Source organism: Granulicella sp. L46 (assembly GCF_009765785.1).
In the GTDB taxonomy this organism is placed as follows: domain Bacteria; phylum Acidobacteriota; class Terriglobia; order Terriglobales; family Acidobacteriaceae; genus Granulicella.
In genome coordinates, this window is record NZ_LMUT01000012.1 from 1,460,654 (window position 1) to 1,574,602 (window position 113,949).

At 59.4% G+C, this 113,949-nt stretch carries 114 protein-coding genes (1 of these 114 running past the window's edge); 66 read left to right on the forward strand and 48 right to left on the reverse strand.

What is annotated here, in order from left to right; genetic code table 11:
- The 3 genes from GSQ80_RS15500 to GSQ80_RS15510 form a co-directional block, all read left to right on the forward strand.
- Positions 1 to 629: HAD-IC family P-type ATPase (locus GSQ80_RS15500; protein ID WP_158788462.1), on the forward strand; the 629-nt coding region annotated here is incomplete at its 5' end.
- Positions 630 to 1,022: 393 nt separating this feature from the next.
- Positions 1,023 to 1,547, forward strand: a complete 525-nt coding sequence (locus tag GSQ80_RS15505; protein WP_158788463.1) for a hypothetical protein — start codon at positions 1,023 to 1,025, stop codon at positions 1,545 to 1,547.
- A gap of 306 nt (positions 1,548 to 1,853) precedes the next feature.
- Complete coding sequence (locus tag GSQ80_RS15510) at positions 1,854 to 4,247, forward strand: LptF/LptG family permease (protein ID WP_158788464.1); 2,394 nt, start codon at positions 1,854 to 1,856, stop codon at positions 4,245 to 4,247.
- Positions 4,248 to 4,252: 5 nt separating this feature from the next.
- On the opposite strand, the gene GSQ80_RS15515 is transcribed toward GSQ80_RS15510, so the two are convergent.
- Complete coding sequence (locus GSQ80_RS15515) at positions 4,253 to 4,417, reverse strand: hypothetical protein (RefSeq protein WP_158788465.1); 165 nt, start codon at positions 4,415 to 4,417, stop codon at positions 4,253 to 4,255.
- A gap of 112 nt (positions 4,418 to 4,529) precedes the next feature.
- Between GSQ80_RS15515 and GSQ80_RS15520 the strand changes: the two genes are divergently transcribed.
- Both GSQ80_RS15520 and GSQ80_RS23450 read left to right on the forward strand, forming a co-directional pair.
- Positions 4,530 to 5,306, forward strand: a complete 777-nt coding sequence (locus GSQ80_RS15520) for an FKBP-type peptidyl-prolyl cis-trans isomerase (protein WP_158788466.1) — start codon at positions 4,530 to 4,532, stop codon at positions 5,304 to 5,306.
- Between the two features lie 90 nt (positions 5,307 to 5,396).
- The gene (locus tag GSQ80_RS23450) at positions 5,397 to 7,385 is read left to right on the forward strand and encodes an ABC transporter ATP-binding protein (RefSeq protein WP_254059672.1); all 1,989 of its coding nucleotides are present in this window, start codon (positions 5,397 to 5,399) and stop codon (positions 7,383 to 7,385) included.
- Between the two features lie 111 nt (positions 7,386 to 7,496).
- Here the strand turns inward: GSQ80_RS23450 and GSQ80_RS15535 are convergent, their stop codons facing one another.
- Positions 7,497 to 7,919 carry a secondary thiamine-phosphate synthase enzyme YjbQ gene (locus GSQ80_RS15535; RefSeq protein WP_158788467.1) on the reverse strand — a complete coding sequence of 141 codons (423 nt, stop codon included), beginning with the start codon at positions 7,917 to 7,919 and terminating at the stop codon, positions 7,497 to 7,499.
- Positions 7,920 to 7,938: 19 nt separating this feature from the next.
- Entirely contained in the window at positions 7,939 to 8,547 is a 609-nt protein-coding gene (locus tag GSQ80_RS15540; protein ID WP_158788468.1) for a hypothetical protein, read from the reverse strand.
- A 306-nt stretch (positions 8,548 to 8,853) separates the two neighbouring features.
- Between GSQ80_RS15540 and GSQ80_RS15545 the strand changes: the two genes are divergently transcribed.
- Positions 8,854 to 9,945, forward strand: a complete 1,092-nt coding sequence (locus GSQ80_RS15545; RefSeq protein ID WP_158788469.1) for a hypothetical protein — start codon at positions 8,854 to 8,856, stop codon at positions 9,943 to 9,945.
- 101 nt (positions 9,946 to 10,046) lie between these two features.
- A complete protein-coding gene (locus GSQ80_RS23940) occupies positions 10,047 to 10,490 on the forward strand; it encodes a transposase (RefSeq protein ID WP_371315730.1) in 444 nt (147 codons plus the stop codon).
- Positions 10,491 to 10,626: 136 nt separating this feature from the next.
- Here the strand turns inward: GSQ80_RS23940 and GSQ80_RS15555 are convergent, their stop codons facing one another.
- Positions 10,627 to 11,370: a transglycosylase SLT domain-containing protein gene (locus tag GSQ80_RS15555; RefSeq protein ID WP_158788471.1), complete on the reverse strand. Its 744-nt coding sequence runs from the start codon at positions 11,368 to 11,370 to the stop codon at positions 10,627 to 10,629.
- Between the two features lie 150 nt (positions 11,371 to 11,520).
- Between GSQ80_RS15555 and GSQ80_RS15560 the strand changes: the two genes are divergently transcribed.
- The 4 genes from GSQ80_RS15560 (at position 11,521) to GSQ80_RS15575 (ending at position 15,746) form a co-directional block, all read left to right on the forward strand.
- Entirely contained in the window at positions 11,521 to 12,162 is a 642-nt protein-coding gene (locus GSQ80_RS15560) for a non-canonical purine NTP pyrophosphatase (protein WP_158788472.1), read from the forward strand.
- 191 nt (positions 12,163 to 12,353) lie between these two features.
- Entirely contained in the window at positions 12,354 to 13,043 is a 690-nt protein-coding gene (locus GSQ80_RS15565; protein WP_158788473.1) for a succinate dehydrogenase cytochrome b subunit, read from the forward strand.
- Positions 13,044 to 14,957, forward strand: a complete 1,914-nt coding sequence (locus tag GSQ80_RS15570) for a fumarate reductase/succinate dehydrogenase flavoprotein subunit (protein ID WP_158788474.1) — start codon at positions 13,044 to 13,046, stop codon at positions 14,955 to 14,957.
- A complete protein-coding gene (locus GSQ80_RS15575; RefSeq protein WP_158788475.1) occupies positions 14,958 to 15,746 on the forward strand; it encodes a succinate dehydrogenase/fumarate reductase iron-sulfur subunit in 789 nt (262 codons plus the stop codon).
- A gap of 97 nt (positions 15,747 to 15,843) precedes the next feature.
- On the opposite strand, the gene GSQ80_RS15580 is transcribed toward GSQ80_RS15575, so the two are convergent.
- Positions 15,844 to 16,041, reverse strand: coding sequence for a hypothetical protein (locus GSQ80_RS15580; RefSeq protein ID WP_158788476.1), 198 nt, complete (start codon positions 16,039 to 16,041; stop codon positions 15,844 to 15,846).
- Between the two features lie 222 nt (positions 16,042 to 16,263).
- Here GSQ80_RS15580 and GSQ80_RS15585 point away from each other — a divergent pair, with 222 nt between their 5' ends.
- The 4 genes from GSQ80_RS15585 to GSQ80_RS15600 all read left to right on the forward strand — a co-directional run bounded on the left by GSQ80_RS15585 (position 16,264) and on the right by GSQ80_RS15600 (position 20,630).
- Positions 16,264 to 17,424, forward strand: coding sequence for a dipeptidase (locus GSQ80_RS15585; RefSeq protein WP_158788477.1), 1,161 nt, complete (start codon positions 16,264 to 16,266; stop codon positions 17,422 to 17,424).
- A 228-nt stretch (positions 17,425 to 17,652) separates the two neighbouring features.
- Positions 17,653 to 18,834: a glycoside hydrolase family 130 protein gene (locus GSQ80_RS15590; protein ID WP_254059673.1), complete on the forward strand. Its 1,182-nt coding sequence runs from the start codon at positions 17,653 to 17,655 to the stop codon at positions 18,832 to 18,834.
- Between the two features lie 67 nt (positions 18,835 to 18,901).
- Positions 18,902 to 19,726 carry a peptidylprolyl isomerase gene (locus tag GSQ80_RS15595; protein WP_158788478.1) on the forward strand — a complete coding sequence of 275 codons (825 nt, stop codon included), beginning with the start codon at positions 18,902 to 18,904 and terminating at the stop codon, positions 19,724 to 19,726.
- A gap of 397 nt (positions 19,727 to 20,123) precedes the next feature.
- Positions 20,124 to 20,630, forward strand: a complete 507-nt coding sequence (locus GSQ80_RS15600) for a peptidylprolyl isomerase (protein WP_158788479.1) — start codon at positions 20,124 to 20,126, stop codon at positions 20,628 to 20,630.
- 93 nt (positions 20,631 to 20,723) lie between these two features.
- Here the strand turns inward: GSQ80_RS15600 and mdh are convergent, their stop codons facing one another.
- Positions 20,724 to 21,653 (reverse strand): malate dehydrogenase, encoded by a 930-nt coding sequence (gene mdh, locus GSQ80_RS15605; protein WP_158788480.1) that lies wholly within the window; start codon positions 21,651 to 21,653, stop codon positions 20,724 to 20,726.
- Between the two features lie 239 nt (positions 21,654 to 21,892).
- Positions 21,893 to 23,323: a glutamine synthetase family protein gene (locus GSQ80_RS15610; RefSeq protein WP_158788481.1), complete on the reverse strand. Its 1,431-nt coding sequence runs from the start codon at positions 23,321 to 23,323 to the stop codon at positions 21,893 to 21,895.
- Positions 23,324 to 23,651: 328 nt separating this feature from the next.
- On the opposite strand from GSQ80_RS15610, the gene GSQ80_RS15615 reads away from it, so the two are divergent.
- From GSQ80_RS15615 to GSQ80_RS15650, 8 genes are all read left to right on the forward strand, one after another.
- Positions 23,652 to 24,203: a pyruvoyl-dependent arginine decarboxylase gene (locus tag GSQ80_RS15615; RefSeq protein WP_158788482.1), complete on the forward strand. Its 552-nt coding sequence runs from the start codon at positions 23,652 to 23,654 to the stop codon at positions 24,201 to 24,203.
- Between the two features lie 94 nt (positions 24,204 to 24,297).
- Positions 24,298 to 25,233, forward strand: coding sequence for a carbon-nitrogen hydrolase (locus tag GSQ80_RS15620; protein WP_158788483.1), 936 nt, complete (start codon positions 24,298 to 24,300; stop codon positions 25,231 to 25,233).
- Between the two features lie 20 nt (positions 25,234 to 25,253).
- Positions 25,254 to 25,745, forward strand: a complete 492-nt coding sequence (locus GSQ80_RS15625) for a DUF3455 domain-containing protein (RefSeq protein ID WP_158788484.1) — start codon at positions 25,254 to 25,256, stop codon at positions 25,743 to 25,745.
- An 11-nt stretch (positions 25,746 to 25,756) separates the two neighbouring features.
- Positions 25,757 to 26,815, forward strand: a complete 1,059-nt coding sequence (locus tag GSQ80_RS15630; RefSeq protein ID WP_158788485.1) for an agmatine/peptidylarginine deiminase — start codon at positions 25,757 to 25,759, stop codon at positions 26,813 to 26,815.
- 63 nt (positions 26,816 to 26,878) lie between these two features.
- Complete coding sequence (locus GSQ80_RS15635; protein ID WP_158788486.1) at positions 26,879 to 27,478, forward strand: cytochrome P460 family protein; 600 nt, start codon at positions 26,879 to 26,881, stop codon at positions 27,476 to 27,478.
- Positions 27,479 to 27,528: 50 nt separating this feature from the next.
- Positions 27,529 to 27,963 carry a tRNA adenosine(34) deaminase TadA gene (gene tadA / locus GSQ80_RS15640; protein WP_216850343.1) on the forward strand — a complete coding sequence of 145 codons (435 nt, stop codon included), beginning with the start codon at positions 27,529 to 27,531 and terminating at the stop codon, positions 27,961 to 27,963.
- Positions 27,964 to 28,007: 44 nt separating this feature from the next.
- A complete protein-coding gene (locus GSQ80_RS15645; RefSeq protein WP_254059674.1) occupies positions 28,008 to 28,376 on the forward strand; it encodes a DUF3175 domain-containing protein in 369 nt (122 codons plus the stop codon).
- A gap of 34 nt (positions 28,377 to 28,410) precedes the next feature.
- Positions 28,411 to 29,184: an SDR family NAD(P)-dependent oxidoreductase gene (locus GSQ80_RS15650; RefSeq protein ID WP_158788488.1), complete on the forward strand. Its 774-nt coding sequence runs from the start codon at positions 28,411 to 28,413 to the stop codon at positions 29,182 to 29,184.
- A 450-nt stretch (positions 29,185 to 29,634) separates the two neighbouring features.
- Here GSQ80_RS15650 and coaBC read toward each other — a convergent pair whose 3' ends face one another.
- The 3 genes from coaBC to panB are packed head-to-tail and all read right to left on the reverse strand — an operon-like array spanning position 29,635 to position 32,740.
- On the reverse strand, positions 29,635 to 30,855 hold the full coding sequence (gene coaBC / locus GSQ80_RS15655) for a bifunctional phosphopantothenoylcysteine decarboxylase/phosphopantothenate--cysteine ligase CoaBC (RefSeq protein ID WP_158788489.1): 1,221 nt from the start codon (positions 30,853 to 30,855) through the stop codon (positions 29,635 to 29,637).
- Positions 30,848 to 31,744: a pantoate--beta-alanine ligase gene (gene panC / locus GSQ80_RS15660; RefSeq protein WP_158788490.1), complete on the reverse strand. Its 897-nt coding sequence runs from the start codon at positions 31,742 to 31,744 to the stop codon at positions 30,848 to 30,850. The genes coaBC and panC overlap by 8 nt, the downstream gene beginning before the upstream one ends.
- A gap of 3 nt (positions 31,745 to 31,747) precedes the next feature.
- Positions 31,748 to 32,740 (reverse strand): 3-methyl-2-oxobutanoate hydroxymethyltransferase, encoded by a 993-nt coding sequence (panB, locus tag GSQ80_RS15665; RefSeq protein ID WP_158788491.1) that lies wholly within the window; start codon positions 32,738 to 32,740, stop codon positions 31,748 to 31,750.
- Positions 32,741 to 32,854: 114 nt separating this feature from the next.
- Between panB and GSQ80_RS15670 the strand changes: the two genes are divergently transcribed.
- Entirely contained in the window at positions 32,855 to 33,112 is a 258-nt protein-coding gene (locus tag GSQ80_RS15670) for a glutaredoxin family protein (protein ID WP_158788492.1), read from the forward strand.
- Between the two features lie 28 nt (positions 33,113 to 33,140).
- Here GSQ80_RS15670 and GSQ80_RS15675 read toward each other — a convergent pair whose 3' ends face one another.
- Together GSQ80_RS15675 and GSQ80_RS15680 are read right to left on the reverse strand one after the other, a co-directional pair.
- On the reverse strand, positions 33,141 to 35,015 hold the full coding sequence (locus GSQ80_RS15675) for a chloride channel protein (RefSeq protein WP_158788493.1): 1,875 nt from the start codon (positions 35,013 to 35,015) through the stop codon (positions 33,141 to 33,143).
- Positions 35,016 to 35,027: 12 nt separating this feature from the next.
- Positions 35,028 to 35,471: a MarR family winged helix-turn-helix transcriptional regulator gene (locus tag GSQ80_RS15680; protein ID WP_158788494.1), complete on the reverse strand. Its 444-nt coding sequence runs from the start codon at positions 35,469 to 35,471 to the stop codon at positions 35,028 to 35,030.
- A 149-nt stretch (positions 35,472 to 35,620) separates the two neighbouring features.
- Here GSQ80_RS15680 and purB point away from each other — a divergent pair, with 149 nt between their 5' ends.
- The 3 genes from purB to GSQ80_RS15695 all read left to right on the forward strand — a co-directional run bounded on the left by purB (position 35,621) and on the right by GSQ80_RS15695 (position 38,307).
- Positions 35,621 to 36,919: an adenylosuccinate lyase gene (purB, locus tag GSQ80_RS15685; RefSeq protein ID WP_158788495.1), complete on the forward strand. Its 1,299-nt coding sequence runs from the start codon at positions 35,621 to 35,623 to the stop codon at positions 36,917 to 36,919.
- 36 nt (positions 36,920 to 36,955) lie between these two features.
- Positions 36,956 to 37,540: a YkgJ family cysteine cluster protein gene (locus tag GSQ80_RS15690; protein WP_158788496.1), complete on the forward strand. Its 585-nt coding sequence runs from the start codon at positions 36,956 to 36,958 to the stop codon at positions 37,538 to 37,540.
- A gap of 92 nt (positions 37,541 to 37,632) precedes the next feature.
- Complete coding sequence (locus GSQ80_RS15695; RefSeq protein WP_158788497.1) at positions 37,633 to 38,307, forward strand: UbiX family flavin prenyltransferase; 675 nt, start codon at positions 37,633 to 37,635, stop codon at positions 38,305 to 38,307.
- On the opposite strand, the gene GSQ80_RS15700 is transcribed toward GSQ80_RS15695, so the two are convergent.
- The 4 genes from GSQ80_RS15700 to GSQ80_RS15715 all read right to left on the reverse strand — a co-directional run bounded on the left by GSQ80_RS15700 (position 38,304) and on the right by GSQ80_RS15715 (position 41,464).
- Positions 38,304 to 39,266: an alpha/beta fold hydrolase gene (locus GSQ80_RS15700; RefSeq protein WP_158788498.1), complete on the reverse strand. Its 963-nt coding sequence runs from the start codon at positions 39,264 to 39,266 to the stop codon at positions 38,304 to 38,306. The two genes, GSQ80_RS15695 and GSQ80_RS15700, sit on opposite strands and share 4 nt — an antisense overlap.
- Positions 39,263 to 39,727 carry an NUDIX hydrolase gene (locus GSQ80_RS15705; protein WP_158788499.1) on the reverse strand — a complete coding sequence of 155 codons (465 nt, stop codon included), beginning with the start codon at positions 39,725 to 39,727 and terminating at the stop codon, positions 39,263 to 39,265. The genes GSQ80_RS15700 and GSQ80_RS15705 overlap by 4 nt, the downstream gene beginning before the upstream one ends.
- A gap of 4 nt (positions 39,728 to 39,731) precedes the next feature.
- Entirely contained in the window at positions 39,732 to 40,379 is a 648-nt protein-coding gene (locus GSQ80_RS15710) for a nitroreductase family protein (RefSeq protein WP_158788500.1), read from the reverse strand.
- A gap of 152 nt (positions 40,380 to 40,531) precedes the next feature.
- Positions 40,532 to 41,464 carry a hypothetical protein gene (locus GSQ80_RS15715; RefSeq protein WP_158788501.1) on the reverse strand — a complete coding sequence of 311 codons (933 nt, stop codon included), beginning with the start codon at positions 41,462 to 41,464 and terminating at the stop codon, positions 40,532 to 40,534.
- A 300-nt stretch (positions 41,465 to 41,764) separates the two neighbouring features.
- On the opposite strand from GSQ80_RS15715, the gene GSQ80_RS15720 reads away from it, so the two are divergent.
- Complete coding sequence (locus tag GSQ80_RS15720) at positions 41,765 to 42,520, forward strand: hypothetical protein (RefSeq protein WP_158788502.1); 756 nt, start codon at positions 41,765 to 41,767, stop codon at positions 42,518 to 42,520.
- Between the two features lie 16 nt (positions 42,521 to 42,536).
- Here GSQ80_RS15720 and GSQ80_RS22910 read toward each other — a convergent pair whose 3' ends face one another.
- Entirely contained in the window at positions 42,537 to 42,707 is a 171-nt protein-coding gene (locus GSQ80_RS22910) for a hypothetical protein (RefSeq protein ID WP_174241343.1), read from the reverse strand.
- A gap of 428 nt (positions 42,708 to 43,135) precedes the next feature.
- Between GSQ80_RS22910 and uvrA the strand changes: the two genes are divergently transcribed.
- The 9 genes from uvrA to GSQ80_RS15765 all read left to right on the forward strand — a co-directional run bounded on the left by uvrA (position 43,136) and on the right by GSQ80_RS15765 (position 55,699).
- Positions 43,136 to 46,303: an excinuclease ABC subunit UvrA gene (gene uvrA, locus GSQ80_RS15725; protein WP_158788503.1), complete on the forward strand. Its 3,168-nt coding sequence runs from the start codon at positions 43,136 to 43,138 to the stop codon at positions 46,301 to 46,303.
- A gap of 15 nt (positions 46,304 to 46,318) precedes the next feature.
- On the forward strand, positions 46,319 to 47,197 hold the full coding sequence (locus GSQ80_RS15730) for a CPBP family intramembrane glutamic endopeptidase (protein WP_158788504.1): 879 nt from the start codon (positions 46,319 to 46,321) through the stop codon (positions 47,195 to 47,197).
- Positions 47,198 to 47,488: 291 nt separating this feature from the next.
- Complete coding sequence (gene mtnA / locus GSQ80_RS15735; RefSeq protein WP_158788505.1) at positions 47,489 to 48,556, forward strand: S-methyl-5-thioribose-1-phosphate isomerase; 1,068 nt, start codon at positions 47,489 to 47,491, stop codon at positions 48,554 to 48,556.
- 78 nt (positions 48,557 to 48,634) lie between these two features.
- The gene (locus tag GSQ80_RS15740; RefSeq protein ID WP_158788506.1) at positions 48,635 to 50,512 is read left to right on the forward strand and encodes a VWA domain-containing protein; all 1,878 of its coding nucleotides are present in this window, start codon (positions 48,635 to 48,637) and stop codon (positions 50,510 to 50,512) included.
- 31 nt (positions 50,513 to 50,543) lie between these two features.
- Positions 50,544 to 50,846, forward strand: a complete 303-nt coding sequence (locus GSQ80_RS15745) for a permease (RefSeq protein WP_158788507.1) — start codon at positions 50,544 to 50,546, stop codon at positions 50,844 to 50,846.
- 56 nt (positions 50,847 to 50,902) lie between these two features.
- Positions 50,903 to 53,212: a methionine--tRNA ligase subunit beta gene (metG, locus tag GSQ80_RS15750; protein ID WP_158788508.1), complete on the forward strand. Its 2,310-nt coding sequence runs from the start codon at positions 50,903 to 50,905 to the stop codon at positions 53,210 to 53,212.
- A gap of 2 nt (positions 53,213 to 53,214) precedes the next feature.
- Complete coding sequence (locus GSQ80_RS15755; RefSeq protein ID WP_158788509.1) at positions 53,215 to 54,054, forward strand: TatD family hydrolase; 840 nt, start codon at positions 53,215 to 53,217, stop codon at positions 54,052 to 54,054.
- Positions 54,055 to 54,112: 58 nt separating this feature from the next.
- Entirely contained in the window at positions 54,113 to 54,613 is a 501-nt protein-coding gene (locus GSQ80_RS15760) for a YajQ family cyclic di-GMP-binding protein (protein ID WP_158788510.1), read from the forward strand.
- A gap of 81 nt (positions 54,614 to 54,694) precedes the next feature.
- Positions 54,695 to 55,699, forward strand: coding sequence for a polyprenyl synthetase family protein (locus GSQ80_RS15765; protein WP_158788511.1), 1,005 nt, complete (start codon positions 54,695 to 54,697; stop codon positions 55,697 to 55,699).
- Positions 55,700 to 55,713: 14 nt separating this feature from the next.
- Here GSQ80_RS15765 and xseB read toward each other — a convergent pair whose 3' ends face one another.
- The gene (gene xseB, locus GSQ80_RS15770) at positions 55,714 to 56,001 is read right to left on the reverse strand and encodes an exodeoxyribonuclease VII small subunit (protein ID WP_158788512.1); all 288 of its coding nucleotides are present in this window, start codon (positions 55,999 to 56,001) and stop codon (positions 55,714 to 55,716) included.
- Positions 56,001 to 57,896 (reverse strand): bifunctional homocysteine S-methyltransferase/methylenetetrahydrofolate reductase, encoded by a 1,896-nt coding sequence (locus GSQ80_RS15775; protein ID WP_158788513.1) that lies wholly within the window; start codon positions 57,894 to 57,896, stop codon positions 56,001 to 56,003. The genes xseB and GSQ80_RS15775 overlap by 1 nt, the downstream gene beginning before the upstream one ends.
- A 183-nt stretch (positions 57,897 to 58,079) precedes the next feature.
- Here GSQ80_RS15775 and GSQ80_RS15780 point away from each other — a divergent pair, with 183 nt between their 5' ends.
- Positions 58,080 to 59,693, forward strand: coding sequence for a hypothetical protein (locus tag GSQ80_RS15780; protein ID WP_254059675.1), 1,614 nt, complete (start codon positions 58,080 to 58,082; stop codon positions 59,691 to 59,693).
- A 4-nt stretch (positions 59,694 to 59,697) separates the two neighbouring features.
- Positions 59,698 to 60,492 carry a bacillithiol biosynthesis deacetylase BshB1 gene (gene bshB1 / locus GSQ80_RS15785; protein WP_158788514.1) on the forward strand — a complete coding sequence of 265 codons (795 nt, stop codon included), beginning with the start codon at positions 59,698 to 59,700 and terminating at the stop codon, positions 60,490 to 60,492.
- Here the strand turns inward: bshB1 and GSQ80_RS15790 are convergent.
- The 6 genes from GSQ80_RS15790 to dcd all read right to left on the reverse strand — a co-directional run bounded on the left by GSQ80_RS15790 (position 60,489) and on the right by dcd (position 65,565).
- A complete protein-coding gene (locus GSQ80_RS15790; RefSeq protein WP_158788515.1) occupies positions 60,489 to 61,133 on the reverse strand; it encodes a hypothetical protein in 645 nt (214 codons plus the stop codon). The genes bshB1 and GSQ80_RS15790 overlap by 4 nt on opposite strands.
- A gap of 32 nt (positions 61,134 to 61,165) precedes the next feature.
- Entirely contained in the window at positions 61,166 to 62,092 is a 927-nt protein-coding gene (lpxD, locus tag GSQ80_RS15795; protein ID WP_158788516.1) for a UDP-3-O-(3-hydroxymyristoyl)glucosamine N-acyltransferase, read from the reverse strand.
- On the reverse strand, positions 62,089 to 63,036 hold the full coding sequence (locus tag GSQ80_RS15800; RefSeq protein WP_158788517.1) for a lysophospholipid acyltransferase family protein: 948 nt from the start codon (positions 63,034 to 63,036) through the stop codon (positions 62,089 to 62,091). The genes lpxD and GSQ80_RS15800 overlap by 4 nt, the downstream gene beginning before the upstream one ends.
- Before the next feature lie 119 nt (positions 63,037 to 63,155).
- Positions 63,156 to 63,851, reverse strand: a complete 696-nt coding sequence (locus tag GSQ80_RS15805; protein ID WP_158788518.1) for a lipid-binding SYLF domain-containing protein — start codon at positions 63,849 to 63,851, stop codon at positions 63,156 to 63,158.
- A gap of 316 nt (positions 63,852 to 64,167) precedes the next feature.
- Positions 64,168 to 64,830, reverse strand: a complete 663-nt coding sequence (locus tag GSQ80_RS15810) for a response regulator transcription factor (protein ID WP_158788519.1) — start codon at positions 64,828 to 64,830, stop codon at positions 64,168 to 64,170.
- A gap of 180 nt (positions 64,831 to 65,010) precedes the next feature.
- Complete coding sequence (gene dcd / locus GSQ80_RS15815; RefSeq protein ID WP_158788520.1) at positions 65,011 to 65,565, reverse strand: dCTP deaminase; 555 nt, start codon at positions 65,563 to 65,565, stop codon at positions 65,011 to 65,013.
- Positions 65,566 to 65,800: 235 nt separating this feature from the next.
- Here dcd and GSQ80_RS15820 point away from each other — a divergent pair, with 235 nt between their 5' ends.
- Positions 65,801 to 66,070 (forward strand): HU family DNA-binding protein, encoded by a 270-nt coding sequence (locus GSQ80_RS15820; RefSeq protein WP_158788521.1) that lies wholly within the window; start codon positions 65,801 to 65,803, stop codon positions 66,068 to 66,070.
- Between the two features lie 106 nt (positions 66,071 to 66,176).
- On the opposite strand, the gene priA is transcribed toward GSQ80_RS15820, so the two are convergent.
- The 4 genes from priA to fbp form a co-directional block, all read right to left on the reverse strand.
- A complete protein-coding gene (gene priA, locus GSQ80_RS15825; protein ID WP_158788522.1) occupies positions 66,177 to 68,753 on the reverse strand; it encodes a primosomal protein N' in 2,577 nt (858 codons plus the stop codon).
- Positions 68,754 to 68,762: 9 nt separating this feature from the next.
- Positions 68,763 to 68,999 carry a cupin domain-containing protein gene (locus tag GSQ80_RS23095; protein ID WP_371315724.1) on the reverse strand — a complete coding sequence of 79 codons (237 nt, stop codon included), beginning with the start codon at positions 68,997 to 68,999 and terminating at the stop codon, positions 68,763 to 68,765.
- Between the two features lie 151 nt (positions 69,000 to 69,150).
- The gene (locus GSQ80_RS15835) at positions 69,151 to 70,113 is read right to left on the reverse strand and encodes an alanyl-tRNA editing protein (RefSeq protein ID WP_158788523.1); all 963 of its coding nucleotides are present in this window, start codon (positions 70,111 to 70,113) and stop codon (positions 69,151 to 69,153) included.
- Positions 70,113 to 71,135 carry a class 1 fructose-bisphosphatase gene (gene fbp, locus GSQ80_RS15840; RefSeq protein ID WP_158788524.1) on the reverse strand — a complete coding sequence of 341 codons (1,023 nt, stop codon included), beginning with the start codon at positions 71,133 to 71,135 and terminating at the stop codon, positions 70,113 to 70,115. The genes GSQ80_RS15835 and fbp overlap by 1 nt, the downstream gene beginning before the upstream one ends.
- A 54-nt stretch (positions 71,136 to 71,189) precedes the next feature.
- Here fbp and GSQ80_RS15845 point away from each other — a divergent pair, with 54 nt between their 5' ends.
- The gene (locus GSQ80_RS15845) at positions 71,190 to 72,488 is read left to right on the forward strand and encodes a Xaa-Pro peptidase family protein (RefSeq protein ID WP_158788525.1); all 1,299 of its coding nucleotides are present in this window, start codon (positions 71,190 to 71,192) and stop codon (positions 72,486 to 72,488) included.
- Here the strand turns inward: GSQ80_RS15845 and GSQ80_RS15850 are convergent.
- From GSQ80_RS15850 to GSQ80_RS15870, 5 genes are all read right to left on the reverse strand, one after another.
- Positions 72,485 to 72,922: a hypothetical protein gene (locus GSQ80_RS15850; protein WP_158788526.1), complete on the reverse strand. Its 438-nt coding sequence runs from the start codon at positions 72,920 to 72,922 to the stop codon at positions 72,485 to 72,487. The genes GSQ80_RS15845 and GSQ80_RS15850 overlap by 4 nt on opposite strands.
- A 33-nt stretch (positions 72,923 to 72,955) precedes the next feature.
- The gene (locus tag GSQ80_RS15855; RefSeq protein WP_158788527.1) at positions 72,956 to 74,926 is read right to left on the reverse strand and encodes a CocE/NonD family hydrolase; all 1,971 of its coding nucleotides are present in this window, start codon (positions 74,924 to 74,926) and stop codon (positions 72,956 to 72,958) included.
- A gap of 149 nt (positions 74,927 to 75,075) precedes the next feature.
- Entirely contained in the window at positions 75,076 to 76,254 is a 1,179-nt protein-coding gene (holA, locus tag GSQ80_RS15860; RefSeq protein WP_158788528.1) for a DNA polymerase III subunit delta, read from the reverse strand.
- Complete coding sequence (gene lptE / locus GSQ80_RS15865; RefSeq protein WP_158788529.1) at positions 76,251 to 76,766, reverse strand: LptE family protein; 516 nt, start codon at positions 76,764 to 76,766, stop codon at positions 76,251 to 76,253. Before lptE ends, holA begins: the two co-directional genes overlap by 4 nt.
- Before the next feature lie 27 nt (positions 76,767 to 76,793).
- Complete coding sequence (locus GSQ80_RS15870) at positions 76,794 to 78,548, reverse strand: M1 family metallopeptidase (RefSeq protein WP_158788530.1); 1,755 nt, start codon at positions 78,546 to 78,548, stop codon at positions 76,794 to 76,796.
- A gap of 75 nt (positions 78,549 to 78,623) precedes the next feature.
- Between GSQ80_RS15870 and GSQ80_RS15875 the strand changes: the two genes are divergently transcribed.
- A complete protein-coding gene (locus GSQ80_RS15875; protein WP_158788531.1) occupies positions 78,624 to 79,232 on the forward strand; it encodes a DUF4126 domain-containing protein in 609 nt (202 codons plus the stop codon).
- Positions 79,233 to 79,361: 129 nt separating this feature from the next.
- Positions 79,362 to 80,294, forward strand: a complete 933-nt coding sequence (locus tag GSQ80_RS15880; protein ID WP_158788532.1) for a manganese catalase family protein — start codon at positions 79,362 to 79,364, stop codon at positions 80,292 to 80,294.
- A gap of 75 nt (positions 80,295 to 80,369) precedes the next feature.
- Here GSQ80_RS15880 and ftsH read toward each other — a convergent pair whose 3' ends face one another.
- Positions 80,370 to 82,295, reverse strand: a complete 1,926-nt coding sequence (gene ftsH / locus GSQ80_RS15885) for an ATP-dependent zinc metalloprotease FtsH (protein ID WP_158788533.1) — start codon at positions 82,293 to 82,295, stop codon at positions 80,370 to 80,372.
- A 280-nt stretch (positions 82,296 to 82,575) separates the two neighbouring features.
- Positions 82,576 to 83,733, reverse strand: a complete 1,158-nt coding sequence (gene tilS / locus GSQ80_RS15890) for a tRNA lysidine(34) synthetase TilS (RefSeq protein ID WP_158788534.1) — start codon at positions 83,731 to 83,733, stop codon at positions 82,576 to 82,578.
- 95 nt (positions 83,734 to 83,828) lie between these two features.
- Here tilS and GSQ80_RS15895 point away from each other — a divergent pair, with 95 nt between their 5' ends.
- The 15 genes from GSQ80_RS15895 to GSQ80_RS15960 all read left to right on the forward strand — a co-directional run bounded on the left by GSQ80_RS15895 (position 83,829) and on the right by GSQ80_RS15960 (position 93,324).
- Positions 83,829 to 84,242: a heme-binding protein gene (locus GSQ80_RS15895; protein ID WP_158788535.1), complete on the forward strand. Its 414-nt coding sequence runs from the start codon at positions 83,829 to 83,831 to the stop codon at positions 84,240 to 84,242.
- Between the two features lie 108 nt (positions 84,243 to 84,350).
- A complete protein-coding gene (locus tag GSQ80_RS15900) occupies positions 84,351 to 84,830 on the forward strand; it encodes a GNAT family N-acetyltransferase (RefSeq protein WP_158788536.1) in 480 nt (159 codons plus the stop codon).
- Positions 84,831 to 84,943: 113 nt separating this feature from the next.
- Positions 84,944 to 85,648: a 2-C-methyl-D-erythritol 4-phosphate cytidylyltransferase gene (gene ispD / locus GSQ80_RS15905; RefSeq protein WP_158788537.1), complete on the forward strand. Its 705-nt coding sequence runs from the start codon at positions 84,944 to 84,946 to the stop codon at positions 85,646 to 85,648.
- A gap of 27 nt (positions 85,649 to 85,675) precedes the next feature.
- Positions 85,676 to 86,197, forward strand: a complete 522-nt coding sequence (locus GSQ80_RS15910; protein ID WP_158788538.1) for a DinB family protein — start codon at positions 85,676 to 85,678, stop codon at positions 86,195 to 86,197.
- A 61-nt stretch (positions 86,198 to 86,258) separates the two neighbouring features.
- Positions 86,259 to 86,561: a helix-turn-helix transcriptional regulator gene (locus GSQ80_RS15915; RefSeq protein ID WP_158788539.1), complete on the forward strand. Its 303-nt coding sequence runs from the start codon at positions 86,259 to 86,261 to the stop codon at positions 86,559 to 86,561.
- 203 nt (positions 86,562 to 86,764) lie between these two features.
- Positions 86,765 to 87,514 (forward strand): SDR family NAD(P)-dependent oxidoreductase, encoded by a 750-nt coding sequence (locus GSQ80_RS15920; RefSeq protein WP_158788540.1) that lies wholly within the window; start codon positions 86,765 to 86,767, stop codon positions 87,512 to 87,514.
- Between the two features lie 71 nt (positions 87,515 to 87,585).
- The gene (locus GSQ80_RS15925) at positions 87,586 to 88,338 is read left to right on the forward strand and encodes an SDR family NAD(P)-dependent oxidoreductase (RefSeq protein ID WP_158788541.1); all 753 of its coding nucleotides are present in this window, start codon (positions 87,586 to 87,588) and stop codon (positions 88,336 to 88,338) included.
- A gap of 164 nt (positions 88,339 to 88,502) precedes the next feature.
- Positions 88,503 to 88,625, forward strand: a complete 123-nt coding sequence (locus GSQ80_RS23670) for a hypothetical protein (RefSeq protein WP_256369900.1) — start codon at positions 88,503 to 88,505, stop codon at positions 88,623 to 88,625.
- A 31-nt stretch (positions 88,626 to 88,656) separates the two neighbouring features.
- Positions 88,657 to 89,079: a nuclear transport factor 2 family protein gene (locus GSQ80_RS15930; RefSeq protein WP_158788542.1), complete on the forward strand. Its 423-nt coding sequence runs from the start codon at positions 88,657 to 88,659 to the stop codon at positions 89,077 to 89,079.
- Positions 89,080 to 89,146: 67 nt separating this feature from the next.
- Positions 89,147 to 89,767 carry a 2-C-methyl-D-erythritol 2,4-cyclodiphosphate synthase gene (gene ispF / locus GSQ80_RS15935; protein ID WP_158788543.1) on the forward strand — a complete coding sequence of 207 codons (621 nt, stop codon included), beginning with the start codon at positions 89,147 to 89,149 and terminating at the stop codon, positions 89,765 to 89,767.
- A 238-nt stretch (positions 89,768 to 90,005) separates the two neighbouring features.
- Positions 90,006 to 90,338: a hypothetical protein gene (locus GSQ80_RS15940; protein WP_158788544.1), complete on the forward strand. Its 333-nt coding sequence runs from the start codon at positions 90,006 to 90,008 to the stop codon at positions 90,336 to 90,338.
- Positions 90,339 to 90,415: 77 nt separating this feature from the next.
- Complete coding sequence (gene gltX / locus GSQ80_RS15945) at positions 90,416 to 91,933, forward strand: glutamate--tRNA ligase (protein WP_158788545.1); 1,518 nt, start codon at positions 90,416 to 90,418, stop codon at positions 91,931 to 91,933.
- A 21-nt stretch (positions 91,934 to 91,954) separates the two neighbouring features.
- A complete protein-coding gene (locus GSQ80_RS15950; RefSeq protein ID WP_158788546.1) occupies positions 91,955 to 92,386 on the forward strand; it encodes a pyridoxamine 5'-phosphate oxidase family protein in 432 nt (143 codons plus the stop codon).
- A 37-nt stretch (positions 92,387 to 92,423) separates the two neighbouring features.
- Positions 92,424 to 92,918: a hypothetical protein gene (locus GSQ80_RS15955; protein ID WP_158788547.1), complete on the forward strand. Its 495-nt coding sequence runs from the start codon at positions 92,424 to 92,426 to the stop codon at positions 92,916 to 92,918.
- 16 nt (positions 92,919 to 92,934) lie between these two features.
- Positions 92,935 to 93,324, forward strand: a complete 390-nt coding sequence (locus GSQ80_RS15960) for a VOC family protein (RefSeq protein ID WP_158788548.1) — start codon at positions 92,935 to 92,937, stop codon at positions 93,322 to 93,324.
- Positions 93,325 to 93,693: 369 nt separating this feature from the next.
- On the opposite strand, the gene GSQ80_RS15965 is transcribed toward GSQ80_RS15960, so the two are convergent.
- Entirely contained in the window at positions 93,694 to 94,179 is a 486-nt protein-coding gene (locus GSQ80_RS15965; RefSeq protein WP_158788549.1) for a protein-disulfide reductase DsbD N-terminal domain-containing protein, read from the reverse strand.
- Positions 94,176 to 94,790, reverse strand: a complete 615-nt coding sequence (locus GSQ80_RS15970) for a TlpA disulfide reductase family protein (RefSeq protein ID WP_254059676.1) — start codon at positions 94,788 to 94,790, stop codon at positions 94,176 to 94,178. The genes GSQ80_RS15965 and GSQ80_RS15970 overlap by 4 nt, the downstream gene beginning before the upstream one ends.
- Positions 94,791 to 94,962: 172 nt before the next feature.
- Here GSQ80_RS15970 and GSQ80_RS15975 point away from each other — a divergent pair, with 172 nt between their 5' ends.
- The 3 genes from GSQ80_RS15975 (at position 94,963) to GSQ80_RS15985 (ending at position 100,394) form a co-directional block, all read left to right on the forward strand.
- Positions 94,963 to 95,931: an SIS domain-containing protein gene (locus GSQ80_RS15975; RefSeq protein WP_254059677.1), complete on the forward strand. Its 969-nt coding sequence runs from the start codon at positions 94,963 to 94,965 to the stop codon at positions 95,929 to 95,931.
- A 68-nt stretch (positions 95,932 to 95,999) separates the two neighbouring features.
- Entirely contained in the window at positions 96,000 to 97,850 is a 1,851-nt protein-coding gene (locus tag GSQ80_RS15980) for a proline--tRNA ligase (RefSeq protein WP_158788551.1), read from the forward strand.
- Between the two features lie 87 nt (positions 97,851 to 97,937).
- Positions 97,938 to 100,394 carry a transglycosylase domain-containing protein gene (locus GSQ80_RS15985; protein ID WP_254059678.1) on the forward strand — a complete coding sequence of 819 codons (2,457 nt, stop codon included), beginning with the start codon at positions 97,938 to 97,940 and terminating at the stop codon, positions 100,392 to 100,394.
- 49 nt (positions 100,395 to 100,443) lie between these two features.
- Here GSQ80_RS15985 and GSQ80_RS15990 read toward each other — a convergent pair whose 3' ends face one another.
- From GSQ80_RS15990 to GSQ80_RS16000, 3 genes are all read right to left on the reverse strand, one after another.
- Positions 100,444 to 101,595, reverse strand: coding sequence for a hypothetical protein (locus GSQ80_RS15990; RefSeq protein WP_158788553.1), 1,152 nt, complete (start codon positions 101,593 to 101,595; stop codon positions 100,444 to 100,446).
- Between the two features lie 200 nt (positions 101,596 to 101,795).
- On the reverse strand, positions 101,796 to 103,430 hold the full coding sequence (locus GSQ80_RS15995; RefSeq protein ID WP_158788554.1) for a GMC oxidoreductase: 1,635 nt from the start codon (positions 103,428 to 103,430) through the stop codon (positions 101,796 to 101,798).
- Between the two features lie 48 nt (positions 103,431 to 103,478).
- Complete coding sequence (locus GSQ80_RS16000) at positions 103,479 to 104,603, reverse strand: esterase family protein (RefSeq protein WP_158788555.1); 1,125 nt, start codon at positions 104,601 to 104,603, stop codon at positions 103,479 to 103,481.
- 112 nt (positions 104,604 to 104,715) lie between these two features.
- Between GSQ80_RS16000 and GSQ80_RS16005 the strand changes: the two genes are divergently transcribed.
- Together GSQ80_RS16005 and GSQ80_RS16010 are read left to right on the forward strand one after the other, a co-directional pair.
- Complete coding sequence (locus GSQ80_RS16005) at positions 104,716 to 105,129, forward strand: cytidine deaminase (protein WP_158788556.1); 414 nt, start codon at positions 104,716 to 104,718, stop codon at positions 105,127 to 105,129.
- A gap of 67 nt (positions 105,130 to 105,196) precedes the next feature.
- On the forward strand, positions 105,197 to 106,597 hold the full coding sequence (locus tag GSQ80_RS16010; RefSeq protein ID WP_371315725.1) for a thymidine phosphorylase: 1,401 nt from the start codon (positions 105,197 to 105,199) through the stop codon (positions 106,595 to 106,597).
- 60 nt (positions 106,598 to 106,657) lie between these two features.
- Here GSQ80_RS16010 and GSQ80_RS16015 read toward each other — a convergent pair whose 3' ends face one another.
- The 4 genes from GSQ80_RS16015 to GSQ80_RS16030 form a co-directional block, all read right to left on the reverse strand.
- Positions 106,658 to 107,086, reverse strand: a complete 429-nt coding sequence (locus tag GSQ80_RS16015) for a hypothetical protein (RefSeq protein WP_158788557.1) — start codon at positions 107,084 to 107,086, stop codon at positions 106,658 to 106,660.
- A gap of 201 nt (positions 107,087 to 107,287) precedes the next feature.
- Complete coding sequence (locus GSQ80_RS16020) at positions 107,288 to 107,488, reverse strand: cold-shock protein (protein ID WP_158788558.1); 201 nt, start codon at positions 107,486 to 107,488, stop codon at positions 107,288 to 107,290.
- A gap of 208 nt (positions 107,489 to 107,696) precedes the next feature.
- Positions 107,697 to 107,900, reverse strand: coding sequence for a hypothetical protein (locus tag GSQ80_RS16025; protein ID WP_158788559.1), 204 nt, complete (start codon positions 107,898 to 107,900; stop codon positions 107,697 to 107,699).
- 190 nt (positions 107,901 to 108,090) lie between these two features.
- Positions 108,091 to 108,954, reverse strand: coding sequence for a DUF3034 family protein (locus GSQ80_RS16030; RefSeq protein ID WP_158788560.1), 864 nt, complete (start codon positions 108,952 to 108,954; stop codon positions 108,091 to 108,093).
- Positions 108,955 to 109,255: 301 nt separating this feature from the next.
- Here GSQ80_RS16030 and GSQ80_RS16035 point away from each other — a divergent pair, with 301 nt between their 5' ends.
- From GSQ80_RS16035 to udk, 3 genes are read left to right on the forward strand one after another with little or no spacing between them, the layout of a single operon-like run.
- Complete coding sequence (locus GSQ80_RS16035) at positions 109,256 to 110,494, forward strand: NupC/NupG family nucleoside CNT transporter (protein WP_158788561.1); 1,239 nt, start codon at positions 109,256 to 109,258, stop codon at positions 110,492 to 110,494.
- A 35-nt stretch (positions 110,495 to 110,529) separates the two neighbouring features.
- Positions 110,530 to 111,384: a purine-nucleoside phosphorylase gene (locus tag GSQ80_RS16040; protein WP_158788562.1), complete on the forward strand. Its 855-nt coding sequence runs from the start codon at positions 110,530 to 110,532 to the stop codon at positions 111,382 to 111,384.
- A gap of 59 nt (positions 111,385 to 111,443) precedes the next feature.
- Positions 111,444 to 112,064: a uridine kinase gene (udk, locus tag GSQ80_RS16045; RefSeq protein WP_254059679.1), complete on the forward strand. Its 621-nt coding sequence runs from the start codon at positions 111,444 to 111,446 to the stop codon at positions 112,062 to 112,064.
- Positions 112,065 to 112,082: 18 nt separating this feature from the next.
- On the opposite strand, the gene GSQ80_RS16050 is transcribed toward udk, so the two are convergent.
- The 3 genes from GSQ80_RS16050 to GSQ80_RS16060 all read right to left on the reverse strand — a co-directional run.
- Complete coding sequence (locus tag GSQ80_RS16050) at positions 112,083 to 112,667, reverse strand: LemA family protein (RefSeq protein ID WP_158788564.1); 585 nt, start codon at positions 112,665 to 112,667, stop codon at positions 112,083 to 112,085.
- A 92-nt stretch (positions 112,668 to 112,759) separates the two neighbouring features.
- Positions 112,760 to 113,497 carry a YgcG family protein gene (locus GSQ80_RS16055; protein WP_158788565.1) on the reverse strand — a complete coding sequence of 246 codons (738 nt, stop codon included), beginning with the start codon at positions 113,495 to 113,497 and terminating at the stop codon, positions 112,760 to 112,762.
- A 162-nt stretch (positions 113,498 to 113,659) separates the two neighbouring features.
- Positions 113,660 to 113,949: the 3' portion of a DUF4142 domain-containing protein gene (locus GSQ80_RS16060; RefSeq protein ID WP_158788566.1), read on the reverse strand. 226 nt of this gene lie beyond the right edge of the window; 290 of the gene's 516 nt are visible here — the last part of the coding sequence; the start codon falls outside the window, past its right edge; the stop codon is at positions 113,660 to 113,662.

Consider the following 113,949-nt stretch of genomic DNA (forward strand, 5'->3'; position numbering starts at 1 on the left):
ACGCCACGCCCCTCTACCTTCTCATCGACAACATCCCCCAGGCCGTCTTCTTCGCCACCGACGAACTCCGCCCCAGCGCCCCCTCTGCCATCACCCAACTCAACGCCCTCAACATCCACCCCGTCCTCCTCACCGGAGACATCGCCGCCTCCGCCTCTCCCATCGCCCAGGCCGCCGGCATCACCGACATCCAATCCCATCTCCTCCCCGCCGAAAAACTAGCCGCCATCCGCACTCTCCAATCCTCCGGCCACAGCGTAGCCATGGTCGGCGACGGCATCAACGACGCAGCCGCCCTCGCGCAAGCCAACGCGGGCCTCGCGATGGCCTCCGGCTCCGACCTCGCCCGCGAAGCCGGCGACATCCTCCTCCTCCACCACGACCTCCGCCTCATCCCGCTCTCCATCCAGATCGCCCGCCGCACCACGCACATCATGCGCCAGAATCTAGGCTGGGCCGTCATCTACAACCTCATCGGCATCCCGCTCGCCGCCGGCGTCCTCTACCCCCACTTCCACATCCTCCTAAGCCCTATCCTCGCGAGCGCCGCCATGGCCCTAAGCTCCGTAAGCGTCCTCGCCAACTCCCTCCGCCTCCGCCGCCTCAAACCAATTTCTACGCCGCGATAGATTCCTCAGGCTGAGGAAACAGCACTCCAGTGCGTTGACCGATTTGACAATTTGACAAACGAATGACAAATAGATGACACCGCGGTTACGGTGATTTTGCTCTCATCAGGCAAGTCATGAACTGCTCGCGAGCCGACGAACGACCTTTCTGGGAGTATTTCCCGGACCCTCGCCTTATCCTCTTCTCCTGGTCACCCAATACCCAAGAACAGAACCGTGAAACAGCCACCTTAAACCCCTACAGACGAAGCGGCAGGTGCCGTTGCGCAGCGGTGCGCGTATAAACCGATCCCGCTGGCACTGCGAACACATGTGCAGGAATCCATCTGCACATCGAAGCCTCCTGCCGATCACCTACAACTACACAACCTGATATCAGAGAGGAACATCATCGTGAAAAAGATCGGCATGTTATTCGCCGCAGTTTTCGTCCTCGGAACCATGGCTCAATCGGCCCTGGCCCAGAACTTGGTCGCGTTCAGCGGAGGGATTGGCGACATTACCACTGGTTCAGCAGATACAGCCGTGTTTGGCGTCCCAGCTGCCGGCCAGATCTGGGTGATCCGGGACCTTCAAGCCGAAGTGAGGGTGGGCGGGCTCATCCAGGTCGACGGCCAGGGTCTCCTTCTGGGCGCAGGCAATGGCGTCGGGACCAACGCCGGCGCGAGCGTATTTGCGACGCTGTTCTGCGCAAATGACGGCGATGTCCAGCACAGCACCAATGCCGTAGGCGTACCGCTTCGGGCAAACGGCGATTTTCGCATTCAGGACTCGCTTTCGCCTGCCCCGCCGGATACCTGCACTAGCCCGGTGCTCCTCATCCGGGTCACAGCAAACGGGTCTTGGTTTGCCGCCGGGATTCCCTTCCTCACTCCCCCTTCCCCTCCCCTCCCCCATCTCCCCTTTCCCCCCAAATAGCTTCAGGTCGTCCAGAATGCAGCCGGTGCCATCCTCTCTCCGTTTGATTCCGGGCTTGGGATGCGCGGAATCAAGACACCGTCGGATGGCCCACACCTAACCCTTTCCACAAAATCGAGTGGCTGGTGGCTCATACACAATGACCACCCATACCTCGGGTGCCCCATTCATGCGGCCTCATCGCATGAGTGGGGCATCGCACGGCAGCGCGACCCGTCTTCTCTCCCTCAACGACCAACCCCGCCGCCACCTTCCCTCATCCCTGTTCTTCGATACACTAAAATCACCGCCTCCCGCGGATCAAACGTGCGCATCTTCACTCGCTACATCCTCCGCGAAGTCACCGGCTACGCCCTGCTCGGCGGCGTGCTCTTCACCTTCATTCTGTTCATGCGCTACCTGCTCCCGCTCATGGAGCTCACTGTCCGCGGCGTCGCTTCCCCTTTCGACATCGTTCGCCTTATCGGCTATCTCCTTCCCGGGTTCTTCTCCTTCACCATCCCCATGGCCGTGCTCATCGGCATCCTGCTTGGACTCAGCCGCCTCGCAGCCGACAGCGAAATCACCGCGATGCGCGCCTCCGGCCTCGGCATCCTCTCCTTCGTCCGCATCGTCAGCGTCTTCGCCATCTCCTTCTGGATCCTCGGCCTCGCCAACTCCCTCTTCGTCGCCCCCCACGCCGCCCAGGCCCTTCTCAATTATGAAGACGCCTCCAAGACCAGCCAGGCCACCGTCGAGATCCAGCCGCGCGTCTTCTACGAAGACTTCAAAAACTACGTCCTCTACGCACAGGACGTTATCCCCGGCGCCAACGGCACCGCCATCTGGCGCCACGTCTTCATCGCCGACCTCACCAAGCCCGAATCCCCCCACATCATCACCGCGAACGAGGCCACCGTCCTCGCCGGCGGCGCTCAAACCCTCCGCCTCGAACTCGCGGACGCCAGCCGCCACGACATCTCCGTCACCGACCCCAACCAGTACGACCTCGTCAGATTCAAGACCACCGAGCTCCCCATGGAGACCGGTCAGCAGGAAGGAGGCTCTCACCTCACTCGCCTCAACACCCGTAACGAGGCCATCGCCCTCCCTCAACTCTGGCATCTCGCCCACACTCCCGGCCCAGCCGCTCGCCCCTACCTCATCGAGCTGCACAATCGCTTCGCCTTCCCCACCGCCTGCCTCGTCCTCATGCTGGTCGGTGTTCCCCTTGGCCTCTCCTCCAAGCGCGGCGGCAAGGGAGCAGGCTTCGTCGCAACCCTTGGCCTGGTCTTCGTCTACTACTTCCTGTCCTCTGTAGGCATAGCCTTTGCGCGCCAGGGCAAGCTCCCGCCCGCACTCGGCGTCTGGGGAGCCAACATCCTCTTCGCTCTCGCCGGCCTTCTCCTCCTGCAGCAGATGTCCCGCGGCGGTGCCGTCCTCGAACTCTTCGCCAACGTCGGCCACGCGTTCACCAAACTCTTTGACCGCATGCGCCGCAACACCGCCGCCGGCGATCAGCTCCGCGCCCAGCACATCGGCGATGGCGCCATCATGCAGCGCATCCGTCGCGCCCTCCGCATCCGCTTTCCCCTCATCCTCGACGAGTACGTCATGGGCAGCTTCCTCCGCAACTTCGCCCTCGTCCTCTTCTCGCTCACCATCCTCTTCATCATCTTCACCTTCTTCGAGCTCATCGGAGACATCCTTCGCTATCGCACTCCCCTCGTCGTCGTCGGCGACTATCTGCTCAACCTCGTCCCCTTCATCCTCAACACCATCCTTCCCCTCTGCTCGCTCGTCGCCGTCCTCATCACCTTCGGCGCGCTCAATCGCAACAGCGAGCTCACCGCCATGAAGGCCACCGGCATCAGCCTCTACCGCATCGTCGCTCCCATGCTCGTAGTCGCCACCCTGCTCTCCGGCCTGCTCTTCATCTTCGACGAGACCTACCTCCCCGCAGCCAACCGCCGCCAGGAAGCCCTCCTCTCCGAAATCAAAGGCAAGCCCGCCCAGACCTTCCTCCGCCCCGATCGAAAATGGATGTCCGGTCAAACGAGTAGCTCCGGCTCCGGCCCAACCACCGCCACCAGCCAACCAACCCGCATCTTCTACTACCAGTTCTTCGATCCCGACCGGAACGTCTTCGCCAATCTCACCGTCTTCGAGTTCCAGCCTGGCACCTTCAATCTCACCCGCCGCATCTTCGCCCAGAGCGCGCGCTGGGACGACAATCTCAACGGATGGATCTTCGAAGACGGCTGGCAGCGTACCTTCCAGGGCGAATCCGTCGCCAGCTACCAGCCCTTCTCCATCTCCGCCTTCCCCGAGATCCACGAACAACCTTCTTACTTCAAGAAAGAAGATCGCCAGTCCGAACAGATGTCCTACACCGAGCTGGCCACCTACATCAACGACTTGAAGCAAAGTGGTTTTGACACCATGCGTCTCCGCGTCCAGCTAAATCGCAAGCTCGCGTACCCGCTCATGACGCTGGTCCTCGCCATCCTCGCCATCCCCTTCTCGCTCTTCGCCGGCAAGCGAGGCGGCATCGCCGGCGTCGGCACCGCCATCGGCGTAGCCATCTCTTATTGGGTCATCGCAGGCATCTTCGAAAACCTAGGCGACGTAAACTCCCTCCCCGCTATCCTCGCGGCCTGGTCCCCCGACCTACTCTTCGCCATAGCCGGCACCTATCTCCTCCTCCGCACCCCCACCTAGCTCATCTACCCTGTCATCTCGACCGGAGCGAAGTGCAGTGGAAAGACCCCTGTATTTGCCTTTGCTCTTGCCTTTGCTCTTGCCTTTGCCTTTGCTCTTGCCTTTGCTCTTGCCTTTGCCTTTGCCCTTGTCTTTGTCTTTGTCTTTGCTTTTGCCTTTCTGTCTGTCATTCCGAGCGCAGCGAGGAACCTGCTTCTCGCTCGCGCAGCGAGCGCCCGTTCTAGCCTTACTCAAACCTAAAAACTAGAACCCCTCCCCCAACCGAGCTAAACTAAACTCGACATGAAAACACAGACCCTCCCCCTTGCATCCCTCATCCTTGCTTTAGCTGCGCTTCCTCTGGGAGCCCAAACCACCGCAACGCCGACCGCCCATCACACCACCACAGCCGTACACCACGCCGCCACCCCCGGCTGCGTCAAGCTACCTGAGCTCTCCCCCAAGATCCCAGCCCTTCCCGCCAGCGCGCCCTGCGCCAAGATTCTCTACACCCTCACCCACACCCCCGACACCCATCTCGATTACGTATCCCCGCTCGTCTCCCCTGAGGTCCGCGCCGACCTCGCCGGCCAGAAGACCACCTACTCCCTCACCTACGTCGACACCGTCCTCGGCACAGGCGCGCTAGCCCAGCCCGGCAAGTTCTATACCGTCCACTACACCGGCTACCTCCCCGACGGCAGCAAGTTTGACTCCTCCGTCGACCGCGGCGAACCCATCAGCTTCCCCTACGGCAAGCACCGCGTCATCCAGGGGTGGGACACCGCCTTCGAAGGCATGCGCATTGGCGGCAAGCGCCGCCTCTTCATCCCCTACCAGCTCGCCTACGGCGAAGCCGGTCGCCCTCCCGTCATCCCCGCCAAGGCTGAACTCATCTTCGACGTAGAGTTCATCGCCCAGGGCGACGAAATGCCCAAGCCCAAGACCCCGCCCGCACCCATGGCCCGCCCCCTCAACCAGAAGCCAATAACACCTCCTCCCGCACCGCCCGCGGCCAAGCCAGCAACCCCACCGCCGACGTCCAGCACAACGCCCCCAGCCACCCAGCCCCAGAAGTAACTCAATCCCAACGGCGGCCGCAAGCATCCAACACGCGGCCGCCTCTTCGTTTCTCTACTCTCTACCCTCTACGCTCTACACTCTGCCCTTATGCTCTCCCGCCTCAGACCGCTCTTTCCCTACCTCCGCCGCTACTGGAGGAGCTTCGCCCTCGGCGGTCTAGCCCTCATCGTCTACAACGCCGCCAAGGCCATGATCCCCTTGCTCATCGGGGGCGCCACCCGTGACATCCAGAACGGCCTATCCGCCGCCAAGGTCGAGCACCACGCCATCCGGATCCTCGCCGTTGCCGTCGTTGCTGCCATCACCCTCTATCTCACCCGCCAGATCATCATCGGCGCCTCTCGCGAAATCGAGTTCGACCTCCGCAACGACCTCTTCTCTCACCTGGAATCTCAGCCACCCGAGTTCTTCCAGCGCCATCGCACGGGCGACATCATGGCGCACTCCACCAATGATTTAAACGCAGTCCGCCAACTCCTCGGCCCGGCCATCATGTACTCGGCCAACACCATCGTCTTCACCGCCTTCGCGCTTCCGTTCATGCTGCGCATCAGTCCGCGCCTGACGATGTTCGCGTTCCTGCCGCTGCCCTTCGCTTCCGTCTTAGTGCAGTACTTCGGCGCTCGCATCCACATCCGTTTCGAGCGCATCCAGGCCATGTTCTCCGACATCTCCGCACAGGCCGAAGAGAACTTCTCCGCCGCCCGCCTCATCCGCGCCTTCACCCAGGAAGAAGCCCAGATCGCCGCCTTCGAAACCTCCAACCAGGAGTACATCCGCCGCAGCCTGCTCCTCGCCCGCCTCATGGCCATGCTCTGGCCCACGCTCGAGTTCGTCCTCGGCGTCTCGCTCGTCGTCACCCTCCTGGTCGGCGGCCACGAAGTCGTAGCCCACCGCATCACCGTCGACCAGTTCTTCACCTACAACATCTTCATGGTCCAGCTCACCTGGCCGATGATCGCCATCGGCTGGGTCGTCAACCTGGTCCAGCGCGGCACGGCCTCAGTCACCCGCATCCACAACCTGATGACCGAAATGCCCACCATCACCGACGCCCAAGCCGACCCAGCCCTCGTCGCAGCCACCAACAATTTGTCATCCTTCGCCCCCAACAATTTGTCATCCGCCCCCAACAATCTATCGCCCCTCGGCCCCGATAAGTTGTCATCCTTCGCCGAGGGCGGAGGATCTGCTTCTCCAACTGGCGACACTCATCGCCTCGGCGGCAACCAGGTACCCCAAGGCTTCAGCCTTGGGTTTCATACGCCCGTAGAAAGGGGAGGGGCTTTAGCCCCGGCCCTCATCACCGGCCACATCACCTTCGACCACCTAAGCTTCACTTACCCCACCGGCCCGGAAGTCCTCCACGACATCACCCTCGACATCCCCGCCGGCTCCTCCCTCGCCATCGTAGGCCCCACCGGCAGCGGCAAGTCCACGCTAGTCTCCCTCATCCCCCGCCTCTACGACGCACCGCACAACAGCGTCCTCCTCGACGATCGCCCTCTCCGCGACTACCCCCTCCAAACCCTGCGCGCGTCCATCGGCTTCGTCCCCCAGGAGACCTTCCTCTTCTCCACCACCATCGCCAACAACATCGCCTTTGGAGTCCCCGCAGCCACCACCGACGCAGCCAAACAAATCCTCAACGAGCAGATCGAAGCCGCCGCCCGCACCGCCCACATCGCCGACGAAATCCTCGAGTTCCCCAGCGGTTTCCGCACCATCGTCGGCGAGCGCGGCGTCACACTCTCCGGCGGCCAGAAGCAGCGCACGGCCATCGCCCGCGCCATCCTCCGCAATCCCCCCATCCTCATCCTCGACGACGCCCTCGCCAGCGTAGACACCTACACCGAAGAACAAATCCTCGCCGGCCTCCACGAAGCCATGCAAGGCCGCACCACCATCCTCATCGCCCACCGCGTCTCCACCGCCCGCAACGCGGACCGCATCGCCGTCCTCATCGACGGCCGCATCGCCGAGCTAGGCACCCACGACGAACTCATCGCCCGCAACGGCTACTACACCGACCTCTTCGAAAAACAATCCCTAGAAGAAGAAATCCTCACCGCCTAGCTCTCGTCTCTCCACGTCTTTGCTTCTGAGATAGGCCCGGGCTTTAGCCCGGGCAATACGCGCCTCCCCCGAATGGGGCTTTAGCCCCTGGGACTCTCCTGCGCGCGGGCCTCAGCTCTTTCCCACGCCCATCACCTTCACAATCACCCGCTTCGCCCGCTGCCCATCGAACTCCGCATAAAAAACCCTCTGCCAAGTCCCCAAATCCAGCCGCCCATGCGTCACCGGCAGCGTCGTCTCATGATGCAGCAGCAGCGCTTTCAAATGCGCATCGCCATTATCCTCACCCGTCCGATGATGCTTATACCCCGGCCACCGCGGCGCCAGCTTCTCCAGCCACACGCCAATATCCTCAATCAACCCATCTTCGTTATCGTTGACATAGATCGCAGCCGTAATATGCATGGGCGAAACAAAGCAAAGCCCGTCATCGACGCCACTGCGCCGCACAATCGCCTCCACCTCCGGCGTAATGTGCACCATCTCATACTGCTCATCAGTTTTAAACGTCAGGTATTCGGTATGAACCTTCATGCGCCGATCTTAAACCAACCTACCGTTGCGGCGCAGGCGCACCCACTGGTGGCGGAGGCGGCGGTGCAGGCTCTCCCGGACCCTCCTGCGGCGGCATCGGCGACGGCTCACCACCCTTGCCTCTCACCGGCACATCCTTCCCATGCTCAGGATCGTAGTCATGCCGCTGCATCCACAGCTTGTACTCCGCCACCGGCTCCGAGCGCATACCGTCCCTGCCCTCCGCATACGCAAAGTCCTTCATGTCCGCATTGAAGTCACAGGTAAAGAACTTCCCTGCTTGCCCAAACACCGGCAACAGCACCACCAGCTGCTTGCCTTGTTTCTTCCACCGAGCCGGGTACGTCTCATACCCAAACGACGCCCGCACCTTGTAGTCACATTGGTAGTTGAAGTCCAGCCCACGCGCTTCGCCATTCTCATACAAATTGGCGCGACCATCTCCCTGCGTCTCATCCAGCGAACGCGTGCGATGGTAATAAAACGACGTCTGGCTGCGCCCAAAGATATGCAGCCGCAGCGGGTAATCCGCCGGATTTTTGCTATCCGCCAAAGCTCTCGGCGACATCGCCGCCATCATCATCGCCGCCACCATCACCAACCCAGCCACACCCTTCGAAACGCGCATCTGGAAGACTCCTTAGGTTCTCAATGTAAGACGAAAGTCACCCCGTTTGACGTTTCCTCCCCGCATCCAGTCTCGCCCTCCGAAAATAAATTTCGCCCCACCCCAACAACCCAATCCGCCAACCCCATCCAACCCTTTAGCTCGATGCTGAACATTGAAAGCTTAGATCTAGAAGCTAAGCGCTGGAATTAGCCGCTGGAAGAATCGAAGGGGCACGGCTGGTAGCCCAAGGCTTCCGCCTTGGGTCTCCGTGCCATAAACCTCAATCCCGGCAAAGGGCTTTAGCCCCTGAGGTAAGCTTTCGTCATGCGCGTCGCCGCCCTCCTCCTCGCTCTCGCCGCAACCGCGCCCCTCACCCTCCAAGCCCAGTGGACCATCCAGACCCCCACCACCGCAGACCTCCGCGGCATCGACAACGTAGGCAAGGGCATCGCCTGGGCCTCGGGCACCAACGGCACCGTCCTCCGCACCGAAGACGCCGGCTACCTCTGGCAGCGCTGCACCATCCCACCCAACGCCGAGCACCTCGACTTCCGCGGCATCCAGGCCTTCGACGCCAACACCGCCATCGTCATGTCCAGCGGCCCCGGCGACCAGTCCCGCCTCTACAAAACCACCAACGGCTGCCAAACCTGGAAGCTCCTCTTCACCAACCCCGACAAAACCGGCTTCTGGGACGCGATCAAATTTCGAGATCAAACTCACGGATATTTGCTGGGCGATCCAGTCGCGGGGAAATTTGAAATTCTCGAAACGAGCAACGGTGGTTCTTACTGGCAGACGTATTGGGGCGGAGTCGAGGCATCTCCCAACGAAGGCGCATTCGCTGCCAGCAATTCGTCATTGGCCTTAGGAGTAACGGAAGGTCATTCAGGCATAGGACTTATTTTTGGCACCGGCGCACCTCAACACGCCAGAGCGATTTGGATGGAAATTACGGGTGGGGGCGACGTGTTCTCATCGAATTGGAACGGGGCTGTTCTGCCAGTCGCTGCAGGTACATCGTCTGCTGGTGTTTTCGCGCTTGCGTTCGGCGATTCAACTCACCTCGTCGCCGTAGGCGGCGACTACCTCAAACCCAATGACTCCACTCGCATTACAGCCTTCACAACCAACGGCGGCAAAACTTGGCAAGCCGCCACAACCTCGCCCCACGGCTTCCGCAGCGCAGTAGCCTACGACTCAAAGGCCAAAATCTGGATCACGGTAGGCCCCAACGGGACCGACATCTCCACCGACGACGGCCGCAACTGGCGCCCCCTCCACCCCACCAACAACGACGCCCCCGACGCCGACCAGCACTGGAACGCCCTCTCCCTCCCCTACGCCGTAGGCCCCCACGGCCGCATCGGCATCCTCAACCCCTCCGCCCTCAAACCCATCTCAACCAAACCCTAGCTCTCAAATTCCGACGACAATCGGGTACCCCGAGGCTTTAGCCTCCGGTCTCATAGCCCCAAACCGAAGATGGGCTTTAGCCCTGAGGTATGCTCTTCCACATGGTGCCCCAGCAGAGCAACACCTACGCCATCTCCATCTCGACATTCCTCCAACATCGTCATTTCCAACACGAAGCCAACGCAGAACTATTCCTCAAAACTCTGCTCCGTTATCGTCACCAAGGAAAGTTCGAACTTCACGGCTTCGCGATCATGCCCGATCATGTCCATCTCCTCATAACGCCAGCGCTAGATCAATCCCTCCCAAAATGTATTCAGCTCATAAAGGGCGGATATTCCTTCGCCGCGCGAAGTCTCACCCAAAGGAAATCTGGCACACCAGCTATCACGAACATCGCATTCGCGATCTGGAAGACTACGACAACCAACTCCGCTACATCGCCAACAACCCATCAGCCGCAAAACTCGTCTCTGACTATCGGTACGTCCACACTCATCCCCAACATGCGTCATCCGTTGACGCATGCCCACAGCATCTGCTGAGATGAGCCAACCGCGCGTCAGACTCCTATCTAATTGCGGCGACACGCAGGTACCCCAAGGCTTTAGCCTTGGGTCTCATAACCGCAAAAACAAAAGGGGCTTTAGCCCTGGGGTATGCCGTCTTCGATGCTCGGCATCACCGGCTAGCAATCTCGGTCCGTCTCCGCGGCACACTCCGCACCCGCAGCCCACAAGCCGCCGGCACATTCGTCATCTGCTTCGCAAACACCCGAAACCCTGCAGTCCCCGGCTGCAGCGTAGCCCAATAACTCGTGCGCGACACCAGCGGCTTCCCCTGCGTGACAATCTGGTTCTCCATAATCTTCACGCCGCACCCAAGGTTGTTCTCCGGCGACAAAATCGTTCGCCCCGGATCCTTCACCGGCAGCGTACGATCCTTCTCCCAGTCGAAGTCGCATCCATACCTCTGCGCATCTTCATACTTCACCTGCATCAAGCCTTCCTGCCTCGCCGGCCTCTTAGTCACCGGATCAACAACGTTCACCGGAGCCTGCAAATGATGCACATCGGCCGTAGGATTCAGCCCAGCCTCCGCCGCCGCGATCGCCTGAAACATATAAGCCCAGAACTCCCGCTTCTGCGCCTCCGTCTCCTGGGTAAATCGCGGACAGTACACCCTTACCGCGCGGGCCGTCTTGTCGTCTAACATATCCGCCGGCAGAGCTTTCTCCACCACCGCATCCCACTGCGGATCCCACGTCGTTCCGCCAAGCTCCGCCTTCTTCACATCCAGCGGCGTCGGCGGAGCCGGCACCACCGCCGGTTGCGCGGGCTTCTGCACCACCTGCGTCGCAGGCCGCTCACATCCCGCAAACGCAACCATCAAGCACACGCAAACCACAGACGATCGAAGAGCCATCTACCGCACCATCCGTTCACCGAGCGCGCAAAGCTCTGCAAGCTCTCCAATTCTCTGATGCCGCAACCGCCGCTGAGGGAATGAGCTCGTTAGATAGAACGCCTCTCGCTCTTCTCTACGCTCTACACTCTATCCTCTACACTCTGTCTCATGACCCTCTACGCCGCCACCTCCAACCCCGGCAAGCTGGCCGAGTTTGCCACCAGCGCCAGCACGTCCGGTATTGAGGTCCTCGCCCTCCCCAACCTCCATCAAATCCCCGAGCCCATAGAAGACGCCACCACCTTCCAGGGCAACGCCGACCTCAAAGCCATCGCCTACTCCCTAGCTGCCCCAAACCTCCTCGTCTTCGCCGACGACTCCGGCCTCGAAGTCCCAGCCCTCAACAGCCAGCCCGGCGTCCGCTCCGCCCGCTTCGCCGACGACTACACAACCGAGCATCCAGAGGAGCCCGTTATCGACACCCCTGTATCACTCGGCTCTAAAGACGACCGCAACAATGCCCTCCTCCTCCAGCTCATGCAGAACGAACCCTCCCGCACCGCCCGCTTCGTCTGCAACCTCGCCCTCGCACGCAACGGCCAGGTCCTCTTCCGCGCCGAAGGCTCAGTCGAAGGCCAACTCCTCCACACCCCCAGGGGCGCCGACGGCTTCGGCTACGATCCCCTCTTCCTTGTCCCCTCCCTCAACCTCACCTTTGCCGAGATCCCCCGCGAACAAAAGTGGCAGCTCTCCCACCGTGGCAACGCCTTCCGCGCACTCCTCGCTCAACTCGCTTCCAGCCACCCCTAGCTATATACCGCACAGAACGAACGGTATTCGCACGAGCAACTTGACTGCGATATTTTGTCGTAGCAATAATCAGTTCCGCCGGTTCCTTCGCGACGCGACACCCGAAACTAGGCTAAAGACGTCGCTGAGTAACCCGAAACAGGGCTAAGTATGTCGAATTCACCCCCGAAACCCAAGGCTGGGACAAATTGATGAGCACCACAGAAGTTACCCCGCATCTCACTGAGCCCATTACCTTTTGGCAGTCCACCAACGGCAAGAAAGTGGTCATGGCCGTCACCGGCGTCATGATGTTCGGCTTCGTAGTGGGCCACATGCTCGGCAACCTCCAGATGTTCGAGGCCCCCGAGCACATCAACGCCTACGGCCACTTTCTCCACAACTTAGGCGAACTTTTGTGGATCGAACGCGGAGTACTGTTACTCGCTATCGCCCTGCATATCATTGCAACCATTCAACTTGCGCTCCGCAGCAAGGCGGCCAGACCGGTCGGATACTCACGTAGACAGGCGATCAATTCCTCCTACGCCTCCCGCACCATGTACTGGAGCGGTCCCATCGTCCTGGCCTTCATCATCTTTCATCTCCTTCAATTCACAGCCGGTTACATCCACCCACAAGCGACATTCGTACAAGGCGACGTCTATCAAAACGTGGTTTCCGGATTCCAGGTCTGGTGGGTTTCAGTCTGGTACATCTTTGCTATGTGCCTTTTAGGTCTTCATCTTAGCCACGGTCTGTGGAGCATGTTTCAATCCGTTGGACTAGCCCATCCACGCCTCTCCCCCTACCTGCTAAATGCTGCTCGTGCCGTCGCCCTTGTCATCGTTTTGGGGTATATCTCCATTCCTATCAGTGTTTTGCTGGGGTTCATAAAATAGATGAAACTTGACGCAAGAATTCCCTCTGGACCGATTCAAGAAGCCTGGGCGAAAGCCTGCTTCGACATGAAACTCGTAAATCCGGCAAATAAACGCAAGCATTCTGTGATCGTCGTAGGCTCCGGCCTGGCCGGAGGAGCTGCAGCAGCCTCTCTCGGCGAGCTAGGCTACAACGTCAAATGCTTTTGTTTTCAAGACTCTCCAAGGCGCGCACATTCCATTGCCGCCCAAGGTGGAATCAACGCAGCCAAGAACTATCCCAATGATGGCGAAAGTGTCTTCCGCCTCTTCTATGACACAGTCAAGGGTGGCGATTTCCGTGCGCGGGAAGCCAACGTCTATCGCTTGGCCCAGATCAGCGGAAAGATCATCGATCAATGTGTTGCTCAAGGCGTGCCATTCGCACGCGAGTATGGTGGTTCGCTGGCAAATCGCTCCTTCGGTGGCGCCCAGGTCTCGCGCACTTTCTACGCTCGCGGCCAAACCGGTCAGCAGCTTCTTTTGGGTGCCTATCAAGCTCTTGAGCGCCAGGTACATGCGGGCTCCGTCACCATGATCCCGCGCACCGAGATGCTGGACCTCATAGTCGTCGATGGGCAGGCGCGAGGCATCGTCACACGCAGCCTTATCACCGGTGAGTTCAACGTACACATCGCAGACGCCGTCATCCTCGCCAGCGGGGGTTATAGCAACGTCTACTATCTCTCCACGAACGCGAAGGGCTCGAACGTCACGGCCAGTTGGCGCGCCTACAAACGCGGTGCACTCTTCGCCAATCCTTGCTTTACGCAGATCCATCCCACCTGCATTCCGGTCTCGGGTGACTATCAGTCGAAACTCACGCTGATGAGCGAATCCCTGCGCAACGACGGTCGCATCTGGGTTCCGAAGAAGAAGGGCGACCCGCGTCCTCCCAATGAAATTCCAGAAGAAGAACGCGACTACTATCTCGAGCGTCGATATCCCAGCTTCGGCAATCTCGTTCCACGTGACGTAGCTTCGCGAAACGCCAAGGCTATGTGTGATGAAGGATACGGCGTCGGCAAGTCGGGCCTCGGCGTCTATCTCGACTTTTCCGAGTCGATCGCGCGTCTGGGGGAGAAGACAGTCCGCGAACGCTACGGAAATCTCTTCGACATGTATCAGCGAATCACCGACGAGAATCCCTACAAGACCCCCATGCGGATCTACCCGGCCATCCACTACACCATGGGCGGCCTGTGGGTGGACTATCAGCTGCAGAGCAACATCCCTGGCCTGTTCGTGCTCGGTGAGGCCAACTTCTCCGATCACGGAGCCAATCGACTTGGCGCCAGCGCGTTAATGCAGGGGCTCTCGGATGGCTACTTCATCATTCCATACACCGTTGGAAACTATCTGGCCAGCAACAAGTTCGCAAAGGTTGATGAGTCGAATCCCGCGGTGCAGGAAGCTGTCACGGCGGTCAAGACAAAGATCGACAAACTGCTCTCGATCAAAGGCAATCGTACGGTCGATTCCTTCCATCGTGAACTCGGAAAGATTGTCTGGGACTATTGCGGCATGGCTCGTACCGCGGAGGGCTTGGAAGTCGCGATTCAAAAAATCCGCGCACTGCGCGACGAATACTGGCAAAACGTTACCGTGCCTGGCAGTGGCGACGATCTGAATGAAAGCCTGGAGAAGGCTGGCCGAGTTGCCGACTTCTTCGAACTAGCCGAATTGATGTGTATCGACGCCCTCGATCGAAACGAATCCTGCGGCGGTCACTTCCGCGAGGAGTATCAGACACCGGATGGCGAAGCTCAACGTGATGATGAGCGCTATTCCTACGTCGCCGCATGGGGTTATAACGGCCCAGACGCTCCTCCCGAACTTATCAAGGAGCCCCTCACGTTCGAATACGTTCACCCCAGCCAGAGGAGTTACAAGTAAATGAAACTGACACTGAAGATCTGGCGGCAAAAGAACCGTAATGAAAAGGGCGTGTTCGTGAAGTACCCCATGAACGACGTCGATCCCGAGATGTCCATGCTGGAATGCCTGGATGTATTGAACGAGTCGCTGATCCTGCGCGGCGAAGTTCCCGTGGCCTTCGAGCACGACTGTCGGGAAGGCATCTGCGGCTCCTGCGGTTTCGTGATCAATGGCGTCGCGCATGGCCCGGAACGTGGAACCACCGCATGTCAGTTGTCGATGCGTCATTTCAAAGATGGCGACGAACTGACACTTGAACCATGGCGTGCGAAGGCGTTTCCGCTGGTCAAGGACCTCGTTGTGAATCGGCGCGCCCTGGACCACATCATCGAGGCCGGTGGATACGTTTCAGTCTCAACAGGACAGGCCCCCGAAGGAAACACGCTCCCTGTGGGGAAAGAAATTGCCGACCAGTCAATGGATGCTGCCGCCTGCATCGGGTGTGGAGCGTGCGTTGCGGCCTGCCCCAACGCATCAGCTGCGCTCTTCACAGGAGCCAAGATTACACACCTCGGGGTTCTTCCCCAGGGCGAACCCGAGCGCGAGCGCCGAGCTTTGAGCATGGTCGCGCAGATGAATGCCGAAGCCTTCGGAAATTGCACCAGCATTGGAGAATGCACAGGCGTGTGCCCAAAGGAAATTCCATTGGAAGTCATCGCCAACATGAATCGGGACTATGTTTGCGCGAGCTTCAAACGGCGTGAAGACCTTCCTACACCAGTCGCACCCGTGCTTCAGCACACTTAGGCGACAGCAATCCTTAAACAAAAAAGCCTCGCGCCAAGCGAGGCTCTTTTGTTATGAACTGGAATGTAATCCCCAATTCACGAACTTGTAAAGTGGATTACTTTGTGAAAATCGAAGTTCCTGGATTCTTGGCCTCATCGTCGTGAATCCGGTTCTGAGCCCGTTTGGCGCTTTCCATTGCTTCATGATCGAGGCGCTGCTCAGGAGTTTGGTTTTCTGCTTCTCCCCCAGTGCTCTCAATTGCCTCGTGAGAAGGACGATCTGCTGTTTTAGTCGAATCAAGTCCCGCTGCCATATGTCACCTCTGGTCATGTTTGAGGCACTTTGAAGCAGCAGAGTTGTATGCAACCCTTGCTTGATCGGAAGTTCGAACAACATGGAAATTTCATGCATCCCACATTGGGGATAAGTAGTTTGCGTGCAGCGCTTTGAGGTCGCACATGAGCGTTGGACGAATGAGTAAAAACGCGTTGTTACAATCAAGGCTCCGTAAATCAAAGGGATAAGGCTTCTTGTCATGACGAATGATCCAGCGAATATTCACGCAGATGCTCTCGTAATCGACGGGCATGCAGACACCCCGCAAAGATTTTTGGATGAGGCCTGGAACTTCAGCGATCCGTTGGGAGCGGGCATGCTCAACCTCGAATCGGCGCGAGTTGGCAATCTCGCCGCGGAGTTCTTCGCTATATGGGTTGAGCCGAAAGAGTGGCGAGGCCGCTTTGCGCACCGAACATTGCAATTGCTGGACGGCGTCTACCAACAATTGCGAATACATCCTGGCTTGATGCGGTTAGGCCTGACCTCGGAAGACGTCGTTCAGGCCCACCGCGATAAGGTGTTCTGCGTATTGCTGGGCATCGAGGGTGGCCATTCTATCGAAGCGGATCTGGGAATGTTGAGAATGTACTACCAGCTAGGCGTGAGATATATGACGCTTACATGGTCCAACTCGAATGAATGGGCTGATAGTTCCGGAGATATTGACGACCCAACTGTCGTGCACCACGGGGGTCTTACAGAATTCGGACGCGACGTTGTGCGTGAGATGAACAGATTGGGAATGATGATCGATGTGTCTCACGCTGCGGACACTACGTTCTGGCAAGTGCTGAAGACGACACATGCACCCGTGATTGCGTCGCATTCGAGCGCTCGTGCGCTCACGGATTCGCCACGAAACCTCACCGACGAGCAGTTACGAGCAATCGCGACGAACGACGGTATCGTGATGGTGAACTTCTATCCAGCGTTCATCGATGCTGCCTGGCGCGACGGTTGGTCCGCGACGAAAGCTCACCGTGATTCACTCTACGAATCAATGACAAAGGCGTACAGAGACCGCGGAGAGCCGGTTCCCTACTATGCGTCTATGTCCGCCGACCGCCAATACTATGCGGAATTCCTCCAGGACAAATTGCCGCTGGCGCCCCTGAGTGCGCTGATAGACCACATCGACCATGTAGCGCAGGTTGCGGGAATCGATCACGTAGGGTTGGGTTCGGACTTTGATGGATTCCCGATCCTGCCCGAGGGCCTGAATAGCGCAGCCAATCTGCCGAAGATAACAGCGGCGCTCGCAGAACGTGGCTATCGTCCCGAGCAGCTGCACAAACTTCTCGGAGGAAATTTGCTGCGTGTTTTTGCGGCTGTCCAGGCCGAGGCCACCATTGCGTAACGGTTACTTGTGCAATCACTCACTTTGCGTTGGGTATTAACACCTTTGGACCACTGCTTGGCCATCAAACCACCCCGCCTAATGAGATACTGCGAGAGAAAGATTGATTGCAAGTCTCAATTTGAGCTCACGCTGAGCTTCCTGTGGGCTCAGATGCACCCAATCAATCTTTGCTCGAGGACATCAATCGAAAACCCCAGGATCGTTATGCGCATATTGGATGTTCTTGTGCTCGCCTCCGCGCTGCTCGCAGGCAATACCCTGTCCGCGCAATCGTGGGTGATTGGACCATTTGTGCGTCCCTCTGAAGCACCTGTGATCCAACCGAACACGTTTTATTACTTCACCGACCCGATTACGCAGGAGAAAACGTTCTGGGACGCGGGACACGCATTCAACCCGGCTGCAACCATTGCGCCAAATGGTGACGTAGCAGTCGTTTTTCGCGCCGAGGGCACCTCTGGAAAAGACGAAATCGGAGGCCATACCTCGCGACTAGGACTTGCGACCAGCAAAGATGGTCTCTTTTTCACCATCGGAGGAGCCCCTGTCCTCTATCCGCAAAATGATGATCAGAAATCGAAGGAGTTCCCGGGGGGCGTTGAGGATCCGCGCATCGTGGTCGGGCCTGACGGTACGTACGTGATGGCCTATACACAATGGGCGAGAGACCGAGGGGAATACACCGTAGGAATCGCGACGTCGAAGAATCTTGAGGACTGGACCAAATGGGGTCCGGCCTTCGGGAACGCTAAGAATGCCAAGTATGACAACCTGCATTACAAATCGGCCGGAATCCTTACAGAGCTTCACAATGGACGGCTGCAAGCTGTGCGCCTGCACGGCAAATACTGGATGTATTGGGGAGAAGGCCATATTCATCTGGCCACGTCGACGGATTTGATCCATTGGACACCCGTACTGGATACGAAGACGGGTCTGCCGCAAGTGGTGATGAGCGCGCGAGCTGGACATTTTGATAGTGGATTTCCAGAGGTCGGCCCGCCTCCCGTTCTGACGAAAAAGGGCATTGTCCTGATCTACAACGGAAAGAATTCGGCAGCCGGTAAACCTGGCACACAACAAGGTTCGCTCGCCACAGATGCAGCCGCCCCCAAAGACGTCAGTACCGAGAAGACCGCAGGCGCAGACGAATTTGCCGGAGATGCCAACATCCGTCCCGGGGCCTACTCAGTTGGGGAAGCACTGTTCTCAGCTTCAGACCCTGGCAAGCTGCTCGACCGCACAGAACACCCTGTTCTGACCCCGGTATGGCCTTACGAGCGAAATGGTCAATACGCGTCGGGGGCGACGTTCGCAGAGGGTCTGGTGCCTTACAAGGGCCAGTGGCTCCTGTACTATGGCGCGGCAGATTCGGTGATTGGGGTCGCAAGCACGGAGTTGCGGTGAGTGGTAACCGGCATACGGGACTGGGTGGCTTGGACGTTGGCGCTGCATGGAGTAGCCTTAAGTCTGAATGAAGACTCAGAATCTCTCGCCTCGATATTTCTTCTGCGCGCTTGCTCTGCTTATCTGCCCTGCGATCGCTATCGCACAGTCCGCTCCACCAGAGTCGCCGCAACCAGCGCCTCCCGCAACGTCCGCTCCTCCGGCGAATGTTCCGTCTTCAGATGCCCTTCCGGATGCGCCTTCAACGATCGCACATGAACTCCCTCCTGCTGTCCCTACCGGACCGACGGTCCTCTTCGACACGACGATGGGAAGGCTGACGTGCAAGCTGTTTGATAAGGAAGCACCGCTGACCGTGGCGAATTTCATCGGTCTTGCAACCGGCACCAAGACATGGACCGATCCGGCGACCCTGAAAGAAGTAAGTAGCAAGCCGTTCTACGATGGAACCACGTTCCACCGCGTGATCCCCGGCTTTATGATCCAGGGCGGCGACCGTCTGGGAACTGGCGCGGGCGACGCAGGGTACTACGTTCCGGACGAGATCTCGACCTCTCTTCGCTTCGATGTGCCGGGACGACTCGCAATGGCCAATTCAGGACCAGGAACTGACGGGAGCCAGTTCTTCATAACTGAGAATGCGAATGCTGCTCTCGATGGCAACTATACGATCTTCGGTCAGTGCGATCCGCACACGGTGCTCATGGTGAAAGGCATCGCGCTGGTAGACCGCAATGCACAAGACAAGCCGCTAACGCCGGTAGTGATCAACAAAGTTACGATTGTTGCTGTGGGGCAGCCGATACCCCCGTTGCCGCCAAACCCAACGACAACCTCCACGACCGCTCCGACAGGCGAACAGAGTGAGACGCTGAAAGAGCGGCCTCATTAGAGCATTTGGCGTTCAACTGCCGGCGCAACGATGAACGTTTCCATGCACCGTTTCTGTTTGACATCGATATCGGATTTGGTATCCGGTTTTATCTGTAAGATAATAAGCAGGATAGGAACGATCTACTGAGAATTGAATCCAAAGATCATCAACTTGCTTCTAAGAGCACTAGCTCGTAAGATTTGGCCTGATTTTTGGGATGGTGAGGTCTCGAGTTCGGAAAGCGGCCATAGAAAATAATCGATCCAAAAGACGAACAGAAGTGCAGATGGCTTACGTTCTATCGACCGATGAAATTCGTGAAACACTTCGCTCGCCTCTTCCTAAAGAAGATGTCCTATCGATGCTGTCCAGCATCAAACTGCAATAGATGTCGCAATGAGAAAAAGGAGATTCAATGCCGACTACCGCAACCTTCAAGACCTCTGAAGGTACGATTGTTTGTAAGCTTTATGACGTGGAGGCGCCGCAGACCGTCGCCAACTTTATCGGCCTGGCCGAGGGTACCAAGGAATGGAACTCACGGTCCAAGAAAGGGCCGAAACTCTACGATGGCACGATCTTTCATCGCGTCATTCCTGACTTCATGATCCAGGGCGGCGATCCGGAAGGATCAGGCATGGGCGGTCCCGGATACAAGTTTGCGGACGAGACCAAGGGCAGTCCTCATGACTTCAAAAAGCCCGGCAAACTGGCCATGGCAAATGCCGGCCCCAACACCAATGGTAGCCAGTTCTTCATCACGGTGACCGATACAAGCTGGCTCACCGGAAAGCACACGATCTTCGGCGAAGTGATCGAAGGTTATGACGTCGTGGAGAAGATCAGCCGCATTGCCCGTGGTGCGATGGATCAGCCAAAGACTCCCGTCGTTCTCGAGAGTGTGACCATCAACCGCAGCTAGAGCATTCATAGACTTCATGCAAGCGTTGAGCATGCAATAAGAGAGGCAGGTCCATTGAAGGAGCCTGCCTCTTTTTGCTGTTCTCGGTCGTGATTAGGCCACGCCGATGACTGTACAGAGTTCCTTCACAGCGCCTGCACTCTTATTCAGAGCCTCCTGCTCCTCAGGTGTGAGCTTGATCTCGATGATCTGCTCTATTCCTTTGGCTCCAAGTTTGCATGGAACCCCAACATAGAGGCCGGTGATTCCATACTCTCCCTGGAGATAGGCCGCGCACGGAAGGATCTTCTTCTTATCTTTGAGGATGGCTTCCACCATCTCAGTGGCTGCGGCCGACGGTGCGTAAAACGCTGAACCGGTCTTGAGATGCTTTACGATCTCGGCTCCCCCATTGGCGGTGCGCTCCTCCAAAGCTTTGAGCTTCGCTGGCTCGATCAGCTCAGTGATCGGGATACCTGCAACCGTGGAATAGCGCGACAGCGGGACCATCGTATCGCCGTGCCCTCCAAGCACAAAGGCAGTGACGTTCTCGACCGAGACTTTGAGCTCCTCCGCGATGAATGTACGGAAACGCGCGGAGTCCAGAACCCCCGCCATACCGATGACACGCTCCCTGGGCAGACCGGCTTTCTTGAACGCTGTCTGCGCCATCGCGTCCAGTGGATTCGAAACGATAATGAAAATAGCGTTTGGACTGGCTGCCACGGCTTTACCAACAACGTCGCTCATAATGCCAAAGTTAGTATTCAGAAGATCATCACGGCTCATTCCGGGCTTGCGGGCAATTCCTGCGGTAATCACCACGATGTCGGAGTTGGCTGTATCGGCGTAGTCATTTGTCCCCAGAATGGATACATCCCGCTTTTCGATAGGCATTGCCTCGAGTAGATCCAGACCTTTGCCCTGCGGAACACCTTCAACAACATCAATCAGGACGACATCCGCGAGTTCCTTGGCGGCGATCCAATGGGCTGCCGTAGCACCAACGTTGCCGGCTCCCACAATAGTTACTTTCTTACGCATAATACTGCTCTCCTTGATTCCTTTGTTCTAGATGCGTGGCAAAATACCAATTCGCAAAACGATCATATTCCGGGCTACTAACAGTCCGCCAGACGATGCGTGCGCTATTCGCCCATCGAGGGCGGTTTTCGTCAAGGTCGGGCGTCTACACGCAACGATCTGCCACTCAAGCCTTTTGATGGGCCGAAAATGGAAAAGGCGCACCGGAAATTTCCGGTGCGCCCTTGAATGACGGATCGCTAAAACTGACCCCACAGCAACTGGTTATAAACATCGTGATGGAACTGCACTTCGCTGGCCTTCACGATCGTGCCGAGAAGGCGTGGGCAGCGATCGGCGGATGCCTGCTTGAGTTCGGCATACCGTTCCTTCACATCCGCTCCAAGCAGTTCGTCGATCCAGTTGGCCCCACGGAAGTTCTCTAGCGCGGTGTAAATATTATCGGGAAGATAGCGCTCAGCCTGGCGCAGGTTCTTGATCTTGGACGTCTGGCCATGCAAACCGGTCTTGAAGACCGAGTACAGCACTAGGTAAGGATTAGCGTCCGGGCCGACAGAACGAACTTCCACGCGCGCCGACTTCGAGTTGCCGATAGGAATTCTAATCATCGAGCCGCGATCCACGGCGGAAGCTTTGATTTGGTTAGGCGCTTCAAAATGCGGGTCGAGGCGGCGATAAGCATTCACACTCGCGTTGAGCAGGAGACAAATGTCATTGCCGTGCGTGAGGATCTTGTCCACGAAACTCCAACCAAGCTTGGAAGTCTTCTCCTCGCCCTTCGGATCCCAGAAAAGATTTTTGCCTCCCTTGGAGATAGAAACGTTTGTGTGCATACCCGAACCGTTAACGCCCGTGACCGGCTTTGGAAGGAAACTGGCCGTCATGCCCATCTGCGTGGCCACCTGGCGACAAATCAGCTTGTACAGCTGAATCTGATCGGCGGCCGCAACGACATCGCCATACGAGTAGTTGATCTCGAACTGCGACGGAGCGACTTCCGGATGGTCTTTCTCGTTCTCGAAACCCATGGCACGCTGCACTTCGGCAGTGGTGTCGATGAACTCACGGAGCGGGTCACCCGGGAGCGAATGATAGTATCCGCCCTGGTTGACGTACTCGAATTTGCCAGTCTGATGGTAGGTGCGCTCGGCGTCGATACCATCAAAGAGGAAGCCCTCGATCTCATTCGCAGCGTTCAGAGAATAGCCATTCCTGGCAAATTGCTGATTGGCGAAATCCTTCAGGACTCCACGGATGTCGCCAGAGTAGTGGGTGCCATTTTTGTCAATTACTTCGCCAAATACGAGAACCTTGCCCGAACCAAAAACGTCGGCTGGGGTCCAATAAAAAGCGCTCCAATCAAGAGCCAGGCGAAGATCGCTCTCCCGCTGCGCCGTGAAGCCGCGAATGGAAGACCCGTCGAATGTGAGATTATCGTAACTCTTGACCAGAAACTTCTTGTCGTAGTCGAGCATATGAAGGCGACCTTCGAGGTCGGAGAAGAGGACGGTCACGGCCTTGATGCCGGGCGTGTCGGCGAGATACTTTAGTCGCTCTTCCTGGATGACATCGGCAGCGACTCGATTTCTGCGCTGCTCCTTTGCCCTAAGGTTCAGCTCTTCCAACTCCTCGTATGACAATTCCAGAAAGTTACGAAATTCGGTCGACATGGCACTCCTTCATTGGCAGTCAACTGCCGCGGTTAATTTAGTGGTGCTTTGAAACGAAAATGCTGTTTCCTGGGGCAATTCGGGGGCATCACTCAAAAAGTTTCTGTCTTTACTTTAAGGTAGCAGAAGCCGCCATTAAGAAATCATAAAGCCTGCAAAGGTTTGGGCAACCGGGAGCCGCAGCCGCGCTATCTACAAGGCGTCAGCGGAACACCGTTCCACACGCTCGACCCTTGACATGGGATAATTCCACTGAGTCACCGCGGCCAAATAGAGAATCACTCGATCACCACCCGCCTAAGGGAGGAGCCCGAAATTGGGAAAAAACATGGTCCCTACACGCCTGTTCTTCACCAAGGGCGTAGGCAAGCATAAGGAGCGACTGACCTCGTTCGAGCTCGCGTTGCGCGATGCAGGCATCGCGGCACAAAATCTGGTGCGAGTCTCTTCGATTTTCCCGCCAAACTGCAAGATGATCACGCGCAAAGAGGGGCTCAAATATCTGAACCCCGGCGAGGTGGTGTTTGCAGTTGTGGCAGAAAATTCCACCCGCGAACCTCACAGGCTCCTGGTGAGTTCAATCGGCGTCGCAATTCCGGCCGACAAGAATACCTATGGCTATCTTTCGGAACATCATAGCTTCGGCGAGACGGAGGACCAGGCGGGAGACTACGCGGAGGAATTGGCGGCAGAGATGCTTGCGACGACCCTCGATGTCGACTTTGATCCGGATAAAAGCTGGGACGAGAAGAAAGAGATCTACCGCATCTCCAACAAGATCGTTCGGACCGCCAATGTGACCCAGTCGGCCGTGGGGGCGAAGAATGGAAATTGGACAACCACGATTGCCGCAGCGATTTTGCTCTTCGACGATAAGTGAATCGCAGATAAAATGATAGGTGTGATGTGGCGCTGGCTCATTCCAGCGCCTTTTGCTTGGGCAGAATCGTCTGCCCACAGAATTGGGGGAAGTTATGGCTACCAAGCGCGTTGCGCTCATTCAGATGTCCTGCGAAGCCTCGACCGACGCAAATCTAGCGAAGGCCGTAGCGCGAGTGCAAGAAGCCGCCCAGGGCGGCGCAAAAGTGGTCTGCCTCCCAGAATTGTTTCGTGCACAATACTTCTGCCAACGTGAAGATCACGCACTATTCTCGACGGCAGAGCCGATTCCGGGACCCTCCACTGCTGCGCTAAGCAAGGTAGTGCGCGAATATGACTTGGTGTTGATCGCGAGCTTATTTGAACGCCGCGCGCCCGGGCTCTACCACAACACTGCCGCGATTCTCGACCACGCTTCCACCGCGCCGGATAACATCGCGTCTATCTACCGCAAGATGCATATCCCCGACGACCCTCTCTACTACGAGAAGTTTTACTTCACCCCGGGAGACCTCGGATTCCTCGCCCAGCACACCTCGGCGGGACCCATCGGAACACTGGTTTGCTGGGACCAATGGTATCCAGAGGGTGCTCGGGTCACCGCACTCAAGGGTGCCGAAACTCTCTTCTTTCCTACAGCGATTGGCTGGCATCCAAGCGAGAAGGTCGAGTTCGGCGAGCGGCAGTATGACGCCTGGCAGACGATCCAGCGCTCACACGCCATCGCCAACGGAGTCTTCGTCTGCGCAGTGAATCGCGTGGGACACGAGCATGGAGATGTGGAACACAACGGCAAAATGATGCGTGGGCCAGGCGACCACACCGCGGCAGACGGGATCGAGTTCTGGGGTGGAAGCTTCATCGCGGATCCGTTCGGTCGAGTCCTTGCGAAGGCATCTCATGACCAGGAAGAGATCCTGTATGCCGACCTCGATGCGAATGAAGTTGAGGTTACCCGACAGCATTGGCCGTTCCTGCGGGATCGTCGAATCGACGCCTACAGCGGTATTACCAGCCGGTTCTTGGACTAAAACAGAAAGGTGGATTCAACATGTTTCGATCGCTTGTCCTCTTCGCGCTGATCTCGCTGCAACAGACGCCCGATCCCACCCTTCCACCGCCCAATGCTCATGTGAAAGCTACTGCCGTTGGGCTCGGCGTACAGGTATACAAGTGTGCGCCGCAAGATGGAGGCTTCCAGTGGGCGCTCGAGATGCCAGTGGCGAAGCTCTTCGACCCGACAACCCGTCAAGAGGTAGGAACACACAGCGTCGGGCCAACCTGGACGTGGACTGACGGCAGCTCGATTACGGGGAAGGTCCTCCAAAAGCGGGCAGCCTCTGACCCCGTCAACATTCCCTGGCTACTAGTCGAGACGCACTCCACCGGAACAGCCACAGGCATTCTGGCAGATGTAACCCTGGTGCGCCGGTCCGATACCCAGGCGGGCGTCCCCCCCATGGCATGCGATGCAGAGCACCAAAATAACGAAGTGCGAGTTCCCTATCAGGCAACGTACACTTTTTATACGACGAGCAAATGAGTGGGAATCGAATGAGTGCAGAGGATCAGTATCGAATGCCCGCAGAGTGGTCTCCGCATGCGGCTACATGGATCGCATGGCCACATAACCCCGAGGATTGGCCGAACAAGTTCCAGCCGATTCCGTGGGTATATTGCGAGATCGTTCGGCACCTTTCGCAAGTAGAGGATGTCCACATCCTCGTGAACGATGAGAGCGACCAACGTCGCGCCCTCAACATGCTGCGCCGGCAGGGCGGGAATGCAGCTCGGCTTCACTTCCACTGCTGGCGGACAGACCGTGTCTGGTTGCGCGACTCTGGACCAATCTTCGTCAAGAATCCCGAAGGTGAAGTTGCCCTCACAAACTGGAAGTTCAACGCCTGGGCTAAGTACGATAACTGGCGCAACGATGATCTCATTCCCAAGCATGTGGCCAAACTCTACGGTATGAAAAGCTTCGAGCCCACCGTGCCACTCTCTGACGGTAAGACCAAACGCCTGGTGCTGGAAGGTGGCTCGATCGATACGAACGGCGAGGGCGTCTTACTTACCACCGAAGAGTGCCTGCTGAGCGATGTTCAACAGCGCAATCCAGGCGTGAGCCGCGAACAGTTGGAGTGCGCCTTCGCCGAATATCTCGGCATTGAGAAGGTCATCTGGCTGAATCGCGGATGCGCTGGAGATGATACCCACGGCCATGTCGATGACATCTCAAGATTTGTTGGCGTGAATACGATCCTCACCGCAGTAGAACCCAATACCAAGGATGAAAATCACTTGCCTCTAGCCGAAAATCTTGAACGCTTGCATGCTGCGCGCAATCTGAAGGGCCGTCCGTTCAACATCAAGACACTACCAATGCCCGCGCCTGTGATGTTTGAAGGTCAGCGGTTGCCGGCGAGCTATGCGAATTTTTATATTGCGAACGACTTAGTCCTGGCGCCAACGTTCAATGATCCAAACGACCGCATCGCACTAAATACTTTGGCGGAATGTTTTCCCGAGCGCGCGGTGACAGGTATCCACTGCACGGACTTTATCTGGGGTCTCGGTGCATTGCATTGCATGACCCAGCAGGAGCCGAGTTGATGCCAAGAGCAATTGTGGAACTTGTTCGGACCAACGTGCGTATGGAACTCTAGAGAGCCAACCATGACGAAGCAACTTGTTTCTGCCGCCGGCCTCCTGCTGCTAACCTTGGTGCCCGGAACACAAAGTACGCAGGTTCCAGCGGATGATGCGCCTGCCTACACAAGTGGGGGCGATCTCGTCGCGCCGATACATTATCGCGACTGGATTTATCTGACCACCGGAATCGACATGTCCTACGACGCCCCCACTGGGCCGCCCGACCATCACATCTTCTATAACGTCTTCGTAAATCCGACTGCGTATCACAGCTTTTTGGCGACAGGGACATGGCCGGATAAGACCGTCATGGTGCTCGAGGTTCGCGGCGCGGACAGCCCAATTTCAATCAACAAACAGGGGCATACTCAGAGTGCAGAGCTCATGGGGCTTGAGACCCACGTGAAAGACCACGGGAAGTGGGGCTTCTACGATGACAACGGGAAGCTGATTCCGCGGTCTGCGAGTTGCTATACATGCCATGAGGCGCATGCAGCGGTTGACACCACCTTCGTGCAGTTCTACCCTACGCTGCTCCCGCTGGCAACGCAGAAGAAGACCCTATCCGCTGCCTACCTAACGGATCAAGGGGTAACTCCGGTCGCGCAGCCACCCGCAAAGTAGTACAACTGTTGTCGATGCCCACCGATTTTCTTCTAAGAGATCAGGAACTGATGCAAGCAGCCATCGCGGAAGCACGCGCTTCCGAGGCTGCTGGTGAAGTGCCCGTAGGCGCGATCATCGTGTCCCCTACAGGCGAAGTGATTGCTCGCGGGTCCAATCACGTTTTGCGCGATTCAGATCCAACAGCTCATGCGGAGATCGTTGCATTACGTTCGGCAGGAACAGCTCTCGGAAACTATCGCTTGTTGGGATGCACGTTGTATTCCACACTGGAACCCTGTTCCATGTGCGCAGGAGCGATTCTCCATGCGCGGATTGCTCGGCTCGTCTATGCAGCAGCCGACCCCAAGGCAGGCGCCTGCGGATCAGTGATCGCGGTCATGAATCATCCAGCGCTGAACCACCGCGTAGAGTTGGTAGAAGGAGTGTTGGCCGAAGAGTGCGGAAAAATGCTGACGGACTTCTTCCGTTCAAAACGAACGTAGAGGACAGAGTATGCATCAGAAAATAGCGAGGAGCGAAGTTCTCTGTGCCAACTCAGAAAATGGCAGCCGAGAAGTCGACCAAGCGAACCGCAAAGAAACATGAGACTTTCGCGGCGCTGCGCTGGTCAGCGAAAGTGACCACAGACTCTACACACCCACAAAAAGGATTATTCTTAGAAAGTGCCACCATCATAGCTCACGAACTGGCGACAAAAAAGGTTTCACCAAAGGGACCAAGCTCAGGCATGCAAATGTTGACGTTCTATATCAACCGCGCTGGCAAGAACTTGGGCAACGGTCGGCTTGCTGACTTGCAGAGAGCCAAAACAATTCTCTCGGAAATTATTGCGAGCCACAAGACAGATACAGGCTCCAAAGATTATCAAAGAAGAAGGCGTCAACAAAGAAGTTGACCAAGAAAAAGGCAGCATAGCGAAAGGAATCCCAATGGCAGGACGATTGGATGGAAGAACTGCAGTCATCACTGGTTCCGGATCAGGAATTGGACAAGCCATCGCGGAGCGACTCGCGTCAGAGGGCGCCGATTGCGTGATCGACTATGTCGACCATGTCGAAGAGGCAGACCAGACACTCGACAAGATCAAAGCAGCTGGCGGCAAAGCTGTACTGGTGCAGGCCGACGTCTCTGTGGTCGCAGACTGCAATCGGCTAATCGAGGCCGCCTGGACCGAGCTTGGATCGTGCGACATCCTCGTCAACAACGCAGGAATTGAAAAATCTGCGAACTTCACAGACGTCACCGAGGCAGAGTACGACGCGGTACTCGGTGTGAATCTGAAGGGCGCGTTTTTCCTCTCGCAAGCATTTGTCCGTAAGCTCATCGCCGCTAAAAAGCCGGGCCGCATCATCAATATCTCCTCTGTGCATGAGGACATGGTTTTTCCACATTTCTCGACCTACTGCGCGAGCAAGGGTGCCATGCGTATGCTTATGCGCGACCTCGCAGTAGAGCTTGGTCCGGCGGGAATTACAGTGAACAATATCGCGCCTGGAGCCATCAATACGCCGATCAACAAGTCGCTGTTAGCGGACAAACCGAAGCTCAATGCTCTGCTCACGAATATTCCGTTGGGCCGCCTGGGCGAGCCAGGCGAGGTTGCCGGGGTCGTAGCCTTCCTAGCGTCCGACGATGGTGCTTATGTGACCGGAAGCACTTACTTCATTGATGGCGGCCTCATTCGCAATTATCACGAGCAGTGAAATTTCATCAGCGCTTCCCAAGCCATCCACGGCCACGTCTTCACTGATCTGCTACGGCGCAGACGGGGGAGACTCAACGAAGCTGGTCTCACCTGGCCCACGCCAGGTTCTCTGAGTCGTCTTCTGGTAATCCGTTGGCTTGGAGTCGAAGATGTTCGGCACACAGGTTTGTGGATTCCGATCACATAGCGGGACCAATGTCCACTGAACCTGCGCCATCACGCGATGGCCAGGTAGGACACATGATTCGCCGTGGGCAAAGCAACCAATAGGTGAGTGGTTGTACCGGGACAATTGGTTCAGGATGTTCGAAGCTCGTGCAGTAGCGTCCGCGGAAGATACGAGCGAGATTGGTAATTCGTATCCTCCAATATCAGGGTCGCTCGGTATGGCTGGGGGAATAAACGTCGATAAGCGATCCGGGAGACCTCGGAAGGACAAGCTGCGCGTCTAACAGGTTTCCTGCATAAGTAAACGGCGGGAACGCAGCGAAGAAATCTGATCGAGAATTTGGGAAGCGATCTCACTCTTGGAGGCTTCCGCTAAATGCACCTCCGACTCAGGGGTGAGAAAAATGGCGACGTTCCGATCAGAATCGAAACCGATACCAGTCCCGCTGATGTCATTGAGGACTATGGCGTCTGCCCCTTTACGAAGAAGCTTCGCGCGGGCGCGAGAAACATCTAATCCCATCTCTGCCGCGAACGCGACGACGAGCGTGCCCGGGGTCTTATTCTCTACGACGCTGCGAGTAATGTCCTCGGTCGCCTCTAGCTCGAGGATCGGCGGAGCATCGCGATGCAGTTTATCCCCGGCGACATGACGCACACGAAAATCCGCCACTGCGGCGGCCTTGATGACAATCGTTGCCTCCGGCAAACGATACAGCACGGCAGCGTGCATGTCTTCTGCCGTCTCCACAGGCAGAAATTCGCAGCGCGGTGGTGGCGCCAGCGCTGTCGGTGCTGAAACGAGAATGACCCGCGCACCCCGCTGTTCGGCTGCCGCAGCCAGAGCATATCCCATTCGCCCACTCGAGCGATTCCCAAGAAACCGTACTGGATCAATCGGCTCGCGAGTTCCTCCCGCTGTAACTAGAACCGTTTCGCCGAGGAGATCTTGCCGGTGATTCATCTGCTCAAATACCTCGCGAACAATAATCTCAATATCCGCAAGCCGGCCGTCACCCGTCATCCCGCAAGCGAGAAAACCACTTTCGGGTTGAACGATTCGATGTCCTCTTTTCTCCAGCGCCGAAATGTTTGCGCGCGTGGCCGGGTGATTCCACATGTTCACATTCATGGCAGGCGCCAAAACAACCTTCGCTTCGGTTGCAAGATAAGTCGCTGAAAGAAAATCATCGGCGATCCCATGGGATAGCTTCGCAAGCGTGTTCGCCGTCGCCGGAGCAATCACCAGGACGTCTGCCCACTGTGCCTGCGCAATATGTTCAATAACCGAAGCCTCAGAGGGTGAGTCCCATAGACCCGTGAAGACTCTGTGACCTGTCAGCGAAGCAAAGGTCAACGGTTGTATAAACTCCTCCGCAGATCGCGTCATCATGACACGCACCTCCGCGCCCCGGTGCTGTAGCTCGCGAACCAGTTCAGCGGACTTGTAGGCCGCGATGCCACCACACACACCGAGCAAGACTTTGCGCGCTTCAGGCATGTGTCTCCTCCATCCAGCCCTGTTGAAGATTGAGATTCTCGATCGGTAAGTTCTCCGTGAGTATGTTGTCGATCAGCCGCGTCGACCCTACCCATGCGGCCACGGCTATCAACGCTCCCCGCGCGGTGTCGGCAACCGGAAGCAGCGTATACGGATCCACGATCGCAGCATAGTCCAGGCGAATATCCTCCTGTCCCGCAAACACGCTCAACAATGCTCTCTGCAAAACATTGGAGCGAGTCTCTCCAGACTCAAGAAGTTGGCAGACCGTCTGCAGCGCTTGATGCAAGATCAGCGCACGACCACGATTTTGTGGAGACAGGTAACGATTGCGGGAACTCATCGCAAGTCCGTCTGGCTCGCGAACAATTGGGCACGCCACCAACTCTATGGGAAAGTCGAGATCACGAATCATTGCGCGTAACACCGCAATCTGCGCCGCATCTTTCTGACCAAAATACGCACGTTGCGGGCTGACGATATTGAAGAGCTTGGCAACCACCGTAGCAACGCCGCAGAAGTGACCCGGGCGAGAAGCTCCGTCCAGCCGGTCTCCAATACCCGGCACCTCAACGAACGTAGTCGAGCCCGGCGAGTACATCTCGTCTGGACCTGGCGCAAACAGCAGGTCTACTCCGGCAGCCTCCAATTTGGCACAGTCATCATCAAACGTACGGGGGTAGGTCTCGTAATCCTCGCCCGCGGCAAACTGCGTAGGATTAACAAAGATCGACACGACGACGGCATCACACTCTCCTTGCGCACGTCGTACCAGCGAAAGATGACCTTCGTGCAAAGCGCCCATGGTCGGCACCATGCCCAGCGTGCCTTTGCGCTTGAGGTTACGACAGGCGAGTTGCATTTCGCGGACAGTAGTAAGGATTCGCATGGCTCAGTCCCTGCCTGCAGGTACAAGCTTGGTGAATTCAGCGAACGGGTCTCGGTCGTCATCCTTAAGTTCGTTCTGCACAAAATCATCGGCACGCACGAGCACATCCGGTTGGTCACCGAGAGACTTTAGCTGAGTGCGAACCTCCCGCGACAAATGGTAGCTCTCCGCGTCTGCCGGGAAATTATGGGTTTTCACGTCCGTGCGATAACGTTCGAGCGCGCCGCCAAAAAAGGCTGCGGCATCTGCATACCGACGCACAAATTTCGCCGGCGGCGAAAATGTCAGGTTGAACAGATCATGAAACACCAAAATCTGGCCGTCGCAGTCCGGCCCAGCGCCGATCCCGATCGTCGGTACGGAAGATCGAGCAGTCACCTCGGCAGCAACTTCGCGTGGAATTCCCTCGAGCACAATTGCAACCGCACCGGCATCCTGTAGCGCAAGCGCGTCCGCATAGAGGCTCTCAATCGCCTCAAGCGATCGGCCCTGCACATGGTAACCCGACATGCGATGGATCGACTGCGGGGTCAGTCCAATATGAGCCACGACAGAGATCTCCGCATCCGTCATCCGTCGGACGAGAGCCGCGCGGCGTTCCCCACCCTCGATCTTCACAGCATGTGCGCCCGATTCCTTGATGAATCGCGTGGCATTGCGAAGAGCTTCATCCGGCGACGTGTGATATGACCCGAATGGCATGTCGGCGACCAGGAAGGCTCGCTTGACCCCACGCGCCACGGCACGGGTATGATGCAGCATCTCCTCCATCGTGACCGGCAAGGTGCTGTCGTAGCCGAGCACCGTCATACCCACGGAATCCCCGACTAGAATGAGATCGATGCCGGCCTGGTCGACCAGACGCGCTGTAGGGTAGTCATAGGCTGTCAATGCAGTGATTGCAAGGCCAGCGAGTTTCATCTCAAGGAGGGTTTGTGCCGTCACAGGATGGACAGGCATGCTTGCTCCGTTCTCACGGAGTTGCGTAACGCTCATGGTTCTCTCCAGTGCCGCTCCGCTCTGTTAACGCAGATGAGGCCCGAACATCCCCAAGTATACTCTTCCCGCAAGCCCTTCCCCGTCAGGCCATGGATCGGCGACAATATTGGTATGGAGCTTCTTGTCTACTCTGCCGACTGGTGCCGCGACTGCCGCGAGGCGAAGCGTTTTCTCACCCAACACGCGATCCCCTATACCGAAATCAACATCGAAAAGACTCCTGGCGCCGCAGAGCAGGTCATTGCCAACACGGGTAAACGCGCAATCCCGCAGTTTGTCCTCGATGGAAAGTGGATTCAGCCATACAGGCCAGGACAAGGCTTTCTGCACGACGAGATGGCTGACCTGTTCGGCGTATCTCAACCCTGACCAAACACTGCCGGTGACCGGACACCACCTAATCAGACTCGTCCAACTCCTGCGGCGAAGGAACATGCGTAATCGGTTCCGTGTGAATGACCGAGCCCTTCGCTCGATTAGCGGGACCAAACGGCCATCGCAATCGGAGAACTCGTTCGCGATCGCTTTCGCGATGCGCTTCCTGGCTGCGCCCCTTCAGTAGATCGGTGATCGTCAGAATGCCGAGTAACTTTCCGTCCGCGCTGACGACCGGGTACGATGTCAGTTTCGACTCCGCCATCGACATGGCGCATGCCCGAAGCGTTGAGACCGGCGACACCGTCTTGGGATGGCGATTCGCATCCACTGCCAGCGGCGTCGACAGATCTTCCTTGCGCGCGGCCGCGATCAACTGCGCGCGGGTCAGCGTACCCGTCATCCGACCTTCGCTATCCACCAGGGGGAAGAGGCGCTGCCAGTGAGACCACGCCTCGCTTCCGCGTTCTTCCATCTTGCGCAACCAGTCAGCCGCATCCTTCCGCGTCGCGTCTTCAGGAAGCGCAAAGACGCTGGTATGCATCGCCTGAGACACCAGGATTGCCTCGAGAGGATCTGCGCCAAACTCGCGACTAAGATGAAGGCCCCTGCGACTGAGATTCTCTGTCAGCATCGAACGAGGCATCACAAGCACACTCACTGCGTAAGCTGCCACACACGACAGCAGCACCGGCAGCATCAAGCCGCCATTATGCGTCAGTTCCAAGGCGAGCATTGCCGAGGTCAGTGGCGCGCCAATCGCTGCAGACAGCACCGCACACATTCCCACTAATACCCAGGCTCCACTACTCATCACCGGCATCAGGTGGCCGAATGCGGCGCCCAGTGCACCGCCAATCATCAGCAACGGGGAAAGAATTCCGCCCGCAGTATTCGAGCCTAACGAGAACGACCAGCTCAAACTTTTCAGGACCAGAATTCCTGCAAGCAGCTTCCATCCCGCATCACCCGAGACAAGCTGTTGAAGGACGCTGTGACCCACGCCCAGCGACTCCGGAAAGATGTAACCGCACAGTCCCACCACCACACCACCAATTGCAGGCCACCACATCCAGTGGATAGATGAGTGCTCGAACATCTTTTCAAAAAAGTGCATCGACTTGCTCAAGCCCGCGGCCACAAGCGCCGCGGCGATTCCCAGCACTAGCGCCCCCAACATCGCCGAGTGATATACCGGCGCGCCCGTCGGAACCATCTGCAGCACGCTGTCAGGTCCCAGCAGCAACCGGCGAACCGCTCCAGCCGTAACGCACGCAATAGCAACCGGGACCAGCGAGCGGGGCTTCCACTCGAAAAGGAAGATCTCCACCGCTAGCAGCGTGGCAGACATAGGACAGTTGAACGTAGCAGCCATGCCCGCCGACGCGCCCGCAACCATGAGCACAGTTCGTTCGGACCCCGTCATCGGTAACAGCTGGCCAAGCACACTGCCGACCGCGCCACCTGTAATGATCACGGGACCTTCGGCCCCGAATGGCCCGCCGGAACCAATCGATATTGCAGTGGCGATCGGCTTCAGAATGGCAACGCGAGGCTGAACGCGGCCGCCATTGAACACGATCGTTTCAACCGCTTCTGGCATGCCATGCCCACGAACTCGCGGAGAAAGATACCGCGCGATCAAGCCGACAATCAGGCCGCCCAAAACCGGCATCAGGATCAGCCACCAGTGCCTTCCTGCCTGCCAGGGATCCCTGTCAACAAAGCTCCACTTCTGGAAGTAGAAGAGATTTGTACATAGAGAAATCATCTCCAACAACATCCAAGCGAGCACTGCACTTATTGCTCCCAGCCCTGCCGCCAGCGAACTGGTGTATAAAATCCGACTGTTCGCGGAGTAGTCTCGCAGCGCCGCAGGCGGGTTCGAGGTATTCAACGTCCGCTGCTCCTAAGGGGTCGAATGTTGCACCGCACCCTGCAGATCCTGCAACGCGTGAATGAGATGCTCGCAAAGCGGTGATAGCTCGCTGAGATGCTCCGCAACAAGGCGATCCAGAATGTCATGCCCGTGAGAAGTTAGCAGCACCAACGAACGCCGCATATCCTTCGGGTCGCTTTCTCTTCGAACCAGCCCGGCGCGCTCTGCTCGATCCACCAATTCCACCGTGCTGTTATGCCGCAGGATCATTCGTTCCGCAAGGTACGTGATCGATGCCTGCTGCCCTTCTGGAATCGCCGCGATCACTTGCATGAGCTGATACTGCTGCGCGGGAATTCCATACCTCTCCGATGCGCTCTCGCTGAAACTAAGAAACTTCCGCATCTGAAATCGGAACTCTGCCAGGCTCTTTAGCTTGGACTGCGCTTCCCGAACTTCAATTGAATCTGGCATAAGGACTCTCCCCATTCTATCGCAAAACGATAGTTCTAAACAGGCTGAAGCTGGAAAACAACTCGTTACACTAACCCTAGTCACTAGATACGTCTTCTTCTCTACCGATTGATCCTCAACGTTTCCAACAGCCTTTCCGGAGCTCGCATATGATTGCCCGTTATACCCGGCCAGCAATGGCTGCCATCTGGTCCGAACAACGTAAGTATGAAAACTGGCTCCGGGTGGAGATAGCGGCAACTACAGCTCTGGCCCGCGCGGGGATCGTACCCCTCTCCGCTGTTGAATCGCTGCAACAACGCGCCTCCTTCACCATCGAACGCATCCACGAAATCGAAGCAGAGACGCGCCATGACGTCCTCGCGTTCACGACGGCCGTCGCCGAGTCGGTTGGCGAAGACTCCCGCTGGTTGCACTATGGCCTAACCTCCACCGATGTCGTCGACACGGCGCAGGGATTAGCCCTGGTTCAAGCTTCTGCATTGATTCGTGAGGGTATTGTCCGTTTTCGCGACGTTCTGCGCAAGAGGGCTGTGGAATTTCAGCACACTCCGACAATCGGCCGCACCCACGGTGTCCATGCCGAACCCACTACCTTCGGGATGAAGTTGCTCCTCTGGTATGCCGAAATGGGCCGCAATCTCAAGCGCTTCGACGCAGCAGCCGAAGATCTGCGGGTGGGTAAAATATCGGGCGCAGTGGGCGCCTTCGGTAAACTGAAGCCCTCGCACGAGGCGGCAATCCTAGCCGAACTCGGGTTGCAGCCTGCCCTGATCTCCACTCAGGTTCTCCAGCGAGACCGCCATGCCGCCTACATCGCAACCCTGGCTGTGCTTGCCTCGACGCTGGACAAAATCGCCCTCGAAATCCGCCATCTGCAGCGGACCGAAGTCCGCGAAGCCGAGGAATTTTTCTCTGTCGGCCAAAAAGGCTCAAGCGCCATGCCGCATAAGCGAAATCCCATCACCTCCGAAAACATCTGCGGGCTCGCCCGTGTGGTGCGGGGTAACGCGCAGGTGGCCCTCGAAAATGTAGCGCTTTGGCACGAGCGCGATATCTCCCACTCCTCCGCCGAACGCGTCATCCTTCCCGACACAACGATCCTTGCGGACTATCTCCTCGACCGTGCAGCCACGTTGATTGAACGCCTGCTCGTGTATCCCGCTCGAATGCTGAAGAACCTCGAATCAACCAACGGTCTCGTATTCAGCGGGCAGTTGCTTATCGATCTCGCAGCCGCCGGCATGAGTCGCGAGGACGCATACCGCCTCGTGCAAGGACATGCAATGAACGCCTGGACCAACGACCTCAACTTCCGGGCACTTATAGAGTCTGACCCCGAGATCAACCAGCGCATGTCGCTTGAGAACATTGCGGCGGCCTTCGACGTCAGGCGACAACTGACGAACATCGACGAGGTCTTTGCCCGGGTCTTGGCGGAGGGTTGACCTCTCCACAATCACTCCTACACCGCTCAATCCACCATGGCACCTTTATTCTCCATCCTCGATGACGCACTCGCTTCGACCACCGAGCGCTCCGGCGACTGGCTGGCCTGCCGCCCCGGCTGTCACCAATGCTGCGTAGGCGTTTTCGCGATCTCGCAATTCGACGCAAATCAATTGCGCGAAGGCCTCGCAAAGGCCCCTGCAGACGTTGCAGAACGAATCCGCTCCCGTGCAGCTCAATCACGGATGCGTCTGATCGAAGAATTCCCCGGTGATCCTGTGACCGGCCTTCTCTTCACCGATCCGCAACATGAAGAGGCCTTCGTCGAATTCGCCAACGACGAGCCCTGCCCCGTACTTGATCCCGATACCGGCACTTGTGATCTATACGCATTCCGGCCCATCCAATGCAGAACGTTCGGCCCGCCCGTTCGAGACGCGGACGACCAACTGACCGTATGCGAACTTTGCTTCGTGAATGCGCCCGCCGAAGAAGTCGCGCGCTGCGAGATGGATCAGGACTGGCGTTTGCAGGAGGAGGCGCTCATTGAGGATGCCCAGAAGCAGTCTGGCCTCTTTGGGCCGACACTCGTGGCATTCGCGTTGGCTCCGGTGAAATAAAGACTGCAATATTCTTATCCAGCAGTTTCCATTGGCAAATGCTTGTGAAGACTCCACCAATGCGTCCGCAATTTGCGAGATAATCGTTCTCTATGGCCTTCGCGACCATCTCGCACAGAGCGCCGGATTGGGCGGAATCTTCCGCGGTCCCAGCAAGCAAGACCCTCGTTCTCGCCATCACCGGCGCCAGCGGTTCTATCTTTGCTGTCGAAACGCTGCGAGCCCTCGAACGTGACCCGCGCGTCAACCGCGTTCATCTAATCGTCTCGCCAAGTGCCCTTCGAGTTCTGGCCGAAGAGAGTGGCATAAGTGCGCGGAACTCGGTCCTGGAGAAGCTCCTGGGTCGGCCATCCGAAAAAACCACGCTGCTGGCTCATGAGGATATTGGAGCTCCTATCGCTTCAGGCTCCTATCCCGTCGACGCCATGCTCGTTCTGCCCTGCTCGATGGGAACGCTTGCCGGAATCGCACACGGAATGGCCGGAAACCTGATCGAACGTGCTGCGGACGTTTGCCTGAAGGAACGACGCCGCCTCGTGCTATGCGTCCGCGAAACCCCGCTGAACCTAATTCAGATCCGCAACATGGCCGCCGCCACAGAAGCGGGCGCAACCATCTTCCCCGTTATCCCGACATTTTACAACCACCCGCAGACCGTCGACGACATCGCACGAAACTATGCTCACCGCGTTTTACAGCATATCGGTTTACCCCAGCCAGACGCGTACGTCTGGGGAGCAGACCAGGCTTCAGAGGATTTGATCTAACGCGATCTGCTGAGTGTGAATGTGCCCCCCGAAGGCGGCGGATTCTCCTTAAGAAAATCTACGGTCACGGCGGCCGCCCGGTCGGGACAAGTCTTCGGCGCCAGGTGCCCACACCCTTGCAGAATATCCAGTTCGGATTGCGGATCAAGTCCGTGCATCTCCTCACCAATCGCAAGGGGCAGGAGTTGGTCGTCACTTCCCCACACGATCAACAATGGTTTGGTCAGACCTCCGAGTCGCGCATCCAGAAGATCCTTGCCTCCCTCCATCGAATCCATACTGCGGTCAACCACCCACTGACCTTCGGAGAGATGTCGCAGCGCATCTTTGAGAACAAAGTGGGGCAAGGGCTTTTGATTCGGCTCCAGCAGATCAGCCAGATGCTGCAGCTCCGCCTCGTTGGTAGGGTGAAAGATCTGCCTCCCTCCGCCCACCTGGTGATGAACCCCGGCGCTGTCGTAGATCACGACTCGATTGACCAAATCGGGGCGGTCGAGCGCAAGCTTCAAAACGATCCAGCCGCCCATTGACCATCCCGCCACATTGGGCTTCTGGAGTCCAAGTGCCTGAATGAAGTCTGCGACGAATTGTGTCTGCGTTGAAATCGAATAATCACTGTCGGCGGGCTTGGGAGATCGGCCATATCCGAGCAAATCGGGCGCATACACATGAAATCCCGAGCGTTTCAGCCGCTCCAGCATCGGGGCCCAGCTCTCATCGCGGTCGGCTAGACCATGCACCAGCACCACAGGGATACCGCCGCCAGGAATACGAGATTCGGCCTCGTAGTAGTGCACCCGTCCCTCTGGCATCATCACGTAGTTGCTCTGCACATGATGCAGAAAAAGGCCGAAGTGTGTTTCCTGCTGCGCAACCCAGAGCGGACGCTCGTAAAACACCACACCGAACGCCACCCCAACGATGACAATCAGCAGCAACAACCGCCCCAGCGTCTTCATTTCAAGTCCTCATTCATGATCAAAGCCTTACGTATCACTGTACAGGCGCGTGGTGTCAAAGCGAAGTCCCCAAGCTCCGACACCTGCCTCACGTCGGCCCACGCCACATCACTCGCATCCGTACCCGAAAGTAATTGTCCTCCCACCACGCGACATAAGATGTCGACGACTACGTAGTGATACTGGACGCGGCCCATCGCGTCACGGTAGATGATGTCGATAATTTCCACCTCGGCTAAAGGCTGGACCATAAGTCCGGTTTCTTCCAGCGTCTCGCGAACACAAGCCTCGCTAACGGTCTCTCCAAGCTCAATCGCGCCACCAGGCAAGCTCCAGCCTCCTGCCATGGGCTCCGATCCGCGGCGAATCAACAGAACCTCCGTCCGCCCCTCGACCTCACGCAGAACCACGGCTCCCACGCCTGGAATAGGAAAATTTGGATATTCGCGGGACGATTCCATCGGCCTATTTTAACGGTTTTCCGTACTCGTCGCCGAAGACCGTATGCGATGGATCGAAGCGGCCACTGTCGAACTTGTCCGTACCTTTTAGCCGCCCAACGGCAAGCATCGAAACGACCCAGTAGCTCATGGGAAGGCGCAGCGTCTCGCAAACACCGCGCTGCTCAAATCCTTCCAGCATGGCAGTGTCATACCCCAGCACTTCGGCCATCCACATCATCGTCGTCAACGCGACGGTCACCTGTTTATTGAGCCAGCTCGCCATCTCTTCCCGGGAAAACTCTGAAAGATACTCAGGGACATTGGCCGCTGCCTGCGCGGCGTAACTTTCGGGCATACCACCCGCACGGCCCATGCGCAACATCTCCTCCAGGTCCCGTCGCCATCCGTCGCGGTCTCCGCATGCAACGATGATCGCCGGCGCTTCCTCCACCTTTGCCTGGTTATAACTGACTGCGCGCAGCCGTCTTCGGTGTTCGGGGTCTTGCACGACAATAAAGCGCCACGGCTGCATGTTGTAGCCACTAGGGGCATGCAAACCGGCATCGAGAATCTGCCACAGATCTCTTGGCGGGATCGGCTCTCCGTCAAAACTGGGCGTCGAGCGGCGGTCACGGATGGCCTGCGCCAGGGACTTCTGAAAGCTTGCCATGAACTCTTCTCCGAAAGTCTCTTTTCTCGATCAATCACATACTCGCTGAAGCATTTGCAGCACGAGATGCCCTGCTCTTGCCAAATCGACGCCGGGAAATTCCATCCTCACATCAGAGCTCTATCGCTTCACAGTGAGAATCACCAACCATACTAGGGGATATTGGAGATTGTTTGCTCAGTCACCAACGGCTCATGTCCTTCCGACTCCGCGAAAATCCAGACTCCACTAAAGGCCTGCCGCAATTCGATGTGCGCATCCAGCAGTGCCTGCGCCGCAGCTTTACTACGGGCGATCACCTCAGCCGGATCGCTCACGCCATCCGCTGGAATATGAAGAATCAGGTTTAATTCCTTGCCATCATCGGATCCCTGGGCAGAAATACCAGTGAACCGATATTCGACCGCCCCCCCCTTACCATCGCTGGCTCTCAGCACGAGCGGATGATTCGAACCGATACCGCCAATCAACTCGGGCGGCGCTGCTGCTCGCCGCTCGGAAAACAACCGGTCCAAATTCGTACTTGTAACAAAGTTGGCAGGACGCAATAGCTCAGCCGCTTGTCCGTAGAAGATCCACGCCAGCCAAAGCTCATCGGCTTTGGCATACGTCCTCGCGCTTTTCCAATACCACTCTCCATCGTGACCAGCCGCGGTGTTTGCGCGTGGATAGAAGCCAGCCAGCTTCCACACTCCACCGTCCTGGCGCAGCAAGAAGGAAAGCAGCCACGGATGATCTCCCGCCACTTCCACCATGGCGAACCCGTAGAGCCCTCGAGGAAGACCCGAGATGGCGAAGTCGGTCTCGGATGTGGTGCCGGTAAGCGCACAACTGAAGTCAGTATCGGAGGTCTCGCTAGTCACTCGCGAGCTCGCGTCGAGCTCGTAAATCTGCACCACCCGAAGTTCGCCATTGCCCATACGCGAAGCAGTTGACCGCATCAGGCTCTCGATAGGCCCGAAAGCTGAAGGGTTCGAAAACTCCGGGATGGTCATTCCCTGCACCTTCGTGACATCAACTGCCTGCACGGCCTGCGCCAGTGTCAGGGCGGCCGCACTCAGTCCGTCGCGGACGCCGGAGGTCATCTTGGCTTGGGTAACGCACGTCTGAGCAAATAAGAAAGAAGGCGAAAGCGCCAGAAGCCCCCCAAGAATGACCCCCGCTCGAATCCCTTGGCGACTGAGTCCGTTCCTCTCGTCTCTCACTCCAGGCTCCTCAACACGTGCATCTTGCCTTGCCCAGCATACGGAGGCCGGGGTTGAGAGTCCAGTGAACGGCTCGTTCTACCGCTTGCCATTCCCAAAAAGGATTACGTCTCGGAACTTTGACGGTATTCTGAAGCTGTGAAGCTACCCTCTTGCCGGCACGCACGTCCGAAGCAGAAGATGCACCCAACTCACCATCTGCGAAGAATTTCCTGCGTTGTTGGAGGGCTCCTCGTTCTATTCGCCGCGGCCACTGACATGCGCGGCCAGAACCTGCCTGCCACGGCCCCGACCGCTCTACCTGGCCAAGTGGCTCCGGGCGCTCCGCAGGCCGCGACTCCTGCACCCGACCCGCCACGGCACGCCGAGGTCATCCTAACTCATGGCCTCCTGCAGATCCGTGCCGATAACTCCAGTCTGAATCAGATTCTGCGGTCGATTTCACACATTACTGGCATGAAAATCACCGGCGGCGTCGAGGAGCAGCGCGTCTTTGGAAACTACGGTCCCGCCCCTTTATCGACCATTTTGGCAACGCTTCTGGGTGGAACCGGGGCAAACATACTCTTGCTTGGTGGCAGTGCGGGCACTCCGCCGGAGCTCGTCCTTACCTCTCGTGTCGGTGGCGCCGAGCCGCCGGGACCGAATTCGCCGGCTTACGCGATGTATGACGACAGCAGCGATCGTGCAATCCGTGTTGCCCCAGCCGCAGCGCCGCCTCCGGTCACGGCCTCGCCGGCCCCAACGCCAGCCGTTCCAACCAGCGCGCCGACGGCTTCCGTGCCTCCTCCAGCGAATGGTCCCGCGAAGGTTTTGACGCCTGAGATGGTGTTGCAGGAGCTACAGCAGATGCAGGCGCAGCAGGATCAGAAAAATAAGAACACGAACGCGACAAAGCCGCAGACCCCGCCCCCCACAGGCTCAAATCCCCAGTAATCGAGAGATATTTAGGTTATTGGCTACCGGCGCTTACGCTCGCACTGGCCGTCTGGCCGCGCCGCGCTGTCGATTCGGCATGGACGCGGAAGACGCGAAACATGGCGTGACAGATGGCATACGCGAGTAGCACTCCGAAGGCCAACGACGCAAATACAGCTCCCACCAGCAATACCGACGAATTCATGCGACAACGTCTCCTTGGGTTCCATCTGCTGCACTATTGGGATGCGAGCAGAGGGAATCACGTTCGATTCCCGGGCCAAGGTTATTTTGGACTTTTCCGTCGAAACTTCCACTAGAAATCTGAGCCACGTTATTACCTAAGGATATTCCTCCTGTCCCGACACGGTGGTGGATTTCTGGACTTTCCCAGCATTTCCGCGAATTCTTGCGCGACTTAGCCCCGTTTCGGGTCCCAAATCGACTGCTTTAGCCTGGTTTCGGGTAGCACTTCGGGATGTATACCACCCAATTTTCGGCGAACAGGTCAAGTGTCCTTGACACTGGGTCAAATGACCCAACTGGCGTTCCGCGTGGAGGCTGGCGGGAGGATCCCGAGGTCGGCGGAGCGGCCCAGGTCGGGGCATGTCCGGAACCTAGTAGACTAGAGACTTGGCCTCTTCGACCCAATCTCCGTCCAAGAACCTCACCCACATCGACGTTCGCGGGGCGCGGCAGCACAACCTGCAGAACGTTTCTGTGTCGATTCCGCGCAATACCCTCACCGTCGTTACCGGACTTTCCGGGTCAGGCAAGAGCTCGCTCGCGTTCGACACGATTTACGCCGAAGGGCAGCGACGCTATGTCGAAACCCTGTCGGCTTACGCGCGGCAGTTTCTCGACCAGATGGAGCGGCCGGACGTCGACTCCATCGATGGGCTGTCGCCTGCCATCTCGATTGAGCAGAAGACGACCTCCCGCTCCCCTCGTTCCACCGTCGGCACCATTACGGAGATTTACGACTACCTGCGGCTGCTGTATGCGTCGGTTGGCCAGCCGCACTGCCCTAACTGCCATCGGCCTATCTCGCGGCAGACCGCCGAGCAGATCGTCGCGCAGATTGTGGAACGCAGCCGCGCCGACTCGCCGGGCGAGCGCATCACGGTGATGGCGCCTATCGTTCGCGGCCGGAAGGGTGAGTTTCGCGAGGAGATCGAGGCGCTCGACAAGAAGGGCTATCGCATCCGCATCGACGGCGAAGTCACCGAGGTGGAAGAGGGGATGCGGCTGGAGAAGCGCAAGAACCACACCCTCGAAGCCATCGTCGATCGAATCATCCTGAAGCCGTATCCGACAGAGCCGATCGCGGAGGGAGCTCCGGCCCCCGCCGGGTTCGACACGCGCAGACTCTCGGCAGCGGTTGCGAGCGCGTTACAACTGGCGAACGGACTTGTACTCATCGGCCTGCAGGCACCCAACGGCAAAATGAGTGAGACCCTGTTCAGCTCCTCGATGGCGTGCCCGGAGTGCGGCATCAACGTGGCCAAGCTTGAGCCTCGCAGCTTCAGCTTCAACTCCACGTACGGGGCTTGCCCCGAGTGCCATGGGCTCGGATCGATTTATGATTTCGATCCGGCAAAGACCATCTCCGATTGGTCGAAGCCGCTACTGGACGGAGCGATGGGGCCGGGATCGTCGTCACAATATCTGCTGCGATTGATCAAGCTCGCGGCGGAAAAATACAAGATCAACCTCAAGCAGCCGTTCTCTTCGCTCACCAAGGATCAGCAGCAGTTGCTACTCTACGGTCCTCCGCGCAACGAAGTTGGCCGCACCGGATTCCACGGTATCCTCAACTGGCTTCGCGACACGCTGGAGGACACCAAGTCCGAAGGGTATCGCGAGTACATGATGCAATTCATGTCCGCGACCGAATGTCCGCGATGCCACGGACGCAGGCTGCGGCCAGAGTCGCTCGCCGTCACGCTTCCGTTAGCGGACGCTGCGATGCATCCGCCCAGCACGCGCGACGAGACTGAGCCTATCGAAGCGGCGGACGCGAAACGCGACGCCTCCATTGCAGACTTCACCGCGCTCTCGCTGGAACGCGCTCTGCAGGCGGCACGATCCATGGCCTTCAGCGGGCGCGAAAAGTTGATCGCCGACCGCCTGCAGCGCGAGATCATCGAACGCCTGGAATTCCTCAACGCCGTGGGCCTCGGCTACATCTCGCTGGATCGCAGCGCAGCCACACTATCCGGCGGCGAAGGCCAGCGCATCCGGCTAGCCACTCAAATCGGAAGCAAGTTACGCGGCGTGCTCTATGTTCTCGACGAGCCCAGCATCGGCCTGCATCAGCGCGACAACCAGCGGCTGATCGCGGCGCTTGAAGATCTGCGCGACCTGGGCAACACGGTGCTTGTGGTCGAGCACGACGAGGACACCATCCGTAAGGCCGATTACGTGCTCGATCTCGGCCCCGGCGCCGGCAAGAATGGCGGCCACATCATGGCCTCCGGCACACCCGCCGAGATCATGGCGAATCCGAACTCGGTGACGGGACAATATCTCGCCGGACATATCGACATTGTCACGCGACCCACACCGGACAAGGCTGCGCGACCCCTCTCCGACCGCTGGCTCTCGGTGCAGGACGCGACCTCGCACAATCTGCAAAATGTAACGGCGCACTTCCCGCTCGGCGTCATGACCGTCGTCTCGGGCGTGAGCGGCTCGGGCAAAAGCACGCTGGTCAACGACATCCTGTACCGCTCGCTGGCCAAGGAACTGTATGGTTCGCGCGAGGAGCCGGGACGGCATAAGGCCATTCACGGGGCTGATCAATTAGACAAGGTGATCCAGATTGATCAGTCGCCGATCGGCCGCACGCCACGCTCGAACCCCGCAACCTACACCGGCGTGTTCACTGCGATTCGCGATCTGTTTGCGATGCTGCCAGAGTCGCGCGAGCGCGGCTACAAGCCCGGGCGTTTCAGTTTCAATGTGCAGGGAGGACGATGCGAAGCCTGCCAGGGCGAAGGTCAGCGGCGCATCGAGATGAACTTCCTGCCCGACGTGTACGTGCTTTGCGAGATCTGCAACGGGCGACGCTACAACCAGGAGACGCTCAGCGTAAAGTTCAACGGCTACTCGATCGCCGACATCCTTGAGCTCGCGATTGAAGACGCGCTGCCGGTACTCAAAGAAATTCCCGCCGTGAACCAGAAGCTGCAAACGCTGGTCGATGTTGGCCTGGGCTATATCCATCTCGGTCAATCCGCAACGACGCTGTCGGGCGGCGAAGCGCAGCGGATGAAGCTGGCGCGCGAGCTGTCCAAGCGACAGACAGGGCGGACGCTTTACCTGCTCGACGAACCTACGACCGGACTGCACTTCGACGATGTGCGCAAGCTCCTGGAAGTGCTGCACCGCCTGACCGATCTGGGGAATACGGTGATCATCATCGAGCACAACCTCGACATCATTCGCAACGCCGACTATGTGATCGACATGGGTCCTGAGGGTGGCGAGGGAGGCGGCCGCATCGTCGCGCAGGGGCCACCTGAGCTCGTCGCGCACACTCCCGGCTCGCATACCGGACACTTCCTCGAGCGCTACTACGCCAACGCAGGTACGTTGAATTCAAACGGGCATCTACCGCCAGTCGTTCTGCCGGACCTGGAGAAGAAGGCGCCCAAACCAAAGTTCATCGCGCCGGAGAAAAAGACGGGCGTTCCGACGGCATCCAAGCTGAAGCCGGAACCGGCTGTGCGCAAAACTGGTGCGAAGAAGGGTGCGAAAACCAAGTCGGCCAAGACGTCAGTGGGCAAGGCGAAGTAATCTGAACTCTGTCCTATGAGCAATCTTCCCGTTCCCGAGGCAGTCGAGCCCAAAGTACTCGACATCCAGCACGATACCGATCCAGCGCAGGACCACGGGCCTGCCCGGCGCATTCCCCATGCTGGTCATGCGATGTTGTTCTTTTCGCTGGCCTTCCTGATGGTCGTGCTGTGTCAACTGGCGATCTTCACGCTGGCCCACATTCGTTTGGAGTCGGCGCTGCAGCATCCCGGGCTGGGACTAGCGTCGCAAGCGCTGGCCTATGTCCTTACGCTGGCGGCGTCGGCATGGCTGTTTCCTCATCTGTGGGACGTGTCGTTTTTGCAGGGCATCCATTGGAACTTTCTTGCCGCGCGGCGCTACTGGTACTGGATCGTCGGCGGAGGGGTGCTGCTGAGTGCGGCCGCGCAGGCATTGATGCAGCTGCTTCCGGCTCCGAAGACGACCGCGTTTGACAGCATTCTCACGACGCCGCATGCAGCGTGGCTGTTGATGGCGTTTGCCGTTTTGCTGGCGCCGCTGACGGAGGAGATCGCGTTTCGCGGCTTCCTTCTGCCGGCACTCGCTACGGCGTACGACTGGCTGGCGCTGGAGCGCACACCCGCCGGCCTGGATCGCTGGCAGCGGAGTTCGCTTCATTCCACCTCGGCGCTGATCTTCTCGGCGATTTTTTCGAGCATCCCTTTCGCGCTGCTGCATGCCGATCAGCTGGCTCACGCATGGGGAGTGCTTGGAGTGCTGTATGGCGTCAGCCTCATGCTCAGTTTTGTGCGCATTCGGACGCACTCGGTCGCCTGCTCAACGCTGATGCATGCCACGTACAACTTGACGATTTTTGTGGGCATCTTAGTTGCTACGGGTGGATTTCGGCACATGGATAAGCTAAGCCATTGATACCGTTCAACCAAATTCCTAACCCCATAGAGAAGGCGGGCCCGCCAGTGGCGAGAGTGCATAGTTGTCCGAATTGCAGTTGCAGCGATACGTTCCGCGTGCATCGCAAACCTAAGGAGTACCTGATGTTGGGGTATCGGGCGTATTTATGTGCCGATTGCAAGAGCCGTTATCTGGTCTTCGAGCTCGGCAAAATGCTGCAGTGGCGGTCTACGCCCTAGGCTGGGCTGTAGCTTGGTGGGCAACAATCTCTGACAATGCGCAGGCAAGTTCCTCTAAACTAGTAGGGACATGATTCCTACGCTCGAATGGACGCCCGCCGGCGTCAACTTCCTTGATCAGACTAAGCTTCCTCTCGAAGAGACCTACGTTCTCGCCACCGACTACCAGCAGGTAGCCACCGTCATTCGCGACATGATCGTGCGCGGAGCTCCGGCCATCGGTGTGTCCGGCGCGATGGGCGTGGCGATTGGTATTGAGCGCAGCAACGCGTCGACGTTGCCGGAGCTTACTGCCGAGGTTGAGGTGATCTGTTCTACGCTTGCGGAGACTCGTCCCACTGCTGTCAACCTCTTCTGGGGCATCGGCCAGGTGCGGGATATCTTCAACGGACTCGCCGCAAAGAATACGCCGATCCCCGAGATAAAGACCGCTGTCGTCGAACTCGCGAAGCGGCTCTATGACGAAGACATTGCCCAGTGCAAAGCGCTCGGCGCCAATGGTGCTGACTTGCTGCCGAAGCAGGGGACTGTACTCACCCACTGCAATGCGGGAGCGCTTGCCACCTGCGGCTACGGAACTGCGCTTGGCGTCATTCGTGCGGCCGTGGAGCGCGGCCATCACATTGACGTGCTCGCGGACGAGACACGCCCCTATCTTCAGGGTGCGCGACTCACCGCCTGGGAGCTGATGAAGGATTCCATTCCTACCACCGTGCTGTGCGACAACATGGCCGGGCATCTGATGAGCAAGGGCCGCATCCAGGCGGTCATCGTCGGAGCCGATCGCATCGCCGCGAATGGGGATACGGCGAATAAGATCGGCACCTACAGCGTTTCTATCCTGGCGAAAGAGCACGGGATTCCCTTTTACGTCGCTGCGCCCTTCAATACGATTGATCTGGCCACGGCCACGGGCGCGGGCATTCCGATCGAGCAACGCAATCCGCGCGAGGTCACGCACTCCAACGGTAAGCAGATGACGCCCGACGGCGTCGGCATTGAGAACCCGGCGTTTGACGTCACGCCCGCGAAGTACATTACCGCGATTATCACTGAGCGTGGCGTGCTGCGCGCGCCGTATAACGAGTCCATCCGAGCCATGGCCCTGGAGTCGGAGCTAACGCTCGCGGCCGTTTAGCCCCACTGCGTGGAGCTGATTCACCTAGCGTTGGCTCACTCGATGTATCCTCGCGACGTCCAGGTTTGGAGACGAATCATGTGCAGACGTTTCGTCCTTGTGCTGGCTTTCGCGACGCTCGGCTCCGCAAGCGGCGCGCAGTCTGCGTCGAGCTCGCCTCAGCCGGCGAACCCTCCTGCACTTCACGAGAGTCCCGGATCGGTCGCGCTGAGTGTCGCTGTGCAGGGTCAGGATGGCCACCCGATTCGCGGACTGAAACCGCAAGATTTTCGTGTCACCGTGAGCGGCGTCCCGCAAACCATCGCGCACCTGGAAGAGCATTCGTCCCAGGCTTCACCGCTGGCGGCGCCATCCTTCCCTGCTCTACCGCCCGGCACGTTCACCAACTACACGCCCATCGCGCCCGGCGAAACGCTCAATATCCTGCTCATCGATGCTCTCAATACGCCGTTGAAGGATGAGGGCTTGATTCGCTCGCAGCTGCTGCAATACGTTCGCCACGCCAATCCAAACACGCGCATCGCGATTTTCGGCCTGGCGAATCGCATCATCCTTCTGCAAGGCTTCACCTCGGATCCCTCCGCGCTGCGCGACGTGGTTGAGCGCAAATTAATTGCGCGTGTGCCCGCCAGTCCGGACCAACCGGACGCCGACCAGCAGAACGGCTCCAATCTCTCCACTCGTGGCTCATCGGTGGCATCGCCGACGATCAAAGGAAGTCCGTCGGCCGTGAGCCTGGCGGCAAATTTGCGAGCGTTTGAGGAACAGCTCGGCGGAATGGAAACCGGCTTCCGCGTGCAATACACCCTCGATGCCTTCAATACGCTGGCCCACTACCTTGGAGCATTTCCGGGGCGCAAAAACCTGATCTGGTTCTCTGGATCTTTTCCATTCAACATTGTTCCCGACCCTTCGCGGCCGCACCCTTTTAGTGTTACGGATGCGGATGCGGACGAGCTCCGCGAAACGGTCAAACTACTTTCCAAGGCGCAAGTTGCCGTGTATCCCGTCGACGCTCGGAGTCTGATCGCAGCATCGACAACCAAGGCGACGGCCGCCAACCATGTCCACGGCGTCAGCATGGACCTGAGCAAGGCAAACCAATCGCAGGCAGCCGAACATGCCATGATGGAGGCAATCGCCGCAGGCACGGGAGGCCGCGCCTTCTACAATCCTGAGAGCCTGGCCGATGCGGTCAACAGTGCCATCGCCGCCGGAAGCAACTACTACACCCTGACCTATAGCCCAACCAACCTGGCCAACGACGGTTCCTATCGTCCGGTTCACGTTGACGTAACTGGAGTGGGTGTCGACCAACACCCGAACGTCTCCTATCTGCGCGGCGACTTCGGCAGCGACGCAACAACAACCGGGCAAGGCAGGGCTGCGGCCTACGGGCATGCCGCTATGACCCGGGGGGCGCCGGCGCCAGAGGACCTGATCTTCCGAGTCCGCGTTCGGCCCGCCTCTGACACAACCGAGACGACGCTAGCCCCTGACAATGAACTTGCTCCCGTTATGCCTTCGAAGGGGCCGTTCCGCCGCTACGATCTCGATTTTCTGTCGCTGCCCGGCGAACTCACCTTTACACAGCAGCCCGACGGCCGCCGCATCGCAAAGGTGGAGTTCCTCGCGTATGTCTTCGATACGGAAGGCAACCTGCTCGCCACCGCTGGCCAAGGGCTCACCCTTGAGCCCAAGACAAACGACGAGTCAAAGCTCGCGCATAGCGTCATCCGATACCACCTCGAAGTCAGCGTGCCGGATCGCGCCGAGACCTTCCTTCGCATCGGCATGCGGGACGTCACCAGCAACAGGTTTGGCGTGGTGGAGATACCGACCTCAGCCGTAACTTTCCTGCCTCCAGCGACCTACGCACCCGTGGCGCCGCCCAGTTCCCAAGCCCCGCCCGCTCCTTCCAGTCCGGGTGGACGATCCATCCCTCCGCAGGTCTAAAATGTTGCCAGCGAGGACGTTCTCTCCGTCCATGACCCCGGCCATCTTCAATCCGCGTACGCGCTCCCTGGTACGCGGGAATGTTCTGGTCTTTACCAGCGTGGCCGTGGCGACTTTGCTCTCGAAGTTCCCTCACATCCGCGCAACACCGTGGCTGGTGCTGCCTTTTCTTGGCTGCCTGGCGGGCATGGCCGACACGCTGCGGTGCATCCAAAAGCGCTGGAATCTTTACCACGGCGGCGTCATGTTCTGCCTGTACATGGACCTCATGGCCATTATGCTGGTGCTGTTCTTCCTGGTGTATCCGTACCTGGTGTGGCTGGGCGAGGCCTGAGGGGCTGGCACGCGCTGCCGCCCTCGAGCATCCACCCTGTAAACTGACACTTGGCAATGTCAGATAAAACGTTCTACGTCACCACACCGATCTATTACGTCAACGCGCGCCCGCATATCGGCCACGCGTACACCACCATCGTCGCGGACGTGCTCGCGCGGCGTCACCGCCTGCTCGGCGACGATACTTTTTTTCTCACCGGCACCGACGAGCACGGCCAGAAGATTGAGCGGTCTGCGGCCGCGGCCGGGATTCCGCCACAGCAGTTTGCGGACCAGGTTTCGAAGTCGTTTGAGGATCTCTGGAAGCGTATGGGGATCACCAACAACGACTACATCCGCACCACCAGCGAGAAGCACAAGCGCGGCGTGCAGAAGCTGTTTTCGACGCTTTATGAGCGCGGATTTATTTATCTCGCGAGTTACACCGGCAGCTACTGCGTGTCTGATGAGGCCTTTGTTGATGCACCTGTCGGCACACCTTGCCCGGACTGTGGCCGCATCCTCGAAGAGGTCACGGAAGAGAACTTTTTCTTCAAGCTGTCGGAGTTTCAACAGCCCATCATTGAGCTGATCGAGTCGGGCAAGCTTTCGATCACGCCTGAGTCGCGGAGGAACGAAGTGCTGAGTTTCGTGCGCGGTGGGCTCAAGGACCTCAGCATCTCGCGCTCGAGTTTTACGTGGGGGATTCCTGTGCCGGAACCCGCTGCTAACCTCGCTGCGCAGAAGCACGTGATCTACGTTTGGCTGGACGCGCTGGCGAATTACATGACCGCGCTCGGGTATGGCTCGGATGATGAGGCGCTGTTCCAGAAATTCTGGCCGGCTGATTTGCATCTGGTGGGCAAGGAGATCATTCGCTTCCACTGTGTCTACTGGCCAGCGTTTCTGCTAGCTGCCGGTTTGCCGCTGCCGAAGGCCGTCACCGCGCATGGCTGGCTGCTCTTTGAAGACTCGAAGATGTCGAAATCCAAGGGCAACATCGTCCGGACTGAAACCATTCTCGATGCGTTCGGCGATGAGGTGTATGGAAAGCAGTTTCCGGAGAGCGCTAAGCACGAGCGCGATCTGTTTGCTTCGGACGTGCTGCGTTACTTTCTGCTGCGCGAGATTCCGTTTGGGCAGGATGGCAGCTTCAGCTTCGACGCGCTGATTACACGGTATAACGCGGATCTGGCGAATGGGTATGGGAATTTGGTTAGCCGCACGCTCAAACTCGTTGAAACGGGTCTCGACGGCACCTTTAGCGATGTCCATAACATGGGCTTCGTTGTCGGAATCGGTGCCACGGTAGACGAGTCGGTCACAGCGGGCAGGTACTCGTGGACACTAGGCGTTGATCCCGGCACTGGTGGACCAGATCCGCTTTGGGACGCGTCCCCTTCTCTGGAGCAAGCTGTCGATTTCTATCTGGAGTCGCGAAGCTTCTCTCAAGCGATCGAGCTAATTGCACAAGCCATCAAACAAGTAGATGGATTCCTGAGCGAATCCGAGCCTTGGAAGATTGCGAAAGATCGGGAAGCCATCGCTCGAGGTAGGCTCAATGCTGTCCTCTACACCGCCGCCGAATCCATCCGCATCATTACGGCCCTGCTTTATCCGATCCTGCCCTTCGCTACCGCCAAGGTCTGGGCGCAGCTTGGACTGGGCGACATCGAAGTTGCCGCACGTGGCGGCGAACTTAAAAACCTTGAATGGGGCGGGCTTAAGCCTGGCACCCAACTTGGGCCGCTTGGGCCTATCTTCCCTCGCGCCGACAAAGGACTCGCACAAATTATGAGTGACATGGAAAACCCCACCCCCGTAGACACCAATCCCACCGACCCCGCCGCCGCACCGCCCACCACGGCGCCCGACGCTGCGCCGCGCACCACTACGCTTGATCCGGTGCCCGTGCTCCCCGTCGGCGGCAGCACCGCGCTCACCACCGGGCCCAGCGACATCGTCTCTCACACGCATGCCAAGGCCAGCGGCATCTTCGCCAACGAGTCCCCAGCGCCTGTGACAACGGAGAACGGAGAACTCACATCGCCGCAGATCACCATCGACGACTTTGCCAAGGTTGAGCTGCGGGTTGCGCAGATCCTCGTCGCCGAGCGCATTCCGAAGGCCGACAAGCTGCTGCGGCTCGAGGTCGACCTTGGGCCGGACTTCCCGAAGCGGCAGATTCTTTCGGGCATTGCCGAGTGGTACGAGCCCGATGAGCTTATCGGCCGCCGCATCGTCGTAATCACGAACCTCGCACCACGCAAGATGCGGGGGCTTGAGTCGCACGGCATGCTGCTGGCCGCCTCGCACGGCGAAAATGGCAAGCCCGTCCTCGCTACATTTGGCGAAGACATTGCCCTCGGCTCGCGGCTCAAGTAACTATGCTCATCGACTCGCATTGCCATCTTGACGACTACGAGGATCTTCGGGCGATCCTCGCGCATGCGCGTGAAGCGGGCGTGGGCAAGTTGCTCGCGATCGGCATCGGCGAGGGGCCGGACACGATGCACCGCGCGCTTGAGCTCGCGCACGCGCACCCCGAGATTTGGGCTACTGCGGGCATCCATCCGCAGGAGGCGCATCGGGCTACGGCTGAGAATCTTGCTAAGTTGGAGGCCCTGGCTGCTGACCCGCGCTGCCTGGCCGTGGGGGAGATCGGGCTCGACTACTATCATCTCGACAACCCGGACATTGCTACGCAGCAGGCTGCGTTCGTCGCGCAGATGAAGATCGCGGCTGCAGCGGGCAAGCCCATCACGATCCATTGCCGGACCTCGGAACTGGCGATTCCTGCTGCGAAGGCAAAGTACGAGCCGGCGGACGCTTGGGAAGATCTGCTCGCGCTCATCGCGGAGCATTGGACGCCGACGGGGCTTCCTGGCATCATGCATTGCTTCTCGGGGAATGAGGAGCAGGCCGCTCGCTCGCTGGCCGCGGGTTTCTATCTTTCGTTCGCCGGAAACGTCACCTACCCGAAGTCGACAATCATCCAGGCTGTCGCTGCGAGCGTCCCCGCCGACCGCATCCTGGTTGAGACCGACGCGCCGTTTCTTGCGCCTATCCCGCTGCGCGGGCAGACCAACGAGCCCGCCTTCGTTGCTCACACGGCGCGCTACGTAGCCGAACTTCGCGGGATCACAATGGACCAGCTGGCGGAGCTAACCACAGCCAATTTTGGTGCGCTGTTCCCGACGTCACTGTCAGTTTCGCCGGACTTCTGACACAATGAAGAGCAATCACCCGCCACACGGCATCTAAATCTGTAAGAGGACGAAAAACATGGCAGCGGATAACAGCTTCGATATCGTGAGCAAGGTAGAGATTCAGGAAGTAAAGAACGCGATCGACCAGGCGAGCAAGGAGGTCCACGCGCGATTCGACCTCAAGAACTCCAAGTCGACGATTGTGCTTGAGGGCGACGACGTGGTGCAGCTGGCCTCGCAGGACGAGTACACGCTCAAGGCCGTGATCGAGATTCTCGCGCAGAAGTTCGTCAAGCGCAGTGTCTCGCTCAAGAATCTTGAGTACGAGAAGATTGAGCCGGCGTCCAACTCTTCCGTCCGGCAGAAGATCAAGCTCAAGCAGGGCATCTCGTCTGAGCCCGCGAAGAAGATCGTCGCGCTCATCAAGGATTCCAAGTTGAAAGCACAGGCCAGCATCCAGGGCGACACCGTGCGGGTGACCAGCAAGGACCGCGATACGCTGCAGCAGATCATTGCGCTGCTGCGCGGCAAAGACATCGGCATCGACCTCCAGTTCACGAACTTCCGCTCGAACTAGCGTTGATTGGGCGCAATCCGGCCGGCAAACGTCTTCAAATCACACCCTGTAGATTCGTTCACCTGCTACTCTTAATCCAATATGAGCACGATCTCCATCGCGACGGCTGCCGAAGTATTCGACCTCCTGAAGGATGATCTTGCTGCGATTGAGGTGGAGTTTTCCCGGCAGGCCGACTCACCGGTCGCCGTCGTCACCGACATCGCTAACTATTTGATTGCAGGCGGCGGAAAGCGTATTCGCCCGCTGCTGCTGCTGCTCTCGGCAAAGTCGCTGCATTGCGAGAGCGACGCACGCATCCGCCTGGGCGCGGTCGTGGAGATGCTGCATACGGCGACTCTGGTGCACGACGACATCATCGACGAGGCGAATACCCGCCGCGGCCGGCCGTCCTCGAACACTACCTGGGGCAACGCCAAATGCGTCCTTGCCGGCGACTGGCTTTACATGCAGGCTTTCCAGACCGCGTTGGCCGAACGCAACTTCCGCATTCTCGATTTGCTGATTTCGCTCACCCAGGAGATGGTCGAGGGCGAGCTGCTGCAGATGGAAAAGCTCGGGCACCTGATCAACGAGGAAGAGTACTTCGACCTGATTTACCGCAAGACCGCTTGCCTCTTCAAGGTGTCCATGCAGCTTGGCGCTGTAGTTGCGAATCCCACGCTTGGTGACGGCGAGCGGCCGTTTGAGGACACGCTCGGAGAGTACGGCCGCAACCTTGGCCTCGCGTTCCAGATTGTGGATGACGTTCTAGACCTCACCGCTAACGACGAGATTCTCGGCAAGCCCGCCGCCTCGGACCTGCGCGAAGGCAAAGCGACCCTGGCTGTGATTCATGCGCTGGAGCGCGGAACGGGAGCCGACCGCGAGGCCATCCGCACCGTGCTGGCCGACCGCAGCTTTGCGCGCGTTGCGCACGCCGACATCCTTGAGATTCTGCACCGGCACGGCTCGCTGTCTTATGCCATGGACACTGCCTGCGCCTATGCTGAGGCTGCTCGGCAATCCATCGCCGACCTGCCCGTAAGTGATTACAAACGCGCCCTGCTTTGGGTACCCGGCTTCGTTACCAGCCGCGATCGCTAGCCGCTGGCTTCCAACTACAGACGACCGTCGTCGTACTCGTTCTCTAACTCGTCTGCGTCTTCTTCATCCTGTTCATCCGCAACGGTCACAGCCAGATCCTCCACACGCGGGGCGCCACCCGCTTCGGGGTCCAATAACACCTGGATGCGGCTTTCGGCGCTGGCCAACTGCGCCTTGCACGCATCGGAGAGCTTCACCCCGCGCTCAAACAGGGTGACATTCTCCTCCAGGGTCAGATCGCCCTTTTCCAGCTGATCGACGACCTTCTCCAACTCAGACATCTGATCCTCAAAGCTGGCCATTACTTCACCTCCTGATGCAAGCCCAGAACCTCTGTGGTCAGGGCGTATTTCCCGAAGGGCGCACTCACCTGCACGCCCTGTACGGAGCCGCGAACGCTTTCCAACATCTCGCGGGCGATCGCCACACCCTCGGCCAGGGCGGCGTCCTTGTCGGGCGCCGCGGCCATGCGCGCCATGATCTCGTCGGGCATGGAGACCCGCAGATCATTTTTCATGAACTCCGCATTGCGCACGCTGGTCAGCGGCCAGATGCCGGCAATCACCGGAATCCGGAAGCCCTCGATGCGGCGCAGAAAGTCTTCCAGGAGCTTCAGATCGAAGACAGGTTGGGTGATGCAGAACTCTGCGCCCGCCTCTACCTTGTAGGCGAAGCGACGGACCTCGTGTTCGATGTCGGCGACCCCGGGATTTGCCGCCGCGGAGATGGTAAATCCCGTCGAGCCACCGATGGGATTGCGCCCGATATCGAGGCCCTGGTTCAAGCCGTGCACAATGTTCACGAGGCCAATCGCATCTACGTCGAAGACCGCGGTCGCATCCGGATAGTTGCCCATCTTGGGCGGATCGCCCGTGAGGCAAAGGATATTTTTCAGGCCGATGGAAGCCGCGCCCAGCAGATCGCTTTGAATGCTCAGCACGTTCCGATCGCGGCAGGTGTAGTGCAGAATCGTCTCGATGCCGACCTTCTGCTGAATCTGCACACAGAGGCTTTGCGCGCTCATCCGTGCACTGGCGCGCGGCGAGTCGGGCACGTTGATCGCATCCACGCCGTACCGGGCCAGCAAGGCTGCCCCGGCGAGTTCCTTCTCGCAGTCGAAGCCCTTGGGCGGAACAATCTCCACCATCGTCACGAACTTGCCGTCGGCAATGCATTGGCCAATGTGGGAGCGATCACGCAACGGCGGAGGCTCAATGCCGGCCTCGCGCGCCGCACCGGTGGTCACGGTTACGGCCGTAGGGTTCACGGCGGCGACTGCCGTTTCGCCCGCTTGCTGTGCCTCCATAGCGCGCAGGGCACTGCGCATCGCACGAATGTGTGCGGGCGTGGTGCCGCAACAGCCGCCCACCCAATTCGCTCCGGCGCGCACAAACTTACGTGCAAAGCTGCCCATGTACTCGGGCGAGGTGAGATAGATATTCCGCCCCTCGACATTGCGCGGCATGCCCGCATTGGGCATTGCGACGATGGGCAGCATGGTCACTGCGCGCATACGCTCCACCGCGCTGAGGACAGCGGCCGGCCCGGTGCTGCAGTTGCATCCAACCGCGTCGGCGCCTACTGCGACCATTCGCTGCGCGGCAACCTCGGGGCTCGTGCCATCAAGGCAATTCGATTCCTCGTCCACCGTAAACAGCACGACCACCTTCAACTGCGGGGCTACCTTGCGCGCGGCCAGCACGGCCTGCTCTGCCTCGTCCACCGACATCATGGTCTCGAGCATGAGCAGGTCGACGCCGCCTTCCGCCAGCGCTGCAATCTGTTCGGCGAAGGCCGCGCGGGCCTCCTCCAGGCTGGTTTTGCCCAGAGGTTCCAGCCGCAAGCCCAGCGGTCCCATCGCGCCTGCCACAAACGCCTGGGTTCCCTGCTTCTCGCGGATGGCGTCCACACACTGCCGGGCTATGGCCGCTCCGGCGCGGTTGAACTCGCTCACCTTGTCGCGGAGACCAAACCGCTCCAGCCGGAAACTATTGGCTCCAAAGGTGTTGGTCTCGATAATCTCCGCACCGGCCTGGAGATACTGCTGGTGCACGGAGCGCACCGTCTCGGCCTGGGTTACGTTCAGTTCGTCGTAACAGCGATTGATGAACACCCCGCAGCTGTAAAGCATTGTGCCCATGGCGCCGTCGCAAAGGACGGTATCACCCTCGAAAAGTCTGTCCACCGCAGATGCCATTGATCTCCTCTACCGCCCGGCGAATTGAATCGTCTAATCCTCAATCGTATAACGCTGGGGGCTTCTCCGCCCGGCCTGGGAACAGGCCGAATCCCGGACAGATTTAGCAGTTTGCCCTGTTATACTTGGCTTACAAATTGCAAACCCCGCGTAGTTGGCGGCCGAAGTTTGGAGCGGTTCACGTTGAAGATAAGAAGTTTCTCTGCCCTGATTGCGTCGGGCATCCTGCTGGCCACGGCCACGCTAGCACTCTCTGGTTGCGGTGTCGTAGTGCTGTACAAGACTCCTGAGTTCGGCTATGCCGGTCGTCCTGTACCGCCCAGCAAGCTGCTTGAGCGTGTTCTTGTGGCCTTTTCTGCGACCGGAACTTCGGGAGGGCTTCAGATCCTCGATGGCCTTCGTAACCTGCGCGGAAATGTGCAGAACACCACCAAGAGCTTCGGCGTCTCGGGCTACTCTGAGGCTCTACCTATCAGCATCATCAACTTGCCGGAACAGACGACCGGATACGTGCTCTCCTACAACGACGGCAACCTGGTCGACATCAACTACAGCAAGGAAACTGCAAGCGGAACGGTCACCAACTTCGGGGCCGAACCGGCGTCCGCAGCCGCCTCGCCCCTTGGCCTGGCCTTTGCGGGAGCCGCGCAGCAGGCCGGCCAACTGATTTTTAACACCAATGGAGCGACCTACGCCCTGAATCTTCCCGGCGTCAACAAGGTTGTCATCAATCCGGGATTCAGTGTCGTGTTGGCGATGGTGCAGAATTCGAACACGCTGTATCGCATCGTGAAACTGCCGGCGACGCCCAATCCCGTCCTTCCTCCCGGCTACGTGGACTGTGAACCGCTGCTTCTGCCTGCTTATTGTGTGGTTCCCGTTGCCGGAACCTACGATCGCCCGGTGAACGTCGATTTCTCCATCGATGGCAATACCGCGTACGTTCTCAACTCGGGCCCGGAAAACGGCGGCACTACCGCGAGCGTCGCCCTGCTCGATACGTCGAAGCTGAACATCGACACGGTGCCGACGGTTGATCCACTGAGCATCCCTCCCACCGACCCAAGCTACCCGCTGTCCACGCTGACTAGCCCAAGCGGCGGCCCCGTCGCCAATCCCATCGCGATTCCTGGCGGCGTTACGGCCTCCGTCTCTGATGGAACCTACCTCTACCTGGCGGGTCAGCAACTGCAGGCCAGCGGCCCGTACAAAGGGCTCTTCGGCGGCAACCTGACCACGATGAACCTCAGCACGTACGCTGTGAGCGCGCCCGTCTCCATATCCGACGGCACGCACACCAAGCTGCTGTTCGCCGACAGCAACACCCTCTGGATTGCCTCCTCGAACTGCGCCAATGGCGTGCGAGCAGCAACGGCGGCCGCAGAACTGGCGTCCCAGGGCTTTACCGATCAGGCCGGCAACTATAACTGCCTGACCATGACGACGACCGGCACCTCCACGCCGCCGGCCACGATCATTCCCGTGGTTGTTCAGTCGAACGTCTCGAGCGTAGCCGCGGTGGTTGTCCCCTACGCGAACACCAACCAGAATCAGTACTACTACGGGAGCGCGACCGGCCTGTGCTGGGTCCAGAACTACTACAAGGTGTTCACCGGGTACGGCGGCCAGGTCCACGCGTTCTATACCGGGCCCAATCCTTCGCCGATTGTTGAAACCCAGCAGATCGACGCGAATGGCGGAACTCCTGGTACGGAGATCGACAACATCAACTTTACTGTGCAAGGTACCGTCTTCGACGTAGCCTACATGGACGCCGAGACCAACGCCGCAGACTAAGCTTATGGCCACGCCGCAGGCCTCATCTTCCAGACAGGCAACGTCGCTCTCCGCTGATGCAGGTTCGCGCGATGGCCTCGATGGCCTCGACATCCTTGCCATCGCTGCGCATCGCGATGACGTGGAGCAGACCTGCGGCGGGACGCTTCTCGTCCAGCAATCGCTGGGCTGGCGCACAGGCATCCTCGATCTCACACGCGGCGAGGCTGGCACTCGGGGTACGGCCGAGGAGCGAGCCGCCGAGGCGGAAGCCGCCGCAAAAATCCTCCGCGTCTCCCATCGCGAAGCCCTCGACCTGCCTGACGGCAACGTGCAGAATACCCAGGAAAATCGCCTCAAGATCGCCGCCGTGCTGCGTCGGCTTCGTCCCCGCGTCGTGATTCTTCCTTACTGGGAGGGCCGCCATCCCGATCACTACACCGCCTCTACGCTTGGGTATGAAGCTTGCTTCGCGGCTGGCCTGTCGCGGCTGGATCTACCTGCAGAGCACGGCGCACCGCACCGGCCGTACAAGATTCTGTACGCGTCGCTGTACGCCGATGTTCGGCCAACATTTGTCGTCGACATCACCCCGCACATTGAGACGCGCCTGCAGTCTCTGCTCGCCTATCGCTCGCAGTACGGAACGCAGCCTACGGGCGCTGGCCTGTTCGTGCCGCAAGACGATATCCGCGAGCGCACCTTCGCCACCGCCCGCCACTACGGCCTGCTTGCCGGTGTCCGCTACGCCGAGCCCTTCGTCCAGCGCGAAGTCGCCTGCGTCCACGACCTGATGACGCTGCCCGTCCAAAGCATCTAGTCGCGCGCGTTGACCCGCGCCTGGACCTGCTCCACCAGTACTCCCAACCGCTCCTCCACGAACCCCGCCAGCTCTGTCGTGCAATACTCCGGCGCAACGAAACAAAACTGCCGCTTGCGTTCAATCGTCCGCAGCGACACGCCGCCCCATCCCTCCGCAAACACTGCGCCCGCCGGCACGACCAGTGCGTCTACACGGTCAAGATAGCGCAGCGCCGACGGCTTGAAATCCTCAATCGCCGGATCCAGCACGCTCAGAGACACATCAGGCTGCAGAAACCGCAGCACGCTGTTCGATTCCACAATGGCGTTCTCGGACTCCGCCAGCAGCGCACGCACCCGCGGCATCGCCTCGCTCAACTGGCCCTGCCGGGTGCGCACCCAGAAGGACCGCTCCGCCCCCGCGGCGAGATACCGCGATGAGTCTGTGCCACTCGAGCGGTCGCGCTCCTGGCTGATCGCAATCGTATGGTCCGCCGTCTCGCAATCGCACGGCTCCCCATTGGCCGAGCACACTCCATGCCCAAACTGCGTGATCTTGATTGCTGTCCAGTGCCTCTGCGGCAGGGCGGCGATCAGGCCAGCCACAATACTGGTCTTGCCGATATTCCGCGTGTGTCCGCCGACCACGACGACCGCCATACTCACCTCTTTACTTCAGACCCCGCCCGTCCCTATTTCAGACGCCGCACGCGCGCGATCGTCTTCAGATAATCCTTTAGCGGCTCGGCGGGGACGCCCATGAACATCTGTCCCGGCCCCTCCAGGTGCTTGCCCGGAAACACGCCCGCAGCCCCTCCGAGAATCACTCCCGGCCCGATGTGCACGTGATCGCCCAGCCCTACCTGCCCCGCCAGGACGGCGCCATCCTCCACCACGCATGATCCCGAAATTCCAACCTGTGACGCCATCAGGACATTTTTCCCGATCCTGCAGTTATGCCCGATGTGCACCTGGTCGTCGATCTTGGTCCCGCGCCCAATGCGGGTCTCTCCCAGCGCGCCGCGATCGATTGTGGTGTTCGCGCCAATCTCTACGTCGTCCTCAATCACCAGGCGTCCCTGCTGCGGAAACAGCAGATGCTCGCCCGTCTGCGCATTGCGTGCATAGCCAAAGCCTGTTGCACCCAACACCGCGCCAGCCTGCACCACTACTCGATTCCCAATCTCCACGCCGTGCAGAATCACCGCTCCGGCGGCGATCTCCACGTCATCGCCGAGAACGACGCCTGCTTCCACCACGGCGCGCGCTCCAATCTTCACCCGCTCGCCCAGCTTCGCCGACACATCCACCACCGCGGACGGATGCACCTCACTACCCGTCCTCGCCTCGACAAGCGCCTTCGCACAGAGCGCGAAGGCATAGCGGGGATCCTTCACCACGAGCACGCGCGCATCGGGTTGCGCGCCAACGTGCCGTGCCAGAATCAACCCCGCACTCGTCGCCATCGCCGCCAGCAAGGAGCGCACATCCTCCGCAAACACCACCGCGTCCGGCCCTGCGCTCTCAAGAGCCGACACGCGCGAAATTATCGCCGTCGAGGCCGTGGACGCTCCAAGCAGCTCTGCAATCTCCGTCGCACTCAGTGTCTTCGCGCTCATCCGTACAGCCGCTCCTCGCCTTCGGGCCTGGTCTTCCAGCGGCGATGCACCCACAGCCACTGCTCGGGATAGCGTCGCACATACGCCTCGATCGTTGCCGTAAAGAGAGCGGTGTTGGCCAAAATATCGCTGGCCATGTCGCCGGTGCGAATCAGCTCCAGCTCATCACCAAAGCGGAGCACGTACTTTTTCTCCGCTGCCTCCCACACCAGGAAGCCCGGCAGCACGGCCGCGCCTGAATGCAGCGCCACCCGCGCGAGGCCCGACGCGGTGCAGGCGTCCACTCCAAAGTAGGGCACAAACACCCCCTGCGGCGGCGTCATGTTCGTGTCCATCAGGATCCCCACCGTCTCTCCCCTACGCATCGAGCTCAGCAGCCCCCGTGCAAAGTCGTCCTTATGAATCACCCGGTTTCCATGCAGGCACCGGATCCTGTTCACAAACTCATCCACCAGAGGATTATCCAGCCGCCGGATCACCAGCGACATGGGATACCCCATCAGCGAGTGGTAAAAGCTCGAGAGCTCCCATGCTCCCAAATGGCCGGTCAACACCAGCACGCCTTTGCCCTTCTCCCGCGCGGCAAGGTAATTCTCCAGCCCGTCGTACCGGATGAATTTTGACGCCTGCTCCGCGGTGTATCCGCTCATCTTGCAGAATTCGCCGATCTGCCATCCCAGCGAGCGAAAGACGCCGCGCAGGATTGCCTCGCGCTCCGGCGCGGTCTTCTCCGGCATGGCAAGCTCGAGATTCTGCAGGCCCACGCGACGCAGCCGGCCCAGCAATACCCATGCCGCTGCCCCAAGGCCAGCGCCAGCCCCCCTTGCCATGCCACGTGGCAGGATTCCCACCGCTCCGGCCACGAGCTGCAGCGCCAGGTTTTCCAGCCGCTCACGCAGACTGATCCTTCGCACCGCCACGTTCTGAATCGCAGTCGCCAACATCACCCAGTGTACGCAAATTAGAGGCGAATCCGTGTTCTACGGGGCCAGTCGGAAACAAACAGGGACGGCCGGAGCCGTCCCTTTGCTTCGTACCGGAGTTTGTCCTGCAAGATGCTGGTTTAGTGGTTGTCCTTCGACACTACGAAGTAGCGAGCCACGGTGCCGACAAAGCCACGCGCATTTTCAGGGGTCGGGACATCGCCGCGCAGAATTTCACTGAACGGGATATCGTGGCCGAATTCCTGGGTCGTAAACTCCTGATTCTGTGAAAGTACAGTGCCATCCAGATCGATACCCGCAAACAATCCCTTGCTCCGCGAGTAGGTGAGGAACTCAGCATTGAGCTTCCAATCCGTCCCCGCCTGCGCGTTGCGGCCAACCGGACCAGCCGAAGCTGCGGCGTCCGCGCCGAGCTTGACCTTGTTCCTCAACATGGCTTCGAGGCCGTCGTGATTCATCGCAACCAGGATCAAATCAGTCGCCTGACCGCCAATCTGAAATCCGAAGCTGCCACCCGCCAACTGCACGAACACCGGAGCGCTCCAGCCACGAGGCGTGCGGCAGGTCGCCACACCCTGGCCATATTGCGCTCCAACCGCGAACGCTGCCTTCTTGTAGGACGGAATCACGACTACGCAGTGCGCGCCCGCCAAAATCGACTGCGGAATCGCCTTATCCGGAGTAGACATCACTTGGTCTATCACCGCGGTTGCCGCTTCAATACGGTCAGTCAGCTTGCTATCATCCTGCGCCCGAGCAGAAACGACACTCGCGCACATCGCGAGGCCACACAGAACTCCAATAACCTTTTTCATTTAAACCTTTCGTACGAGAACCGATTTGCGGTCAAGGACATATCGTCCCGCGACCACAATCAATCTGATGGACGCCAGCCACATCGGGTTGTACCCCAGCCAGATTGGCTCAGAGAGCAAAAAAAGTGGGTTGCGAAAGTGCGCTATTAGCAGCAACTTTCGCAACCCTATTCTCCCAGGTTTGTACTGCATTCACTATGCCTCTTACGCCCGTAGGTTACAAGAGTACCTAGTAATGTAGACCTTTGATTGTTACTAAAGAATTACAACCAGATTTTCTTCGAAAAGCCGGGGTATCTCGGCCTGCGACGGTAACTTACTCGTCGTCCTGTTCCTTCTGTTCCATTGCTCTCAGCGTCAGCTCTACCCGATTTTTCGCCCGCGTCTTGCGCAGCATCCTTCCGAGGTGTGCTTTCACCGTGGCCTGCTCAATTCCCATCGCCGCGGCAATCTCTCGATTGGAGCGCCCATTCATCAGCAGATGCAGCACTTCACGCTCACGCCCGGTGATCATCTCTTCAATGGACTCATGCTGCACGGGTGGCGCCAGGCTTTCGGCTCCCGCGGTTCCCGCCTCCACGAGCCTGGCCAGAACTTTGCGCGGTGCCCAGATGGATCCATCCAGGATGATCTCGATGGCCATACTGATCTCGCTCACACCGGCGCTGCGCAGAAGAAAACCCTTTGCGCCCACTCCGATGACGGACTGTATCTGGTCCGGGGTCAACGGGTCGCCCATCACCACCGGCTTCAACGACGGTCGCTCTCTGCGAATGTGCGTAATCGTGTGCAGGATGCCGTCCAGCGGCTCCTGGAGGTCCAGCAGAACGAGGTCGAGATCCGGCGCGCTACACACGTCGTCCAGCTTCAACGGATATGCCACGACGCCGGCGGTTTCTTCGAGGATAGCCACCAATCCCATCGAACGCAGGGAGTCCGCCGCTACGACACCGATATTCGCTTTCATTTCATTCGTCACGAGCTGCGATTCTCATTACGCCGGTGATCGGTCTTTCTGACGCCGTCCGGCGGTGTTTGGATGTTCGCCCAGCAGTCTTCTTCACTCGTCCAGCAGTCCCGACTACCTTCTCCAGCAGAAAAAAACTCAATCGTCCAGCAGCACTAATTCCATCATTAGTTCCATCGTTCAGCTATTTTGTTATAGCTTCGGCAACACAATTCCCTGCTGCCTCTGATACTTGCCGTTCCGATCTCCATAGCTTACCTCGCATACCTCATCGCTCTGGAAGAAAAGTATCTGGCACAGGCCTTCGTTGGCATAGATGCGCGCCGGCAGCGGCGTTGTATTCGAAATCTCGAGCGTCACAAATCCTTCCCACTCAGGCTCAAACGGCGTCACATTCACAATAATCCCGCAGCGTGCATACGTGCTTTTGCCCACGCAGATCGTCAGCACATCGCGGGGAATGCGGAAGTATTCCACCGAGCGCGCCAGGGCAAAACTGTTCGGCGGAACAATGATGCTGTCTGCCTCGACCGACACGAACGAACGCTCATCGAAATTCTTGGGATCGATGATTGCGCTATTCACGTTCGTGAAAATCTTGAACTCATTCGAAACCCGCAGGTCATATCCATACGACGAAAGCCCGTACGAGATCACACCCTCGCGCACCTGCTTCTCACTGAACGGTTCGATCATCTTGTTCTCAACAGCCTGCGTCCGAATCCATCTATCGCTCTTAATCGACATCTCGTTCCCACGGCTGCGGCAACTTTGCCGCGCACAAACCTTTCCATCGGATAGTACGTCCCTTTGAGCCTATCGCAAACTTTAGTCCATACCGCGCCTCCCCGTCAGATTTTGCCGATCTCGTCTGAGGAAAAATTGACAACCAAATCCTGTCTTTCTACCATCGCAGTGTAGGCTGTAAGTCAGTCAGAACCTCCCCACGTTGTGGGACTTGAGCACAGGAAGGCGACATCCATTGATCAAGCAGGACCTAATCCAGCGGGTAGTTGAGCGCACCGGCCTTCCACGGACTAAGGCAGAATCCGCCGTGGACGCCATCTTTGAAGCGATGAAGAAGGCCCTCGGCGGTAGCGACCGTATCGAACTCCGAGGCTTTGGCGTCTTCACCGTCAAGCCCAGGAAAACCGGCGTCGGACGAAATCCGCGCACCGGCACCGAGGTAACCATTACGCCCGGTAAGGCCGTCCGATTCAAGCCGGGCAAGGATCTCCAGGCGCTCGGCTAGACCCAAGAGTCATGAACGACGCACGAGGCCTCGCCTCCGTGCGTCGTTTTTTTGCCTTCAATGCACCGTCGAACCTCCTGTGAGCCACGGCAATCGGTCGGAAGACCTACATCAGGTGCATCGGGTCGACGTCCACCAAAATAGCCCGTCGCGGAATTTCCTCGCGATCCACCACCACCAACATCTCCCGGATCGCCGCTCCCAGCACATCGCGGCGATCCGCTTTCAGCACCAGGTGATAGCGGTAGATGCGCTTTAGCCGCGAGTTCGGCGCCGCGGCCGGTCCCAACACCCGCACGCCCTCCAGCTTGCGCTGCTGCAACCAGCGTCCAAGCTTCGTCGACCACTCCAGGACTTCTTCCAATCGCTCGCTCTGAATGATCACGTTGGCCAGCACGCTGAATGGCGGATACCGCATCGCTCGGCGGAAATAGAGTTCCCGCGCGGCGAACCCGGTGTAGTCGTGCTCCCGCGCAAACTGGTTCACGTAGTGGTCCGGCTGGTAGGTCTGCACCAGGACTTTTCCCGGCAGCTCGCCGCGCCCTGCCCGCCCACTCACCTGCGTCAGTAGCTGAAACACCCGCTCCGCCGCGCGAAAGTCCGGCAGCCCCAGGGCAAAATCCGCGCCCACCACGCCCACCAGCGTCACGCCATGAATGTCGTGCCCCTTGGCGATCATCTGGGTGCCCACCAGCAAGTTGATCTCGCCCGATTGGAGCTTGCCCAGCAGCCGCTCCATATCGCCGCGGCTGCGCACGGTGTCGCGGTCCATGCGCCCGATCCGTGCGCCGGGGAACAGCTCCTGCAGCCGCTCCTCGCCCTGCTGCGACCCCGCGCCGAGGTAGTACAAGTGCTCGCTCTGGCACTTCGGGCAAGCCTTCGGAACGGTCCTCCGATAGCCGCAATAGTGGCACTCCAGCCGCTGTCCCACGCGCGCTTCGCCATTCAGGCTGTGCTCCTCGCCGCCCTTGTGATACGTCAGAGAGATCGCGCAGTTCTCGCACTCCAGCTTCTCGCCGCAGCTCCTGCACATCACCACAAAGCTGTAGCCGCGCCGGTTAATCAGGATCACCACCTGCTCGCCGCGATCGATCGTGGCCTGCGTCTCCTCGATCAGCCGCCGCGAGAATAGCTGCTCCTGCCCGGTCTCGCGGAACTCCTCGCGCATGTCGATCATCTCGACCTTGGGCAGCGGGCGGGCTTCCACGCGCGCCAGGATTTCCACCCGCGCATAGCGCCCCCGCTCCGCATTCTGCCAGCTCTCGAGAGACGGCGTCGCCGAGCCAAGCACCACCGTGCAGCCCAACAATTTTGCGCGCATCACCGCAACATCGCGCCCGTGATAGCGTGGCGTCTCCTCCTGCTTGTAACTCCCGTCGTGCTCCTCGTCGACAAGAATCAGCCCGAGGTCCGGCATCGGCGCAAACACCGCCGAGCGCGTCCCAATCACCACACGCGCCTCGCCCCTGCGAATCCTGTGCCACTGCTCGGCGCGCTCGTCGGGTGTGAGTTGCGAGTGCAGCAGCGCGACCTCACCGCCGAACGCAGCCACCATCTGCGCCGCCGTTCCCGGCGTCAACCCAATCTCCGGAACCAGCAGCAGCGCACTCTTCCCTGCGACCAGCGCCCGCTGCATCGCCGCCACATACACCGCCGTCTTGCCACTCCCCGTAATTCCATACAGCAGGTGTGGACGAAACCCACCCTTTTCCATCGCCGCGACAATCGTGCCGAGCGCCTCCGTCTGCGCCTCGTTCAGCACATGCTCATGCGCAAACTTCTTGCCTTCCTGCTGCAATCCGGTCACATGGAACGCCTGCGCGGTCTCTTCCAGCCGCACAAGTCCACGCTTCACCAATGTCCCCAGCGTCGAGTCCGGAATACCGCGCGCACTCATTCGCCCGCGTAACTCCCGCACCAGCTCCCGTCCGCCACAACCGGCCAGCTCCGCCATTACAGCAAGCTGATTCTCATTCAACTTCGGCAGCCGCTTCCCACCAACCTCCGCAGCCGGGTGCCCCATTTTTACGGCGGCCTCATCGTCTCTAAGGTGGGATGATTCCGCCTCTGTAGCCCCCACTAACACCGCCAGCATCTCCACGCGCCGAGCATCACGCACCTCGGCCAGCGGCTCTCGTACCAGCCACCGCTTCTTCGCCATCGCATCGAGCAACGCCTTGTTCGCGCCCGTTGCGCTGCGAATCGTAGCTGTCTTCCCGGCCTCTCCGCTCTCAAGATAATTCAACACGGAATATTCGCGATTCTGATCCTCGACACTGAGTTTCGACCGCCGCGACGACCCCTTCGCCGCGCCCTCGTACAGCACCTTCCGCCCCTGCTCACCAATCTTGTAGACCCACTGCCGCCGCACTTCCGCGGTCAGCGGCATCATGCCGCGCAGCACCTCGCCCAGCGGAGCACAGTAGTACGCCGCCACCCATTTACCGAGCTCCATCAACTCGCCCGGAAGCAGCGCCGCTTCATCCATCACCTGCTGAACGCGCTTGACCTCGACGTCATCGCCCGGCGCAACATCATGCAGCCCGACCACCACCCCCACCAGCCGCTGCCCGCCGAACGGCACCATCACGCGCGCGCCGACCTCCGCCTCAAGCCCACCCAGCTCGTACGTAAAAGCCCGGTCCAGCGGCACCGGCAACGCGACATCGCAATACACACTCACTCTTACAGCTTAGCTGGCAGACGCCTGTGGCAATTCCCCACCATCTGGACCCCAGAACACCGCCCACGTAACAAAGTCATCGGAGAACTCAACAAATCGGTGCAGTGCATTCGCCGGCACAAACAGAACATCTCCTGCGACAAACGGAAACCGCTCCTCTTCGACCATCAGCACGCCATGGCCGCGATGCACGATACAGTTCGTCTTGTTTGTGCGATGTCTGGTAGTCCTTGCCAACGGGCGCAAATGCGATCAGCGACATCGAACCACGCGCCAACGCTTCCGCATCCCACACGCCTTGCGGCCACTTCGCAGTCGCCGGCAGAGGCAGCTTCGCAAGCATATCCTGCAACGAAATTCGCATACGCACAGAATACTCGCGGCACCAACCGACGCTTTAGGATGAGACCCCAGTTCCCTTTTGTGCGAGCTCTTTCTCCAGCGACTTGATGCGCTTCGCGTTGGCTTTCTTATCTTCAATCAACCCCGCCACGCGACCGGCCAAATCCCCCGCCCCCACACTCAGCAGCGCACCCAGCTCCCGCAACCGCGCGTAATCCCGACCCGCCGCCCGCACCGCACGCAGCCCGCAGCAGAACTCCACGCGCTGCCCCTGCTTCACCTTCTCCACCCGCCGCACCAGTAGCCCGCCAATCGCGCCTGTCGACTCCACATGCGTCCCACCGCAAGCGTTGAACTCCACGCCCTCCATCTCCACAATCCGCATCCGCCCGGCACGCTCAGGAAGCTTCCGCAACTCGCCGCGAGACAGCATCGCCTCAGCCTCTTCACGCTCCACCCACCGCGGCCGCATCGCCCGGTCCTCGTAGATCACGTGATTCGCCGCAGCCTCCACTCGCCGCAACTCCTCCTCGCTCACCTTCTCCACCGCCAGATCGATCGTCACCGAATCAGCACCCAGGTGAAACGAAACCGTCGCCGCTCCCAGCTCCCTTAGAAACATCGCCGACAGCAAATGCTGGCCCGTATGCTGCTGCGCGAGATCCATCCGCCGATCCGCATCCACGCGCCCAACAATCTCCGTGCCCTCTGGCAGTGGCTTGCGAACGTAATGCCAAACCTCGCCCGCCTCATCTTCTTCCACGCGCTCGACGACCACCTCCAGCACCGTGCCACTCTTCGCCGTCGCGACCAGCAGCCCCGTATCCCAGGGCTGGCCGCCGCCCGCCGGATAAAACGCCGTCCGATCGAGCGCCACCTGCCACAACTGTTCCTTCTGCCCGCTCTCGCCCGCCGCGTGCGAGTCCAGCCGAACGTCCGTTATCACCGCTCGAAACTCCAGCGCCGCGACATCACCCGCCGCTGCGTCATAGTACAGCCTGTCTGCAACCGATCCCATTACTCCACCTCTTCCGCCGTCTTCGACACGGCCTTTCGCAATGCCTCCACCTCGCGCCGGCTGCCAATCACCAGCGGTGTCCGGTCATGAATCCCGCGAGCCTGCACCTCTAGAATCCGCATCTCCCCGTCCACCGCGGCGCCTCCCGCCTGCTCCGCCACCATTGCCAGCGGATACGCCTCATACAGCAGCCGCAGTTTGCCGCGCGGCGCCTTCTTCGTCGGAGGATACAAAAACACGCCACCCTTCAGCAGCGTGCGATGAAAGTCCGCCACCAGGCTACCGATATACCGCGCCCCATACTCCTGCGCGCCCAACTCCCCGCGCACCAGGCTCTCCACATACTCCCGATAGACCTCCGGCCAGCCCGCCGCATTGGCCTGGTTGGCGGAGTAATACGGCCCCTGTTCGGGCATCGTCATCCCTTCGGCCGTCAGCACAAACCTGTCCTGCTCATCGAGCGTAAACGCCGCCACGCCCTGCCCAATCGTCATCACCATCACGGCCGACGGCCCATACAGCACATACCCGGCCGCCACCTGCTCGGTTCCCAACTTCAACACCGACGACACTACATCGCCCACCCTCCGCACGATGCTGAAGATCGTCCCCACATTCACATTCACGTCAATGTTCGACGACCCATCCAGCGGATCGAACACCACCACAAATTCCGCGTCCGAATACGGCACGCCATCGCCGCGCTCAAAGACCACCGGCCCTTCATCTTCTTCGCTCACAATCGCAGCGACACGCGGAACCCCGCGCAGCAACTCGGTCAGCAAATCATTCGCGAACACATCCAGTTTCTGCTGCTGCTCGCCCTGCACATTGACCGCGCCGACCGCCCCGTAGATATCTCCCAACCCAGCCCGCCGAATCTTTCGCTCAACCTGTCGTGCCGCCGCAGCGATCGCTCCAAACACCTCGGCCAGTCCCAGGCTCGCACGCGCTGCCACATACTCTTCCACGGTTACCAGATTGGTCCCGGGCTCCTCGGTAATCGTCGGTTGGTTGGTCATCTGCTGAGCCCCCGTCTCCCGCTACAAACTCCTCCTACAGCCTACAATCTCCTCATGCTCTCGCGCCGCAGATTCCTTGCCACCGCCGCCGCCACCGCGCCCGCCCTCGCCCTCAACCCGCCGCACCTGAACTCCCAAACCCCAACCGATACGCAGGTTCCGGCTCCCATCCTCGCCCTCAAAGACCGTTCTCACGAGGCCGTCCCCATCTCCGCCGCGGAGCGCCAGCGGCGCATCGACCGTGCCCGTGAGCTCCTCGCGCAGAACAAGCTCGCCGCCCTCACCGTCACCGGCGGCACCACGCTGCAGTACTTCCTCGGCGTGCCCGCCGGCCAGTCCGAGCGCCTCTTTGCATGGACCCTCCCCGCCACCGGCGACCCGTTCATCGTCTGCCCCACCTTCGAAGCTGGCCGCATGCACGAGGCTCTCAGCAGCTCCCCCAACGGCGCCACGACGCGCGTCTACACCTGGAACGAAGACGACGATCCCTACGCCCTTCTCGCCAGCTCCCTCAAGGCAGTGACGACCTCGTCTCTCCCGCTAGCTCTCGACGAACGCGTCCAATTCGTCTTCGCCGACCGCATCGCCCAGGCGGTCGCGCCGCGCGCCGTCACCTCTGGCATCCCCGTCGTCGCCGGCTGCCGCAGCATCAAATCCCCCGCCGAGCTAGCCCTCATGCAGCTCGCCAACGACATCACCCTTTCCGTCTACAAGGCCGTGTACGAGTCCTGCTCGCCCGGCATGACCAACCGCCAGTTCACCTCGCTCGTCGACGACGCCTACACCCGCTGTGGCGTCCGCGGCGAGGCCTCCTGCCAGGTCGCCGCCTTCTCCGCCCAGCCCCACGGCTCGCCCACCCCGCAAGTCATCCGCGAAAATCAAGTTGTCCTCATCGACGACGGCTGCTATGTCCAAGGCTATCAATCGGACGTGTCCCGGAGCTTCGTCTACGGCAAACCCACCGACCGCCAGAAGCGCGTCTTCGACATCGTGCATCAAGCCCAGGCCGCCGCGCTAGCTGCCGCTCGCCCCGGCGTCGAAATGCAAACCGTAGACGCCGCCGCCCGCGCAGTCATCACCAACGCCGGCTTCGGTCCTGACTACAAGCACTTCACCCACCGCGTCGGCCACGGCATCGGCATGGACATGCACGAGTGGTACTACCTCGTCCGCGGCAACACCCGACGCCTCGAAGCGAACATGTGCTTCTCCGACGAACCCGGCATCTATCTCCCCGACGATCCCGAACCCTTCGGCATCCGCCTCGAAGACGACATGCACATCACCGAAGACGGCGCCAAACTCTTCACCCCCCAAAGCCCCAGCCTCGAGCACCCCTTCGCGTCCAGCTAATGCGCGATTTCGATCGGCTCTTTGGATCCAGTCAGAGCTTTAATTCTCTTGTACAACGCCACAGCCACGACGAGGGAACCAACCACCACGCCAATCACTATCCCGTCGATGGTACTCGGCGCAACATCGTCAAGCTGGAATGCTTCATACACAATGACCAGCGTGACGAAGACAAGATGGAATTCCGCGGCTCCGATGAATAGCCAGGTATTTACCTTGGGGAAACTTCGCCTGCTTTCATAAATCAGAAAACCTGACACGAACGAAGGAAAAATAAGCAGAAATAGCAATTCAAGAAGATGAGGAATGGACCACTTCACGAAGATGTCAGCGATCCAAACCAGCGAAACAATCACGATCGAGTAGTAAACGACAAACGTTCCTACCGTGATAATCCGTCTGCGTCGACTATCTCTTGTCTTGCTTAGCTCCATACAAGTTCCATAGCGATCCTCTGTTCGCACGATCTACTTCGGCATCACCATCAACTCAATCCCGCTTGCCGCACCAGTCTCGTGAAACACCGTCTCGGTAGCCTTCTTAAAATCCTCGGGCTTGGCCTTCGCGATATCCATAAGCACCTGCGGATTGCGATCGGTCAGCGGGAACCACGAACTCTGCACCTGCACCATGATCCGGTGGCCCTTCAGGAACGTGTGGTTCACGTCCTGCATGCTGAAATCGACCTCCGTCTCCTTGCCCGGCACCAGCGCCTCCGGCTTCGCTAACGAGTTCCGGAACTTTGCGCGGAACGGCTCGCCGCGCACCAACATTTGGTACCCGCCCATCATTACCGGCGGAGCAGCCAGCACATGCTTGCCCTGGTTCTCCTCATCCGGATCAGGAAAGTTTTCCGGATAGACATCGATCAGCTTCACATCAAAATCCGAATCGGTTCCGGTCGACGCAATCTTCAACCGCGGCCGCACCGGTCCCACGACCGTCACATCCTCGGTCAGCGGCTCCGTCTCGTACACCAACACATCCGGCCGCGTCGTAGCGAACCGCTGATCATCATCCATGTAGCGCTGCGGAGGATCAGCCTCCGTCACATAGCCCACGTACGGCACCGGATGCGCCGGGTCACTCACATACTCGTCCTTACTCTCTTTCAGCGCGGGCGCAGTCCAAGCCAACCCACCCTGCGGCTGGAAGTAAATCATCTTCGTCTCCGCCTGCTTTGGAGGCCAGGCATCATACTTCTTCCACACATTGCTGCCAGTCTCAAACGTGTACGCCTTGGGCAGCGGAGTCCACGGCGCATCCTTCAAATAATGCGCGAAGAACGGCGCCTCGATCGTCTTCCGAAAAAAATCCGAAGTGTCCGACCCAAACTGGATGTCGCCCAGCGAAGCGCCCGCTCCCCGCGCCCATCCACCATGTACCCACGGCCCTTCCACGAGCGTATTCGCCGCAGCCTCGGGGCTCAGCTTGTCAATCGCGTGGAACAACTTCACCGGGCCGGCCAGATCTTCCGCGTCGAACCATCCACCCACCGTCATCACGGCAGCCTTCACGCCGAACATATGCTGCTCCATGTTGCGAGCCGCCCAGTAGCTGTCATACGTGTCATGGATCGTCTGATCGTGGTACAGCGGATTCGTATTCGCCGCCGCCGAATCCAGGTTCGCGAGCGTCCCCATCTTCAGGTAGTACGCATACGCATCCTTGGTAAAGAACTCAAAGTTGCTCTCCGGCTCAACCTTCAATGGATTCTTCTGCGGCCGATAAAACGCCGCATAAAACGAGTGGTTCGCCCCGACCATGAAGGTTCCACCGTGATACGCGTCATCGCCGTCAAACAGATTCATCATCGGCGCCTGCGGACTCGCCGCCTTGATCGCCGGATGCCCGTTAATGATGCTCGCCACCGTATAGAACCCCGGATAGCTGATGCCCTGTATCCCGACCTTGCCGTTATTGCCCTTCACATTCTTCAGCAGCCAGTCCACCGTGTCATACATATCGGTCGACTCATCAATCCCCTTGCCATCCCTGGGCGGAGTCATCTCCACCCAGCTCCCCTCGCTCTCCCAGCGGCCGCGTACATCCTGGCACACCAGGATGTACCCGCTCTCGAGCATGTCCATATTGGCCGTCACACGCGGCATCACCTCAGCGTTGTCGTAGCTCCCGCAGCTATAGGGCGTGCGCGTCATTAGAAACGGATACGGTCCCTTATCTGCAAACTGCCCCGCAATCGGCGTATAGACCTGCGTATAAAGCTTCACGCCATCGCGCATGGCAACCCGGTACTCATGCTTCTCATAGTGCGTCTTTGCGAACTCCAGCATCTGCTGCATTCGCTGCTGCATGGTGGCTGGAGTTGCCGGCGGAGTTGCTGGCGGCGCAGCCGGCGCCGTCGTCTGCGCGCCAACCGACGCAACCATTCCCAAGACCAATCCCCACCCAAACAACGCTCTCGCAACTACACACATGCACGATCTCTCCTGTTTTCAACTACGCTTCAAGCTTCCAAGGACTTTTCGGATTGTACTCGCTCTCCGCGCTGGCGACTCCTGTCATACCGTAAGTTCCACCGAGCAACAGACCACCACGCCTCAGCCACCTGCCCCAAATGATTGGCCTAAGCTCCCACGCCTTCCATTTCGCTCTCCTGACCCTTGCCCGCCAGCCGCATCACCAATCTCTCCAGCACCAGCTTCTTATCCGCCGGACTCGACCGCAGCTCCAGGTCCGCCTTCGCAATTAGCCGCAGCCCGCGCGTCAGCTCGCCACGGTCCCGATAGCGCCGCGCCTGCGCAATCAGCGCATCGGCCGCAAACGGCGCCACGCGAAAACCCGGCCACAAGACCTGCCACATCGCGCGCTGATCTTTCACTTGTTTTTCGTTCAGCACCAGCATCTGCCGATAGGTCTTCGCTAGCGAAAACACGTGCCCGATCGCCGCATCCTCACCACCCTCCGACGCGTTCAGCAACCCGGCCAGCAATCCCAGCGCTCGCGGCGCATCCTTCAAACTAATGGCATCTGTAAGCTCATACAGGCTCCGCTGCTTGGCAGCCGACACCATCGTCTCCACATCCCCCACCTCCACCGTAGCTTTCCCCACGCCGCCCGCATACAGCAGCAGCTTCTCGACCTCGCTCGCGACCAGCATCATCTCCGCGCCGCCCGCCGACCCTAGCGCATCCACCAACTCCCGCGCCGCATCCTCGCTGAACTCCACACCCTTGGCTTTCGCCTCGCGCACGACCCAGCGCATCGCGTCCTCTTCGCTCACCCGCTGTAGCTCCACCACGCCACATACATCGCCGAGCGTCTCGCGAATCTTCTCGGCGCGATCCTTGTCCGTCATGTCCATTCTGCGGATATCCTGCGGCAGAGCCAGGTAGTCCGCCACGAAGATCACCAGGGCCTGCGGATTCGGTCGCCGGAAATATTCGTCGATAGCCTTGAACTCTTCCTTCTTCTGCCCGCGTCCATAGAGCGTCTTGACGTTGCGCAGAAACAGCACCTGGAACGGAGCCATCAGCGACGGCGTTTGCGCCAAATCGAGCGCCTCGAAGATCGACGTCTGCCCCAGGTCCAGATCATGCAGACAGAAATCCTTCATCTCCTCCGGCACCAGCGCCCGCATCACTCCCTTGCGGCACATCTCCATCAGAAACGCATCATCTCCCAGCAGCACGTATCCGGCGCGGCGCGCATCGCCACTCACCTCTGTCAGAAACCGCTCGACTCCCGCGAAGCTCTTCAGGCCCGCGTGCGTAGCGCCCGCTTGAGAAATTTTAGCTTCGCTCATCCAAAGCTCACCAGCATGTCACTCACCAGCGCCGCCGCAAAATCTTTCGCCATCCTGCGAACAGCGTCTCCGTCCTCCTGCACAAACCCGCTCAAGTCCTCAGTCGACTGATACTGTTCCCTCCACGCAAACGCATCGTTTTTGTATAGAACAGCCCCATCATGCGCCACCAGCTGCACACTCGCCGTAATATTCACCAGGTAGCTCGACGTCTGCCCGCTGGTCGAGTCATACGTCAGCGGCACGACCGTCTCGCTCACAATCGTGCCCTTGAGCACCGCGTCGGTATGGTCCGCACCCGCGCCCGTCACCACCCTGTAATTCGTCCGCGTATTCAACTCACGCACCATCGCCTGCGTGAATGCCGTCTCCGTGTTGAATGCCTGCACCTTCGTTGCGAAGATCGGCACCCCCAGCGTCCGCACGTTCGCCGGAATATGCGACGCCGCACCTACCTGGTGGTATCCACACCCCGCCAGCAACACGACCAATCCCAAAGCGAGAACACGCATAGTTACGATGATAAATGGTTTAGAAAATCAATCGTTCCCGATCGAATTCACCGTCTTCTCGCCGACGTAATAAGAATCATGCGGCACCTCCAGCGTATCCGGATCTGCCGTCCACGGCATCGTCTTCCATTCCGTCGTCACCGGAGTCACCAGCGTCAAATGCTCGCGTTCGCCAATCTTGATCGGCATCGCAAATCCTGCCTCGTCCGCGCTCCACCGATACGCCACCGTCCCCTTCGCTCGATCAAATCTCAGCTCGAGCACCGGTAGCGCGGCGTGCCGCAGATACTCATTGAAGAACGGTGTCAGGTTCATCCCCGTCCGCTGATTCCACCACGCCACGACATCTTCCGTCATGATGTTCTGATACTTGAAGTGCTGATAGAAGTCGTGAATATCCGCAAACCACTTTGCATCGTCATCGATCACGCTGCGCAGCGTATTCAACATCAGCGCGCCCTTGAAATACTGATCCTCCGTAGGCTCCGCATTCGTCCCGCGCTCCGGAATGATCGCCTGCCGGTTTCGTATCTTCGGCTGTAGCCCATTCAGATACTTGATCGCATCCACCTTCCCCCAGCGGTATTCCACATACAGCTCTTCCAAATACGTCGTCCACCCTTCGTGAATCCACATGTCCGACCGATCCGCCGCCGTAATCGAATTCCCAAACCACTCATGCCCGCTCTCGTGAATGATGATGAAGTCGAACTTGGGCGAGATCCCCACGCCTGTCCAATCGTGCCCGTAGTACCCATTCTCAAAGTGGTTGCCATACGCCACCGCCGTCTGGTGTTCCATGCCGGCATACGGCACCTCGATCAGCTTGTACCCGTCCTTATCAAACGGATACTCGCCCAGATAATGCTCGTACGCATCGAGCATTCCCGGCACCTGCGCGAACTGCACCTTCGCCTTCTCGAGGTCCTCCGGCAGCGCATAGAAATCCAGCGTCGTCTGCTCGCCCGTCTCCTTATTCGCATGCGCGCCCGACCAGTGCTGGTACTCCCCAATGTTCAGCGCGACATCATAGTTGTTGATCGGATAATGCACACGCCACTTCCACTCCGTGTACCCATCGCCTAAATCCTTACTCGCCACGAACCGCCCGTTGGATACATCCATCAGCCCGTTCGGCACGGCAATATCCAACTCCATCCCATCCTGCGCCTCATCCTTCCACTGATCTTTATTCGGCCACCAGACGCTCGCGCCTTCACCCTCGCAAGCCGTGGTAATCCAGGGCTTGCCTTCCTTGTCCTTATCGAACGAGAAGCACCCAAACCTCCCCTGAGTAACCGGCTGCCCGTGGTACGCCACGGTAACTTCCGCGACTTCACCCACTTTCAGCTCGCGAGGAAATTCCACATACAGACTTCGCGAGTCCGCCGCAGCCCGCGTATACGCCACGGCCTTGCCCTCAAACGTAATCCCATCCAACGTCAACTCCGGCGTCAGCTCCAGCTGAATCTTTCGCCCATCCTTCAACATCCGGAACCGCACCACGTTCGTCCCCGCGATCGTCTTCGCCACCGGGTCCACGCGCAGTGTCAGGTGATAAAACAACAAATCATTATTCGCGCGATACGGCCCATAGCCACCGCGCAGCAGGTCCTCCTTGGTAGGCATCAAGCCCGACACCGGAGGCTGCGCGCCCTGCCCCACCTTCGCGCCCGGCGTAGTCGTTGCTGTCTGCGCCGACGCCATCCCCTTCGTCTGCGCCCCAGCCACACCCACCAGCAACCCCACGACGAACAACCACCCGCCCAAACGCATCTTCATCCGGTTAGCCTATCGCAACCCTGCACCCATCTGCGATACCATCCCCGCAGTGGCACCACCACACCGGAGTCGCCCGTGAACTTCACGCCCTCCTCCATCGCCGCACTCATCGTCGCCGCCAGCTTCGCCGCCGGGCTCAACGTCTACGCCACGGTCGCGACCCTCGGCATCCTCGCGCGTTTCGACTGGGTCACCCTCCCGCCCGGCCTGCACGCGCTCTCCAACCCCTGGATCATCGTCGTTTCCAGCGTCCTCTTCGCGGTTGAAGTCTTCGCCGACAAGATTCCCGCCTTCGATCTCGTCTGGAACGCCGCGCACACCTTCATCCGCGTTCCCGTCGCCGCGCTGCTCGCCTACCAGGCCGCCTCGCAGCTCTCGCCGGAGATGAAACTCCTCGCCGCCGTCGGCGGAGCCGCCATTGCGGCCATAGCCCACACCTCCAAGACCGCCGCCCGCGCCCTCGTCACCCCCAGTCCCGAGCCCATCTCCAACATCGCGCTCTCCGCCAGCGAAGACGTCGCTGCCATCTCCCTCACATGGTTCGCGACCCACCATCCGTACTTCGCTGCCGGAATCGCCACCGCTGCCATTGTGTTCCTGATTCTCAGCATGCGCTGGATCGCCACCCGCCTCAAACGCCTCTTCCGCCCTCCGCCTGCTCCGTCCTCCCCATCTGTTCGCTAGCCGACCGACAGACCCCTCCCGCGAATCCTGCATCCAAACGCCCAGAGCACGCCTTTGCCTTGGCCTCACGGCGCACGTCCCCTCTAGCGCACGCTGAAAACTCCACATTGAAACTCACGAGGTCAACCCATGTACCACCACATCAAGAAACTCATGTACACCGTCAACATCGGCACTCCCGACGTCAAATTTGGCAACCTTCTTCTCGAGCAATTCGGAGGCGCCAACGGCGAACTTGCTGCCGCCATGCAATACACGATCCAAGGCTGGAACTGCGTCGACGACCTCGCTCGCCGCGATCTTCTCCTCGACATCGGCACCGAAGAGCTCAGCCATCTCGAAGTCGTAGGCGCCCTGATTCGCATGCATCTCAAGGACCTCAAGACCAACCGCGAAGCTGCCGAAGCCGATCCCCTCGTCACGATCGCCGGCGGTGGCGGCGTCAGCCTGTACAACTCGGTGGGCGATGCCTGGACCGCCGACTACCTGAAAATTACCGGCGAGCTCGACGTCGACCTGCGCAGCAATATCGCCGCTGAAGCCCGCGCCAAGATCGTCTACGAACGCCTCATCGACCACACCGACGATCCTGGCACCATCGATACCCTGCAGTTCCTCATGACGCGCGAGATCACCCACCTCAAGGCCTTCACCGCCGCTCTCGAGAGCATGGAAAAGCCAGCCTTCTCCATCGGCTTCCTCAAGCCTACCCCCGGCATCGTGGATGAATACTTCAACGCCTCCACGGGCGACGGCGACGAGGGAGACGCGGACATGCGCGGTCCGTGGCAGACTTCCTTCGGCCTGCATCCAGTCGAGTCCCAGATGAATGAAGGCCCCGGCCTCTCCGTCGACGACATCGATGGCACGGAAGGTCAGGAAGATCGCGGACAGCAGGACGCGGGAAAGAAAGCATCCACCTCGCCCTTTGCAGAAGCCCTCAGCCAGACCCAACCGAGCACGAACAAGCCCGGGGCCAAAGGCAATCATGCTTCCGCAAACGGTCGCTCCAAAGTTGCGAACGGCAACGGACACAAATCGAAGAAGACAGCCAAGGCCTAACCATGGCGCTGGCTTCTTCCCAAATCAAAAGGGCGACTCCATAGCGGAGCCGCCCTTTAGGTTTCTATCCGTCGTTTACGCCGGTGTCGTATGCCCTTCGCCGAACCCAGGCTTGCGCCCGGCCTCCGGCTTCAGCACGTGCTGCTTATCATCACCGTCATCATCGCCAGCCGACGCCAGCGAAGACTTCACTGGTCCCAGCAGCTTGCCCTGGATAATCAACTCGATCTCCGCAGCATCCAGCGTCTCACGCTCCAGCAGCGCAGCCGCCATCGCATGCATTACTTCGCGGTTCTCATCCAGAATCTTGTACGCCGAGTTGTACGCCTCATCGACCAGCCGCCGCACAGCCTTATCAATCTGTTGCGCCGTGTCATCCGAGTAGTCTCTCGCCTGCCCAATGTCCCGGCCGAGGAACACTTCCTGCTCCTTCTTGCCGTAGGTCAGCGGTCCAAGCTCGCTCATGCCGTACTCGCAAACCATCTTCCGAGCCAGTTCCGTCGCGCGCACAATGTCGTTGCCCGCTCCGGTCGTCATGCGGTTCATGAAGATCTCTTCCGCGCAGCGCCCACCCATCAAGATGGCCAGCTGCGTGTTCAGATAATCCCGCGTCACCGTGTGCTTGTCCTCTTCGGGAAGGTGCATGGTCACACCCAGCGCCATACCGCGCGGGATGATCGTGACTTTATGCAAGGGATCAGAATGATCCCTCTTCGCCGCCACAAGAACGTGCCCGGCTTCGTGATAAGCGGTGTCGCGCTTGTCGTCCTCGCTCAGCAGCATGGACTTCCGTTCGGCGCCCATCAGCACCTTGTCCTTGGCCACTTCGAAGTCGAACATGTGCACAGCCTTGCGGTTGAACCGCGCCGCCGTCAGCGCCGCTTCGTTCACCATGTTGGCCAGATCAGCGCCGGTGAAGCCCGGTGTTCCGCGAGCCAGAACCGGCAGGTTCACATCCTCGGCCAGGGGCACCTTCTTCGAGTGCACCTTCAGAATCTCTTCGCGCCCACGAATGTCAGGACGATCCACAATCACGCGGCGATCGAAACGACCTGGACGCAGCAGCGCCGGATCCAGAACATCGGGCCGGTTGGTCGCGGCAATCAGGATCACGCCGTCGTTGGACTCGAATCCATCCATCTCGACCAGCAATTGATTCAACGTCTGCTCGCGCTCATCGTGTCCGCCGCCGAGGCCAGCACCGCGGTGCCGCCCAACAGCGTCAATCTCGTCAATGAAGATGATGCAAGGGGCATTCTTCTTGCCCTGCTCAAACAAATCGCGAACGCGGCTTGCGCCCACGCCGACGAACATCTCCACAAAGTCCGAACCGGAGATCGAGAAGAACGGAACGTTCGCTTCGCCCGCAACAGCGCGAGCCAGCAAAGTCTTGCCCGTTCCTGGAGGTCCGACCATCAGCACGCCCTTGGGAATGCGTCCGCCCAGGCGCTGGAACTTCTGCGCCTCGCGCAGAAACTCGATGATCTCGCGAAGCTCTTCCTTCGCTTCATTGACGCCCGCGACGTCCTTGAACGTAATCTTCTTCTGCTGCATCGAGAGCAGACGCGCGCGGTTCTTGCCAAAGCTCAGGGCCTTGTTGCCGCCACTCTGCATCTGCCGCATCATGAACATGAACAACGCCACCAGTACCAGGATCGGCGCGAAGCTCAGCAGCGCGTTCCAGTACATATTGCCCTGCTGGCTCTTGAACGTGACATCCACGCCGTGGGCCTTCAAATCGGCTTCCTCGTTGTGGTCCACATAGTTCGCCGGAATCGTGGTGTGGAAGGTCTCTTTACCGTCCTTGTACTTGCCCGTGACGTCAGCGCCGTCCACCAGCACATCCGAGATCTTGTTGTTGTCCGCGTCATCCTGGAACTGTGTCAGGCTCACTGCCTTGTCGTGGCCCGCAGCCATGTTGGTCGCGACGAAACGCCAGCCCACCAGCAGGCAGCCCAGCGTCAGCACCCAGATCAACAACTGTTTGACTGTTGAATTCAATCCGATTCCTCGTTTCGTCTTCTACTGCTCCGTCCGTGTATGGACGGCTACCACCCCAAACATTCGTCTGAACTTCCGACGATTCGCCCGTCCCTCGGAGCCACGCAACCACCCCGAAAGCTTCGCCTGATGCTTTAGACGCCAGCCGCAGAATTACGGTGCAGTGTTTTGCAGCCGTCTTCACTCCTGCGCCGGGTTTGTTCTAGATTCTACTCTGGCGACGCCCCGATCCGGCAGAAATATCGTCCACAGACCCTGATCTTTCCCCCTGACGGAATCATTAAGCCTGTCGCCACAGCCGGATCTCCCGCGCCGAGCGTTCCACCCGTAAACCTCCATGCAGCTCCAGCCGGCTCCCGATCTTTCCTGTCACCGCGCCGCCGACTCCCCCGAAACCCGCCAGCGCCAACACCTTGGCCGTCTCCTCGCCGCCGAGCACGTATCTCACTTCCGCATCCGCAAACACCATCCGCGCGACCGCCCGCACGAGCCTCCGCCGCAACGCCGCCGACATAGCGCGAAGCCGCTCAATCTCCAGCGCATATCCAACCTCACCCACCGCCGTGCTCACGGCCCGCCCCCCGCCGCGCACCGGCTTGCCCGGTAACAGTACCTGCGGCAACACCCGAGCCACCTCCGCCTGCCAGAATGCTTCTTCCTCCCGCGCGATTTCCGCAGTCCGTGCCAGCAACGCGTCTACTCCCGGATTGAACTCCCGCAGCATCGGCATCAACACATGCCGCACCCGGTTCCGCGTCAAGGACACATCCCGATTCGTCGCATCGTCTCTCCAGCCCTGGCTACGCTCCCGCAGAAACGCCTCAACCTCCACCCGCCGAACCCCCAGCAGAGGCCGCACAATCCTCCCCTTGGTGGTCGTTGCTTGTTTTTCGTCGTCATCCTGAGCGAAGCGAAGGACCCCTGTATTTGCCTTTGTGCCGCCACCGCACTGGATCTCCGGCGAAATCCCTCCCAACCCTTCCGTCCAGGCCCCCCGCAACATCTTCATCACCACCGTCTCGGCCTGGTCATCGAGCGTATGGGCCGTTGCCACTACATCGACCACCCCACTCGCCATCAACCCACGCAACGCCTCATACCGCAACTCCCGCGCAGCCTCCTCGACACCTTCCCCCTCCGCCGCCTGCCGAGCCGCCGTGTCCACCCGAAACACCGTTAGAGGAACTCCCAGCCGCTCGCAGAGCTCCCGCACAAACGCCTCATCTCCATCAGCATCCGCGCCGCGCAGCCCATGATGGACATGAGCCGCACGCAACACAACGCCGAGCGGGATCTTGTTCTGCGCACTTTCCGTATTCGCCTCCACCAACGCCAGCAGTAGCGCCACCGAATCCGCCCCGCCACTCACCGCCACGCACACCCGCTCTCCCGCCTTGAGCAGCCCACGATCCATTGCCAAACTCGCCTTCAACGCCATCGTTCCACTCTATCCTTTACGCTCTATCCACTACACTCTGCTTTACTGCATCCAAACGTTGGGCGAGCACGTCCTTCGCACAAGGAGATTTTTCAATGAGCACTTCGCATAACACCGTTACCCTCGAGGACGCGCGACGCATCATCGCCGCAGCTACCAAAAAGGCCGAAGAGATTAAGCAACCCATGAACATCGCAGTGGTCTGCGCCGGTGGACACCTGCTGGCGTTCGAGCGCATGCACGGCGCATGGATCGGCTCGGTCGACATCGCCCAGAAGAAGGCCTGGACCTCGCGAGCCTTCGACATCGAGACGGGAACGCTCGGCACGCTCTCGCAGTCCGGCGATCAGTTCTTCGGAATCCACGCATCGAACGACGGCAAAGTAATGATCTTCGCCGGCGGCGTGCCGATCAAGCAGGATGGCAAAGTCATCGGAGCCATCGGCGTAAGCGGCGGCCTCGGTGCGCAGGACCAGGCAGTAGCCGAGGCCGGCGCCGCAGCCCTCTAAACCTGTGGTGCGCAAACGAGCCTCGCCACCAGAGGCTCGTTTGCACACCACCTCCCAAACCGCTCACTTTCTCTATCCTCTATCCCCTATCCTCTACACTCGGTACCTATGCCCACCCTCCGCCGCGCCACGCCCGCCGACGCTCCCCTCATCACCGCTCAGCGCCACCAGATGTTCGCCGACAACGAACTCGCCACCGAGACCGCCTACAACACCATGGACCTCGCCTTCGAACCCTGGGTCCGCGAGCGCTTAGCCGATGGCCGCTACGTAGGTCTCTTCTTGGAGGGAGCCGCAGGCGCTGAAGAAGAAGAAACCCTCCTCGCCGCCTGCGGCATCTTCTTCGGCGACTTTCCCCCGCACTTCCTCGACCCCAACCCCATCCGAGCCTACCTCCTCAACTTCTACACAGCTCCCGAAGCCCGCGGCCGCGGCTTGGCCACCCAACTCCTCCAACACGCCGTCGACGAATGCAAGAAAGCCAACGTCCGCGTCATCACTCTCCACGCCTCAAAATTCGGCAAGCCCATCTACGAAAAATTCGGCTTCGCCCAAAACAACGAAATGATCCTCAAGCCGAGTTCTTAGTTGTTAGTTCTCCGTTGTCAGTAAAGACTTCCGCGCCGCGCATCAACATCGGCAAGCAACTGACAGCTGAGAACTAACAACTGAGAACCCCGAAGCGTTATACTTCGATTCCCATGTCTGTCTTCGTCATCATCCCCGCCGCCGGAATCGGCACTCGCATGGCCCACGCCAATGCGGGCGTTTCCAAACAGTTTATCGAGCTCAAAGGTCTTCCCATCCTGGTCCACTCCGTCCGTGCCTTCCTCGACGTACCCGCCGTCACTGCCATCTACGTAGCCGTCCGCGACACCGAGCAGGCCCGCGTCTCCGCCATGCTCGACGAGCATCACCTCTCCGCCAAGGTCCACGTCGTCACCGGCGGCGACAACCGCCAGGAGTCCGTCGCCAACGCCCTCGCCGCGCTCCCGAGCACCTCCGCCGCCGACATCGTCCTCGTCCACGATGCCGTCCGCCCGCTCATCGATCCCACCACCATCTCCCGCACCATCGCCGCCATCGAAAAGCACGGCGCAGCCATCGTCGCCACGCCCGCCATCGACACCATTAAGCAAGTCGAGCGCACCGCCGACGGCGCCCTCATCACGGCCACCATCCCCCGCGAGCTCATCGTCCACGCGCAAACCCCGCAAGGCGCAACGGTCCCCCTCCTCCGCCGAGCCTTCGCCGAAGCCGCAGCCGACGAGTTCACCGGCACCGACGAATCCAGCCTCCTCGAGCGCGCCAACATCCCCGTCTTCGTCGTCCAGGGCACCTCCCGCAACTTCAAAGTCACCCAGCCCGGCGACCTCGAAGTAGCCGAGTTCTACCTCGCCGGCTGACCTCTGGCCGCTTCCATAAGGTTCAGCATGCAATTTCAACTCGACCAGTCCATCGAGGTTCTAGCCAGCACTCCCTCCGTCCTCGACGCCCTGCTTCGCGGAAAATCATCGGCGTGGCTCAACTGCAGAAAATCTCCAGACGCCTTCAGTCCTATCGACGTCCTCGGCCACCTGATGCTCGCCGACGAAACCGACTGGCTTCCCCGCGTGCGCATGATCCTCGCAGGCCACACCCACACCCCGTTCGAGCCCTTCGACCGTTTCGACTTCCAGCGCCTCATCGCCGGCAAGTCCATCGATTCCCTCCTCAACGACTTCGCCACTCTACGAAGCCAAAGTCTTCAGACCCTCACATCGCTCCACATCACGGAAGAGCAACTCGACCTACCGGGCACTCATCCTGAATTCGGCCCGGTAACCCTGCGCAACCTGCTCGCCACATGGGTGGTTCACGACCTCGGCCATATCCAGCAGATCGTCAAGACCATGTCCAACGAATACCGCGAAGCCGTAGGCCCGTGGCGCGCCTATCTGAGCATCCTTCACTAGTCAGGCACCCCTCAGCCTGCCTCGCACCAAAACCCTTCCGCGTATCATCTAATCAACCGCCATGGCCACCGCCACCCAATCCATCGAGCTAACCGAAGACCAGCTAGCCCTTATCGCCCGCGCCCTAGCCGACCCGCGCCGCTACGAGATCCTCAAAACAATCAGCACAAAGCGCTCCTGCACTCCTTGTAGCAAAATGCGCGATTGCATCGACATCTCCCCCGCCACCCTCTCGCACCACATGAAAGAGCTCGAAACCGCCGGCCTGGTCCGCTCCGAAAAAGAAGGTAAGTTCGTCAACTACTTTCCCCAGACGCACATCCTGCGCGCCTACCTCGACCGCCTAAAGTCCGACCTCGCCTAACCCTTCTCCCTTCAACATTGTCATCTCGACCGGAGGCGCGCTTTTTGCGCCGTAGTGGAGAGATCCCTGCATTCTGCGACTTACATCGATCCGCAGCATTCCACAAAAATTCACAAGCATCCTGAATCTTCCTACATCCCTGGCACATCAATTCGATGGTTGTCGAAATGTTAAAACGTTATTTTCGACGGAAGAGGATTGAAATGAGCAAACTCAAAGGAAAAGTCGCCATCGTTACAGGAGCCTCCAAAGGCATTGGCGCAGGCATCGCCAAGCAACTCGCATCTGATGGCGCCTCCGTCATCGTTAATTACGCGTCCGACAAAACCGGCGCAGAGAAAACCGTTGCAGAAATCGTCAAGGCCGGCGGCAAGGCCACCGCGGTCGGAGCCAGCGTCTCCGAAGCCTCAGGCATCGAGTCCCTCTTCACCCAGGCAAAGAAGGCCTACGGCACCGTCGACATCCTCGTAAACAACGCGGGCGTCTACAAGTTCGCGCCGCTTGAAGCCGTCACGGCGGACGACATCGACTACATGTACAACACCAACGTAAAGGGACTTCTTCTCACCTCGAAGGCAGCAGCCGCGCAATTCTCCGCCACCGGTGGAAGCATCATCAACATCGGCTCCGTCGCCAGCGAGCAGACGCCGCCCGCCTCCTCGATCTACTCCTCCACCAAGGGCGCGGTCGACACCATCACCCGCGTTCTTGCGAAAGAGCTTGGCCCCAAAAAGATTCGCGTCAACTCCGTGAACCCCGGGCCCGTCGTCACCGAAGGCTTCAAATCCGCTGGTATCGAAGGTTCCGACTTCGAAAAGCAGATGGTCACTGGCACGCCCCTCGGTCGCATCGGCCAGCCAGAAGACATCGGCACGGTCGTCTCCTTCCTCGCCTCAGATGACGCGCAGTGGATCACCGGCTCGCTGCTCCAGGCAGCCGGCGGCCTCCGCTAAACCTCAGCACACCCGCAACCAATCTCAATACGCTTCAACAACATGCAGTTCCTAATTCGAAAGGACACACCATGAGCACCCTCACAGGAAAAGTCGCCGTCGTAACAGGAGCCTCCAAAGGCATCGGCGCAGCCATCGCGAAATCACTTGGAGCCGCTGGCGCCTCCGTCGTCGTCAACTACGCCTCCAGCAAAGCCGGTGCCGACACCGTCGTCGACGCGATCACCAAGGCCGGCGGCAAAGCCGTTGCCGTCAAAGGTGACGTCTCCAAGGCCGCCGACGCTCAAGCCATCATCGACGCCGCCATCAAGGCCTACGGCAAGCTCGACATCCTGGTCAACAACTCCGGCGTCTACGAGTTTGGCCCCCTCGAAGCCGTCACCCCCGAGCACTTCCACAAGCAGTTTGACGTCAACGTTCTCGGTCTCCTGCTCGTCACGCAAGCCGCCGTCAAGCACCTCCCCAAGGGCGGCAGCATCATCAACATTGGTTCGCTCGTCAGCCGCATCACGCCTCCGGGCAGCTCGGTCTACAGCGCTACCAAGGGTGCGGTCGACGTCATCACCGGAGTCCTTTCGCTCGAGCTCGGATCAAAGGGCATCCGCGTCAACGCCCTCAACCCCGGCCTCACCGTGACCGAAGGCACCGCCACCGCCGGCTTCGTCGGCCCCGAAGCCGACTTCGAAAAGGACGTCGTTTCCAAGACACCTCTCGGCCGCATCGGGCAAGCCCACGATATCGCCACCGCAGCTGTCTTCCTCGCCTCCGACGACGCCGGCTGGATCAACGGCCAGCTCATCAACGCCGCTGGCGGAGCCCGCTAACTTAACAAACTTAATTCGAGTCGACCTGCACTCCTCGCTCGTCTAACCACCAGATGCGTTCCCGGTTCATCGCGCGGCCTCACCGCTCGATGAACCGGGTTCCCACCAGGCCTCCTTTACCCTTTCACCGCATCGGCTCAGCGTACGAGCCGCAGGAGATTCCTATGGTTAACGCCGCCCTCACCATGCTTCCCGTCATCGTCACCTTCGCCGTAGCTGCATGGCACTCCCCCTCCAAGAATGTTCAGCCTCGCTCAGGCGAGCCCGGCGATTGTCGCTGCAACTAACCCCATTGCAACTCCACCGGAGGACTTCCTCATGAGTGCCGAGCAGAATCACGCCATCGCCCAACAGTTCCTCACCCGTCTCGGCCAGGGGGATTCTCCCGAGTCCATCGCCGAGCTCTTCAGCCACGGCCTCGATTTCGAGATTCCCGGCGACATAGGCTCGCTACCCTGGGTCGGCTACCGCAAAGGCCGTATCGCTGCCGCCGACTTCGTCCGCAACGTGCGCTCGCTCACCGAACGCCTCCGCTTCGACGTCGACGACATCTTCGCCAACGAACAACGCGCCATCATCCTCGGCACGCTCGCTACCCGCATCAAATCCACCGGCAGGCTCATCGAAACCAGCTTCGCCATCATCCTCACTGTCGGCTCCGGCCTCATCGCCCGCTTCCAGATGCTCGAGGACAGCTTCGCCGTCTCGCTCGCTGCACGACCCACCGCCCGCCGCCGCTAATCTTCCCCCCAATCCCTTCCACGAATCCCGGCTGCAATCCCCGCCCGCTGCTTTATCATCATCTGCAATGAGCATGCGCATCGGTCTCGGCTTTGACTCTCACGCCTTCAAGAAGGACGTCCCGCTGGTCATCGGCGGCCTCAAGATCAATCACCCCGAAGGCCTCGCCGGCCACTCCGACGGCGACCTCCTCCTCCACGCCATCACCGACGCCCTGCTCGGCGCGGTCTCCGCCGGCGACATCGGAACTTTTTTCCCGCCGACAGACCCCAAGTGGAAAGGTGCCGATTCCACCCTCTTCCTCAAGACCGCGCTCGAAGAGATTGCCCTGGTCGGCTTCAAGATCGTCAACATCGACTGCGTCCTGATCATGCATCGCCCCAAGATCGTGCCGCTTGCCGGAGAGATGCGCGAGCGCGTAGCCGACCTCCTCAGCATCGACGTCAACAACGTCAGCATCAAGGGCAAGACCCCCGAAGGCCTCACCCAGGACGGAACTGCGGTAGCCCACGTGGTCGTCCTGCTCGAATCCATCGACCTCCCCAACGAGCACAAAAAGCTGACCCTCCACGCCGACCTCCCCGACGAAGCCGACATCGACGCCGCCCTCGCCGCCGTCGCCAAACCCCGCGACATCAGCGCCCTCGGCCGCAAACTCCCCACCTTCGACACCGACGACCTAACCTAACCCCAGCCCTCGTCGTCCGACCGTCTTTGCCCTTGCCTTTCTTTCTGTCATTCCCTCCGGGAATCTGCTTCTCCCTTTTTCCCCGCCCCACAACCCTGTCATCCTGAGCGAAGCCGAAGGACCGCGAAGAAGCCGCACCCGCCCATACCTTCCATCCCTTTCCGCCAACCAACCCCGCTTTTCACTTGGCCCCCACCCCACTTCTCGCGTACATTGGCAGCAACAAACGGAGGCAACCATGGACCCTGATCAGATCAACCACATGAGCGGCGCCATCGCTGGCATGATGGGCTTTTTCATGCTCTTCGGCCTCGTCATCGTGGCATTCGCCATCTTCCTCTTCTGGCGCATCCTCACCAAGGCAGGCCTCTCCGGCCCCCTCGCCCTGCTCGTCCTTGTTCCCGGCATCGGCTGGATCATCGTCGTCTGCATCCTGGCCTTCTCCGAGTGGCGCGTCGTCCCCGTAGCCAACCCCTACGGAAGCGGCCTGCAACCCTACCCACCGCCGCCCACCAGCTATCCGCCCGCACCCACCAACTACAACCCCCCGCCTCCCCCACCGCAACCTTAGGCTCGGACTTCGTCGCCATCGGGTTCGATCGCACAGCGGTCGAACCCGATGGCTGTTAACATAAGTCTCGAAGCCTTATGACATTCGAGCCCACCGTCGCACCCGACTCCCGCCCCATCCGCGTCCGCATCGCCCCCTCGCCCACCGGCGACCCTCACGTAGGCACCGCCTACATCGGCCTCCTGAACTACCTCTTCGCCAAGCAGCGCGGCGGCAAGTTCGTCCTGCGCATCGAGGACACCGACCGCACCCGCTTCGTCGCCACCTCCGAGCACATGATCTTCGAAGCCCTCAAGTGGGTCGGCCTCACCTGGGACGAAGGCCCCGACGTAGGCGGCCCCTTCGGCCCCTACCGCCAGTCCGAGCGCACCGAAATCTACCGCGAGCACGCCGAAATCCTGCTAGCCAACGGCACCGCCTACCGCTCCTTCGAAACCGCAGAAGAGCTGGAAGCCATGCGCCAGCAACAAATCGCCGCCAAGACTCCACCCCGCTACAACGGCGCGCACCGCCACTTAACCCCCGCGCAAATCGACGCCTACTTAGCCGAAGGCCGCCCGTACACCATCCGCCTAAAAGTCCCCGAAAACACCAGCACCACCTTCACCGACGAACTCCGAACCGCCATCACCTTCGACCACAACAACGTCGACGACCAGGTCCTCCTAAAATCCGACGGTTACCCCACCTACCACCTGGCCAACGTGGTCGATGATCACCTCATGCAGATCACCGACGTCATTCGCGCCGAAGAGTGGATCTCGTCCACACCGAAACACGTGCTCCTCTACAACGCCTTCGGCTGGGACCTCCCGCGCTTCTGGCATATGCCCCTCCTGCGCAACGTCGACAAATCAAAAATCTCCAAGCGCAAAAATCCCGTCTCGCTAGTCTTCTACCAGCAGTCCGGCTACCTCCCGCAAGCGATGCTCAACTTCCTCGGCCTGCTAGGCGGAGGCATGGCCCAACCCACCGAAGCCGAAATCGTCAGCAAGGGTCTCAACACCAAAGAAGGCGACATTTTTTCCCTCCCCGAGATGCTCGAAAAATTCGACTTCAAGCGCATCTCGCTAGGCGGCCCCGTCTTCGACCTCGTCAAGCTCAAGTGGCTCAACGGCGAATACCTCCGCAAGCTCACCCCCGACGAATTCTTCGCCGCCCTCCGCACCACCATCCTCTCCGACGACTACGTCCGCGCCATCGCCCCCCTGGTCCAGGCCCGCATGGAAACCCTCGGCCAGTTCGGCGACATGACCAGCTTCTTCTTCTCCGACAACATCTCCCCGCCCGAATCCGTCTGGCTCCCAAAGAAGCGCACCTTCGAAGAGACCGTAGCTTTCGCGGCCGAACAACTCACCGCCCTCGAAGCCGCCACCTGGGACGCGACCTCCATCGAGTCCGCCCTCAAGACCCTCGGCGAAGCCAAGCAGTGGAGCGTCAAAGAAAACTTCATGCTCCTGCGCGCGATCCTAACCGGCAGCCTCACCAGCCCGCCCCTCACCGAGAGCCTGGTAGTCTTCGGCAAATCCCGCTCCCTCGACCGCCTCCGCCGTTTCCTCGAAACGCAAAAGAAGCTAGCCAACCAACGCAAATAGTTCCGACGCGATGGAGGAGAAATGAATCCTTCCGATCTCTACACCTTCATCGCCTCCAAGCCCTACGCCGTGATCTCGACCATCGCGGCGAACGGCACGCCGCAATCCGCACTCATCGGCATCGCGGTCACCCCCAATCTCGAAATCATCTTCGACACCCTCAGCACCACCCGCAAGTATGCCAACCTCCTCGCCAGCCCCTCCTGTTCGCTAGTCATCGGCTGGGACAACGAACAGACCCTGCAGTACGAAGGTACCGCCTTCCTGCCCTCCGACTCCGTACTCCCCCGCTACCAAGAGCTCTACTTCGCCCGCTGGCCTGAATGCCTTGCTCACAAAACATGGTCTGACATCGCCTACGTCGTCGTGCGCCCCACATGGATGCGCTACAGCGACTTCAACCACCAACCGCCCACCATCGAGACGCTTCAATTCCCTACGGCTTCATCTTGAGTCGCGCCCATCCTGCCCAACATCTAAACTCTTCCTCATGAGCTCAACCGACCGGAGCGTCATCAAATACTTCTCCATCTGCGGCATTTTCGCGAGCCTGATCCTGTTTGCGCTAAGCTTCTTCGGCAGAACACTGTCCAACACTGCCCCGATCATCGCGGGGTTGGTTGTCACCATGGTCGGCCTCGGCCTTTCGCTGACGTTGGATCCTCTGATTCCCTTCTTTTGCCGCAAGTTCTTCCTGACGAGATTCTGGGACGGTAAGCCCTCCTGGGGCCAACCTTTCTACGTTCTATGCTTCGCGTTCTTGTTCGCTCAATTTGCCCTTTTCGCCCTCAATGGAACTCCCACAACTCCAGTTATCGTCGACGGCCAGCCTCTCATCGGATCAAATGGACAGGTCGTCAAAGTTTTCACTCAAGCCCAACAACTGCGTCAGGACGAGTCTTTCCTTCGCTTCTTCTGCACAATCGCGTTGGCAAATTTCTATCAGCTTCTGATGTACTCTCTCTTTCCACTCCACAGCGAATAGAATCGAGGTCTCTCTCATGTACCTAACCACCAGCGAACCCATCGCCTTCATCCCCACCACCGACGCAGCCGCCGCGCGCAACTTCTACGAAACCGCCCTCGGCCTCAACTTCGTCTCCGACGACAACTTCGCGCTGGTCTTCCGCATCGGCTCCTCCCAAACCATGCTCCGGGTCGCCCGCGTCCAGAGCAATTTCACGCCCATGCCCTTCACCATCTTCGGCTGGGAGGTAGACGACATCCACGCCACCATCGCCGACCTCAAAACCCGTGGCGTCGAGTTCCTCCAATACGACTACTTCAAACAGGACGAAGCCGGAGTCTGGACCGCCCCCGGCGGCGCCCAGGTAGCCTGGTTCCAGGACCCCGACGGCAACACCCTCTCCCTCTCCAACCACCCCGCCTAGCTCTCGCCGTCCGCGCAGGACCCTGTCAAGCCCCCAAACACTCTCAAAATCCCCAAACCCCCTATAAACATTGGCGATATATATTTCCAAAAGTTGGCATAGTTACCCCAGCCAACTTGCTACACTTGAAGTAGAGCCCAAATTCAAAAAAGCTGCACCGGCGATAACCGGCTGCAGCTTTCACATTTAAGACCCTAACTCCAATAGAAGCAAATAGATACCCGTAACCCATTTAGAATCATCCATTTGAAAGCAGCTTTCACTATTCAAATCGCACATTCTAAACGACTTCGCTAACGAAAAGTGAAAGTAGGGAGGAGGGGGGTACCGGGCGCGCGTTCTTGGAATCGCTGGGTTAGGAGAGCTACTTCAGTCCCCAGTAACCGCGACCGTCACCGGAAGCGTCTTCGGGGGGTAGCAAACCGCATTGTCACAGGCTTGGTACTTCAGCAAGCCGGTCAGCGTCGACGAACCCTTCGGCACCACCAGCCGAACGCTCACCCGAAACTCGCCCTGGTACACATCCAGCGTCTCGCCCGAGTCTAACGGCAGCCGAAATGTCGACCCGTTCGGATACTGCTCACCCACAACCTTGATCCCACTCGCTGCATTCAGCTGCAGCGCTGTCGGGATCAGCAACTCATCCTTCGGCGTATGCGAATTGATATGGAATCCGTCGTCCACACGAAACCGCAACACCACCACCTGCGGCTCGCCAGCCTTCACCTCAACCGCATCCGAGAGCAGCTCCACATGCCCTTTATGCGGCGCGCTTGCCGGCCCCAACTGAATCTCTTGCGCGACCAACGGCGCACAGCTCATCGCCAGGCACAATCCGATCAGCGCAGTCTTCACATACCACCCGAAGCGATCGCCTTCTGCACATCGGCCTCGAGCTCATCCTTGGAGTGCGCGCCGATGGTCTGTTCCACAATCTTGCCCGTCTTATCGACGTAGAAGGTCTCGGGAATGTAATCGCCCAACTGGTAGCTCTTCGAGATCTTGTCGTCAGGCATCAGGATTGGATACGTCACACCCACGCGCTTCGACGCAGCCGCAACCTCCTTCACCGCCATGCCATCGTCCTGATCCAGCCCCAGCACAACGAGTCCCTTGTCCTTGTACTTGTTCTGCAGATCCTGGAACCAAGGCATCTCCAACTTGCAGGGCCCGCAATATGTGGCCCAGAAATTCAGCACGACGGCATGCCCCTTGTAGTCCGCTAGCGAGACCTTCTTGCCGTTCAGGTCGACCAGCGTGAACGACGGAGCCGCATTGCCCAGCAGCAGCTTCGCCGCCGGATCTTCACTCGGATCCGTTCCCGCGCTCGCAGGCGTGAGCTGTACGTCACTCTGCTGCGCCTTCTGCATTACTACCTGCCGATGCCGCAGATTGTGCGTACCCGCCATCACCACCAACGTCACACCCGCAATCAGCAACACCACAATCACTAACCGACGAACCAAGAGATCACCTTCGGCGCAGGCGAATCGTCAACCCGCGCGCCTTCTCTAGTCTATCGCTGTTGGCCCCGCTCGTGGAACGCCTTCGGAGCCCGTCTGCTAGCATTCTCCCTAGCCAATATCTGCGACCTCCGCAATGACCCAGCTTCCCCAGAAACCAATCCAGACGCCAGCCGTGAAACGACCCTCAGACCTCGTCCGCATTGAGGCCGAGGCGCTCGAGCAGCTCGCCCAGCGCCTCGAAGGCTCGCAGGCTCAGGCGTTTGAGCAGGTAGCAGCCTTACTCGCCACAACTGCCCAGAGCGGCCATCGCGCCGTCCTCACTGGCGTAGGCAAGAGCGGCCTGATCGCCCGCAAGATCGCCGCAACCCTGCTCTCGACGGGAACCTCCGCGCAGTTCCTGCACCCCACCGAAGCGCTCCACGGCGACCTTGGCCTGCTCAGCCGCGGAGACGTCCTGCTCGCGCTCTCCTACTCCGGCGAAAGTGAAGAGTTGCTCAGGCTGCTGCCCGTGCTGCCGCGCCTCGGCATCACCCTCGTAACCCTCACCGGTTGCGCGAACTCAACCCTGGCCAAAGCCAGCGCGCGCGTACTCGACGTCAGCGTGGACCGCGAAGCCTGCAACCACCAGCTCGCGCCAACAACGTCGACCACGGTCATGCTAGCCCTCGGCGACGCGTTGGCCATAGACGTCAGCCGCCGCCTAGACTTCCAGCCCCAGGACTTCGCCGAGCTACATCCCGGCGGTCAGCTAGGCAAGCGCCTCATCCCAGTTAGCCAGCTCATGCACACTGGCGACGAGATCCCGACGGTCGCTCCCACCGCAACCCTCCCCGAGATCATCCACGAGATGTCCGCCAAGCGCCTCGGCCTCACCACCGTCCAGGCGGACGGCAAGCTGCTAGGCGTTCTCTCCGACGGCGACCTCCGACGCCTCTTCGCCAGCAGCGGTCCGGATGCCTTCCACCAAACCGCCGCCCAGATCCTCAACCCGACCCCGCGCACGATCGCGTCAACCCCGTTCGCCGCCGACGCCCTAACCCTCATGGAGCGTCACAAGATCACCGCACTGATCGTGACCGAAGACGGCTCCGAAACATCGTCCGTTATCGGTGTTCTGCACCTGCACGATTTACTTGCTTGAGTACGATTGTTGCGTGTTCTGAGGCCTTCACAACCTTCGAGAACGCGCTCCGATACAATCGTACGAATATGCATCGTTGGTCCAAGCTCTTTATTCCCACTCTTCGCGAAGCCCCCACGGACGCGGAGGTCGCCAGCCACAAACTCCTGTTGCGTGCTGGATATATCCGCCAGCTTGGCGCTGGCATCTACAGCTACCTGCCGCTCGGGCAGCGCTCGCTGAACAAGATCATCGCCATCATTCGCGACGAGATGGACAAGATCGGCCAGGAATTTCTCCTGCCCACGCTGAACCCTGTCGAGCTTTGGCAGGAGTCCGGACGTGAAGCCGTGATGGGCCAGAACCTTTTCCACCTTAAGGACCGCAAAGGCGCAGAGCTCGTCCTCGCCATGACGCATGAAGAGGTCATCACCTCGATCGCACGCAACGAGCTGCGAAGCTACAAACAACTCCCGCAGGTTTGGTACCAAATCCAGACCAAGTTCCGCGACGAGCCGCGCCCGAAGTCCGGCCTGATGCGCGTCCGCCAGTTCACCATGAAGGATTCCTACTCCTTCGACATCGACGCAGCCGGCCTCGACAAGAGCTACAACAAGCACGACGCGGCCTACCGAGCCATCTTCACCCGCTGCGGCCTGGAGTTCGTCGCCGTTGAAGCCGACTCTGGAGCGATGGGCGGCTCCGGCTCACAGGAGTTTATGGTCTACACCGAAGCTGGAGAAGACCTCATCGCCAGCTCCGCATCAGGCTATGCAGCAAACCTGGAGAAGGCGACAAGCAAGCTCACGCCGCTCGAGGACCTTGCACCAACCGGTGATGGCATGCCGGAGCTTGTCCACACTCCGGGCAAAGCTTCCATCGCTGACGTCACCGAGTTCTTCGGCATCCACGCGTCCCAAGACATCAAGTGCGTCGCTTTCGTGGGACTCACTGCCAAGGCCGAATCTGTACCTCGGCCGGTTGTCGCGTTTCTTCGCGGCGATCACCAGGTGAATGAAACCAAGCTCGCCGCGGTCACAGGCGTCACCGAGCTCCGTCCCATGGTGCCGCTTGAACTCGAGGTTCACATAGGAGGTCCGGCTGGATTCCTTGGGCCTGTGGGCATTCGCGAGGTGATGACGCAAGGTTCTCTGAACGGCTTGAACTCCGGCAAGGAACTTGCGAAACTCAAGGGTGTTTTGCGCGAAAATCCGAGCGAAGGTTTGAAGTCCATCGTCGTGATGGACCTTGGCCTCCAAGGCCGCGCGAATCTTGTCGCCGGCGCGAACCAGCAGGACTATCACTACCGCAACGTCACACCCGGCCGCGACTTTACGCCGACCGTCATCGCCGACATTCGCAATATCAACGAAGGGGAGCCTGATCCCATTAGCGGCGAGCCACTGCGTCTCGGCAAGGCTATGGAGATTGGTCACATCTTCAAGCTCGGCTACAAGTACAGCGAGAGCATGAATGCGCGCGTACTGGATGCGAATGGCAAAGAGGTGATGCCGATCATGGGCTGTTACGGAATCGGCGTTGAGCGCATCCTGACGGCTGCGATTGAATCCAGTGCAGCGAGGTTTGCCGCCGAGTCGTCGACCGAGCAATACGCTCTGCCAGCCTCGATTGCACCGTACGAAGTCATCGTGACCATCACCAACGTCCGCGAGCCAGAGCTTCTTCAGGCCGGCGAGGACATCGCCGAAAAGCTGGAGAAGGCTGGGGTTGATGTGTTGCTGGACGATCGTGACGAGCGCGCTGGGGTAAAGTTCAAGGACGCAGAACTGATTGGTGTTCCCTATCGGATCAATATCGGCAAAAAGCTTGCAGACGGACAGGTGGAACTCGTAGATCGTCTCACCCAGAAGACCGAAGATCTAGCCGTTGATTCCGTCACGCAGCACCTCGTAGCACTCCTTGCTGCGTCCAAACAATAGGATCTTCGATTCGATAGCATGCCAGTAAAAGTCAAACTCGATAACAATACTCATCCCGTTCTCTGGAGGCTGGCGCGTCTAGCTCTAGTGCTGGCGGTTGTCTTCTTCGTCATTGGCGCCTCTGTTTTCGGTTACTACTATCTGCGCTACCGTGGCCTGGTTGCTGAGCGCCTGGCGAAGGGACCATTATTTGCTCCGGTCGCCCAGGTCTATGCAGCTCCTCAAGAGGTGCGCCCAGGTCAACAACTCTCTGCTACCTCTATCGGCGCAGCTCTGCGGCGCGCGGGATACAACACGAATCCGGAGTTAGGCAGCTATGAGCTACGCGGCAATTCGATTCTGATAAAGCCAGGTCCGCAAAGTTATCTCGCCATGGATGGCGCCACCATCACTTCGGAAGATGACCAGGTTCAGAGCATTACAGCGGAAAATGGCGCGGCTTTGTCCGCCTATAAGCTTGAGCCTCAACTTATAACGGCCCTATCAGAGGATAAGAATCGAACCAAGCGCCGACTCGTCACCTACAGTCAGATTCCTCCGAACATGGTTCAGGCCGTACTGGCGATCGAGGACCGCCGCTTCTTTGCGCACTCAGGGATCAATTACGTACGTACGGCAAAGTGCGCGGTTCAGGATATCCTCGCTCACCGTATGAATTGCGGAGGGTCTACTCTCACGCAGCAACTGGCTCGCGGGTTCTTCCTTTCGTCGGAAAAGACGTACTCTCGGAAAATTGCTGAAGTTGTGATCACGTACCAACTCGAGGCTCGCTTCTCCAAGCAGCAGATCTTCGAGATGTATGCGAATGAAATTAATCTGGGGCAACGAGGATCGTTCGGAATTAACGGCTTTGGCGAAGCCGCGCAAGCATATTTTGGAAAAGATCTGCGCCAACTGGACCTTGCGGAATGTGCCTTGCTGGCGGGGATGATCCAACGGCCGAATTATTTCGCTCCCTATCGGCATCCTGACCGGGCGATGGAGCGACGCAATGTTGTCCTCGATTCAATGGTTGAAACGGGGGCTATCACGCAAGAGCAGGCTGACCAGGCAAAGGCCGAGCCAATTCGTTTGGCCCCTCCCGATGCCGATGCAAGCGAAGCACCGTATTTCGTCGACCTTGTTCACGACCAGATCGTACAGCGGCTCGGCGACTCGGATGTCACGCGCTCAGCTCTGCGGATCTACACATCGCTCGATCCCGAACTCCAGCGCGCTGCCGCCGCTGCCATCGAGGCCGGCATGAAGAATGTCGACGAACTTGTGCGCCGTCGCTACTTTTCGCTCAACCACAAGAAGGGCGAGAAATTCAGCAAGGACTATATACCTGACGGGCACATCACCTATCCGCAGGTCGCCCTGGTGGCACTCAATCCACACACAGGGCAGATCCTCGCCCTCATTGGTGGCCGCAACTACGGCGACTCGCAGCTGGACCACGCCGTGGCCGAACGTCCGACTGGATCCATCTTCAAACCATTCGTATTCGCCGCCGCCTACAATACTTCTCTTGACGGCACCTATCTCGGGTCTGGCGGGGTGTTCACTGCTCTGACCAAGATCAACGACGACCCCCAGGATTTCGGCACAAACGGCCAGATTTACATGCCGGGTAATTTTGTGAGAGGCGAGTATCCCGGAATGGTTACCGCCTCCGACGCCCTTGCGCACTCCCTCAACATCGCAACCATATCGCTTGCCCATATGGTTGGCTATGACAACGTGGCGGCGCTTGCTCGCTCCGCCGGTATCGTCAACGCGCGCGGTACGCCGTCGGTCGCTATCGGCACCTATAACGCAACACCGCTGGAGATGGCTGGCGCGTACACGATATTCGCAAACAATGGCGTACATCTCAAACCTTGGGTACTAGCCAGCGTTCGCAATCCCCAGGGTGACATCGTCGCCGACTTCGCGCCGGAAGCGAAACAGATCCTCGACCCACGCGCTGCATTCTTAACTCAGTCTCTACTGGAAAACGTGATGGCCTACGGTACAGGGTCGACCGTCCGAGCGCACGGTTTTACCGCTCCAGCAGCGGGCAAGACGGGCACTGAGCACGATTCCTGGTTCGCAGGTTATTCTTCCAATCTTCTTTGCGTGATCTGGGTCGGCAACGATGATTACACCGATATCAAGCTGCAAGGAGCAGATGCCGCCGCGCCCATCTGGGCCGAGTTCATGAATCGGGCCATCCGTATTCCCCAGTACTCCGATATGAAAACGCTGGGCCCTGTTCCCAATGGCGTCGAGGTGCTACGTATCGATCGAGCTACGAGCCTGATTGCGGACGATTCCTGCCCGAACAACGCTTTCTCAGCGGCCTTCCTCGTCGGAGCCGCACCTCAAGGCACTTGTTCCCACATGGGAGAAGATTCGCAATCACTCGGCAGCCGCATCTTCGGTTTCTTCACCGGGAAAACAGCGACGCCGGCTGCTCCTCCGAGCGATACGGAGCCGGCTGATCCCACGAAGCATCGAAATCTATTGCAAAAGATCTTTGGCACCGGCAAGGACAAGCCAAAGGACGAAACGCCACAGTAAGTTTCATGAGCTGTTTTGCGAAATCCAGTTGTCAGATTATTGGTCGCTCTCAGGCCAGTTGGATAGGTTGACCCTGCTGTACGGGCGATCGGTCAGATGGACTGTCATCTTTGCCAAGCCAATATCGGAGCAGAAAATAACCAATCGTCCAGATGACCAGGTTCATTTCTAACTGCGTTATCCAAAACCAGCTATATGCCACAGAAAACAGCAGCATGTGCGCTCCGAAGAATGCCAGGCCTGCGCACTCACGGCCCAGCGTCGTTGGTTTGTACGGAAGTCTGTCGAAGAGCAACGGCACAGCCACGAAAAAAATAGGCCATGCATATCCGATAAGGCGGGCAAACCAGGTTCCCAGTGCTGGCGCTAATAATAGGGATGCAACCCCGTAAACCAGAGTGAACCGCAAGAGGACGCTCGGTGTGTTGAGCTTTCTGCCGCGCCACCAAAGGAACCCCAGCAGTAGCGGCAAGAGGCCGAATTCACTCAGCACGGCTTCAGATATAAGCACCCAACCGGTGACCGAAAATCCGCAGATGCCAATCGCTTGGACTGGTCCAAGGTGAACATGGAAAGCCCATCGAGGAACCGCACAGAATTGGGTATTCACATTGCTCCACGGAACGAGCCCGAAGACGTTGTTCATGAAATTCCAAGGCACTTTCGCGAGCATATAGATTGACTCGGGAAGATTCTCCGAGTTGGGCTGTGCGCGCGCTGCCAGATGCTTGACCACAATGCTTCCAGCGAGAGCCGAGACTACCGCGACAATCCTATCCATCCATCGCAATCGCTTCCAGCATGCGATCAGGAAGCAGACCAGCGTCAGCGACGTTGACTCTCGAGAAAGCATAAGAGGAAACATCATCACGGCTGCTGCCAGCATTTGTTCCTCCTGCAAGAGCAGAAGCAGCAGGGCCAATAGCGCGGAGTACCAAAGGTCGGGCAAGACGAGGTCCTGCAGGAGAAAGGGCCAGAACGGCACGAATGCCATCGCAAACAACAGCCATCGAGGAGCTGTGGTTTTGAGCGCAAGATAGTAAATAGCGACCAGCATGAAAACAATCGATGCCGTGCCTTCGAGCAGAAATCCAGTCTCGACGGTGCAGTGCAGCACATGCATCAATCCGGAAACAACGAGGGCGCCAAGTTGGCGTGACGCGAAGGGTTGCATCACGCGGCCGTAGTCGCCGGTGGCCATTGCAATATAGAATCGCGCGTCACCCGCGATAAAAACCGACTCTGAACGCCAAATGCAATACATGGCATAAAGCAAGCAGCAAGCAATCGCCGCGAACCCTGCAGCTATGCGGACAGCCGGAGACAAACGTCGTATGGGCGCATTGAACGCGCGAACCATTGCAAGAGTTCTAGCAGACAAAAGCAATTTTCTCCTCGTGGTCACGATGGATCAGGGACAGGCTGTGTGGTTTTGGTTGGAATGTGATGCATGGCACGCTCGGCGAGGGCGGTGATGGTGAGCGCGGGGTTGACGCCGAGGTTCGCGCTGATGACTGAGCCGTCGCAGATGTAAAGGTTGGTGTAGCCAAAAATGCGGTTGTAGCGGTCAATGACTCCCCGGTCGGGAGTGTCCGCCATGCCTGCTCCGCCGATGCAGTGAGCGGTCATGGGTATGTTGAAGAGGACCTCCGTGATAGTGGTGCATGGGACGCCACCGGTGACAGAGGCGCCGAGCTCGGCGAAGCGATTGGCGGCGGGAATGTACGTGGGGATGGGATCGCCTGCGGTCGTGAGTACCTTGATAAAGGGCCAGTACCAGGGTCGTTTGAGGCGCATGGTGAGATGGCCGTCGATGGCCTGCATGCAGAGCAGGATGAGTGTCTCGTGGGAGGCTCCGAAGGGTTGGAGGGCGCGCAGGGTTCGCCACGGGGACTTTAAGAACTGGAGGCCGAGGGTTCTGAGCCAGGTGAGGATGCGGGTGGGTCCCGGGCGGCCGTTGACGAGCAGGGTCGAGAGCGGACTGAGGGCGTCGGAACCGCGTGGGTAGCGGACGGCTTCAATATGTGTGTTCGCGTCGATGTAGATGCCGGAGCCGATGGCAATGCCGTGGGACATGTCTTCTGACCCGCCGGGATAGCGAACGGCGATCAGGGACTCTGCGTTGGTGAGGACGCGCTGGCCTAGCTGGTCGGAGATGTTAGGCAGGGAGCCTTTCTGCTTGAGGCGGAAGAGCAACTCCTGGGTGCCGAGCGAGGAGCCCGCAAAGACGACGCCGCGCGTGGTGAAGCGCTGCACGGGGCCGTTGAACCAGCCGAGGGACGATTGAGTGAAAACCTCGTAGCCTGTGGTTCCGTCAGGCTTGCCGTTGAGGGGGAGAACGTCGACCACTTTGGTTTCGGCGAGAATACGTGCACCCTTTTTCTCGGCGAGGTAGAGATAGTTTTTGTCGAGGGTGTTCTTGGCGTTGTGGCGGCAGCCCACCATGCAGCCTCCGCAGGCGATGCAACTGTGGCGCTCGGGACCTTCTCCGTTGAAATAGGGATCGGGAGAGGCGGTGCCGGGTTGCTGGCCGTCGGTGCCAAAGAAGACAGCGACGTCGGTGGGGTAGAAGGTGTGGGCTACTCCCGCGGCGTCGGCCATCTCTTTCAACTTGATATCGGCAGGGCCGAGGATGGGATTAGTGACAACGCCCATCATGCGTTTGGCGGTCTCGTAATGCGCGGGCATGACGTGCTTCCAATCGTCGAGGCCCGCCCAGGTCCCGTGGTCCCAGATGGTGTCGCGCGGCACGAGCATGGTGTTGGCATAGGTGATGGAACCGCCGCCTACGGCATTGCCGTGCAGGACGATGACGTGGCGGAAGAAACGGATGTTGAAGAAGCCGCGCAGGCCGAGTTTGGGCTTCCAGAAATAGCGGTTGAGAGTCCAGTTTGTTTTGGGCAGATTTTCCGGTGTCCAGCGCCGCCCCATCTCGACGACGAGGACCTTGTAGCCCTTTTCTGTGAGCCGCAGAGCCGAGACGCTGCCGCCAAAGCCCGATCCGACGATGAGGAAGTCATAGTCGAATGGCGGCATGGATGGGACCTCGGGGAAGAGCTGCTGGGGCGGTTCAAGTATACCGAGCTACCGAGGATAGCCCTGCCAGACGTACTCAAGGGCTTCGGGGAGGGTTTGGGCTTTGACTGCGTGGTCTACGTGGCCGGCGTTGCGGGCAAAGAGGAATTGATAGGGGTAGCCCTTCGCGGCGAGGACACGGGCCATGTTTTCGTTGGCTACGACCCAGTCGTGCATGCCGTCGCGCATGGTGTTGGGATTATAGAGGTCGCGGTCGCCGACTTCGAGCCAGATGCGGAGAGGCTTGCGGCGGGATTTGGGGATGAGAGTCGTATGGAAACCCCAGGCGCCCTGCGGGGTTGCGGGATTCCAGGGCCACTGCTGGTTGATGTACGTGCCGGAGTAGGTGAGGACCCGGTGGTAGAGGTCGGGGTGATACCAGGCCATGATAAGGGCGCAGGAGCCTCCGGAACTGCCACCCATTGTGGCGCGAGCGTCGGGATCGTGACTGAGCTTGACGTGTGCCTGGGCTTCGACGAGGGGGAGGACTTCGTGCTCGACGAACTCGGCATAGTGGGGTGACATGGTGTCGTATTCGAGGCCGCGCTCGGAGCCTTGCGCGTCGCCGCCGCCGTTCTGGATGGAGATGGCGATCATGGGTGGGAGTTTGTGCTCGGCGATGAGGTTGTCGAGGACGGTGAAGAGGAGGTGATCGGGGCCATCGGCTCCCACGATAAAGGGCGCGACGCTACCGGGGACATACTGCGTGGGGACGTAGACGGTGACGTGGCGAGTGTAGGGCGCGGGGCGGCTGGTGGTGACGATGAGGCTGGCGGGGTTGGCCGGGTCGGGCGTGCCGAAGGTGCCGGCGTCGCGGGCGATGCCGGGGTAATACTTGCTGTCGGCAGAGGACATCGTAATGTCAGTAAGGGTGCCTTGGGGGACGCCGGGGTGGACCATTGATTCGGGCGCGGGCGTGTGGGTGGGGCCGACGATGAAATTGCCGTCCACGGTGGGTGCGGGGAGAGTGTCGTCGGGGAGCTCGGTGGCGGAGACATAGCCTGGGGTGTGGGGGTCGCGGGTAGGTGGTGGTGTGTGCGCCGCTGAAGTGGGGGGCGGTGGCGGTGCAGAAGTCTGGGCGGCGGCGAGAGTGGCGGCGAAGAGGAGCGAGGCGGCGCGGAGGAGGTGGGACACGGGAAACTCCGGTGGTGAGGCTAGGTTGCTATGGCGTGGACGACGGGCTACCCTAAACGGCTTACGATGAGGATATAGAAGTGCTTCCGATCGAGGGCAGAAAAGGATATCGATGGTGAGTGAAGCGGAGAAGGCGAAGCTTAGAGAGTTGGCGACGAAGGCTGCGGAGCATGCCTATGCGCCCTACAGCCGGTATCGCGTGGGGGCGGCGCTGCTGCTGGAAGATGGGGTGGTGGTGACAGGATGCAATGTCGAGAACTGCTCGTATCGGCTGACCAATTGCGCGGAGCAGGGGGCGATTGCGCGGGCCGTGGTGGAGCGGGGTCCGGGGATTCGCGTAAGGGCGGTAGCGGTGGCGAATTTGAATGACGCCGCGAGTATGCCGTGTGGGGCGTGTCGCCAGACGCTGAGCGAGTTTGGCGGGGATGCGATGCTGGTGCTATATCCGGGGGAGGGCGGGGCGGCCATGGAGACTACGCTGGGAGAGTTGCTTCCGCATGCGTTTCGCGGAGAGTTCCTTGCGTAGGACGAAGTACCTTGACGCAAAGGTCGCGAAGAGGCGCTACGTTTCGCTAAGTAAACAGAAGGACTGAATGATGAGGGATGTGGTGATTCATCCGATTGATGTGTTGCTAAAGAAGCGGGATGGTGAGGAGCTGTCGACGGCGGAGATCGAGTTTGTGGTGGGCGCGGTGGTGCGAGGTAATGCGCGCGAAGACTCTGGGGAGACAGCTGGAGCCGTCGGCGAGACGATTTCCGACGCACAGATTGGGGCGTTCCTGATGGCGGTGTTTGAGCGTGGGCTGTCGCTGCGGGAGCTAGGGGATTTGACGCGGGCGATGCGCTTCTCGGGGGAGACATTCGATGCGTCGGTGCTGGAGACGTTTACGCTGGATAAGCACTCGACCGGCGGTGTGGGGGATAAGAGCTCGCTGCTGATTGCGCCGGTGTGGGCGGCGGCGGGGATGGATGGCGGGTCGAGTGTCTCAGTGCCGATGATTTCGGGGCGGTCGCTGGGACACACGGGCGGGACGTTGGACAAGTTGGAGACGATCCCCGGGTTCGATTCTCAGCTTTCCTTGGCCCGGATGGGAGAGGTGCTGCGGGAGTGTCATGCGGCGCTGGTGGGGCAGACGCCGCGGCTGGTGCCGGCGGATCGGATTCTGTATGGGATGCGCGACCATACCGGGACTGTGGAGTCGCCGTTTCTGATCTGCGCGAGCATCATGAGCAAGAAGCTGGCGGAGGATCTCCGCGGGCTGGTGCTGGATGTGAAGGTGGGATCGGGCGCGTTTATGCCGACATTGGAGCGATCGAAGTTCCTGGCGGAGCTGATGGTGTCTACCGGTGAATCGGCCGGCACAAAAACAGTCGCGCTGCTGACCGCGATGGACGAGCCGCTGGGCAGGTTTTCGGGGAACTGGGTCGAGGTTTGGGAGTGCGTGGATATCATGCAGGGCCGGCGGCATTCGATGTCGGCGGACTTGATTGAGCTGTCGAATGCACTGAGCGGGTGGGGACTGTTTTTGGCGGGACGAGCGGAATCGCCTGAAGATGGCACGGCGCTGGCGGATGAGATTTTGCGGTCTGGGGCGGCGTATGCGGCATGGCTGAGGATTGTGGCCGCGCAGGGTGGGGATACGAGTGTGTTTGAGGATCCGGCGGCGTTCCACAAGCCGAAGGCGATGCGGGTGCTACGGGCTTCGCGCGACGGGTTTCTGGCTGGGATGGACTGCAAAGAGATCGGATGGGCTGTGCAACGTTTGGGCGCGGGACGCGCCAGGCCGGGGGATCCGGTTAGCGCGCATGCGGGAATTGAATCGCACGCGAAGATTGGCGATAGGGTGGAGGCCGGGCAGGCGCTTTTCACGTTATTCAGCGAGGATGAGGCGCTGCTCGAGGAGCCGTATCGGATGCTCGGGGGTACGGTGAGGATTGCGGATCACCGACCGGAGCGGCAGTCGCTGCTGCGCGAGGTGGTAAAGGCGGGGTGACGGCACGGTGGGCGCCGCGATTCAACAGTGCTGTAACCCGCATTCAAACAAGACGCTGCGCTAGGCCTTGGCAGCCTTGTTCTGCATGTAGTGCTGGACGGACTTTTCCCAGTCGAGCGAGGTGCCGGCGTAGGGCGAGCCCTGGCGGCGGGTGGAGCGGTTCTCGAGGGGGTTGTGAGGCGCTGCGGCGGGCTCGGGCTCAGGAAGCTTGACTTCGACGGGAGCGGGAACACCTTCGGGACGGAAGGAGCGCGGAAGTTCGCTCTCCTTGTACTCGACACCTTCGGCAGCAAGACGCTTGGCAGTGATGACGAGGGCGTCGCGCTTGAGGGTGATCTTGCGAGCGGCGGCGGCGCGGGCGGCTTCGGTGGCGAACACTTCATACTTGAGCAGGTGCGCGAGGCGGCGATCGAAGAGGTCGATGTCAGCGTGCAGTGTCTTGAGTTGATACTTGCTTTCGATCGCGGAAGGGGGGGTGGGGCTGGTCATACACGCTCCAGAGTCGGTGAGGACTCAAAACGTTAGCTGCCTGCGGGATCGGACCGTGCAGGACAGGTGTGGGGTGCTACAGTTACACAGGAAAACCGATGACTCCGCGTTGCGCGGAGCGCGAGCCAGAAGGCAATGAGAGGCAAAAAGCGAAAGGGGCAGTTCTTAACGAACTGCCCCTTCGGATTACTGCAAAATCAATTACAGAGCCTGAACGTTCTCGGCCTGCCAGCCCTTGGGTCCCTTGACCACGTTGAACTGAACGCGCTGACCTTCCTGAAGCGAACGGAAGCCGTTGCTCTGGATGGCGGAGTGATGCACGAAGACGTCGTCGCCATTCTCACGGCTGACAAATCCGAAGCCCTTGGCATCGTTAAACCATTTTACTGTTCCCTGTTCCATTATTCTTGTTCCTCTTAAAGCAATGTACCGCTGAACGCAATGTTGGTGTTGTTTGCGTGTAGAGCGATACTGCCGGAACAAGCAAATTGACCAATCGTATTCGACGACCAGAAGTAGTATACCATGCACCGCTTGTGACGTGGATACTGGCCTGCTTGGGGCCATTGGAATCAATTAGATGGAGGGGTTGCTCCCGCCCCAATGGTGATCACCGAGGCGAGTGAGCCGTCTGTATCTTCGCAGCCCCGAGAAGACAGATCGCTCCTACCGGAAGCATCACAAGCTTCGACGCGACTAACGCCGTCTGCCACGGCTCTCCGAGCGAGACAAACGCCAGCACCGGAAACACCGCAAAGAACAACAGCGCACAGCCCGTTACCAGAAGCAGCACCCGAATGCACCGACGGCACATGGCAGCACCTCCTCGCTCTGCCCTACGGTCCGCCTGACCAGCGGACGTCAGGGCTTCAAGCCTATGTTTTGATACGAAGCCCTGCTATTCATGAGAGGGACAGCAACCCCCGCGAGTTGCCACTCTACCACCCACAGGATTGAGGTGTCACGGAATAAAGCAAGCATCCAAGCTGAGTGTGGCAGCTTCGCTAAAAACCGTACGTGACTTGCGCGCCGAACTGGTGTCGAGCCTGCAGATTGACGGTTGGCTCCACCTGGCCGGCGATCTGCGCGATCCCGAAGTCGATATTCAATTTGTATTTTGGGGTGGGCACAATGCGCACGCAATAGGTCAGGGTTGTAGGAATATTCAGGGTCGGAAAGTCCATGGGATGGTGGGGCTGCTTGGCCGCCTCAGAGCCGACGATGATGGAGCTTTTCTTAGGTCCGGTGAACACGAAGGCTACCGCGACGAAGCCCTGCGCGGACCAGTTAGGAGCATTGCCGCTCATACCCCAAAGCTCGGCATTGGTTCCACGCACGCCACCGCTCAGAATCACTGGAACTTTCTTGAATATCTGGGGCACTATTTTGGTTGCGACGAGATATATATCGCCATCGGTCTTACCGCTCCCCAACGCAGGGTTTGACTCCTCCATATAGTTGCCGCCATTGCGAACGTTCCCGCGGACCATGGTTCCAATGGAGATTGCCGGAACCCAGAGCTTCCCGTGGCTGTTTTCGGGGACGAGGTTGACCTTCGCGTTGAATATCTCAAAACCGTTCTGCCAGAGAAAGCTCAAGGCTGGGTCGTCTCCGAACGAATGAAATTCGTGCGTATAACCAAGCTCAAAGCGCTTGCCGATCCCAACCTCGGTGGATATCTCCTGGAATTGACCGATGATGGGGCCGCCGTTGAAGTAGTGGTAGGCGATCACCGGGTGCAGCTTTTGGCCTGGAGCGGAAGCGGTATACGCGAAGGGTGTTACAAAGACGCCGGTCTCGCCCTCCCATCCCAACTGGGCGTGAAGTGCCGGCGTGAAGCTGATTAGGACGGCGCCAACGAAGGACAAGCTGGCTATACGGTGGAACCAAGAATCTCTGTTTACATGCATGGGCACCTACTCCCGACTGATACTGGCCTCCTCAACACACACTTGGCGGTGATAGAGCGCACAGAAGTGAAGGTGGCTTGCGCCGAGAGGTTGAGGTACCCGAAGTGCACGATCACGGCTAGCGCGGCGGAGTAGGGACGGGGTGACCCGGGGCAGGTTGGCCTGTAGCGACATGAATCGATACACTGCCCTTACTGCCCTCACTGTTGGCTTATTGTTAAGCCTTGTACTACCCAGCCTGTACCACCGGAGCCTGCCCTTGGGACGATTTACCGGACTGCTCGGACTTGTTGTGTTTCTTTCGCTCGCCTATATCTTCTCGACGAACCGGCGGGCGATCCGGTGGAAGACGGTGGCGTGGGGGCTGGGACTGCAGATTGTGTTCGCCTTCGCGGTGATCAAGTGGACGTATGGGCAGACGATCCTGAGCAGCGTTTCGGGGGTGATTACGGGGCTGCTGGGACATGCGACGGACGGGTCAGGGCTGGTGTTTGGGTACCTGGGAATTCCGAGCAATCCGCTGAGCGTGTTCGCGTTTGCGGTGCTGCCGACGATTATCTTTGTGAGCGCGTTCTTCGCGATCCTCTATCACATTGGGTTGATGCAGCAGATCATCAAGGTGGTGGCGTGGGTGATGCAGTGGACGATGGGGACGTCGGGCGCGGAGTCCACGAACGTAGCGGCATCAATTTTCATGGGGCAGACGGAGGCGCCGCTGACGATTCGGCCGTTTCTATCCGGAGCGACGCGCAGTGAGCTCATGACGATCATGACATCGGGGATGGCGCATGTGTCAGGCGGGATTATGGCGGCTTACATTCTGTTCGGGATCAATGCGAAGGATTTGTTATCGGCGGTGATCATGACGGCGCCGGGAACGATTCTTGTAGCGAAGATGCTGGTGCCGGAGACCGAGGTGCCGGCTACGGCGGGCACGGTGAAGATGCCGCCGAACGAAGAGCACAAGGATGAGAATTTTGTGGGGGCGATTGCGCGCGGCACGATCGACGGCGGACAGCTGGCGTTCAACGTGGCCATCATGCTGATCGCGTTTGTGGCGCTGGTGGGATTGTTCAACGCAATCATGCTCGCGATCTCGAACTTTGCGTGGGGGCATGGACATATTCCCTTCCCTCATTCGCTGAACAACGTGCTGGGTGTGGTGGGAGCGCCGGTGGCGTGGCTGATTGGCATCCCGTGGCGTGAGTGCAAGGTGATTGGAAACCTGCTGGGAACGCGGACGATCATCAACGAGTTCCTGGCATTCAACCAGCTGGGCAAGCTGAAGGGTGTGCTGACACCGCGGACTTTTTCGATTGCGACGTTTGCGCTCTGCGGCTTTGCGAATGTGGGATCGATTGGGATGCAAATTGGCGGGATTGGGGCGCTGGTTCCGAATCGACGCAATGATCTGGCGCAGCTGGGCGTGCGGGCGATGCTGGCGGGAACGATGGCGAACTTGATGTCGGCCAGCATTGTGAGCATGCTGATTAAGTAAGGAAGATCGAGAGATCCGAAAGAACGAGGCAAGTTATGGCTGACCATTACACACGCGCGTTTGCGGCTGCAGACTATGTTCGCTCGATGCATAAGACGGAGCCGAGGCTGGCGGTCATTCTCGGATCGGGGTTGGGGAACTTTGCGACGCAGGTAGAAGGTGCCACGACGATCGACTATTCAGACATCCCGGGCTGGCCCGTGTCGACGGTGGAGGGGCACGACGGCAAACTGGTGCTGGGGACGATTGGCGGCGTGACGGTGGCGGTGATGCAGGGACGCGTCCATGCGTATGAGGGGTACTCGATGAATGAGGTGACCTTTCCGATGCGGGTGCTGGGGCTGCTGGGATGCACGGCGCTGATTGTGACGAACGCGGCAGGGGGAATTAATAAAAGCTATGGCGAGGGAACGCTGGTGGCGATCAGTGATCACATCAACCTGACCGGAACGAATGCCGCGCTGGGACGTAATGAGGCACGGTTTGGAATCAAAGAGGGCGCGGGGCAGAGGTTCTTCGATATGACGGCGGCGTACTCGCCGAAGCTGCGAGGGCTAGCGCATGCAGAGGCCGAGCGGCAAAAGATTCCGCTGCCCGAGGGCGTCTATCTCGCGGTGCTTGGGCCGAGCTATGAGACGCCGGCGGAGATACGCGCGTTCCGGGTACTAGGTGCGGACCTGGTGGGAATGAGTACGGTGCACGAAGTGATCGTGGCACGGCATATGGGAATTGAGGTGCTGGGGATTTCACTGGTCACAAATATGGCGGCGGGCGTACTGGACCAGCCGATTAATCATCTCGAAGTCATGGAGACTGGGCGGCGCGTGGAGGCGCAGTTTACGTCGCTGGTGAAAGCGCTTGTGCCACAGGTGGCCGCGGCAACGGCGTAGGGAGCAATGGTTTGGAGCGAGTGAGCCGAGATCCGAAACACGAATCGAAACAGTTGAGTTTGCCGCGGCCCCCAACCGTAGTAGGAATTGCCGGGTGTTCAGGCTCCGGCAAGACGACGCTCGCGCGGGAGTTGGCGCGGGAGCTCGAGGCAACGTTGTTTCCGCTGGATCTGTACTATCGCGACCTGTCTCAGTTCCCTCTGGATTCGCGGGACAAGCAGAACTTCGATCATCCAGATTCTCTGGAGAGCGAGTTATTTATCGAGCACATTCGAGAACTCGGGGAAGGTCGCGCGATCCAGCGGCCGGTGTATGACTTCTCGCGGCATACAAGGGTTGCGGGGAAGTTTGAAACAGTGGAACCGGCACCGTTCCTTATTGTGGAAGGGATTCTCGCCCTGCATTATGACGAGCTCCGGCCGCTGTATGACTTCAGCGTCTACGTGGACGCGCCGAATGAGATTTGTCTGAATCGGCGGATCTATCGGGACATGCGGGAGCGGGGGCGAACCGAGGAGAGCGTGCGGGCGCAGTTTGAAGCGACGGCCCGGCCGATGGCGGAGAAGTATGTGCTGCCCTCGCAGACACGGGCTGCGATCACAGTCTCGGGCACGGAGGCACTGGACTGGTCAATCGAGCGGGTGCTGCGAGGGCTGCGGGATAGCGGTCTTCTGCGCTAGGTTTCTGCTGCGTAAGAATTACTTACTGAAGTCAACCGTCGGAGCGGTGGCGTTGGCTGGATTGCCCTTGAAGTACTCGTCACGGTAGTGGAAGCCTGCCATGTTGGCCCAGATGCTGTTGGGAAACTGGCGGATAAAGACGTTGTACCCTTCAAGAGCCTTGTTGTAGCGCATGCGGGCGACGGAGATACGGTTTTCCGTGCCGGAAAGTTCATCTTCGAGACGCATGAACTGCTGGTTGCCCTTGAGGTCAGGGTACTGTTCCTGAAGACGAAGGAGAGGGCTGATGGCGACATCCAGCTGACTATTGGCGTTGATGCTGCTGGCATGATTGGAGCCGGCAGCGATGACTCCAGCACGCGCGTTGGCGATGTTGGTTAGGACGGTCGACTCTTCGCTGACGTAACCCTTGACGCTGGCAACGAGGTTAGGAATAAGGTCGAGGCGGCGCTGCTGCTGGATGTCTACCTGGGAGTAGTTCTGGTTGACATCCTCGTTGAGCTGCACCATCTGGTTTTTGGCCGAGACATAACTTCCGAAACTCAGGATGACGACCAGGACGAGAAGTCCCACGACTCCGAGTACAACCCAAAGAGCTTTCATCGATGTATTCCCTTTCCCGTCAATCGTAGTCATTTGTTGCAAACCTTTGTGACTGCTGAGATGAATTTATTTCAATTGCCGCCGGCGCGCTATTACCAACTACCGCTGGAGCCTCCGCCGCCGGAGCCACCGCCAAAGCCGCCGCCACCGCCGAAGTTTCCACCACCACCACCTCCAAAGCCGCCGCCACCGCCAAAGCCACCGCCGCGGCCGCCACCGAAGCCCCCGCCCATCATATTGCCAAGCAGGAACCAAAGCCAGCCACGGCCACCGCCGCGAAACATGAGCAGGATGAAGATGAGGAAGAAGATGATGCCGAACCAGTTGGTGTGGTGTTTCTGGGGCTGATAGTTTTCGACGGGCGCGGATTGCTGAGGCGGGGTGAGGGTGACGTTGGCATCTGCTGCGATGACGTCGGCGATCTGCTGGACACCCGATTGAATAGCCGGGCCGTACTGGCCCTGGGCGAGCTGCGCATTCATGCTACGGCGGATGTCGCCGACCTTGCCGTCCGGAAGGATGCCTTCGAGACCATAGCCGACTTCTATGCGTGCTTTACGGTCCTGGATGGCGAAGACGAGGAGGACGCCCTTGTCGGTGGATTTGGGTCCGACCTTCCAATTGTCTTCGAGAGCAGTCGTCCAAGGATCGATATCCTCGCCGTCTAGGGATTTGACGGTGACTACCTGGATCGTGGCGTGCGCCTTTGAGTAAACCTGCCAGGCGATATCTTCGATATTTTCCTTTGAGGCAGGGTCAATGACGTTGGCGAAGTCGCTGACGTAACTAGTAGGCTTGGGCAGTTTGTCGGGCGCCTCGGCGTGGGCCAAGCCGACAAGCGGGCAAGCGAATAAAGCGAGCCGGAGAAGTATGCCTTTGAAAGTCACAACGATATGGTACGCCTAGAAGGGTTGGCGGTTCCAAGATGGAAGTATTCCAGCAAAGGCCTCCCGTGGCGGAGGCCTTTCGCTGGAGTGGCTTCAGGTACGGGGTTAGCTGAGTTTGGCGCCGAGGTCGTCAGCCATGTGGGTGTGGGCAGCAACGACGCTCTGACCATGCATGACGGCGACTTTGAACTTGGCGTCTGTGGTGGTCTTCGCCTCTTCGTTGAAGAGGTTAAGGGCGTCATGGTGGTCCTTCTCCATGATATTCATGTATTCCTTGTCGAAATCCATGCCAGAGAGGCCGCTGAGCTTGTCATATTCGGCTTGGTGGTCGGCGTCGAGACTGGTTGGCGGCGTGATGCCCCAGGCGTCTGCGAAGGGCTTCATTTGCGCCGCGA

Bases quoted from the DNA above. Each gene is read 5' to 3' on its own strand.
- GSQ80_RS15515 (WP_158788465.1), bottom strand. From the start codon at position 4,417: ATGACAGACAGAAAGGCAAAAGCAAAGACAAAGACAAAGACAAGGGCA.
- GSQ80_RS15520 (WP_158788466.1), top strand. From the start codon at position 4,530: ATGAAAACACAGACCCTCCCCCTTGCATCCCTCATCCTTGCTTTAGCT.
- GSQ80_RS23450 (WP_254059672.1), top strand. From the start codon at position 5,397: ATGCTCTCCCGCCTCAGACCGCTCTTTCCCTACCTCCGCCGCTACTGG.
- GSQ80_RS15535 (WP_158788467.1), bottom strand. From the start codon at position 7,919: ATGAAGGTTCATACCGAATACCTGACGTTTAAAACTGATGAGCAGTAT.
- GSQ80_RS15540 (WP_158788468.1), bottom strand. From the start codon at position 8,547: ATGCGCGTTTCGAAGGGTGTGGCTGGGTTGGTGATGGTGGCGGCGATG.
- GSQ80_RS15545 (WP_158788469.1), top strand. From the start codon at position 8,854: ATGCGCGTCGCCGCCCTCCTCCTCGCTCTCGCCGCAACCGCGCCCCTC.
- GSQ80_RS23940 (WP_371315730.1), top strand. From the start codon at position 10,047: ATGGTGCCCCAGCAGAGCAACACCTACGCCATCTCCATCTCGACATTC.
- GSQ80_RS15555 (WP_158788471.1), bottom strand. From the start codon at position 11,370: ATGGCTCTTCGATCGTCTGTGGTTTGCGTGTGCTTGATGGTTGCGTTT.
- GSQ80_RS15560 (WP_158788472.1), top strand. From the start codon at position 11,521: ATGACCCTCTACGCCGCCACCTCCAACCCCGGCAAGCTGGCCGAGTTT.
- GSQ80_RS15565 (WP_158788473.1), top strand. From the start codon at position 12,354: ATGAGCACCACAGAAGTTACCCCGCATCTCACTGAGCCCATTACCTTT.
- GSQ80_RS15570 (WP_158788474.1), top strand. From the start codon at position 13,044: ATGAAACTTGACGCAAGAATTCCCTCTGGACCGATTCAAGAAGCCTGG.
- GSQ80_RS15575 (WP_158788475.1), top strand. From the start codon at position 14,958: ATGAAACTGACACTGAAGATCTGGCGGCAAAAGAACCGTAATGAAAAG.
- GSQ80_RS15580 (WP_158788476.1), bottom strand. From the start codon at position 16,041: ATGGCAGCGGGACTTGATTCGACTAAAACAGCAGATCGTCCTTCTCAC.
- GSQ80_RS15585 (WP_158788477.1), top strand. From the start codon at position 16,264: ATGACGAATGATCCAGCGAATATTCACGCAGATGCTCTCGTAATCGAC.
- GSQ80_RS15595 (WP_158788478.1), top strand. From the start codon at position 18,902: ATGAAGACTCAGAATCTCTCGCCTCGATATTTCTTCTGCGCGCTTGCT.
- GSQ80_RS15600 (WP_158788479.1), top strand. From the start codon at position 20,124: ATGCCGACTACCGCAACCTTCAAGACCTCTGAAGGTACGATTGTTTGT.
- mdh (WP_158788480.1), bottom strand. From the start codon at position 21,653: ATGCGTAAGAAAGTAACTATTGTGGGAGCCGGCAACGTTGGTGCTACG.
- GSQ80_RS15610 (WP_158788481.1), bottom strand. From the start codon at position 23,323: ATGTCGACCGAATTTCGTAACTTTCTGGAATTGTCATACGAGGAGTTG.
- GSQ80_RS15615 (WP_158788482.1), top strand. From the start codon at position 23,652: ATGGTCCCTACACGCCTGTTCTTCACCAAGGGCGTAGGCAAGCATAAG.
- GSQ80_RS15620 (WP_158788483.1), top strand. From the start codon at position 24,298: ATGGCTACCAAGCGCGTTGCGCTCATTCAGATGTCCTGCGAAGCCTCG.
- GSQ80_RS15625 (WP_158788484.1), top strand. From the start codon at position 25,254: ATGTTTCGATCGCTTGTCCTCTTCGCGCTGATCTCGCTGCAACAGACG.
- GSQ80_RS15630 (WP_158788485.1), top strand. From the start codon at position 25,757: ATGAGTGCAGAGGATCAGTATCGAATGCCCGCAGAGTGGTCTCCGCAT.
- GSQ80_RS15635 (WP_158788486.1), top strand. From the start codon at position 26,879: ATGACGAAGCAACTTGTTTCTGCCGCCGGCCTCCTGCTGCTAACCTTG.
- tadA (WP_216850343.1), top strand. From the start codon at position 27,529: ATGCAAGCAGCCATCGCGGAAGCACGCGCTTCCGAGGCTGCTGGTGAA.
- GSQ80_RS15650 (WP_158788488.1), top strand. From the start codon at position 28,411: ATGGCAGGACGATTGGATGGAAGAACTGCAGTCATCACTGGTTCCGGA.
- coaBC (WP_158788489.1), bottom strand. From the start codon at position 30,855: ATGCCTGAAGCGCGCAAAGTCTTGCTCGGTGTGTGTGGTGGCATCGCG.
- panC (WP_158788490.1), bottom strand. From the start codon at position 31,744: ATGCGAATCCTTACTACTGTCCGCGAAATGCAACTCGCCTGTCGTAAC.
- panB (WP_158788491.1), bottom strand. From the start codon at position 32,740: ATGAGCGTTACGCAACTCCGTGAGAACGGAGCAAGCATGCCTGTCCAT.
- GSQ80_RS15670 (WP_158788492.1), top strand. From the start codon at position 32,855: ATGGAGCTTCTTGTCTACTCTGCCGACTGGTGCCGCGACTGCCGCGAG.
- GSQ80_RS15680 (WP_158788494.1), bottom strand. From the start codon at position 35,471: ATGCCAGATTCAATTGAAGTTCGGGAAGCGCAGTCCAAGCTAAAGAGC.
- purB (WP_158788495.1), top strand. From the start codon at position 35,621: ATGATTGCCCGTTATACCCGGCCAGCAATGGCTGCCATCTGGTCCGAA.
- GSQ80_RS15690 (WP_158788496.1), top strand. From the start codon at position 36,956: ATGGCACCTTTATTCTCCATCCTCGATGACGCACTCGCTTCGACCACC.
- GSQ80_RS15695 (WP_158788497.1), top strand. From the start codon at position 37,633: ATGGCCTTCGCGACCATCTCGCACAGAGCGCCGGATTGGGCGGAATCT.
- GSQ80_RS15700 (WP_158788498.1), bottom strand. From the start codon at position 39,266: ATGAAGACGCTGGGGCGGTTGTTGCTGCTGATTGTCATCGTTGGGGTG.
- GSQ80_RS15705 (WP_158788499.1), bottom strand. From the start codon at position 39,727: ATGGAATCGTCCCGCGAATATCCAAATTTTCCTATTCCAGGCGTGGGA.
- GSQ80_RS15710 (WP_158788500.1), bottom strand. From the start codon at position 40,379: ATGGCAAGCTTTCAGAAGTCCCTGGCGCAGGCCATCCGTGACCGCCGC.
- GSQ80_RS15715 (WP_158788501.1), bottom strand. From the start codon at position 41,464: ATGACCTCCGGCGTCCGCGACGGACTGAGTGCGGCCGCCCTGACACTG.
- GSQ80_RS15720 (WP_158788502.1), top strand. From the start codon at position 41,765: ATGCACCCAACTCACCATCTGCGAAGAATTTCCTGCGTTGTTGGAGGG.
- GSQ80_RS22910 (WP_174241343.1), bottom strand. From the start codon at position 42,707: ATGAATTCGTCGGTATTGCTGGTGGGAGCTGTATTTGCGTCGTTGGCC.
- GSQ80_RS15730 (WP_158788504.1), top strand. From the start codon at position 46,319: ATGAGCAATCTTCCCGTTCCCGAGGCAGTCGAGCCCAAAGTACTCGAC.
- mtnA (WP_158788505.1), top strand. From the start codon at position 47,489: ATGATTCCTACGCTCGAATGGACGCCCGCCGGCGTCAACTTCCTTGAT.
- GSQ80_RS15740 (WP_158788506.1), top strand. From the start codon at position 48,635: ATGTGCAGACGTTTCGTCCTTGTGCTGGCTTTCGCGACGCTCGGCTCC.
- GSQ80_RS15745 (WP_158788507.1), top strand. From the start codon at position 50,544: ATGACCCCGGCCATCTTCAATCCGCGTACGCGCTCCCTGGTACGCGGG.
- metG (WP_158788508.1), top strand. From the start codon at position 50,903: ATGTCAGATAAAACGTTCTACGTCACCACACCGATCTATTACGTCAAC.
- GSQ80_RS15755 (WP_158788509.1), top strand. From the start codon at position 53,215: ATGCTCATCGACTCGCATTGCCATCTTGACGACTACGAGGATCTTCGG.
- GSQ80_RS15760 (WP_158788510.1), top strand. From the start codon at position 54,113: ATGGCAGCGGATAACAGCTTCGATATCGTGAGCAAGGTAGAGATTCAG.
- GSQ80_RS15765 (WP_158788511.1), top strand. From the start codon at position 54,695: ATGAGCACGATCTCCATCGCGACGGCTGCCGAAGTATTCGACCTCCTG.
- xseB (WP_158788512.1), bottom strand. From the start codon at position 56,001: ATGGCCAGCTTTGAGGATCAGATGTCTGAGTTGGAGAAGGTCGTCGAT.
- GSQ80_RS15775 (WP_158788513.1), bottom strand. From the start codon at position 57,896: ATGGCATCTGCGGTGGACAGACTTTTCGAGGGTGATACCGTCCTTTGC.
- bshB1 (WP_158788514.1), top strand. From the start codon at position 59,698: ATGGCCACGCCGCAGGCCTCATCTTCCAGACAGGCAACGTCGCTCTCC.
- GSQ80_RS15790 (WP_158788515.1), bottom strand. From the start codon at position 61,133: ATGGCGGTCGTCGTGGTCGGCGGACACACGCGGAATATCGGCAAGACC.
- lpxD (WP_158788516.1), bottom strand. From the start codon at position 62,092: ATGAGCGCGAAGACACTGAGTGCGACGGAGATTGCAGAGCTGCTTGGA.
- GSQ80_RS15800 (WP_158788517.1), bottom strand. From the start codon at position 63,036: ATGTTGGCGACTGCGATTCAGAACGTGGCGGTGCGAAGGATCAGTCTG.
- GSQ80_RS15805 (WP_158788518.1), bottom strand. From the start codon at position 63,851: ATGAAAAAGGTTATTGGAGTTCTGTGTGGCCTCGCGATGTGCGCGAGT.
- dcd (WP_158788520.1), bottom strand. From the start codon at position 65,565: ATGTCGATTAAGAGCGATAGATGGATTCGGACGCAGGCTGTTGAGAAC.
- GSQ80_RS15835 (WP_158788523.1), bottom strand. From the start codon at position 70,113: ATGGGATCGGTTGCAGACAGGCTGTACTATGACGCAGCGGCGGGTGAT.
- fbp (WP_158788524.1), bottom strand. From the start codon at position 71,135: ATGACCAACCAACCGACGATTACCGAGGAGCCCGGGACCAATCTGGTA.
- GSQ80_RS15845 (WP_158788525.1), top strand. From the start codon at position 71,190: ATGCTCTCGCGCCGCAGATTCCTTGCCACCGCCGCCGCCACCGCGCCC.
- GSQ80_RS15850 (WP_158788526.1), bottom strand. From the start codon at position 72,922: ATGGAGCTAAGCAAGACAAGAGATAGTCGACGCAGACGGATTATCACG.
- GSQ80_RS15855 (WP_158788527.1), bottom strand. From the start codon at position 74,926: ATGTGTGTAGTTGCGAGAGCGTTGTTTGGGTGGGGATTGGTCTTGGGA.
- holA (WP_158788528.1), bottom strand. From the start codon at position 76,254: ATGAGCGAAGCTAAAATTTCTCAAGCGGGCGCTACGCACGCGGGCCTG.
- lptE (WP_158788529.1), bottom strand. From the start codon at position 76,766: ATGCGTGTTCTCGCTTTGGGATTGGTCGTGTTGCTGGCGGGGTGTGGA.
- GSQ80_RS15870 (WP_158788530.1), bottom strand. From the start codon at position 78,548: ATGAAGATGCGTTTGGGCGGGTGGTTGTTCGTCGTGGGGTTGCTGGTG.
- GSQ80_RS15880 (WP_158788532.1), top strand. From the start codon at position 79,362: ATGTACCACCACATCAAGAAACTCATGTACACCGTCAACATCGGCACT.
- tilS (WP_158788534.1), bottom strand. From the start codon at position 83,733: ATGGCGTTGAAGGCGAGTTTGGCAATGGATCGTGGGCTGCTCAAGGCG.
- GSQ80_RS15895 (WP_158788535.1), top strand. From the start codon at position 83,829: ATGAGCACTTCGCATAACACCGTTACCCTCGAGGACGCGCGACGCATC.
- GSQ80_RS15900 (WP_158788536.1), top strand. From the start codon at position 84,351: ATGCCCACCCTCCGCCGCGCCACGCCCGCCGACGCTCCCCTCATCACC.
- ispD (WP_158788537.1), top strand. From the start codon at position 84,944: ATGTCTGTCTTCGTCATCATCCCCGCCGCCGGAATCGGCACTCGCATG.
- GSQ80_RS15910 (WP_158788538.1), top strand. From the start codon at position 85,676: ATGCAATTTCAACTCGACCAGTCCATCGAGGTTCTAGCCAGCACTCCC.
- GSQ80_RS15915 (WP_158788539.1), top strand. From the start codon at position 86,259: ATGGCCACCGCCACCCAATCCATCGAGCTAACCGAAGACCAGCTAGCC.
- GSQ80_RS15920 (WP_158788540.1), top strand. From the start codon at position 86,765: ATGAGCAAACTCAAAGGAAAAGTCGCCATCGTTACAGGAGCCTCCAAA.
- GSQ80_RS15925 (WP_158788541.1), top strand. From the start codon at position 87,586: ATGAGCACCCTCACAGGAAAAGTCGCCGTCGTAACAGGAGCCTCCAAA.
- GSQ80_RS23670 (WP_256369900.1), top strand. From the start codon at position 88,503: ATGGTTAACGCCGCCCTCACCATGCTTCCCGTCATCGTCACCTTCGCC.
- GSQ80_RS15930 (WP_158788542.1), top strand. From the start codon at position 88,657: ATGAGTGCCGAGCAGAATCACGCCATCGCCCAACAGTTCCTCACCCGT.
- ispF (WP_158788543.1), top strand. From the start codon at position 89,147: ATGAGCATGCGCATCGGTCTCGGCTTTGACTCTCACGCCTTCAAGAAG.
- GSQ80_RS15940 (WP_158788544.1), top strand. From the start codon at position 90,006: ATGGACCCTGATCAGATCAACCACATGAGCGGCGCCATCGCTGGCATG.
- gltX (WP_158788545.1), top strand. From the start codon at position 90,416: ATGACATTCGAGCCCACCGTCGCACCCGACTCCCGCCCCATCCGCGTC.
- GSQ80_RS15950 (WP_158788546.1), top strand. From the start codon at position 91,955: ATGAATCCTTCCGATCTCTACACCTTCATCGCCTCCAAGCCCTACGCC.
- GSQ80_RS15955 (WP_158788547.1), top strand. From the start codon at position 92,424: ATGAGCTCAACCGACCGGAGCGTCATCAAATACTTCTCCATCTGCGGC.
- GSQ80_RS15960 (WP_158788548.1), top strand. From the start codon at position 92,935: ATGTACCTAACCACCAGCGAACCCATCGCCTTCATCCCCACCACCGAC.
- GSQ80_RS15980 (WP_158788551.1), top strand. From the start codon at position 96,000: ATGCATCGTTGGTCCAAGCTCTTTATTCCCACTCTTCGCGAAGCCCCC.
- GSQ80_RS15990 (WP_158788553.1), bottom strand. From the start codon at position 101,595: ATGGCCACCGGCGACTACGGCCGCGTGATGCAACCCTTCGCGTCACGC.
- GSQ80_RS15995 (WP_158788554.1), bottom strand. From the start codon at position 103,430: ATGCCGCCATTCGACTATGACTTCCTCATCGTCGGATCGGGCTTTGGC.
- GSQ80_RS16005 (WP_158788556.1), top strand. From the start codon at position 104,716: ATGGTGAGTGAAGCGGAGAAGGCGAAGCTTAGAGAGTTGGCGACGAAG.
- GSQ80_RS16010 (WP_371315725.1), top strand. From the start codon at position 105,197: ATGATGAGGGATGTGGTGATTCATCCGATTGATGTGTTGCTAAAGAAG.
- GSQ80_RS16015 (WP_158788557.1), bottom strand. From the start codon at position 107,086: ATGACCAGCCCCACCCCCCCTTCCGCGATCGAAAGCAAGTATCAACTC.
- GSQ80_RS16020 (WP_158788558.1), bottom strand. From the start codon at position 107,488: ATGGAACAGGGAACAGTAAAATGGTTTAACGATGCCAAGGGCTTCGGA.
- GSQ80_RS16025 (WP_158788559.1), bottom strand. From the start codon at position 107,900: ATGTGCCGTCGGTGCATTCGGGTGCTGCTTCTGGTAACGGGCTGTGCG.
- GSQ80_RS16040 (WP_158788562.1), top strand. From the start codon at position 110,530: ATGGCTGACCATTACACACGCGCGTTTGCGGCTGCAGACTATGTTCGC.
- GSQ80_RS16050 (WP_158788564.1), bottom strand. From the start codon at position 112,667: ATGAAAGCTCTTTGGGTTGTACTCGGAGTCGTGGGACTTCTCGTCCTG.